107 protein-coding genes, 1 tRNA gene and 1 pseudogene (1 of these 109 running past the window's edge) are annotated in these 113,354 nt (G+C 64.8%); 58 read left to right on the top strand and 51 right to left on the bottom strand.

The features are described from left to right. A protein-coding gene (locus BM222_RS25845) for an aminotransferase-like domain-containing protein (protein ID WP_177243463.1) crosses the window boundary here: on the top strand, positions 1–581 show its 3' portion. Its footprint begins 784 nt before the window's first position; 581 of the gene's 1,365 nt are visible here — the last part of the coding sequence; the start codon falls outside the window, past its left edge; its stop codon occupies positions 579–581. 6 nt (positions 582–587) lie between these two features. Here the strand turns inward: BM222_RS25845 and BM222_RS25840 are convergent, their stop codons facing one another. The 5 genes from BM222_RS25840 to BM222_RS25825 all read right to left on the bottom strand — a co-directional run bounded on the left by BM222_RS25840 (position 588) and on the right by BM222_RS25825 (position 4,630). Continuing rightward, positions 588–1,184 (bottom strand): GDYXXLXY domain-containing protein, encoded by a 597-nt coding sequence (locus BM222_RS25840; protein ID WP_092234095.1) that lies wholly within the window; start codon positions 1,182–1,184, stop codon positions 588–590. Further along, positions 1,181–1,630, bottom strand: coding sequence for a hypothetical protein (locus BM222_RS42230; protein WP_244547239.1), 450 nt, complete (start codon positions 1,628–1,630; stop codon positions 1,181–1,183). Before BM222_RS42230 ends, BM222_RS25840 begins: the two co-directional genes overlap by 4 nt. After that, entirely contained in the window at positions 1,627–2,451 is an 825-nt protein-coding gene (locus BM222_RS42225; protein ID WP_244547238.1) for a DUF2157 domain-containing protein, read from the bottom strand. The genes BM222_RS42230 and BM222_RS42225 overlap by 4 nt, the downstream gene beginning before the upstream one ends. A 284-nt stretch (positions 2,452–2,735) precedes the next feature. After that, positions 2,736–2,825, bottom strand: a tRNA-Ser gene (locus BM222_RS25830). Between the two features lie 650 nt (positions 2,826–3,475). Then, entirely contained in the window at positions 3,476–4,630 is a 1,155-nt protein-coding gene (locus BM222_RS25825; protein ID WP_092234092.1) for an ROK family protein, read from the bottom strand. Between the two features lie 332 nt (positions 4,631–4,962). On the opposite strand from BM222_RS25825, the gene rplU reads away from it, so the two are divergent. From rplU to BM222_RS25810, 3 genes are all read left to right on the top strand, one after another. Continuing rightward, positions 4,963–5,337, top strand: a complete 375-nt coding sequence (gene rplU, locus BM222_RS25820) for a 50S ribosomal protein L21 (RefSeq protein ID WP_092234089.1) — start codon at positions 4,963–4,965, stop codon at positions 5,335–5,337. A 102-nt stretch (positions 5,338–5,439) separates the two neighbouring features. Then, the gene (rpmA, locus tag BM222_RS25815) at positions 5,440–5,709 is read left to right on the top strand and encodes a 50S ribosomal protein L27 (protein WP_092234086.1); all 270 of its coding nucleotides are present in this window, start codon (positions 5,440–5,442) and stop codon (positions 5,707–5,709) included. A 157-nt stretch (positions 5,710–5,866) separates the two neighbouring features. Beyond that, entirely contained in the window at positions 5,867–6,460 is a 594-nt protein-coding gene (locus BM222_RS25810) for a GNAT family N-acetyltransferase (RefSeq protein ID WP_177243460.1), read from the top strand. A 165-nt stretch (positions 6,461–6,625) separates the two neighbouring features. Here BM222_RS25810 and BM222_RS25805 read toward each other — a convergent pair whose 3' ends face one another. Continuing rightward, positions 6,626–7,540, bottom strand: a complete 915-nt coding sequence (locus BM222_RS25805; protein ID WP_092234083.1) for a DMT family transporter — start codon at positions 7,538–7,540, stop codon at positions 6,626–6,628. Between the two features lie 267 nt (positions 7,541–7,807). Between BM222_RS25805 and BM222_RS25800 the strand changes: the two genes are divergently transcribed. From BM222_RS25800 to BM222_RS25790, 3 genes are all read left to right on the top strand, one after another. Further along, a complete protein-coding gene (locus tag BM222_RS25800; RefSeq protein ID WP_092234081.1) occupies positions 7,808–8,290 on the top strand; it encodes a MaoC family dehydratase in 483 nt (160 codons plus the stop codon). An 84-nt stretch (positions 8,291–8,374) separates the two neighbouring features. Then, positions 8,375–9,415, top strand: coding sequence for a GTPase ObgE (gene obgE / locus BM222_RS25795; protein ID WP_092234078.1), 1,041 nt, complete (start codon positions 8,375–8,377; stop codon positions 9,413–9,415). Positions 9,416–9,650: 235 nt separating this feature from the next. Next, complete coding sequence (locus tag BM222_RS25790) at positions 9,651–11,285, top strand: alkaline phosphatase family protein (protein ID WP_092234075.1); 1,635 nt, start codon at positions 9,651–9,653, stop codon at positions 11,283–11,285. Positions 11,286–11,388: 103 nt separating this feature from the next. Here BM222_RS25790 and BM222_RS25785 read toward each other — a convergent pair whose 3' ends face one another. Beyond that, positions 11,389–12,366, bottom strand: a complete 978-nt coding sequence (locus BM222_RS25785; protein WP_092234072.1) for a Bug family tripartite tricarboxylate transporter substrate binding protein — start codon at positions 12,364–12,366, stop codon at positions 11,389–11,391. Between the two features lie 181 nt (positions 12,367–12,547). Here BM222_RS25785 and proB point away from each other — a divergent pair, with 181 nt between their 5' ends. The 10 genes from proB (at position 12,548) to BM222_RS25735 (ending at position 22,214) form a co-directional block, all read left to right on the top strand. Next, positions 12,548–13,669 carry a glutamate 5-kinase gene (gene proB, locus BM222_RS25780; RefSeq protein ID WP_092234069.1) on the top strand — a complete coding sequence of 374 codons (1,122 nt, stop codon included), beginning with the start codon at positions 12,548–12,550 and terminating at the stop codon, positions 13,667–13,669. A gap of 136 nt (positions 13,670–13,805) precedes the next feature. Beyond that, positions 13,806–15,101 (top strand): glutamate-5-semialdehyde dehydrogenase, encoded by a 1,296-nt coding sequence (locus tag BM222_RS25775; protein ID WP_092234066.1) that lies wholly within the window; start codon positions 13,806–13,808, stop codon positions 15,099–15,101. Positions 15,102–15,124: 23 nt separating this feature from the next. After that, positions 15,125–15,769 (top strand): nicotinate-nucleotide adenylyltransferase, encoded by a 645-nt coding sequence (locus BM222_RS25770; protein ID WP_177243459.1) that lies wholly within the window; start codon positions 15,125–15,127, stop codon positions 15,767–15,769. A 196-nt stretch (positions 15,770–15,965) separates the two neighbouring features. Then, positions 15,966–16,322: a ribosome silencing factor gene (rsfS, locus tag BM222_RS25765; protein WP_027515020.1), complete on the top strand. Its 357-nt coding sequence runs from the start codon at positions 15,966–15,968 to the stop codon at positions 16,320–16,322. An 82-nt stretch (positions 16,323–16,404) separates the two neighbouring features. Then, the gene (gene rlmH, locus BM222_RS25760; RefSeq protein ID WP_092234127.1) at positions 16,405–16,887 is read left to right on the top strand and encodes a 23S rRNA (pseudouridine(1915)-N(3))-methyltransferase RlmH; all 483 of its coding nucleotides are present in this window, start codon (positions 16,405–16,407) and stop codon (positions 16,885–16,887) included. Between the two features lie 31 nt (positions 16,888–16,918). After that, positions 16,919–18,286 (top strand): murein hydrolase activator EnvC family protein, encoded by a 1,368-nt coding sequence (locus BM222_RS25755; RefSeq protein ID WP_092234063.1) that lies wholly within the window; start codon positions 16,919–16,921, stop codon positions 18,284–18,286. Beyond that, positions 18,283–19,647: a S41 family peptidase gene (locus BM222_RS25750; RefSeq protein ID WP_092234060.1), complete on the top strand. Its 1,365-nt coding sequence runs from the start codon at positions 18,283–18,285 to the stop codon at positions 19,645–19,647. The genes BM222_RS25755 and BM222_RS25750 overlap by 4 nt, the downstream gene beginning before the upstream one ends. 182 nt (positions 19,648–19,829) lie before the next feature. Further along, entirely contained in the window at positions 19,830–21,038 is a 1,209-nt protein-coding gene (locus BM222_RS25745) for a divergent polysaccharide deacetylase family protein (protein ID WP_092234057.1), read from the top strand. Positions 21,039–21,109: 71 nt separating this feature from the next. Continuing rightward, positions 21,110–21,616: an RNA pyrophosphohydrolase gene (locus BM222_RS25740; protein ID WP_092234054.1), complete on the top strand. Its 507-nt coding sequence runs from the start codon at positions 21,110–21,112 to the stop codon at positions 21,614–21,616. A gap of 97 nt (positions 21,617–21,713) precedes the next feature. Then, complete coding sequence (locus tag BM222_RS25735; RefSeq protein ID WP_177243458.1) at positions 21,714–22,214, top strand: RNA pyrophosphohydrolase; 501 nt, start codon at positions 21,714–21,716, stop codon at positions 22,212–22,214. 51 nt (positions 22,215–22,265) lie between these two features. On the opposite strand, the gene BM222_RS25730 is transcribed toward BM222_RS25735, so the two are convergent. The 6 genes from BM222_RS25730 to BM222_RS25705 form a co-directional block, all read right to left on the bottom strand. Continuing rightward, on the bottom strand, positions 22,266–23,945 hold the full coding sequence (locus BM222_RS25730) for an adenylate/guanylate cyclase domain-containing protein (protein ID WP_092234049.1): 1,680 nt from the start codon (positions 23,943–23,945) through the stop codon (positions 22,266–22,268). A gap of 149 nt (positions 23,946–24,094) precedes the next feature. Further along, a complete protein-coding gene (locus BM222_RS25725) occupies positions 24,095–24,502 on the bottom strand; it encodes a F0F1 ATP synthase subunit epsilon (RefSeq protein ID WP_092234047.1) in 408 nt (135 codons plus the stop codon). A 110-nt stretch (positions 24,503–24,612) separates the two neighbouring features. Then, on the bottom strand, positions 24,613–26,046 hold the full coding sequence (atpD, locus tag BM222_RS25720; protein ID WP_092234044.1) for a F0F1 ATP synthase subunit beta: 1,434 nt from the start codon (positions 26,044–26,046) through the stop codon (positions 24,613–24,615). A gap of 83 nt (positions 26,047–26,129) precedes the next feature. Beyond that, complete coding sequence (locus BM222_RS25715; RefSeq protein ID WP_092234041.1) at positions 26,130–27,002, bottom strand: F0F1 ATP synthase subunit gamma; 873 nt, start codon at positions 27,000–27,002, stop codon at positions 26,130–26,132. A gap of 145 nt (positions 27,003–27,147) precedes the next feature. Next, on the bottom strand, positions 27,148–28,677 hold the full coding sequence (gene atpA, locus BM222_RS25710) for a F0F1 ATP synthase subunit alpha (RefSeq protein WP_092234038.1): 1,530 nt from the start codon (positions 28,675–28,677) through the stop codon (positions 27,148–27,150). Next, positions 28,677–29,237 carry a F0F1 ATP synthase subunit delta gene (locus BM222_RS25705; protein WP_092234035.1) on the bottom strand — a complete coding sequence of 187 codons (561 nt, stop codon included), beginning with the start codon at positions 29,235–29,237 and terminating at the stop codon, positions 28,677–28,679. Before BM222_RS25705 ends, atpA begins: the two co-directional genes overlap by 1 nt. 646 nt (positions 29,238–29,883) lie before the next feature. Between BM222_RS25705 and BM222_RS25700 the strand changes: the two genes are divergently transcribed. Beyond that, the gene (locus tag BM222_RS25700; RefSeq protein WP_092234032.1) at positions 29,884–30,390 is read left to right on the top strand and encodes a septal ring lytic transglycosylase RlpA family protein; all 507 of its coding nucleotides are present in this window, start codon (positions 29,884–29,886) and stop codon (positions 30,388–30,390) included. Positions 30,391–30,678: 288 nt separating this feature from the next. Here the strand turns inward: BM222_RS25700 and BM222_RS25695 are convergent, their stop codons facing one another. Next, positions 30,679–32,889: a primosomal protein N' gene (locus BM222_RS25695; protein WP_092234029.1), complete on the bottom strand. Its 2,211-nt coding sequence runs from the start codon at positions 32,887–32,889 to the stop codon at positions 30,679–30,681. Positions 32,890–33,000: 111 nt separating this feature from the next. Between BM222_RS25695 and BM222_RS25690 the strand changes: the two genes are divergently transcribed. Next, positions 33,001–33,966, top strand: a complete 966-nt coding sequence (locus BM222_RS25690; protein WP_092234026.1) for a tyrosine recombinase XerC — start codon at positions 33,001–33,003, stop codon at positions 33,964–33,966. Positions 33,967–34,068: 102 nt separating this feature from the next. Next, positions 34,069–34,662: a DUF4337 domain-containing protein gene (locus BM222_RS25685; protein WP_092234023.1), complete on the top strand. Its 594-nt coding sequence runs from the start codon at positions 34,069–34,071 to the stop codon at positions 34,660–34,662. Between the two features lie 144 nt (positions 34,663–34,806). Here BM222_RS25685 and BM222_RS25680 read toward each other — a convergent pair whose 3' ends face one another. The 12 genes from BM222_RS25680 to BM222_RS25625 form a co-directional block, all read right to left on the bottom strand. Further along, positions 34,807–35,337, bottom strand: a complete 531-nt coding sequence (locus BM222_RS25680) for a hypothetical protein (protein WP_092234021.1) — start codon at positions 35,335–35,337, stop codon at positions 34,807–34,809. Between the two features lie 35 nt (positions 35,338–35,372). Beyond that, a complete protein-coding gene (lpdA, locus tag BM222_RS25675; RefSeq protein WP_092234019.1) occupies positions 35,373–36,773 on the bottom strand; it encodes a dihydrolipoyl dehydrogenase in 1,401 nt (466 codons plus the stop codon). A gap of 56 nt (positions 36,774–36,829) precedes the next feature. Beyond that, positions 36,830–37,591 carry an SDR family oxidoreductase gene (locus tag BM222_RS25670; RefSeq protein ID WP_092234016.1) on the bottom strand — a complete coding sequence of 254 codons (762 nt, stop codon included), beginning with the start codon at positions 37,589–37,591 and terminating at the stop codon, positions 36,830–36,832. 54 nt (positions 37,592–37,645) lie between these two features. Continuing rightward, positions 37,646–38,878, bottom strand: a complete 1,233-nt coding sequence (odhB, locus tag BM222_RS25665; RefSeq protein ID WP_092234013.1) for a 2-oxoglutarate dehydrogenase complex dihydrolipoyllysine-residue succinyltransferase — start codon at positions 38,876–38,878, stop codon at positions 37,646–37,648. A 159-nt stretch (positions 38,879–39,037) separates the two neighbouring features. Continuing rightward, positions 39,038–41,995, bottom strand: coding sequence for a 2-oxoglutarate dehydrogenase E1 component (locus BM222_RS25660; protein ID WP_092234010.1), 2,958 nt, complete (start codon positions 41,993–41,995; stop codon positions 39,038–39,040). A 135-nt stretch (positions 41,996–42,130) separates the two neighbouring features. After that, a complete protein-coding gene (gene sucD, locus BM222_RS25655) occupies positions 42,131–43,015 on the bottom strand; it encodes a succinate--CoA ligase subunit alpha (RefSeq protein WP_092234007.1) in 885 nt (294 codons plus the stop codon). Between the two features lie 36 nt (positions 43,016–43,051). Next, a complete protein-coding gene (locus tag BM222_RS25650) occupies positions 43,052–43,531 on the bottom strand; it encodes a DUF1579 family protein (RefSeq protein WP_092234004.1) in 480 nt (159 codons plus the stop codon). Positions 43,532–43,535: 4 nt separating this feature from the next. Beyond that, positions 43,536–44,732 (bottom strand): ADP-forming succinate--CoA ligase subunit beta, encoded by a 1,197-nt coding sequence (gene sucC, locus BM222_RS25645; protein ID WP_092234001.1) that lies wholly within the window; start codon positions 44,730–44,732, stop codon positions 43,536–43,538. Positions 44,733–44,932: 200 nt separating this feature from the next. After that, positions 44,933–45,901, bottom strand: coding sequence for a malate dehydrogenase (gene mdh, locus BM222_RS25640; protein WP_092233999.1), 969 nt, complete (start codon positions 45,899–45,901; stop codon positions 44,933–44,935). A gap of 225 nt (positions 45,902–46,126) precedes the next feature. Then, positions 46,127–47,314 carry a cell division protein ZapE gene (zapE, locus tag BM222_RS25635; protein WP_092233997.1) on the bottom strand — a complete coding sequence of 396 codons (1,188 nt, stop codon included), beginning with the start codon at positions 47,312–47,314 and terminating at the stop codon, positions 46,127–46,129. Positions 47,315–47,525: 211 nt separating this feature from the next. Further along, on the bottom strand, positions 47,526–48,062 hold the full coding sequence (gene thpR / locus BM222_RS25630; RefSeq protein ID WP_092234124.1) for an RNA 2',3'-cyclic phosphodiesterase: 537 nt from the start codon (positions 48,060–48,062) through the stop codon (positions 47,526–47,528). A 174-nt stretch (positions 48,063–48,236) separates the two neighbouring features. Further along, on the bottom strand, positions 48,237–48,872 hold the full coding sequence (locus tag BM222_RS25625) for an arylesterase (protein ID WP_177243457.1): 636 nt from the start codon (positions 48,870–48,872) through the stop codon (positions 48,237–48,239). Between the two features lie 55 nt (positions 48,873–48,927). Here BM222_RS25625 and BM222_RS25620 point away from each other — a divergent pair, with 55 nt between their 5' ends. From BM222_RS25620 to BM222_RS25605, 4 genes are all read left to right on the top strand, one after another. Beyond that, positions 48,928–49,650, top strand: coding sequence for an ABC transporter ATP-binding protein (locus BM222_RS25620; RefSeq protein ID WP_092233991.1), 723 nt, complete (start codon positions 48,928–48,930; stop codon positions 49,648–49,650). Continuing rightward, positions 49,647–52,217 carry an ABC transporter permease gene (locus tag BM222_RS25615; protein ID WP_092233988.1) on the top strand — a complete coding sequence of 857 codons (2,571 nt, stop codon included), beginning with the start codon at positions 49,647–49,649 and terminating at the stop codon, positions 52,215–52,217. Before BM222_RS25620 ends, BM222_RS25615 begins: the two co-directional genes overlap by 4 nt. 294 nt (positions 52,218–52,511) lie before the next feature. Next, the gene (locus BM222_RS25610; RefSeq protein WP_092233985.1) at positions 52,512–53,303 is read left to right on the top strand and encodes a Bax inhibitor-1/YccA family protein; all 792 of its coding nucleotides are present in this window, start codon (positions 52,512–52,514) and stop codon (positions 53,301–53,303) included. A gap of 260 nt (positions 53,304–53,563) precedes the next feature. Continuing rightward, positions 53,564–54,094, top strand: a complete 531-nt coding sequence (locus BM222_RS25605; protein WP_092233982.1) for a GNAT family N-acetyltransferase — start codon at positions 53,564–53,566, stop codon at positions 54,092–54,094. A gap of 6 nt (positions 54,095–54,100) precedes the next feature. On the opposite strand, the gene BM222_RS25600 is transcribed toward BM222_RS25605, so the two are convergent. From BM222_RS25600 to acnA, 3 genes are all read right to left on the bottom strand, one after another. Further along, positions 54,101–54,472 carry a DUF2794 domain-containing protein gene (locus BM222_RS25600; protein ID WP_092233979.1) on the bottom strand — a complete coding sequence of 124 codons (372 nt, stop codon included), beginning with the start codon at positions 54,470–54,472 and terminating at the stop codon, positions 54,101–54,103. 633 nt (positions 54,473–55,105) lie between these two features. After that, positions 55,106–55,885, bottom strand: a complete 780-nt coding sequence (locus tag BM222_RS25595) for a DUF1223 domain-containing protein (protein WP_092233976.1) — start codon at positions 55,883–55,885, stop codon at positions 55,106–55,108. Positions 55,886–56,186: 301 nt separating this feature from the next. Continuing rightward, positions 56,187–58,907 carry an aconitate hydratase AcnA gene (gene acnA, locus BM222_RS25590; RefSeq protein WP_092233973.1) on the bottom strand — a complete coding sequence of 907 codons (2,721 nt, stop codon included), beginning with the start codon at positions 58,905–58,907 and terminating at the stop codon, positions 56,187–56,189. Between the two features lie 238 nt (positions 58,908–59,145). Between acnA and ccmA the strand changes: the two genes are divergently transcribed. The 5 genes from ccmA to BM222_RS25565 all read left to right on the top strand — a co-directional run bounded on the left by ccmA (position 59,146) and on the right by BM222_RS25565 (position 62,295). Then, positions 59,146–59,748, top strand: coding sequence for a heme ABC exporter ATP-binding protein CcmA (gene ccmA, locus BM222_RS25585; RefSeq protein ID WP_092233970.1), 603 nt, complete (start codon positions 59,146–59,148; stop codon positions 59,746–59,748). Between the two features lie 271 nt (positions 59,749–60,019). Next, a complete protein-coding gene (gene ccmB / locus BM222_RS25580) occupies positions 60,020–60,688 on the top strand; it encodes a heme exporter protein CcmB (protein ID WP_092233967.1) in 669 nt (222 codons plus the stop codon). A 91-nt stretch (positions 60,689–60,779) separates the two neighbouring features. Next, entirely contained in the window at positions 60,780–61,511 is a 732-nt protein-coding gene (locus BM222_RS25575; protein ID WP_092233964.1) for a heme ABC transporter permease, read from the top strand. Next, a complete protein-coding gene (gene ccmD / locus BM222_RS25570; protein WP_092233961.1) occupies positions 61,508–61,705 on the top strand; it encodes a heme exporter protein CcmD in 198 nt (65 codons plus the stop codon). The genes BM222_RS25575 and ccmD overlap by 4 nt, the downstream gene beginning before the upstream one ends. After that, the gene (locus BM222_RS25565) at positions 61,702–62,295 is read left to right on the top strand and encodes a DsbE family thiol:disulfide interchange protein (protein WP_092233958.1); all 594 of its coding nucleotides are present in this window, start codon (positions 61,702–61,704) and stop codon (positions 62,293–62,295) included. The genes ccmD and BM222_RS25565 overlap by 4 nt, the downstream gene beginning before the upstream one ends. A gap of 190 nt (positions 62,296–62,485) precedes the next feature. On the opposite strand, the gene BM222_RS25560 is transcribed toward BM222_RS25565, so the two are convergent. After that, positions 62,486–63,088, bottom strand: coding sequence for a septation protein A (locus BM222_RS25560; RefSeq protein ID WP_092233955.1), 603 nt, complete (start codon positions 63,086–63,088; stop codon positions 62,486–62,488). Positions 63,089–63,091: 3 nt separating this feature from the next. Beyond that, positions 63,092–64,039, bottom strand: coding sequence for a signal recognition particle-docking protein FtsY (ftsY, locus tag BM222_RS25555; protein ID WP_092233952.1), 948 nt, complete (start codon positions 64,037–64,039; stop codon positions 63,092–63,094). A gap of 47 nt (positions 64,040–64,086) precedes the next feature. Between ftsY and BM222_RS25550 the strand changes: the two genes are divergently transcribed. Both BM222_RS25550 and BM222_RS25545 read left to right on the top strand, forming a co-directional pair. Further along, positions 64,087–64,788: an RluA family pseudouridine synthase gene (locus BM222_RS25550; protein WP_177243456.1), complete on the top strand. Its 702-nt coding sequence runs from the start codon at positions 64,087–64,089 to the stop codon at positions 64,786–64,788. Positions 64,789–65,059: 271 nt separating this feature from the next. Continuing rightward, positions 65,060–66,169: a DUF2336 domain-containing protein gene (locus tag BM222_RS25545; protein WP_092233949.1), complete on the top strand. Its 1,110-nt coding sequence runs from the start codon at positions 65,060–65,062 to the stop codon at positions 66,167–66,169. A 156-nt stretch (positions 66,170–66,325) separates the two neighbouring features. Here the strand turns inward: BM222_RS25545 and mtaB are convergent, their stop codons facing one another. Together mtaB and dapF are read right to left on the bottom strand one after the other, a co-directional pair. After that, positions 66,326–67,579 carry a tRNA (N(6)-L-threonylcarbamoyladenosine(37)-C(2))-methylthiotransferase MtaB gene (gene mtaB, locus BM222_RS25540; RefSeq protein ID WP_092233946.1) on the bottom strand — a complete coding sequence of 418 codons (1,254 nt, stop codon included), beginning with the start codon at positions 67,577–67,579 and terminating at the stop codon, positions 66,326–66,328. Beyond that, positions 67,579–68,454 (bottom strand): diaminopimelate epimerase, encoded by an 876-nt coding sequence (dapF, locus tag BM222_RS25535; protein WP_092233943.1) that lies wholly within the window; start codon positions 68,452–68,454, stop codon positions 67,579–67,581. The genes mtaB and dapF overlap by 1 nt, the downstream gene beginning before the upstream one ends. A 221-nt stretch (positions 68,455–68,675) precedes the next feature. Here dapF and BM222_RS25530 point away from each other — a divergent pair, with 221 nt between their 5' ends. Together BM222_RS25530 and BM222_RS25525 are read left to right on the top strand one after the other, a co-directional pair. After that, complete coding sequence (locus BM222_RS25530; RefSeq protein ID WP_092233940.1) at positions 68,676–69,413, top strand: GyrI-like domain-containing protein; 738 nt, start codon at positions 68,676–68,678, stop codon at positions 69,411–69,413. Between the two features lie 5 nt (positions 69,414–69,418). After that, complete coding sequence (locus BM222_RS25525; RefSeq protein WP_177243455.1) at positions 69,419–70,123, top strand: SIMPL domain-containing protein; 705 nt, start codon at positions 69,419–69,421, stop codon at positions 70,121–70,123. Positions 70,124–70,336: 213 nt separating this feature from the next. On the opposite strand, the gene BM222_RS25520 is transcribed toward BM222_RS25525, so the two are convergent. After that, a complete protein-coding gene (locus BM222_RS25520; RefSeq protein WP_177243454.1) occupies positions 70,337–71,314 on the bottom strand; it encodes an MBL fold metallo-hydrolase in 978 nt (325 codons plus the stop codon). Positions 71,315–71,855: 541 nt separating this feature from the next. Here BM222_RS25520 and ffh point away from each other — a divergent pair. From ffh to leuC, 6 genes are all read left to right on the top strand, one after another. After that, positions 71,856–73,409 carry a signal recognition particle protein gene (gene ffh, locus BM222_RS25515; RefSeq protein WP_092233932.1) on the top strand — a complete coding sequence of 518 codons (1,554 nt, stop codon included), beginning with the start codon at positions 71,856–71,858 and terminating at the stop codon, positions 73,407–73,409. 137 nt (positions 73,410–73,546) lie between these two features. Next, positions 73,547–73,879 (top strand): 30S ribosomal protein S16, encoded by a 333-nt coding sequence (gene rpsP, locus BM222_RS25510; protein ID WP_014438992.1) that lies wholly within the window; start codon positions 73,547–73,549, stop codon positions 73,877–73,879. 9 nt (positions 73,880–73,888) lie between these two features. Continuing rightward, entirely contained in the window at positions 73,889–74,446 is a 558-nt protein-coding gene (gene rimM / locus BM222_RS25505; RefSeq protein WP_092233929.1) for a ribosome maturation factor RimM, read from the top strand. 6 nt (positions 74,447–74,452) lie between these two features. Next, entirely contained in the window at positions 74,453–75,220 is a 768-nt protein-coding gene (gene trmD, locus BM222_RS25500; RefSeq protein WP_092233926.1) for a tRNA (guanosine(37)-N1)-methyltransferase TrmD, read from the top strand. A 109-nt stretch (positions 75,221–75,329) separates the two neighbouring features. Next, positions 75,330–75,710 carry a 50S ribosomal protein L19 gene (gene rplS / locus BM222_RS25495; RefSeq protein WP_092233923.1) on the top strand — a complete coding sequence of 127 codons (381 nt, stop codon included), beginning with the start codon at positions 75,330–75,332 and terminating at the stop codon, positions 75,708–75,710. 429 nt (positions 75,711–76,139) lie between these two features. Continuing rightward, on the top strand, positions 76,140–77,546 hold the full coding sequence (gene leuC, locus BM222_RS25490) for a 3-isopropylmalate dehydratase large subunit (RefSeq protein ID WP_092233920.1): 1,407 nt from the start codon (positions 76,140–76,142) through the stop codon (positions 77,544–77,546). 76 nt (positions 77,547–77,622) lie between these two features. On the opposite strand, the gene BM222_RS25485 is transcribed toward leuC, so the two are convergent. From BM222_RS25485 to BM222_RS25475, 3 genes are all read right to left on the bottom strand, one after another. Continuing rightward, positions 77,623–78,162 carry a hypothetical protein gene (locus BM222_RS25485; RefSeq protein ID WP_092233917.1) on the bottom strand — a complete coding sequence of 180 codons (540 nt, stop codon included), beginning with the start codon at positions 78,160–78,162 and terminating at the stop codon, positions 77,623–77,625. Between the two features lie 133 nt (positions 78,163–78,295). Continuing rightward, complete coding sequence (locus BM222_RS25480) at positions 78,296–78,559, bottom strand: hypothetical protein (RefSeq protein WP_092234117.1); 264 nt, start codon at positions 78,557–78,559, stop codon at positions 78,296–78,298. 26 nt (positions 78,560–78,585) lie between these two features. Beyond that, positions 78,586–78,867: a hypothetical protein gene (locus tag BM222_RS25475; RefSeq protein ID WP_092233914.1), complete on the bottom strand. Its 282-nt coding sequence runs from the start codon at positions 78,865–78,867 to the stop codon at positions 78,586–78,588. Positions 78,868–79,023: 156 nt separating this feature from the next. Here BM222_RS25475 and BM222_RS25470 point away from each other — a divergent pair, with 156 nt between their 5' ends. From BM222_RS25470 to BM222_RS25455, 3 genes are all read left to right on the top strand, one after another. Continuing rightward, on the top strand, positions 79,024–79,422 hold the full coding sequence (locus tag BM222_RS25470) for a metallopeptidase family protein (RefSeq protein WP_092233911.1): 399 nt from the start codon (positions 79,024–79,026) through the stop codon (positions 79,420–79,422). Positions 79,423–79,672: 250 nt separating this feature from the next. After that, the gene (gene leuD, locus BM222_RS25460) at positions 79,673–80,278 is read left to right on the top strand and encodes a 3-isopropylmalate dehydratase small subunit (protein WP_092233905.1); all 606 of its coding nucleotides are present in this window, start codon (positions 79,673–79,675) and stop codon (positions 80,276–80,278) included. An 80-nt stretch (positions 80,279–80,358) separates the two neighbouring features. Beyond that, positions 80,359–81,144 carry a glycosyltransferase family 32 protein gene (locus BM222_RS25455; RefSeq protein WP_092233902.1) on the top strand — a complete coding sequence of 262 codons (786 nt, stop codon included), beginning with the start codon at positions 80,359–80,361 and terminating at the stop codon, positions 81,142–81,144. A 32-nt stretch (positions 81,145–81,176) separates the two neighbouring features. Here BM222_RS25455 and BM222_RS25450 read toward each other — a convergent pair whose 3' ends face one another. Next, a complete protein-coding gene (locus tag BM222_RS25450) occupies positions 81,177–82,937 on the bottom strand; it encodes a caspase family protein (protein ID WP_092233899.1) in 1,761 nt (586 codons plus the stop codon). A 56-nt stretch (positions 82,938–82,993) separates the two neighbouring features. After that, positions 82,994–83,746, bottom strand: coding sequence for a hypothetical protein (locus BM222_RS25445; protein WP_092233896.1), 753 nt, complete (start codon positions 83,744–83,746; stop codon positions 82,994–82,996). 618 nt (positions 83,747–84,364) lie between these two features. Here BM222_RS25445 and BM222_RS25430 point away from each other — a divergent pair. Continuing rightward, on the top strand, positions 84,365–85,213 hold the full coding sequence (locus BM222_RS25430; protein WP_092233887.1) for a Crp/Fnr family transcriptional regulator: 849 nt from the start codon (positions 84,365–84,367) through the stop codon (positions 85,211–85,213). A gap of 4 nt (positions 85,214–85,217) precedes the next feature. Here the strand turns inward: BM222_RS25430 and BM222_RS25425 are convergent, their stop codons facing one another. Next, positions 85,218–86,099, bottom strand: a complete 882-nt coding sequence (locus BM222_RS25425; protein ID WP_092233884.1) for an HpcH/HpaI aldolase/citrate lyase family protein — start codon at positions 86,097–86,099, stop codon at positions 85,218–85,220. A 112-nt stretch (positions 86,100–86,211) separates the two neighbouring features. Here BM222_RS25425 and BM222_RS25420 point away from each other — a divergent pair, with 112 nt between their 5' ends. Further along, positions 86,212–86,856, top strand: coding sequence for a carbonic anhydrase (locus tag BM222_RS25420; protein WP_092233882.1), 645 nt, complete (start codon positions 86,212–86,214; stop codon positions 86,854–86,856). A 131-nt stretch (positions 86,857–86,987) separates the two neighbouring features. Here the strand turns inward: BM222_RS25420 and BM222_RS25415 are convergent, their stop codons facing one another. After that, the gene (locus BM222_RS25415; RefSeq protein ID WP_092233880.1) at positions 86,988–88,022 is read right to left on the bottom strand and encodes an aspartate-semialdehyde dehydrogenase; all 1,035 of its coding nucleotides are present in this window, start codon (positions 88,020–88,022) and stop codon (positions 86,988–86,990) included. Positions 88,023–88,138: 116 nt separating this feature from the next. Here BM222_RS25415 and BM222_RS25410 point away from each other — a divergent pair, with 116 nt between their 5' ends. Both BM222_RS25410 and BM222_RS25405 read left to right on the top strand, forming a co-directional pair. Continuing rightward, positions 88,139–88,936 (top strand): hypothetical protein, encoded by a 798-nt coding sequence (locus BM222_RS25410; protein WP_092233877.1) that lies wholly within the window; start codon positions 88,139–88,141, stop codon positions 88,934–88,936. A 147-nt stretch (positions 88,937–89,083) separates the two neighbouring features. After that, on the top strand, positions 89,084–89,470 hold the full coding sequence (locus tag BM222_RS25405; protein ID WP_092233875.1) for a hypothetical protein: 387 nt from the start codon (positions 89,084–89,086) through the stop codon (positions 89,468–89,470). Positions 89,471–89,645: 175 nt separating this feature from the next. Here BM222_RS25405 and BM222_RS25400 read toward each other — a convergent pair whose 3' ends face one another. Next, positions 89,646–90,284 carry a DapH/DapD/GlmU-related protein gene (locus BM222_RS25400; RefSeq protein WP_092233872.1) on the bottom strand — a complete coding sequence of 213 codons (639 nt, stop codon included), beginning with the start codon at positions 90,282–90,284 and terminating at the stop codon, positions 89,646–89,648. A 128-nt stretch (positions 90,285–90,412) separates the two neighbouring features. Further along, complete coding sequence (gene leuB / locus BM222_RS25395; protein ID WP_092233869.1) at positions 90,413–91,525, bottom strand: 3-isopropylmalate dehydrogenase; 1,113 nt, start codon at positions 91,523–91,525, stop codon at positions 90,413–90,415. Between the two features lie 229 nt (positions 91,526–91,754). Here leuB and BM222_RS25390 point away from each other — a divergent pair, with 229 nt between their 5' ends. Further along, positions 91,755–92,939: a YbfB/YjiJ family MFS transporter gene (locus BM222_RS25390; RefSeq protein WP_092233866.1), complete on the top strand. Its 1,185-nt coding sequence runs from the start codon at positions 91,755–91,757 to the stop codon at positions 92,937–92,939. A gap of 3 nt (positions 92,940–92,942) precedes the next feature. Here the strand turns inward: BM222_RS25390 and BM222_RS25385 are convergent, their stop codons facing one another. The 4 genes from BM222_RS25385 to BM222_RS25370 form a co-directional block, all read right to left on the bottom strand. Next, positions 92,943–93,725, bottom strand: a complete 783-nt coding sequence (locus tag BM222_RS25385; protein WP_092233863.1) for a molybdopterin-dependent oxidoreductase — start codon at positions 93,723–93,725, stop codon at positions 92,943–92,945. A gap of 10 nt (positions 93,726–93,735) precedes the next feature. Continuing rightward, positions 93,736–94,365, bottom strand: coding sequence for a cytochrome b/b6 domain-containing protein (locus BM222_RS25380; RefSeq protein WP_092233860.1), 630 nt, complete (start codon positions 94,363–94,365; stop codon positions 93,736–93,738). A gap of 173 nt (positions 94,366–94,538) precedes the next feature. Beyond that, positions 94,539–95,093 (bottom strand): fasciclin domain-containing protein, encoded by a 555-nt coding sequence (locus BM222_RS25375; RefSeq protein ID WP_092233855.1) that lies wholly within the window; start codon positions 95,091–95,093, stop codon positions 94,539–94,541. A gap of 337 nt (positions 95,094–95,430) precedes the next feature. Beyond that, positions 95,431–96,192 (bottom strand): SDR family oxidoreductase, encoded by a 762-nt coding sequence (locus BM222_RS25370; RefSeq protein ID WP_092233852.1) that lies wholly within the window; start codon positions 96,190–96,192, stop codon positions 95,431–95,433. A gap of 95 nt (positions 96,193–96,287) precedes the next feature. Here BM222_RS25370 and BM222_RS25365 point away from each other — a divergent pair, with 95 nt between their 5' ends. Next, positions 96,288–97,817 carry a malonate--CoA ligase gene (locus BM222_RS25365; protein ID WP_092233849.1) on the top strand — a complete coding sequence of 510 codons (1,530 nt, stop codon included), beginning with the start codon at positions 96,288–96,290 and terminating at the stop codon, positions 97,815–97,817. A gap of 193 nt (positions 97,818–98,010) precedes the next feature. On the opposite strand, the pseudogene BM222_RS25360 reads toward BM222_RS25365, so the two are convergent. Then, positions 98,011–98,454 (bottom strand): annotated as a pseudogene (locus BM222_RS25360) (sulfite exporter TauE/SafE family protein); the annotation flags it as partial. A 468-nt stretch (positions 98,455–98,922) separates the two neighbouring features. On the opposite strand from BM222_RS25360, the gene sdhC reads away from it, so the two are divergent. From sdhC to BM222_RS25310, 10 genes are all read left to right on the top strand, one after another. Beyond that, positions 98,923–99,321, top strand: coding sequence for a succinate dehydrogenase, cytochrome b556 subunit (gene sdhC, locus BM222_RS25355; protein WP_092233846.1), 399 nt, complete (start codon positions 98,923–98,925; stop codon positions 99,319–99,321). Continuing rightward, on the top strand, positions 99,318–99,722 hold the full coding sequence (sdhD, locus tag BM222_RS25350; protein WP_092233842.1) for a succinate dehydrogenase, hydrophobic membrane anchor protein: 405 nt from the start codon (positions 99,318–99,320) through the stop codon (positions 99,720–99,722). Before sdhC ends, sdhD begins: the two co-directional genes overlap by 4 nt. Positions 99,723–99,725: 3 nt before the next feature. Continuing rightward, positions 99,726–101,561, top strand: a complete 1,836-nt coding sequence (gene sdhA / locus BM222_RS25345) for a succinate dehydrogenase flavoprotein subunit (protein WP_092233839.1) — start codon at positions 99,726–99,728, stop codon at positions 101,559–101,561. A 109-nt stretch (positions 101,562–101,670) separates the two neighbouring features. Continuing rightward, positions 101,671–102,453 carry a succinate dehydrogenase iron-sulfur subunit gene (locus BM222_RS25340; RefSeq protein WP_027533258.1) on the top strand — a complete coding sequence of 261 codons (783 nt, stop codon included), beginning with the start codon at positions 101,671–101,673 and terminating at the stop codon, positions 102,451–102,453. Positions 102,454–102,641: 188 nt separating this feature from the next. Continuing rightward, positions 102,642–104,795 (top strand): hybrid sensor histidine kinase/response regulator family protein, encoded by a 2,154-nt coding sequence (locus BM222_RS25335; RefSeq protein ID WP_092233836.1) that lies wholly within the window; start codon positions 102,642–102,644, stop codon positions 104,793–104,795. Positions 104,796–104,834: 39 nt separating this feature from the next. Further along, positions 104,835–106,793, top strand: coding sequence for an ABC transporter ATP-binding protein/permease (locus tag BM222_RS25330; RefSeq protein ID WP_092233831.1), 1,959 nt, complete (start codon positions 104,835–104,837; stop codon positions 106,791–106,793). A 30-nt stretch (positions 106,794–106,823) separates the two neighbouring features. Further along, positions 106,824–107,681, top strand: a complete 858-nt coding sequence (locus tag BM222_RS25325) for an FkbM family methyltransferase (protein ID WP_092233828.1) — start codon at positions 106,824–106,826, stop codon at positions 107,679–107,681. 16 nt (positions 107,682–107,697) lie between these two features. Continuing rightward, positions 107,698–108,084, top strand: a complete 387-nt coding sequence (locus BM222_RS25320) for a VOC family protein (protein WP_092233823.1) — start codon at positions 107,698–107,700, stop codon at positions 108,082–108,084. Positions 108,085–108,158: 74 nt separating this feature from the next. Further along, the gene (locus BM222_RS25315; RefSeq protein ID WP_177243453.1) at positions 108,159–108,401 is read left to right on the top strand and encodes a hypothetical protein; all 243 of its coding nucleotides are present in this window, start codon (positions 108,159–108,161) and stop codon (positions 108,399–108,401) included. Positions 108,402–108,572: 171 nt separating this feature from the next. Beyond that, entirely contained in the window at positions 108,573–110,699 is a 2,127-nt protein-coding gene (locus BM222_RS25310; protein ID WP_092233808.1) for an OmpA family protein, read from the top strand. An 80-nt stretch (positions 110,700–110,779) separates the two neighbouring features. Here the strand turns inward: BM222_RS25310 and argG are convergent, their stop codons facing one another. The 3 genes from argG to BM222_RS25295 form a co-directional block, all read right to left on the bottom strand. Further along, positions 110,780–112,117, bottom strand: coding sequence for an argininosuccinate synthase (gene argG, locus BM222_RS25305; protein ID WP_092233805.1), 1,338 nt, complete (start codon positions 112,115–112,117; stop codon positions 110,780–110,782). A 92-nt stretch (positions 112,118–112,209) separates the two neighbouring features. Further along, complete coding sequence (locus BM222_RS25300; protein ID WP_092233802.1) at positions 112,210–112,986, bottom strand: phosphatase PAP2 family protein; 777 nt, start codon at positions 112,984–112,986, stop codon at positions 112,210–112,212. A gap of 68 nt (positions 112,987–113,054) precedes the next feature. Next, positions 113,055–113,354: IS3 family transposase (locus BM222_RS25295; protein ID WP_143106035.1), on the bottom strand; the 300-nt coding region annotated here is incomplete at its 5' end.

Genomic DNA, 113,354 nt, shown 5'->3' with positions numbered 1-113,354 from the left:
ACGACCTCACCATCGTCGAGGACGATATCTTTGGCGATTTCGAGCCGGAGCGCTCGCCGCGCCTGGCCGCACTCGACGGATTGAACCGCGTCATTCGCATCGGCAGCTTCTCGAAAACACTGTCGGCCTCGGTGCGCTGCGGCTACATCGCGGCGCGCTCCGACTGGATCGAGCATCTCGTCGACCTCCAGGTCGCCACCAGCTTCGGCGGCCCGAGCCCGGTCGCGACCGAGATCATCGCCAGGGTTCTGGCCGGCGGCAGCTATCGCAAGCACATGGACGAGCTCCGGCAAAAGCTCACGCGGACACGTCGCGACACCGCGCGAAAACTCGCCGCGCTGGGCATCGAACCCTGGCTGATGCCCCGCGGCGGCTTCTTCCTGTGGTGCCGGCTTGCCGACGGACAGGATGCCACGGCGGTGGCGCGCGCCGCGCTCGACGAGAACGTGGTGTTGGCGCCGGGCAATGTGTTCAGCGTGGCACAGACCGCGGAGAATTTCCTGCGCTTCAACGTCGCGCATATGAACGACGCGGGGATGTGGGACGTGCTGCGGCGCGCTTTGAAGAGGGGCTCCAGGTAGCTCCGCCTAATACCACGGCTCCTCGTACACCGGCTCGCCGTCGAGCAGCAGCCGTTTGATCGCCGCCCGGCCTGACGGCAGCACGGCGGCAACGACGCGCAGCTTCTGCTGGTTGCGGGCCTGCTCGAGGGTCCTGCCCTCGCCTTCGGGCACGAAATAGCTTTCGAGACCGTATCTGATCGTCAGCCGGTCGCAGAAGGTGCGGATGGTCGAACCGCAGGAATAACTGACGCGGCCGCGGATCAGCACTTCGGGCGCGGTGACCGCGACAGGCGCGGCATGAACCGAAACGGCCTGATAGAGGCCGTTGGCATCGGGCGCCAGCTCGACGAACACGACGGGATTGCGCTCGGCGGAAGCCTGGCCTGCAAGCGCGCCTGCCGGCAGCTGCGAGATGTCGTAGCCGAGCACGACATAGTCGCCGCGCAGGAGATCATGCGGATCGACCGGCCGTGTCTGCAAGGTCACCTCCGTCCCCTCGCGCAGGATCTGCATGCGATCGGTGACCATCACGATCAGCAGCGCGCATTGCAGCAGGATGGCGGCGCCGAACAGCACGGCTTTCGGGATGCGCTGCCAGAATCGTGTGATGGACCCGATCATCGCTCGGCCCTCGGCAGCATGCGATTGAGCGCGGTCGCAAACACGACGGCAATGATTCCGGCCACCGCCAGGAAGGCCGAGCGGCGCAGCAGCGAGCCTTTGACCGCCCAGGTGATGGCACCGACGAGGCCGGCAATGCCGAGCCAGCCGGCGACGATGCGCGGGCGCACGTCGTCGAGCACGCCGGAGACGACGAGGCAGAGCATGGCGCAGAGCAGTGCGGCATAGGCGAACCATGGCTCGCCGGCTGTGGAAGCCGACCAGATCGGCGCGGCGATCAGCACGAGGCCGATCGCGCACGCCGCGAGGATTTCACCCGCGCGCCGCGTGAGGCCGGCAGACGCAAGCGCAAGAATCACGCCCGCAACGCCGCACATGATCGCCCATGACGGCTGGGCCGCCGTCGTGGCCGTCCTGATGCGGAAGAGATCGTCGACTGTCGTCACCTCCAGGAAGGCTGTAACTCCAAGCGCGAATGCGCCGTAGATCGACAAACGGATCCAAGCAGGTTCGCCCGCGGCGACGGCGCGGCCGACATCGCGAGGCCGGCGCCGAACAGCAGGGCCGCACCGTTCGCCAGCACGAAGGATGGCTGGGCACCATCGAAGTCGAAGCGAAGCGACGTCGCGATCCACCATGGAATCACCGCGACTGCGACGAGATGGGCGGCGAGGCGGGAGTTCCACGCGAACGCGATCGCGGCCGCGATGAGCCAGGCCACCACGAACTGAAGATGAAGCGCATCCGGCGCGTCATAAACGCGCATGCAGGTCCAGATGCAGGCCGCGGCCAGGCCGACCGCGAGCGCGCCACGCGAGCCCGTCAGGAGCGCCCCGGCAAACGCGCCGATCGACCACAGCAGCAGGCCGCCGGCAAAATCGTCGCCGAGATGATACATCTGGCCGACCAGCGCGATGCCCGCGCCGAAGACGATGGCACCGATGCTCGCACAGAGATCGGCGAGGACGGTGCGGCCGGTCGCGGCGAACCACGCCCCGACGCCGCCGGCGACGATCATGCCGGCGAGCAGGATCGCAAACCGCAACAGCCGGGCGATCTCGGTCCAGTGCGCCGCGACGAAGGCAAGGAAGGCCGCCGCGATCAACAGGCCGCCGACGATGGCGACGACCACGGCAATGTTGATGCCAGGTGAATGCGGCGGCAGAGCGTTGCGGATGGAGTGAGCCGCCGCCGGCGCGATCACACCATCGGCTTCCCATTGGGCGAGATCAGCCTCGAGGCGCTGCCGATAGGTCTTCTCGAACATTGACGTGGATCACTGGCTCCCTGGCGGACGCGGGATGTTGGTCGGGCTGTGGCGGGGATGGGTTCAACGATTGAACTCTCCCGCGATCAGGAGCGGCCGATTTGCGCTTTTTAAGGAGGTCGACGACGGCATTTGGCGCGTCGGCTTCATGGATTACGATTTGGGATACTGCGACCTGGAGCAGAAAACCCTGCAACCCCTCGACAACCCGTTCGGCACGAAGTTGTCACCCATGTCTCAGGTACGATCCGTTACCGATGTGTCCGGGCTGGACACAGGTTATCTGGCGGAGAGGGAGGGATTCGAACCCCCGATAGGCTTGCACCTATGCCGCATTTCGAGTGCGGTGCATTCAACCACTCTGCCACCTCTCCTGAAGGCGCCATGTGAGGAGCCGGGCCCCTGTGGTTGGGGGCGTTAATAGGCGAGGATGGCGGGCCAGACAAGGCGCGAAAGGGGAAAATCCGCTGCCTGTTTTGCCGCTTTCGCTCTGGAGTCGTCGTGTCGCGACAATCGGCACCTGTTCCTGGGCCACTCCTCCTTCCTAGAGCGCGATGAGATTGGGTTGAATCAAGCCGCTGCGGGCTCGATGCACCTCTCCCGTTTGCGGGAGAGCATAGGCCGCCCTTGGCGGCCGTCCTAAGAGAACGCCGAGGCAAAGCCTCGGCTATGGCGTCCCGGGGGATGCGAAGCATCGTTCCGCGTGCCGGGTGAGGGTTCTCTCCCCTGGGGGAGTGTCCCGTTGGGGAGAAACCCTCTCTCCAACCCTCCCCCGCAAGCGGGGGAGGGAGCGCACCTCCCCTGTCTCGGCACCTTTTTCCGGGCGCGAGCCAGCCTCATCCATCATGCAGCAGGAAAACGGGGTGGGACCGCCAGACGCGGTAAACACTGGCGGTCCCGTGCCGCTCATTACAATGCTGGCCAGGAAGGGCGGCTTCGCAGGCCTGCGTGAGGCGACGATTCCACTTTAGCGTGTATTGAGCCGCCTGCAACGCAATCCGTCGCTTAACCTAACCAGTCAAGGTTACTTCTTTTCGCCTTTACCGTTGTCCTTGTTGTTTTCCTTCGCTTTCTTCTTCCCGTCCGCGGAATCCCGGTCCTTGCCGTTTCCGCTATCCCTGTGGCGGTTGGTGAAGCGCGCGTTGCCGAGGCCGGTGCCGATGGTGAGGACGCCCCAGCGCTCGATATCCTGCATGAACGGCACCTCGGAGAGGCCCTGAACCACGCCGTCATTGTGCATCAGGATCGCGGTATCGTGCTCGCCGATCACGGGGATGCCCTCGATCAAGCTCGCCGGCAGGTTGAATTTGCTGCTCTCCCAGTTGCCCGGCAGGTTCTGCGCGCCCTTTTCGATGGAGCCGTCCTCCTTGATCACGCCGGGACAGGCGATGCCGATGAAGGGCGCGAGCTTGAAGCCTTCCTTTTCGGCTTCAGTGATCAGCCCTTTCAGCATCTTCGTCAGCCGCTTCACCGCGCCTTCGCGGGTCGGCTCGTCATCGGCATGCCGCCACAGCTCTGATGTCACGACCTTGGCCTTCGACAGGTCGTTGGCCTTTTTCCAGCCGGTCTCCACCAGGCCGCAGCGGATATTGGTGCCGCCGATATCGACCGCGAGGATGCTGTCATAGGCCTCGAAAATCCAGGACGGCGCCAGATGCAGCGCGCCGATCAGCCCGGCGTCGTCGGGGTGATGCCGGATCGGAATCATGTCGATTTTGAAGTCCTCCGACTTCAGGATGATCTCGGTGCGCGCGATCGCAAGCTCGCCGAGCCTGGAATCGCGAAAGCCGCCGCCGACCACGATGCGCTCGGTCTTGGCCCAGGCCTTGGTCTTGAGGAAGCGGCGGGTGACGTGAGCGAGCTCCTGGGCAAAGTCCTCGATCGCGCTGTGCACCACCGCCGAGGCCTCGACGTCGTCGCTGACCAGGATCGAATCCAGCGTCTTCTTGCTGATATTCTCCGACGGCTCCTTGCCGAACGGATCCTCACCGGTCTTGCGCAACGGCTTGCGCCAGCGGTCGAGAATCTCGCGGAACGCGCCCTTGCTGGCGCGGTCGCCGAGGAAGCCGTCCTCGTCCTTCAGTTCGATGTTGAAGCTGTCGATGTCCACCGATGGCAGCCGCTCGCTGCCGTGATGGGCGATGCCCGTCGTCGTCTTGACCAGTTCGTCGGTTGCCATGGAAGTCCCTTGCCCACGTGCCTATCTGGGGGGAACAACGGCGCGGGAACCCGTTGGTTGCTAAGCGGGCCGAGATTCAGGGCCGGGCGCTGGAAGCGGCCCAAATCCTTCGAATCCAGGCTGTTTCGCCGCCTTTTCCTTGACTCCCAGCGGATGGCGGCTATAAATCCCACAACCGGCGCGGGGCGTTTCTCGCGCCGCTTGTTTTTGCGTGGGTTTTCAAAGGGATAACTCCCGCCCGCACGAAACTCGCAATAAACCCATAGCGACTGATCAAAAAGCCGGCCCCTGACGTCCGTCTCGAGGCCGGGATTGAACACGGAGAAAAAACGATGTTCGCAGTCATCAAAACCGGCGGCAAGCAATACCGCGTCGTGCCGGATGATGTTCTCGAAGTAGGCAAGATCGAAGGCGAAGTCGGCTCGATCGTGCAGCTGAATGAAGTTCTCGTCGTCGGCGGCGACACGCCGGTGCTCGGCGTTCCGACGGTGGCCGGGGCCTCCGTTGCGGTCGAGGTGCTCGACCACAAGCGCGGCCCCAAGGTCATCGCGTTCAAGAAGCGCCGCCGCAAGAATTCGCGCCGCAAGCGGGGCTACCGCGACGAGATCACGGTGCTGCGCGTCAGCGAGATCCTGACTGACAATGCCAAGCCCACCAAGGGCCCGCGTCCGAAGAAGGAAAAGGTCGCGAAAGAAGCTGCCGAGTAACTGAGACCGATCACGCCAATTCACGAATTGATGCGTGCGACGTTTTGAAATGATTCCGTCAAGGAATTGACCTAGACATACGCAGGATTTCGGAGACGAGCCATGGCTCACAAAAAAGCAGGCGGTTCATCGCGCAACGGTCGCGATTCCAAGGGTAAGCGTCTTGGCATCAAGGTGTTCGGCGGCGAGCGCGTGATTCCCGGCAACATCATTGCGCGTCAGCGCGGCACCACCTGGCATCCCGGCCTCAATGTCGGCATGGGCACCGACCACACCCTGTTCGCCAAGATCGAGGGTCGTGTCGAATTCCAGGCCAAAGCCAACGGACGCACCTTTGTGGCGGTACTCCCGCTTGCAGAGGCTGCTGAATAGACGGTGGATCTAATTTGGAGTCCGCCGGGTCCTTGACCGAACCGGCGGAGTCCAGAGATCACAAGAGATCGAAGGCTCCAGGGGAGGCAGGGAAACCGGCCTCCCCTTTTCGTTTGTCGCGTTCACTTTTCACTTGGTGACTTTGACGGAGCCGGACATGTTGCAGGACTTTTCGAGCGTGACCTTGCGGGAGGCGAGACCGAGCGTCGTCGCCACCGAGCGGCTGACATTGCGGCGGCCGACTCTTGCCGACGTCAAAGCCATCGCCACTCTCGCCAACGACCGCCGTGTTGCTGAAAATACCCGCCGCCTTCCCCACCCCTATTCGCTGGATGACGCCGTCGCCTTCGTCCGCGCCACCGCCGCGCTCGGCAGCGAGACCGTGTTCCTGATCGAGCATGATACCGGGCCGGTCGGCATGGTCGGCATCAACCGCTCCACGCCCGACAATGCCGAGCTCGGCTATTGGCTCGGCGTCGAGCATTGGGGCCGGGGCTTTGCCACCGAGGCCGCACGCGGCGCGATCGATTTCTTCTTCGAGGAGTTCGAGGACGACCAGCTCTACGCGGGCGCGCGCGTCACCAATCCGGCCTCGCGCAAGGTGCTGGAGAAGTGCGGCTTCCAGTGGAGCGGCGTGCAGCTGCATCGCTTCCTGGCTCTGGGCTCGTCGACGCCGGTCGACTGCTTCCGCTTGTCGCGCGGGGTGTGGTCGTCGCTCAAGAGCTGGAGCAGCGCAAGAAGGATGAGGTAGGCGGAAGGTCGCGCCTCATTCTCCGCTGTCATCCCGCGAACGCGGGGATCCATGACCACAGAGAGGAGTGTGCGGCAAAAGCGCCCACTCCGAGTCGTCGCAAAACATCTTCCTGTGGGTATGGGTCCCGGGCTCGCGCTGCGCGCGCCCGGGACGACGTCGTGGTTAGACGGGCGGCGTCACCTCTTCGCTCGCCCGGCCCAAATCGCGCTCACGCAGATAGATGTAGAAGCCCGCGCCGATGATGATCGCGGCGCCGACGATCGTGGCGATGGAGGGCACGTCGCCGAACACGACGAAGCCGAAGATCACCGCCCAGACGATCATCGAATATTGATAGGGCACCACCACGCTCGCCGGCGCGAGCTTGAGCGAGCGGTTGACGCAGAACAGCGCCGTCACCGAGATGCACCCGGCCAACGCGAAGAACACCAGGCTGCGTGGAGTCGGCGGCACCCAATGGTAGGCCGAGAGTACCGCGCCCAGCGAAAACGTGCCGATGAACTGCGACGACGCCATCACGATGTCGGGCGTCTTGCGCAGGCTGCGCGTGATCAGCATCAGGGTCGCGAAGGACAGACTGCCGCCGAGCGCGATCAGCGCCGGCAGGCTCACCGTCTGCGCCGACGGCCGCAACGCGATCAGCACACCGCAGAAGCCGACCAGGATCGCCGTCCAGCGCCGCCAGCCGACCTTCTCGCCCAAAAAGATCGCCGACATCGCGGTGACGAAGATGGGGCCGGCGAGATAATAGGTGATGACGTCGGCGAGCGGCAGATAGACGGCTGCGAGGAAGAACGCGGCCACCTCCAGCGTCGAGAGCACGACGCGGAACAGCTGCAGGCCCGGCCGCTCGAGATGCAGGAACTGGTGGCGCTGCCGCCAGATCAGCGGCGCCAGCAACAGCAGCGCCGCGCAGGCGCGCAAGAACAGCAGCTGCCCGACCGAATAAGTCCCGACCAGGAACTTGCCCGTGGCGTCGCCGAACGAGAACATGAAAATCGACAGCACCATGAGGCCGATGCCGGCGAGGCGCGCCGAGCGGTCGTCATAGGCGGATAGATTCTTGAAGAGGGGCATTGGGGCTAGTCTGGATTTGGGACCGTCATTGCGAGCGCAGCGAAGCAAATCCAGACTGTCTCCGCAGCGGCAGTCTGATTGCTTCGTCGCAAGAGCTTCTCGCAATGACGAGCGGAGAGAGCGTCAGGAATCGGCGAATAGTGTGGCTTGCGGCCGTTTTAAGGGCGCGGACGCGCAGGGCAAGCCCGCGCGAGCCGAATTGAACGGATTGTCGCACCGTTCGCATCGCGGTAGCGATAGACGGTGTCCCGAGAAAAGAGCTTTGGCATGACCGACTTCGATCCCGCCCGGCACCGCATGATCACGGCGCAACGCTGGTTTGAGGATTTCGTGGTCGGCGAACGTTTCGTGCTGCCGAGCCGGACCCAGACGACGGCGGTGTTCGCGGCGTTCCAGACCGCGAGCGGCGACACCCATCCGGTGCACTACGACGTCGAATATTGCCGCGCCCGCGGCATGCCTGATCTGCTCGCCCATGGCTTCCAGACGCTGATCCACACCGCGCCCGGTGCGGGCCTGTTTCCGTTCATGGTCGAGGAATCCCTGGTCGGCTTCCTCGAGCAATCGAGCCGGTTCCTCAAACCTGTGTACGCCGACGACACCATCTATCCCGCGCTCGAGGTCATCGAGCTCGTGCCGGGGCGAACGACCGGCGCGGTGACGCTTCGGAGCACCGTGTTCAACCAGCGCAAGGAGCTGGTGCTCGAAGGGACGCAGAAATTCCTGATCCGACGGCGGCCGGTTGGTTAAGCACGGCGACGAATTCGCCGGATTCGGCCGATTTGCGGACAAGTCCGGGTTGCCGGGCGTGCCCGGCTGGCCTACCTATGGCCGATGAAATTCCTCGACGAAGCAAAGGTCTATATCCGCTCTGGTGACGGCGGGAACGGCTGCGTGGCGTTCCGCCGCGAGAAGTTCATCGAATTCGGCGGTCCCTCCGGCGGCAATGGCGGCCGCGGCGGCAACGTCATCATCGAGGTTGCCGACGGCCTCAACACGCTGATCGACTACCGCTACCAGCAGCACTTCAAGGCCCAGAAGGGCGAGAACGGCTCCGGCTCGGACCGGCACGGCGCCAACGGCAAGAACATCGTGCTGAAGGTGCCCGTGGGCACGCAGATCTTCGACGAGGATCGCGAGACCCTGATCCACGACTTCACCAATGTCGGCGAAAAATTCGTGCTCGCCGAGGGCGGCAATGGCGGCTTCGGCAACGCGCATTTCAAGACCTCGACCAACCGTGCGCCGCGCAACGCCAATCCCGGCCAACCCGGCGAAGAGCGCTGGATCTGGCTGCGGCTGAAGCTGATTGCGGACGCCGGTCTCGTCGGCATGCCCAATGCCGGCAAGTCGACTTTCCTGTCCAAGGTCAGCGCGGCGCGGCCGAAGATCGCCGACTATCCCTTCACCACGCTGCATCCGCAGCTCGGCGTCGTGAACGCCGACGGCCGCGAATTCGTGCTCGCCGACATTCCCGGCCTGATCGAAGGCGCGCATGAGGGCACCGGACTCGGCGATCGCTTCCTCGGCCATGTCGAGCGCTGTCGCGTGCTGCTGCATCTGATCGACGCAACTAGCGAGCATGCCGGCAAGGCCTACAAGACCGTGCGCAAGGAGCTCGACGCCTATGGCGGGCTCTTGACCGACAAGATCGAGATCGTCGCGTTGAACAAGATCGACGCGGTCGAGCCGGACGAGCTGAAGAAGCAGAAGGACCGGCTGAAGCGCGCCGCCAAGAAGACGCCGCTGCTGCTCTCCGCCGTGACCGGCGACGGCGTCAAGGAAGCGCTGCGCGCGCTGGTGGAGGTGATCGGCGAGGCGCCGGTCTCGGCCAAGGCGAAGAGCGCGGCCGAAGCGGAGCCGTGGTCGGCTTAGTCTCTCTCCTTTGTCGTCCCCGCGCACGCGGGGACCCCTACCGCGTGATCTCTCGATTGCGCATGGTTGTCGTACCGGACGACGAATCTTCGCCAAACCACTTTCTGTGGTTATGGGTCCCTGCGTTCGCAGGGACGACAGTGGAGTCTATGGCCACAGGCGCGCGCATCACCAGCTTGCCATCGCTCCTTCGATAGCGCAGCATCAGATAATCAAGAAACTTCAGGGATGACGCATGGCGCGCGCGAAGAACGTTCTCTGGATCATGTGCGACCAGCTTCGCTATGATTATCTCGGCTGCACCGGCCATCCCACGCTGAAGACGCCGAACATCGACGCCATGGCCAAGCGCGGCGTGCTGTTCTCGAAGGCCTATGTGCAATCGCCGATCTGCGGACCGTCGCGGATGTCGTTCTACACCGGGCGCTACATGCGCTCGCACGGTTCGCATTGGAACGGCTGGCCGCTGCGCGTCGGCGAGCCCACGCTCGGCGATCACCTCAAGAAAATCGGCGTGCGCAATGTACTGGTCGGCAAGACCCACATGGCGCCTGACCTTGAAGGCATGAAGGCGCTCGGCATCCCGCCGGAATCGGTCATCGGCGTGCATGTCGCCGAATGCGGCTTCGAGCCTTACGAGCGCGACGACGGCCTGCATCCGACCGGACGGCCGCGTCCGAAATACGACGAATATCTGCGCCAGCAGGGGTTTGAAGCGACGAATCCGTGGGAGCATTGGGCCAATTCGGCCGCCGCCGAAGACGGCTCGTTGCAGAACGGCTGGCTGCTGGTGCACGCCGACAAGGCCGCGCGCGTGCCGGACGAGCATTCCGAGACGCCGTACATGACGCGGCGCGCAATGGATTTCATCGGCGAAGCCGAAACGGATGGGCGGCCGTGGTGTCTGCATCTCTCCTACATCAAGCCACACTGGCCCTACATCGCGCCGGAGCCCTATGCGAGCATGTACGCGACCGAGGACATGATCCCGGTGATCCGCTCCGAGCGCGAGCGGCAAGATCCGCATCCGGTGTTCGGCGCCTATATGGACATGCGCTACTCCCGCAACATGGCGCGCGACGACGCGCGGGAGAAGGTGATCCCGACCTATATGGGCCTAATCACCCAGATCGACGATCAGATGGCCGTGCTGATGAAGTTCTTGGAGGCGCGCGGCCTGCTGGAAACCACCATGATCGTGTTCACCTCCGACCATGGCGACTATCTCGGCGATCACTGGATGGGCGAGAAGGACTTGTTCCACGAGCAGTCGGCGAAGATCCCGCTGATCATCATCGACCCCTCGCAGGAGGCGGACGCGACGCGCGGCACGTGCAGCGATGCACTGGTCGAAGGCATCGATCTCGCGCCGACCTTCGTCGATTATTTCGGCGGCAAGGTGCCGGGCCACATCCTCGAAGGACGTTCGCTGCTGCCGCTGCTGCGCGGGCCTACGCCGCCTGATTGGCGCAAGGTGGCATTCTCCGAATACGACTACGCCATGCAGGATGTCAGGTTGAAGCTGAACCAGCCGATCGAACGCTGCCGCCTGTTCATGGTGTTCGACGGCCGCTGGAAATACATCCACGCCTCCGGCTTCCGCCCGATGCTGTATGATCTTGAAACCGATCCACAGGAATATTTCGATCGGGGCGATGACCCTGAATGCGCTGCGATTATCACGCGGCTCCAGGCCGAGCTCTTCGATTGGGCGCTACATCCGAGCGGCCACATCACCACACCGCGCGAGAAGATCGCAGCCTATGCCGACAACCAGCTCCAGGTGAAGGGCGGCTTCCTGATCGGCATCTGGGACGAAGCCGAGCTGGCGTCGATCAAGGACGGGATCGCGCAGCGGGAGAAGATGTGAGCCTCGTCATTGCGAGCGTAGCGAAGCAATCCAGAATCTCTCCGCGGCGGGACTCTGGATTGCTTCGTCGCAAGGGCTCCTCGCAATGACGGGTGGGGAGCCTTTAATTCTCGATCTTGTATCCCGTCGCCTTCACGATCGGCTGCCAGAACGCGGTGTTGGCGGCGAGTTCCTTGGTCAGCCCGTCTGCGCTGCTGCCGACCGGGATCAGGCCGATCGCCGTGAGCTTCTCCTTGACATCGGGCTTGGCCAGCGCCGCGCTCGCGGCCGCGCCTAACTTGCTCGCAAATTCCGCCGGGCTGCCGGCGGGAAGCCACATGCCGTACCAGGCGTCCGCCACGAGATCGATGCCATTCTCCTTCAGCGTCGGAACCTCAGGTGCAAACGGCGAACGCTCCGCGCTCGAGACCGCAACGATCTTCAGGCCGTTGGCACGATGCTGCGGCAGCGCATCGGCCAGCGTGGTGATCCCAAAGGAAATGTGCCCGCCGATGACGTCGTTGAGAACAGGCGCACTGCCGCGATAGGGCACGCGCGTCAGCGGGATACTGAGATCCCTCTCGAGCTTGGAGCCCATGAAGTGGGGGATAGTGCCGTTGCTGGGAACGCCGAACGACGTCTTGTCCGGATGCGCTTTCAGCCACGCCACAAATCCCTTGAAATCCGCAACATCGATCTCCCGGCCGATCACGACGGCGAATTCGAACCGTGCGAGCAGCGACACCGGCATGAAATCGTTGGCCGGGTCGAAGCTCGGTGTCGTCTCCACCATCGGCAGCAGGTACATGGTCGGCCCCGTCGTCACCAGCACCATGCTGCCGTCGGGGCTCGCACCCTTCACCGATTTGATGCCGATCAGGCCGTCGCCGCCGGTGCGGTTCTCGACCACCATGGTCCGTTGCAGCATTGGCGCGACCTCCTGCGCAATCAGCCGGCACAGCGTGTCGCCACCCGCGCCCGCCGCGAACGGAAAGATGATTTTGCTGAGCCCAGCCTGCGCTTGCGCCTCACCCGCCTGGGCCAGCAGCGGCAGGCCGAGACATCCTCCAAGACATCCGGCCATGAATTTACGGCGATCCATTCGTGTCCTCGTCCAGCCCGTGATTGGTTGACGGCATTAGAGCCGGGCTCGGCGGCAAGACAAGGCCGACCTTCGCCGTTTGCCGGGCCTGCTGCCTTGCGCCGGCCACCGTCCTGCTGCAAAAGCAGCCTCATCGGCGCTGCCCGTCGCTCCGCCGTTTCCAGAGCAACCTGACAACACCATGGCCAGCCCCGAACTCAGTCAATTCCGCCGCATCGTCGTCAAGGTCGGCTCCGCGCTGCTGGTCGATTCCGACAGGGGTGAGGTGCGCGCCTCCTGGCTCGCCGCGCTCGCCGACGACATGGCGAAGCTGCACAAGGGGGGCCGCGACGTTCTCGTCGTCTCCTCGGGCTCGATCGCGCTCGGCCGCAGCCGGCTGAAATTGCCTCGCGGTCCACTGAAGCTCGAGGAAAGCCAGGCGGCCGCAGCCGTCGGCCAGATCGCGCTGGCGCGGATCTGGTCGGAGGTGCTCGGCGCGCATGACATCGGCGCCGGCCAGATCCTGGTGACGCCTGGGGATACCGAAGAGCGCCGCCGCTATCTCAATGCCCGCTCCACGATCGGCAAGCTGCTGGAGTGGCGCGCGATCCCCGTCATCAACGAGAACGACACGGTTGCCACCACCGAGATCCGCTACGGCGACAACGACCGTCTCGCCGCCCGCGTTGCCACCATGGCGAGCGCCGATCTGCTGGTGCTGTTGTCCGACATCGACGGGCTCTACGACGCGCCGCCGAAGAACAATCCGAACGCAAAACTGATCCCCGTGGTCGAGAGCATTTCCTCGGAGATCGAGGCGGTGGCGGGAGACGCCGAGTCCGAACTGTCGCGCGGCGGCATGCGCACCAAGGTCGAGGCGGCCAAGATCGCCACGACTGGCGGCACGCATATGCTGATTGCATCAGGCAAGATCGAGCATCCGCTTCAGGCGATCGCCAATGGCGGCCGCTGCACCTGGTTCCTGACGCCGGCCAATCCCATCACGTCGCGAAAACGCTGGATCGCGGGCACGCTGGAGCCGAAGGGCACGCTGACCATCGACGCCGGTGCGGTGACGGCACTGCGCGCCGGCGCCAGCCTGCTGCCCGCCGGCGTGATCAAGGTGGAGGGCCAGTTCGCCCGCGGCGATGCCGTGATCGTGCGCGGCCCTGATAGCAGCGAGGTCGGCCGCGGCCTGATCGCTTACGATGCCGAGGTCGCCGAGCGCATCAAGGGCCGCTCGTCTCCAGACGTGATGAACATCCTCGGCATCAGCGGTCGCGCGGAGATGATCCACCGTGATGATCTGGTGGTGGGCGGGTAGGGCTGCGGCCCGATCGCTGGGCCAGTGACCCAGCTGGGGCGCGCACAACCCGGCGTACCTGCCATACCCTCCCCGCCCTTCGCAAAAGCGGGATTTCCGTGCTAGGACACCGCCTTAGCAGAAGGTTTGACACCCCATGGCCGCCCCCCTCAAAGCCGTCGACGGCAATGCCGATCTTCAGGCGCTGATGTCCGATCTCGCCACCCGTGCCCGCGCGGCCGCGCGCGTGCTGGCACTGGCGCCGCCGGAACAGAAGAACCGGGCGCTGGAAGCCATGGAGAAGGCGATCCGCAGCAATGCTGCGGCGATCCTTGCCGCAAATGCCGAGGACGTCGCGGAAGCCCGCGCCTCCGGCAACGCAACCTCCTCCTTCATCGATCGCCTGACGCTGACGCCGGCGCGGGTCGAAGGCATGGCGGAAGGCATCGCCGTCGTGCGCGGCATCGCCGATCCCGTCGGCATCGTCACCGAGAGCTGGCAGCGGCCGAACGGCATGATCATCGAGCGCGTGCGCGTGCCGCTCGGCGTCGTCGGCGTGATCTTCGAGAGCCGTCCCAACGTCGCGGCGGATGCTGGCGTGCTGTGCCTGAAGTCGGGCAATGCCGTGATCCTGCGCGGCGGCTCCGACAGTTTTCGCTCCTGCCGCGCCATCCATGAATGCCTCGTGCAGGGTTTGCGCGAAGCCGGACTGCCTGAAGCTGCGATCACGCTGGTGCCGACGCGCGACCGCGCGGCGGTCGGCATGATGCTATCGGGCCTTAACGGAGCGGTCGACGTGATCGTGCCGCGGGGCGGCAAGAGCCTCGTTGCGCGGGTCGAGCAGGAAGCGCGCGTGCCCGTGTTCGCGCATCTCGAAGGCGTCAATCACGTCTACATCGATGGCAGCGCCGACCTCGCCATGGCGAAGTCGATCGTGCTGAACGCCAAGATGCGCCGCACCGGCGTCTGTGGCGCGGCCGAAACGCTGCTGGTCGATCGCGCCGCAGCTGGCAAGAGCCTGAAGCCGCTGGTCGAGATGCTGCTCGACGCCGGCTGCGAAGTGCGCGGCGACGACGCCGTGCAGAAGACCGATTCGCGCGTAAAGCCTGCCAGCGAAGACGATTGGGACACCGAATATCTCGACGCGATCATCGCGGCCAAGGTGGTGGACGGCGTGGACGGCGCGATCGCGCATATCCAGGACCACGGCTCGCATCACACCGATGCGATCGTCAGCGAGAACGACGTGGCCGCGAAGAAATTCCTGAGCGAAGTCGATTCCGCGATCGTGCTCCACAACGCCTCGACGCAGTTCGCCGATGGCGGCGAGTTCGGCTTCGGCGCCGAGATCGGCATCGCCACCGGCCGCTTCCACGCCCGCGGCCCCGTCGGCGCCGAGCAGCTGACGAGCTTCAAGTATCGCGTTCACGGCACCGGGCAGACGCGGCCGTAAGTAGTGGTCGCAAGGCGGGGGCATTGAGTAACAAATTCGTCGTGCCGCGTTCGGTGGCGCAAGCGGCCCCGCCCTCGACCCCGGGCATGCGCATCGGCCTGCTCGGCGGCTCGTTCAATCCGCCGCACCAGGCCCATCGCGCGATCAGCCAATTCGCGCTCAAGCGATTGCAACTCGATCGCGTCTGGTGGCTCGTGACGCCGGGCAACCCGCTCAAGGAGAACGGCAATCTGCATGAGCTCGGCGAGCGCATGCAGGCCGCGCGTGACGTCGCTGAGGACCCCAGGATCGAGGTGAGCTGTCTCGAATCCGTCATTCGTACGCGCTACACTATCGACACGATCAACACCTTGCGCCGCCGCTTCAACGGCCTGCGCTTCGTCTGGATTATGGGCGCCGACAACCTCGCTCAATTCCATCGTTGGCAGGACTGGCGGCGTATCGCCGGCCAAGTGCCGGTTGCGGTCATCGATCGTCCGCCGCAGAGCTTTCGGGCCCTCGCCTCTCCCGCCGCCAAGGCGCTGGCGCGCTACCGCCTGCCGGAGAATAAGGCAGCCCTGCTTGCGGATCAGACGGCGCCGGCCTGGGTCTTCCTGACCGGATTGAAGCTGAATCTCTCCTCAACGGGCCTGCGGAACCCGGACGGGAGCTGGAAAGGTACGAAGTGAGACGGATTGTGCGCAGGGTTGGGGCTCTCTGGCATATTGAAACCCTTAACCCCACATGATGTAGTGTAGCCAGTGAGCGCTGGATTCGGCGTTCGCGATACAGTGAAAGGAATGGTCCCTGACCACATCTGTATTGTCCAAGTCTGTTTTACCCAAGGCAAAACCCGCGCGTAAAACATCGACCAAAGCTGCGGCCTTGAAGGCGCAACCCGACGCCGACAAGACGCTGAGCCTGATCCTCTCCCGCCTCGACGACATGAAGGCGGAAGAGACGGTCACCATCGACCTTCGCGGCAAATCGGCATACTCCGACTACATGATCGTCACCACCGGCCGGGTGAACCGGCACGTTGGCGCGATCGCGGAGAACGTCGCCAAAGGCCTCAAGGAAAACGGCATCAAGAACATCCACGTCGAGGGCTTGCCCAACTGCGACTGGGTGCTGATCGATTCCGGCGATGTGATCGTGCACGTGTTCAGACCCGAGGTCCGTGAGTTCTACAACCTCGAGAGACTGTACACGCAGGGCCCGGGGGCGGCGAAGGCGATCTAGGCTGACTTAAGCCGATTTCGCATCGGCTGACGCGCATGCTAGCGTCATGCGCGCGCATGGTGCGCGCGACTCAAGAGATGCTATGCGTGTTACCGTCATTGCGGTGGGCCGGCTGAAGCAGGGCCCCGAACGGGAGCTTGCCGACCGCTATTTCGAGCGGTTCGACGAGACCGGCCGCAAGCTCGGATTCCGTGAGCTCTCCGTCCACGAAATCCCGGAAAGCCGCGCACGCGACGCCGCAACGCGGATGACCGAGGAGGCCGCGGCGATCTCCGCGCATATCCCTGACAAGTCGATCCTGGTGGCGATGGACGAGCGCGGGCAAAATCTCGATTCCACCGTATTCGCACGGAATCTCGGGCGCTGGCGCGACGAGGGCGCCGGGCATACGATCTTCGTGATCGGAGGGGCGGACGGACTTTCGCCCGAATTGCGCCGTAAGGCAAAGCTCGCGATCGCGTTCGGCTCTGCGACCTGGCCGCATCAAATGGTCCGCGTCATGCTTCTGGAACAGCTGTATCGGGCCGCCACCATTCTGGCCGGCCACCCCTATCATCGCGCGTGATTCGCGCCACAACGAGCACCTTGCAGACGAGATGCGAGCGCCGATCCTCAATTTGCTGCTGATTGCGGGTTGCGCCGGCGCAAGCCTCTTCGCCGAAGAAAGCCTCGCGCAAGCTCAGACGGGGGCACCGGCGCCACAGACCGCAGCCATCTCGCCCGACGCCATCAAGCAGCGTGAGCAGGAGCTGGAGGCAGCGCGCGCCAGCCAGAAGAGCGCGGAGGAAGCGCAAGCCAAGCTGAAGGCCGAGATCGCCTCGCTCGGCCAGGACCGCACCCAGCTCAATCAGCAATTGATCGACACCGCCGCCAATGTTCGCACCGTCGAGACCAAGATCGACGCGGCCGAAGCGCGGCTGAAGACGCTGAACGGCCGCGAGCAGGCGGCCCGCGCCTCGCTCGATTCGCGCCGCGCCGACATCGTCGAGGTGCTGGCGGCCCTGCAACGCGCCGGCCGGCGCACGCCGCCAGCACTGCTGGTGCGGCCCGAAGATGCGCTGCAATCGCTGCGCACCGCGATGCTGCTCGGTGCCGTCGTGCCGGAATTGCGCGGCCGCGCCGAGAAGATCGCGGGCGAGCTCGGCGACCTCGTGGCCTTGCGCAAAACCATCGCCGCCGAGCGCGATCAGCTCGCATCCGACCGCGACAAGATTCGCAGCGACCAGACCCGCCTCACCGCCCTGGTCGACGAGCGCCAGCGGCAGCAATCCTCGCGCGAAAAGGACCTCGACGCCGAGAATTCGCGCGCCATCACCCTGTCAAAGCAGGTCGGCGATCTCCAGGGGCTGATCGCCAAGATGGAGCAGGACCTGCAAAGCGCCGCCAAGGCGGCCGAGAAAGCGGCCGAGGCCGCAAAGCAGGCCGAGGCCAACGAGGCTAAGGCAGCAGCGGCAAACGCGACGGCCGACGCCAAATCAGGGCCGGCCGTGTTCAAGGACCGCTCCCGGACCAGCCCGGCGATCTTGTTCGCCTCGGCGAAGGGGCTCCTGCCCATGCCGGTTAACGGTAACAAGATCAGGGACTTTGGCGGTTCCGACGGAATCGGTGGGGTTCAGAAGGGCATTTCGCTGGCTACCAAGCCTGGATCGCAGGTCACGACGCCCTGCGACGGCTGGGTGGTCTATGCCGGCCCGTTCCGCAGCTATGGACAACTCTTGATCCTCAATGCCGGGGGCGGGTATCATGTCCTGATCGCCGGGATGGAGCGCATTTCGGTAAACATCGGACAGTTTGTGCTCACGGGGGAGCCGGTCGCGACCATGGGGTCGACATCTCAGGTCGCCTCCATTCTCGCCACCAACGCGAGTCAACCTGTGCTGTATGTCGAGTTCCGCAAAGACGGCACTCCAATCGATCCAGGTCCATGGTGGGCCGCAAATGAAGGCGAGAAGGTTCGCGGATGATGCGCAAGACTTCAGTTATCCTCCTCAGCGCGGCCACCGGTGCGGCGCTGACGCTGTTCGTGACCCAGCCGCGCGCGGTCTTCATGGGCTCCAGTGCGCGAGCCGCGACCGCCGACACTTATCGCCAGCTCAATCTGTTCGGCGACGTGTTCGAGCGCGTGCGCTCCGACTATGTCGAGAAGCCCGACGACACCAAGCTGATCGAATCCGCCATCAGCGGCATGCTTTCCGGTCTCGATCCGCATTCGAGCTACATGGATGCCAAGAGCTTCCGCGACATGCAGGTGCAGACCCGCGGCGAGTTCGGCGGCCTCGGCATCGAGGTCACCATGGAAGACGGCCTGATCAAGGTGGTCTCACCGATCGACGATACGCCGGCCTCGCGCGCCGGCGTCATGGCCAACGACATCATCACCAATCTCGACGATGAGGCGGTGCAGGGCCTGACCCTGAACCAGGCGGTCGAGAAGATGCGCGGCCCCGTCAACACCAAGATCAAGCTCAAGATCATCCGCAAGGGCCAGGACAATCCGATCGACGTCACGCTGGTGCGCGACAACATCCGCGTTCGCTCGGTGCGCGCGCGCGTCGAGGCTGACGACATCGCCTATATCCGCATCACCACCTTCAACGAGCAGACCACCGAAGGCCTGAAGAAGGAGATTGCGAACCTCTCGAGCCAGATCGGCGACAAGCTCAAGGGCTACATCATCGACCTTCGCAACAATCCGGGCGGTCTGCTTGAGGAGGCCGTCACCGTGTCCGACTCCTTCCTGGAGAAGGGCGAGATCGTCTCGACGCGCGGCCGCAATGCCGAGGAGACCCAGCGCCGCGTCGCGCATGCGGGCGACCTCACCAAGGGCAAGCCTGTTATCGTGCTCGTCAACGGCGGTTCGGCCTCGGCGTCGGAAATCGTCGCCGGCGCGCTGCAGGACCACAAGCGCGCGACCATTGTCGGCACGCGCTCGTTCGGCAAGGGCTCGGTGCAAACCATCATCCCGCTCGGCTCGGGCAATGGCGCGCTGCGCCTGACCACCGCGCGCTACTACACGCCGTCGGGCAAGTCGATCCAGGCCAAGGGCATCGTTCCTGATATCGAGGTGCTGCAGGACGTGCCGGACGAGCTGAAGTCGCGCACCGACACCAAGGGTGAAGCTTCGCTCCGTGGCCATCTCAAGAACGACGGCGACGAGAAGACCGGTTCGCAGTCCTACGTTCCGCCTGATGCCAAGGACGACAAGGCGCTCAAGATGGCCGACGACCTGCTCCACGGCATCAAGAACAGCGCCAGCGCGGCGCCGCCGCCTGGCGGCGACAACAAGGCCGCGCCCGCGACGGACAAGCCCAAAGCCGCGAACTAAGGCCGCGAACTAAACGCGATCGACGCGATCGACGCGATCTGTTGTAAAAGGGCGGCTCCAAGAGCCGCCCTTTTTTGCTGCCGCCCTTTTTGCTTGGGAACTTCCGACATTCCCGGCCTATCCCGGCCTGCCGCCGCTTGACCGCGGCGTGGTATCGTCGGTGGAGTGATTCGGGATCTCGCATGACTGAAACGGCCGATGATCTGAGCACCCCGCTCGGACAGGACACGCCGCGCCGGAAACGACAGCTGCGGCTGCCGTTCACCGCCATGCAGTTGCTGGCTGTGATGCTCGGCCTGTTCCTGGTGACCTTCGCCGGCTTCGCCATCTTCAACAAGGACCCGCTCGGCGGCGAGCCGATGACGCGGATTGCGATTGGCGATCTCAAGGCTACGGACGCGAAGCCCGCCACCGGCCAGGGCGAGGAGAGCAAGCGCGCGGTCAAGGAGGCGGCGAAGGAAGCCGCCTCCGGCGATCAGAAAACCGTCACCATGATCGACGGCTCGACCGGCGCACGCCACGACGTGGTGATCGGCCCGGGCGACGCCGCCGACAAGGGCGAGGCGGCTTCCGCTCCGCCGCCCGTCATGACCGGGATCGATCCCAAGCTGCTGGAGAAGTCGCGCTACGGCATGATCCCCGCGGTATCGGGCGATCTCAAGCCGTTCAACGTCTACGCCGCCGAGGCTGACCGGGCCAAGGCCGCGAAGATGCCCGTGGTGGCGATCGTGATCGGCGGCCTCGGCGTCGGTGCTGCCAAGACCAGCGACGCCATCATGAAGCTGCCGGGCCCGGTGACGCTGGCCTTCACGCCCTATGGATCTGATCCCGGAAAGCTTGCCGAGCGCGCCCGCGCCCAGCGCCACGAGATCTTCCTGCAGATCCCGATGGAGCCGTACGATTTCCCGGACAATGATCCCGGCCCGCAAACCCTGCTGACCTCGCTCACGGCAGACCAGAACACCGATCGCCTCTACTGGCACCTGAGCCGGATGCAGGGCTATGCCGGCATCACCAATTTCATGGGCGCTCGCTTCGTGGCGACGGACGCGGCAATGCAGCCGATCATCCGCGAGGCCTCCAAGCGCGGTCTCGGCTTCTTCGACGACGGCTCCTCGCCGCGCAGCATCGCGGGCCAGGCGGCCGGCAGCCTCGCCGTGCCGTTCGGCAAGGGCGACATCGCGCTCGATGCGGTGCCGACCCCGACCGAGATCGACCGTGCGCTGAACAAGCTGGAATCGATGGCGAGGGAACGCGGCGTCGCCATCGGCACCGCCTCCGCGCTTCCCGTCTCGATCGAGCGGGTCGGCGCCTGGATCAAGACATTGAGCGACCGGGGTATCCTTTTGGTGCCATTGACAACCGCGATGCTGAAATCAAAATCCAGTTAAATCAAAGAATTGGTACGCCACGGGCCGGAGTGCCCGGCAGCGTTCCAGCAGTACCCGAGAGGTTAGGCGGAATGGCGCGTTACGAGGATCTGCCCTACCGAACCTGTGTCGGGGTCATGCTAATCAATCCGAAAGGCCTGGTGTTCATCGGCCGCCGTGCCGGCGGCATCGAGCATGTCGACGACGGCCATGTCTGGCAGATGCCGCAGGGCGGGGTCGATCCCGGCGAGGACAATTGGGCCGCTGCCAAGCGCGAGCTTTATGAAGAGACCAGCGTGCGCTCGATCGAGCGGCTCGGCGAGGTGCCGGACTGGCTGATCTACGACATTCCGCGCACGGTGGCGGGACGCGCCTGGAAGGGCCGCTACCGTGGCCAGCGCCAGAAATGGTTCGCGGTGCGCTTCACCGGCAACGACAGCGAGATCAATGTCGAGAAGCCCGGCGGCGGCGGCCACAAGGCCGAATTCGTCAGCTGGCGCTGGGAGCCGATGAAAAATCTGCCCGAGCTGATCATTCCGTTCAAGCGCCCTGTCTATGAGCGCGTGGTCAAGGAATTTTCCGCGCTCGCGAAGGACTGATCCACTGTCGCTCCGGGGCGATACGAAGTATCGAACCCGGAGCCTCGAGATTCCGGGTTCGCGCTTCGCGCGCCCCGGAATGACGAAAGATGCATTAGTGACCAACAACAAGCCCTACCGTCCCAATGTCGGGATCGCGCTGTTCAATGCCGGCGGCCGCGTGCTGATCGGGCACCGCTTCAAGGGCGACGGCCCCGAGATCATCCTGCCGGGGCTCGACTGGCAGATGCCGCAAGGCGGCGTCGACGAGGGCGAGAACCTTCGCGATGCCGCGGTGCGCGAGCTCTGGGAGGAGACCAGCGTCGTCAGCGCCTGTTATCTCGGCGAGACCGACTGGTTCACTTACGAGTTCCCGCCCTATGATGGGCCGCAGACCCATCGGCTGGCCAAATTCCGCGGCCAGCGGCAGAAGTGGTTCGCGCTGCGCTTCACCGGCAAGGAGGACGAGATCGACCCGCTGACGCCGCGTAACGGCCAGCCTGCGGAGTTCGACGCGTGGCGCTGGGAGCGGCTCGACCGCGTCGCCGACCTCGTGGTGCCGTTCCGCCGCGACGTCTATCGCGCGGTCGCCCGGGAGTTCGCGCCGTTCGCAAGCTGACTTCGCGAAAACAACCCCATGCACAGTAGGCCGGGGTTGGAAATCATTGAATTAATTGATCGGGCCCACCGTAAAAGGTCCGATCGCGATGACGTGGCAGTCGCTGTCGTGCTTGCCGCAATCGGCCATCGCCCCGTCCACGGCGGTCTGCTCGTCGGCGGCCTTCAGGCCCAGTCCGGGGCGGCCCGCGGTTCCGACCGCGACCGCATTCCAGCCCATGCCGTCGCCGAGCTTGCGCACGACATCGGGGCGGGCATCGGCCACGATCGAGGGATTGCTCGCGGCGTGGAAGAAGCCGTTTGCCCTGAGCAGGGTCGGGATTGGCACGACATAGACATCGTCAAGCGCCACGATCATGCAGGCAGAGCCTGCGAACGCGCCGCAGGATTCCAGCGAACGCCGCGCAGCCTCGTCGACCGAGGTCGCCCCCAGCGTCATGAAATACTGGCCGCCCGGCCCGAGCGCGACCGCGCGTGACTTTGCCGCCGGCGTGTAGACGTTCTCGATGCGGGTCCTGGCCTGGTCGCGCAGCAGCGGAAAATCTTTCGGCACGAGCGGGCGCTCGGTCATGCTGTCGTGCCGCACCCAGGGCGGCGGCGGCATCGGCGGATTACCGTGGCTGTAGACCACCTTGTTGCCGACCGCATAGAGCTCGCAGCGGCGCGGCGACTGCGCGGCATCCGCACGCTTTTGGCACTGATCGAGCGCGGCGGCGCGCGCAGCTTCCTCGTTCGGCTGATTGACCGAGGCGCCGGTGAAGCCGGTGATGTTCAGGGCGAAGGCCTTGTAATCGCCGGCGGCTGAATAATCATTGCCGAAATAGCTACGCACGCGCTCACTGACAAACGGCACTGCATCCACGGGGAGCTTGCCGTTCGGTGCCGCCGCCGGCGTCGGCATGGGCGTGGGCATCGGCGTGGCGGCAGCCATTTGGGTCGGTGTCGATGTCGGCGTCGGTGAAGGCATCGGCGCCTTCGCGGCCATCGTGGGTGTTGGACTCGGGGTCGCTGCGGCCGTCGCGCTCGGCAACGGAGCAGGCGTGGCTGACGCCGCGAGATCTGGTGTCTTGCCGGTCTCGAGCTTGGTGAAATAAAGGAGACCGCCGACGGCGATGGCGACGACCGAGACCACGCCGACCACCAATGGCCACATCCAGTTCGGCCGCTGCCCCGGCTTGGCGACCTTCTTCAGCTGCGGCGTCGCAAAAGTCCCGTCCTCACGCCGCATCGCCACCATGTAGGCGTGCACCGGCGTCGGGATGTTCTTCACCTCCTGCGCACCGATATCGGCGAACTGCACCGACAGCTTGTTGGCGACCTGCTCATACACGGCACGGGAGATGCAGATGCCGCCGACGTCAGCGAGGCCCTCGAGCCGGGCTGCGATATTGACGCCGTCGCCGAGCAGATCGCCGTCACGTTCGACGACGTCGCCGATGGTGATGCCGATCCGGAACGTCATCTGCCGGCTCGCCGGATAGGCCATGTTTCGGGTTCGCAAGGACTCCTGGATGTCGATCGCGCAGCGCACGGCTTCAACTGCGCTCGGGAATTCGGCGAGCACGGCGTCACCGGCGGTGTTGAAGATGCGTCCGCCGGCCTTGGCAATGAAGTCGTCTACGACCAGACGATAGGAGGCCAGACGCCGCAGCGTCTCCTCTTCATCCTCCGCGACCAGCCTTGAGTAACCGGCAATATCGGCTGCGAAAATCGCTGCGATCTTGCGTTTCATCTGCTACCGCCCCGAAACACATCCGCGGGCGCAGAATGCCGCCATCTCCGGCGCGGTGCAACAAAGTTTCAGCGCCCGCCATGTGTGATGACGAGCGCTGAACTTGTTCAGGAATTTAGAGCTTTGAGCCCCGAGCGGTGCACCGGGGCTTAGTGCATCGCCGTGGTGTTGAGCTGCTGCTGGATGCTCTTGAAGTGATCGAGCCGTTCGATGGCCTGATCGAGCTCGCCGCCTTCGTGCTCCTTCAGGCCTTCCTCCATCTCCGAGATGGTCTCGGCGAACTCGGCGCGGTCGAGCTCGGCCAGCGAGGTCGCGACGTCGGCAAGCACCGTCAGGCCCTTTTCGGAGACTTCGGCGAGACCGCCGAGCACGATGATCTTCTCGTGGCGGCCAGCGGTGGTGACGACGAGGATGCCGGGCCGGATCGCAGCCACGACAGGCGCGTGCCCCGCCAGCACGCCGAAGTCACCTTCGACGCCGGGAATGTCGACCTGATCGACTTCGCCCGAAAAGGCGAGCTTTTCCGGAGAGACGAGATCGAAGTGGAAGGTGGCCATGGTGTTTCCGTTGTTTTCCGCTTGTCACCCGCGGGCTTGACCCGCGGGTCCATCCATCAAAGCTCTCGTTCGATGGATCGCCGGAGCAAGTCCGGCGATGACACCTGGAGTTAAGCCGCTTCAGCGGCGAGCTTCTTGCCCTTCTCGACGGCTTCCTCGATGGTGCCGACCATGTAGAAGGCGGCTTCCGGCAGGTGGTCATACTTGCCTTCCACCAGGCCCTTGAAGCCCTTGATGGTGTCGGCGAGGTCGACGAACTTGCCCGGCGAGCCCGTGAAGATTTCGGCGACGTGGAACGGCTGCGACATGAAGCGCTCGACCTTGCGGGCGCGGGCCACGGTCAGCTTGTCCTCTTCCGAAAGCTCGTCCATGCCGAGAATGGCGATGATGTCCTGGAGCGCCTTGTAGCGCTGCAGCACCTGCTGGACCTGGCGGGCGACCGCGTAGTGCTCCTCGCCGACGACCAGCGGGGAGAGCATGCGCGAGGTCGAGTCGAGCGGGTCCACCGCCGGATAGATGCCCTTTTCGGCGATCGAGCGCGACAGCGTGGTGGTCGCGTCAAGATGCGCGAACGAGGTCGCGGGCGCCGGGTCGGTCAAGTCGTCGGCCGGAACGTAGATGGCCTGCACCGAGGTGATCGAGCCCTTCTGGGTGGTGGTGATGCGCTCCTGCAGCGCGCCCATGTCGGTCGCGAGCGTCGGCTGATAACCCACCGCGGAAGGAATACGGCCGAGCAGCGCCGAGACTTCCGAGCCGGCCTGGGTGAAGCGGAAGATGTTGTCGACGAAGAACAGCACGTCCTGGCCCTGGTCGCGGAAGTCTTCCGCGATGGTGAGACCCGTGAGCGCGACGCGGGCGCGGGCGCCCGGGGGCTCGTTCATCTGGCCGAACACCAGCGCGCACTTCGACTTCACGCTCGGATCCGGATTCTTCGGATCGGCATTGACCTTGGACTCGATGAACTCGTGATAGAGGTCGTTGCCCTCACGAGTGCGCTCACCGACGCCGGCGAACACGGAGTAACCACCGTGCGCCTTCGCGACGTTGTTGATCAGCTCCTGAATCAGCACGGTCTTGCCGACGCCGGCGCCGCCGAACAGGCCGATCTTGCCGCCCTTCGCATACGGAGCAAGAAGATCGACGACCTTGATGCCGGTGACCAGAATTTCAGCTTCCGTCGACTGGTCGGTGTAGGTCGGCGCTTCCTGGTGGATCGCGCGCAGGCCTTCCGTCTTGACGGGACCGGCTTCGTCGATCGGCTCGCCGATGACGTTGATGATGCGGCCGAGCGTGCCTTCACCGACGGGAACGCGGATCGGCGAACCGGTGTCGGTCACTTCCTGGCCGCGGACCAGACCTTCGGTGGTGTCCATCGCGATGGTGCGGACGGTGGACTCACCGAGATGCTGGGCGACTTCGAGCACCAGGCGGTTACCGCCGTTCTTGGTCTCGAGCGAGTTGAGAATGGCCGGGAGGTGGCCTTCGAACTGCACGTCGACGACGGCGCCGATGACCTGGGTGACGCGACCGACCTGGGCTGCCATTGAATGTCTCCTTCGATCCGAACTTCTAAGCCGCGATCAGCTTGACCGCGATGTTGCGTGTGATGGGTACTGAAGCGCCTTGGTCAGACGGCCTCGGCACCCGAGATGATTTCGATCAGTTCCTTGGTGATCTGCGCCTGACGCGTGCGGTTGTAGACCAGCGTCTGCTTGCGGATCATCTCACCGGCGTTGCGCGTCGCGTTGTCCATCGCGCTCATCTGAGCGCCGTAGAACGAGGCGTTGTTCTCGAGCAGCGCGCGGAAGATCTGGACAGCGAGGTTGCGCGGCAGAAGACGGGTGAGAATCTCGTCCTCTTCGGGCTCGTATTCGTAAGACGTCGTGTTGGCGCCCGCGTCCTCCTCGACGACCAGCGGGATGATCTGCTGGGCGGTCGGGATCTGCGCGATCACCGAACGGAAGCGCGAGTAGAACAGCGTGCAGACGTCGAACTCGCCGGCGTCGAAGCGCGCCAGAACCTTCTTGGCGATATCCTCGGCATTGACGAAGCCGAGCTGGCGCACGCTGCGCAGGTCGAGATGCTCGACGATCTGCTTGTCGAACTGCCGGCGGAGCTGCTCGTAACCCTTGCGGCCGACGCAGAAGAATTTCACGTCCTTGCCCTGCGCGATCAGCGCCAGGGCGCGCTCGCGGGCGAGACGCACGATCGACGAGTTGAAGGCGCCCGACAGGCCGCGCTCGCCGGTGCAAACCAGCAGCAGGTGAACCTGATCGCGGCCGGTGCCGGCCAGCAGCACCGGCGCACCGGGCGAACCTGCCGCGGCGCTGGCGATGTTGGAGATCACGGCGCTCATCTTGTCGGCATAAGGACGCGCCGCTTCCGCCGCGGTCTGCGCACGTCGCAGCTTCGAGGCCGCGACCATCTGCATGGCCTTGGTGATCTTCTGCGTCGCCTTGGTGGAGGCGATGCGCACGCGCATGTCTTTAAGTGACGCCATTCTTCGTTCACCCCGGCGGCCTGACCTTCGGCCCGACCGCAACCTATCCATTCGTCATGCCCGGGCTCGTCCCGGGCATCCACGCAGCCGCCTCACACGCCGATAGACGTGGATGGCCGGGACAAGCCCGGCCATGGCGGCAGTTTTATGCAAAGGACTTCGCAAAGCCTTCGACCACCGACTTCAGCTTGGCAGCAGTGTCGTCGGAGAGGTCTCGGCTGTCGCGGATCGTATTGAGGATGTCGACGTGCTTGCCGCGCAGCAGCGACAGCAGGCCGTCCTCGAACGCGCGCACCTTGTTGACCGGAAGCGGATCGAGATAGCCGTTGGTGCCGGCCCAGATCACGCAGACCTGCTCTTCCATCTTCAGCGGCGAGAATTGCGGCTGCTTCAGGAGTTCGGTCAGGCGCGAACCGCGGTTCAGCAGGCGCTGGGTCGAGGCGTCGAGGTCGGAGCCGAACTGCGCGAACGCCGCCATTTCGCGGTACTGCGCGAGCTCGCCCTTGATCTTGCCGGCGACCTTCTTGGTGGCCTTGGTCTGCGCCGAGGAGCCGACGCGCGACACCGACAGACCGACGTTCACCGCGGGACGGATGCCCTGGAAGAACAGGTCGGTTTCCAGGAAGATCTGGCCGTCGGTGATCGAGATGACGTTGGTCGGGATGTAGGCCGACACGTCGTTGGCCTGGGTTTCGATGACAGGCAGCGCGGTCAGCGAGCCCGAGCCATGGTCCTTGTTCAGCTTCGCCGCGCGCTCGAGCAGGCGGGAATGCAGGTAGAACACGTCGCCCGGATAGGCTTCGCGGCCCGGCGGGCGGCGCAGCAGCAGCGACATCTGGCGGTAGGCGACGGCCTGCTTGGACAGGTCGTCATAGATGATGACCGCGTGCATGCCGTTGTCGCGGAAGAACTCGCCCATGGTGCAGGCGGTGAACGGCGCGATGTACTGCATCGGCGCCGGATCGGACGCGGTGGCGGCGACGACGATCGAGTATTCGAGCGCGCCCTGCTCTTCCAGCACCTTCACGAACTGGGCAACCGTCGAACGCTTCTGGCCGACCGCGACGTAGACGCAGTACAGCTTGATGTTCTCGTCCGGCTGTGCGTTGAGCGGCTTCTGGTTCAGGATGGTATCGAGCGCGATCGCGGTCTTGCCGGTCTGACGGTCGCCGATGATCAGCTCGCGCTGGCCGCGGCCGATCGGGATCAGGGCGTCGATCGCCTTGAGGCCGGTCGCCATCGGCTCGCTCACCGATTTGCGCGGAATGATGCCGGGCGCCTTGACGTCGACGCGCATGCGCTTGTCGGCCTGGATCGGGCCCTTGCCGTCGATCGGGTTGCCGAGCGCGTCGACGACGCGGCCGAGCAGGCCCTTGCCGACAGGCGCGTCCACGATGGCGCGGGTGCGCTTGACGGTCTGGCCTTCCTTGATTTCGCGGTCGGCACCGAAAATAACGACACCGACGTTGTCGGTTTCGAGGTTCAGCGCCATGCCGCGGGTGCCGTTCTCGAACTCGACCATTTCACCGGCCTGGACGTTGTCCAGACCGTAGACGCGGGCGATGCCGTCGCCGACGGACAACACCTGTCCGACTTCGGAGACTTCAGCTTCCTGGCCGAAATTCTTGATCTGGTCCTTGAGGATCGCGGAAATTTCCGCGGCGCGGATGTCCATCAGCCTGCCTCTTTCATCGCGTGCTTGATCGAATTGAGTTTGGTGCGAAGCGAACTATCGATCATGCGGCTGCCAAGCTTGACGACGAGACCACCGATGATCGAGGGATCGATCTTCACGTTGAGCGCGACGTCCTTGCCGGTCACCGACTTCAGGGCAACCTTGAGGGCGTCGAGATTCTTGTCCGAGAGGGCTTCCGCGACCGTGACATCCGCCGTCGCCTCGCCCTTGAACCTGGCGACCAGGGCGCGATAGGCGCGAATGACGTCAGCCACCGCGAACAGACGGCGGTTGACGGTCAGCACTTTCAGGAAATTGGCGGAAATGCCGGATATGCCCGCCTTGTCGAGCACGGCCGAGAGGGCCTTGGACTGGGCGTCAGCCGCAAAAACCGGGCTGCGGACGAGGCGCTTGAGGTCAGCGCTTTCGTTCAGCAGACCCTCGAACTTGTCGAGATCGGCTTTGACCTCATCGACCACTTTGTGGTCGCGGGCGAGTTCAAACAAGGCCGTTGCATAACGACCCGACACACCTGAAACGGACGTATCTTCTGCAGCCACAGACGCGCTCTTTGTGCTGTCAAATTCGCAAGGGAAAAACCGTCGCCGCAACGCGGCGCCTAGCGATCCAAGCCCTTGGAATTCAAGCGGGACTTTGATTCTCGGCCGACACGGGGACGTGCCGGGTCCGTTAAAATCGCGGCTTTGCTAACATAGCAGGCGCGCACGTGCAACATGACGCCAAATTAAAGGCACGAGGTTCTGTCGCCGTTTGTCGCAGTTCGCGACGGCTGCGGCGACGGCTGGCCCTGAGCTGCCATGCCACGGAATTGCCCGGGGCTTTTGTCGCCAACCCACCCATTCGTTCCCGCCTTCAGCGCATACCGGCCATGAACACGGCTCGCTGAGCCGTGACTCCGGCCACACCGATCGCCGCAACGGAATACTTACCCAATTCTAAACAGGAAGATTAATAACTTCGTTTTACAGTATAGCCAAGTAATAGATTGGTTAAACAATCGTTAAAGCGAAAGAATTGGGAACTCAGGCTGAATATCGATTCAGATCACAAGATATTTCATGACGACACGGATCGGATTTACTGCCCAATTCACGCCTCATTAGGAATCCAAACGCGAACCCGCTCACAAACTGATGGGGGCTCCATTAGCCACATATGTGGCAATACTAGCGTAGGGACCACTAAATGCTGTCTTTGAAGACGCTGGGCACTGCGACCCGGCCGCGCACGGCGATCGCTTTCGTCGCTGCAACTCTCATCGTCGGTGGAACTGCCACCGAAGCTTCCGCCAAATCCAGGCATCACCACCGGGGTTCTCACCACCACCGCCACCACGCCCAGGCTGACACCGCTGCGAACTCCGGTTGGCTCAACGCCAATGCGTCGATGACGCCGTCCCAGGGCACCGGCCGCAGCTTCTCCGGCATGGCTTCCTATTACGGCAACGAGTCCGGCAGCCGCACCGCCTCGGGCCAGCGCTTCAACCAGAACGCCCTGACCGCAGCGCACCGCTCGCTGCCGTTCGGCACCAAGCTGCGCGTCACCCATGGCGGCCAGAGCGTCATCGTCACCATCAACGACCGTGGCCCGTTCGTGCGCGGCCGCGTGCTCGATCTCTCCACCGGCGCTGCCCGCGCCATCGGCCTCACCGGTGCCGGCGTCGGCCGCGTCACCGCGGAAGTGATCTCCTGACGGCGATCTCGCGCCTCAGCCCACACGCGCAGTTTTCATCGGTTTGATGCGCGCATGAAACAAGCCCGCGGTCTTGGGGGACCGCGGGCTTTTTGTTGGGCTCGTCGCGAAGCAATCCAGGCTGTCGCCTCACCCTCCGCCGTCATTCCCCGCGAAAGCGGGGAATCCAGTACGCCGCGGCCTATCGATTGAACCACTGCTGCTCCGGAGTACTGGATCGCCCGGTCAAGCCGGGCGATGACAGCTGAGTATATGGCGCCCGCAACGACTGCGGACGAGTCTTGATCGCTACAAAAAGCTCTGCGGGTCGACGTCCACCTCGAGCTTCTGGTTGCCCTTCGGCTTCGGACACACCGCGAGCCAGTTGCGCAAATAATCCGAGAGATCGAAGCCGCGCGCCGATTTCACCAGGATGCGGAAGCGGTAGCGGCCCTTGATGACGGCGAGCGGGGCTTCGGCGGGGCCGAGCACGACCACGCGCTCGTCGCGCGGCGCGCGTGCCACGAGCTGGCGGCCGAGGCCTTCGGCGCTCGGACGATCACCCGCGGAAATGATCAGGCTGGCGAGGCGTCCGAACGGCGGATAGAGCGTCTTCTCGCGCAGATCGATCTCGCTGTCGTAGAAAGCCTCGCGATCGCAGGCGATCAGCGCCTTCATCACGGGATGATCAGGCTGATGCGTTTGCAGATAGCCGACGCCGCGGCCCTGCTCGCGCCCGGCACGGCCGATCACCTGGTTGAGCAATTGCCAGGTCCGTTCCGCCGCGCGCGGATCACCGTTGCTGAGGCCGAGATCCGCATCGACCACCCCGACGAGATTCAGCCGCGGAAAATTGTGCCCCTTGGCGACGAGCTGCGTGCCGATGATGATGTCGACGCGGCCTTCCGCGATCTCGTTTAGCTCGCTTCGCATCGTCTCGATCGAGGTGATGAGATCGCTCGACAGCACCATGGTGCGCGCATCGGGGAAAAGCGCCGCCGCCTCCTCCTGCAAGCGCTCGACGCCGGGGCCAACCGCCACCAGCGATTCCTCCGCCGCGCAATGCGGACAGGTTGGGGGCCGCGGCATCGAGAAGCCGCAATGGTGACAGACGAGCCGCTGGCGAAAGCGGTGATCGACCAGCCAGGCGTCGCAGATGGTGCAGGCGAAGCGATGGCCGCAGCCGCGGCACAGCGTCAGCGGCGCATAGCCGCGGCGATTGAGGAACAGCAGCGCCTGCTCGCGCTTCTCGATCGCCTTTCTGATCTCTCCGGCCAGCCGCGGCGAGATGTAGCGGCCGCGCGCCGGCGGCTCGCGGCGCAAGTCGATGGCCTCGATATGCGGCATGTGCTGGCCGCCGAAGCGCGACGGCAGCGCGATGCGCTGATAGCGATTCTTGCGCGCATTGACCTCCGACTCGACCGACGGCGTCGCCGACGCCAGCACGATCGGGATCTTGGCGATATGCGCGCGCACCACCGCCATGTCGCGGGCGTGGTAGTGCACGCCCTCGTCCTGCTTGTAGGCCTGATCGTGCTCTTCATCGACGACGATGAGGCCGAGATTGGCGTAGGGTAGAAACAGCGCCGAGCGCGCGCCGACCACGACCGGCGCGGTGCCCTCGGAGATCGCGGCCCAGTTGCGCGCGCGGGTGCGCGGCGTGAGCTCGGAATGCCATTCGATCGGGCGCACGCCAAAGCGCTGGGCGAAACGGTCGAGAAACTGACCGGTCAACGCGATCTCCGGCATCAGGATCAGCGACTGCCTGCCGCGGCGGATCGTTTCCGCAACCGCCTCGAAATAGACCTCGGTCTTGCCGGAGCCGGTGACGCCGTCGAGCAGCGCGACGTGAAAGGTGCCGTTGGCCGCGAGCGCGCGCATCGCATCGACGCCGGCGCGCTGGAGCGGCGAGAAATCGGGACGGCCGAACCCGGGATCGGGCGCCGGCGGCGGGGGTGGCGGCGGCATCGGCTCGACCGTCAGCGTGCCCTCGTCGACGAGGCCGTCGATCACGCCGGCGGACACGCCGGCTTCCCTGGCGGCCTCGGATTTGCCGTGCAGCAGCCGGTCCGACAGCAGCTCGATGACGCGCTGACGCGACGGCGTCAGCCGGCGCGGGGGATCACCGGTTAGCCGCACGCCGGCGCGGACGCGCTCGGGACCGAGGTTCTCGCCCATGCGCAGGCACATCCGCAGCACCATGCCGCGCGGGCTGAGCGTGTAATTGGCCACCCAGTCGACGACCGAACGCAGCTCCCCCTTGAGCGAGGCAACGTCCAGCTTCTCGCTGACCTCCTTGAGTCGGTTATGCAGGCGTGGATCGGGATTGGCGTTTTCGCCCCAGACCACGGCGAGCACCTCACGGGGCCCGAGCGGCACAGCAACGAGATCGCCGGCCTTCAGCTCCATGCCCACCGGCACCTTGTAGGAATAGGTCTGGTCGAGCGCGACGGGCACCAGCACGTCGACCATGCGGGTCGCGTTGGCGGGGACGGTCGTGCTGCGCGACGTATGATCCATGGAGAGAATCGGAACCTCGGGGGCTTCGAGGCTATCGCCCCGGGTCCGCCTTAGCGAACAGTAAACGTGTATGGTGCGATATACTGTGCGGAATCATTCCGTCCAGAGCGCATGAGCAAACCGGCCGCCCCTCCACTCGAGCTCGCCAGCGCCGATCCCTCGATCGCGCAGGAGATGGCGCGCTGGCTGTCGCATCTCGGCGCCGAGCGACGGCTGTCGCCGAAGACGCTGGAGGCCTATGGCCGCGACCTCAGGCAGTGCCTGGATTTCCTGTGCAGCCATTGGGGCGAGCGTGTCACGCTGGAGCGCTTTGCCTCGCTTGAAGCCACCGACGTGCGCGCCTTCATGGCGATGCGGCGCGCCGACGATATTGCCGGCCGCTCGCTGATGCGCGCGCTGGCGGGCCTGCGCTCGTTCGGCCGCTTCCTCGAACGCGAAGGCAAAGGCAAGGTCGGCGCGCTCTCCGCCATCCGCGCGCCGAAGGTCGCCAAGACGCTGCCGAAGCCCTTGCCGATGGCATCTGCAAAACGTCTGGCCGATGCCGACGAGCGCGCCGGCGAGGATCGCGAGACCTGGATCCTGGTGCGCGACGCGGCGGTGATGGCGCTGCTGTATGGCTCGGGCCTGCGCATCTCCGAAGCGCTCGGGCTGAAGCGGCGCGAGGTGCCGAAATCAGGCGAAGGCGACGTGCTGGTCGTGACAGGCAAAGGCAACAAGACACGCATGGTGCCGGTGCTGCAAAATGTGCTCGCGCTGATCGACGAATATGCCGCGATGTGCCCGCATGCGCTGCCTCCGGAGGGGCCGATCTTCGTCGGCGCGCGCGGCGGGCCGCTCAGTCCGCGCATCATCCAGCTCGCGATGGAGCGGCTGCGCGGTGCGCTCGGCCTGCCTGACAGCGCGACGCCGCACGCGCTGCGTCACTCGTTCGCAACGCACCTGCTCTCGCGCGGCGGGGATCTGCGCGCCATTCAGGAATTGCTCGGTCACTCCTCGCTTTCAACCACGCAGATCTATACCGGGATCGATTCCGAGCGGCTGCTGGAAGTCTATGCCAGCGCGCATCCAAGACGCTGAAGAGCTCGTTGGTTCCTGACATCAAGCTGTCATCGCAAGCATGCCTCTTGCGCAGGCCGCGCGGTTCGGTCAATCGTTGCCGAACCGAACAGGAGGGGATTCATGAGCGCACACGAAAGCATGGAGCACGCCGAGCACGCCGAGCACGCATCGGCCGAGAACAAGAAGATCGCGCTTCTGATCGCGGTGCTGGCGCTGTTTCTGGCGATCTCGGAAACGCTCGGCAAAGGCGCGCAGACCGAATCGATCAGCAAGAACGTCGAGGCCTCCAACCTCTGGGCGTTCTTCCAGGCCAAGAGCATCCGCCGCACCGTCGTGCAGACCGCCGCCGATCAGGGCAAGCTGACGCTCGGCAGCGCCATCGACGACGCCATGAAAGCCGCGGTGCAGAAGCAGATCGACGAGTGGCAGAAGACCGCAGCGCGCTACCGCTCCGAGCCCGAGACCGGCGAAGGCACCGAGCAGCTCTCCGAGAAGGCCAAGGAAGCCGAGCACCAGCGCGACGAGGCGACCGCGAAATACCATCACTTCGAGCTGGCGTCGGCTGCGTTCCAGATCGGGATCGTGCTGGCATCCGCCACGATCATCACCGGCATGCTGCCGCTCGCCTGGATCGCCGGCCTCTTGACGCTCGCAGGGCTCGGCATGACCGTGCTCGGCGCATGGGCGCCGCATCTGTTGCATTTGCACGGGTGACGGGGCTGCTACGCCCACCGCTGTCATGCCCCGGCTTGGCCGGGGCATCCAGTACGCTGCGGCTTCTCGGGAACCACGATCGTCCCTGGAATACTGGATCGCCCGGCTAAACCGGGCGATGACAGTGGGTGCGTCTCGAGCAGCTTACCGCGCCTCGTGCACGCTCTTGCGAAAACGCTGGATCAGGCGCAGCGTCCGCGAGGACCAGCCTTCGCCGTTGCCCTTGACCAGCTCGCGGAGGCGGCGCTTGACCGGGTCGACCAGCTCGGTCGCTTTGGCGCGCAGCCGCAGCACCATTTCGTAGAGCCGTTCGAACCAGTGCATCTCCAGAAGCTTGTCGCGCGTGACGTCGAACACGAAGGCGGTGACACCGACGCCGAGCATCTTGGCGAACAGGATCGTGAAGACCGCGCTGGTCCAGTACTCATGCGTGAGCAGCCACAGGCCGACCAGCTTGAGCGGAAACAGCGGGATGATCGGGACCACGAAGACGATCAACGTCATCGCAGGCGACAGCGCGTCGACGCGCTCGGCCAGCCATGATTTGAACCGGGCGAGCGGGATCAGCGCGACGACCCGCGCGACAACAGGCTCGAGATGGTCCCACAGCCAGGCTTCGATCAGGAAGATGATCGCGAGCAGGACCCAGACCGGTTGAAGAAGGCGGCGTAGCATGTGATGTCCCGCCCGATTAGGCTCTGGGCGCGACCCTACATATGGATGGCCCGCTTGCCGACTGCAAGCGCGGCTTCCTTGACGGCCTCGGAGCGGGTCGGATGCGCGTGGCAGGTGCGCGCAAGGTCTTCCGCACTGCCACCAAACTCCATGAGAACGCAGGCCTCGTGGATCATTTCACCGGCCTCGATGCCGATGATGTGCACGCCGAGCACGCGATCGGTTTTCGCATCTGCGAGAATCTTCACGAAGCCGTCAGTCGTCTGGTTGACCTTGGAGCGGCCGTTGGCGGTAAAGGGAAACTTCCCGACGGTATAGGCGACGCCGGCCTGCTTCAGCTCTTCCTCGGTCTTGCCGACGGAGGACACTTCCGGGGTGGTATACACGACGCCTGGGATCACGTCGTAGTTCACGTGGCCGGCCTGGCCTGCGATGATCTCGGCGACCGCGACCGCTTCATCCTCGGCTTTATGGGCGAGCATCGGGCCCGCGACGACGTCGCCGATGGCATAGACGCCCTTCAGGCTGGTGGCGAAATGCGGATCGATCTGCACGCGGCCACGCGGATCGAGCGCAACGCCGGCCTCCTTCAGACCGAGACCATCCGTGTAGGGCACGCGGCCGATGCAGACCAGCACGACGTCGGCCTCGACGGTCTCGGCGGCGCCGCCGGCGGCGGGCTCGATCGTCGCCTTCAGCGTCTTGCCCGAGGTGTCGACCGCGGTGACCTTGGCCCCTAGCTTGAACGCAAAGCCCTGCTTCTCGAGGATACGCTGGAATTGTTTGGCGATCTCGCCGTCCATGCCGGGCAGGATGCGGTCGAGGAATTCGACGACGACGACTTCGGCGCCCAAGCGCTTCCACACCGAGCCGAGCTCGAGGCCGATCACGCCAGCGCCGACGATGAGCAGCTTGCCGGGGACCTTGTCCAGCGACAGCGCGCCGGTCGAGGACACGATGCGCTTCTCGTCGATCTCGATGCCTTTGAGGCGCGCGATGTCGGAGCCGGTGGCGATGACGATGTTCCTGGTCTCGATCACCTGCGACTTGCCGTCGGCGGACACCTCGACCTTGCCGGTGCCGAGGATCTTGCCGGTGCCCTTGAGCACGTCGACCTTGTTCTTCTTCATCAGGAACTCGACGCCCTTGACGTTGCCGTCGATGCCCTGCTGCTTGAAGTTCATCATCGCCGGCAGTTCGAGCTTGGGCGCGGAGACGCTGATGCCCATCTTGGCGAAGGAATGCGCGGCTTCCTCGAACATTTCGGAGGCGTGCAGCAGCGCCTTCGACGGCATGCAGCCGACATTGAGGCAGGTGCCGCCGAGCGTCGCGTTCTTTTCGACCACGGCGACTTTCATGCCGAGCTGGCTGGCGCGCACGGCGCAGACATAACCGCCAGGTCCGGTGCCGATGACGACGAGATCGTAGGTAGCCATGAGAGAAAGTCCCGTGAATTTAACGTTGTGAGGATGTGTCAGCGTCCGCCGGCGCGTCAGCGGCCGCCGGACACATCGAGAGTGGCTGCGGTGACGTAGGAAGCCTCGTCCGACATGAGCCAGATGATGGCGTTGGCGATTTCGTCCGCGGTGCCGACGCGCTTCATCGGCACCAGATGGGCCAGGCGATGATGCCGGTCAGGCTCGCCGCCGGAGGCGTGGATGTCGGTATCGATCAGGCCGGGGCGAATGCCCGCGACGCGAATACCTTCGGCTGCGACCTCGTAGCCGAGGCCGGTGGTGAAGGAATCGATCGCGCCTTTCGACGCGGCGTAATCGACATAAGTGTTGGGCGCGCCGAGCTTGGCCGCGACCGACGACAGATTGACGATGACGCCGCCCTTGCCGCCGTGCTTGGTCGACATCCGCTTCACCGCCTCGCGCGCGCAGAGGATGGAGCCGGTGACGTTGACCGCCAGCACGCGCTGGATGCGCTCGGCCGACATCTCGTCGACGCGCACGCCGCTCTTGCCGACGATGCCGCCATTGTTGACGAGCGCGGCCAGCGGCCCGAACTTGTCGGCAGCCTTGAACAGATCGAGGATGTCGCTCTCTTCGGCGACATCGCATTTCACCGCGATCGCCTTGCCGTTGCCGGCTTCGATTTGCGCGACCACCTCGTCGGCGGCCGTCTCGTTGCTGGCGTAGCCGACCACGACGCGATAGCCGCGCGCGGCCGCAGCAAGCGCGGTCGCACGGCCAATGCCGCGGCTGCCGCCGGTGATGACAACGACCTTATCCGTCACGTCAGCCTCCATGGTTCGACAGGCGCCGTCGCTGCCATCGCGACGGCGCTCGCAGAGCTTCAGGGATCAGAGATCGAGCACCAGGCGCGCCGGATCTTCCAGGCTCTCCTTGACGCGAACCAGGAAGGTGACGGCTTCCTTGCCGTCGATGACGCGGTGGTCGTAGGACAGCGCCAGATACATCATCGGGCGGACCTCGATCTTGCCGCCGACGACCATCGGACGGTCCTGGATCTTGTGCATGCCGAGGATGCCCGACTGCGGCGCGTTCAGGATGGGCGTCGACATCAGCGAGCCGTAGATGCCGCCGTTGGTGATGGTGAAGGTGCCGCCCTGCATCTCGTCGATCTTGAGCTGGCCGTCACGGGCGCGACGACCGAAATCGGCGATGCCCTTCTCGATGTCGGCGATCGACTTGTGGTCGCAGTCGCGCACGACGGGGACGACGAGGCCCTTGTCGGTGCCGACGGCCACGCCGATGTGGTAGTAGTTCTTGTAGATCAGATCGGTGCCGTCGATCTCGGCGTTGACGGCCGGGATGTCCTTCAGCGCCTGCACGACGGCCTTGGTGAAGAAGCCCATGAAGCCGAGCTTCGAGCCATGCTTCTTCTCGAACGCATCCTTGTAGTGGGCACGCAGCGCCATGACGTTGGTCATGTCGACCTCGTTGAAGGTCGTGAGCATGGCCGCGGTGTTCTGCACGTCCTTGAGGCGGCGCGCGATGGTCTGGCGCAGCCGGGTCATCTTGACGCGCTCTTCGCGGGCCGCGTCATCGGCCGGCGAGGCGCTGCGGACCTGCACGGCGGCGGCGGGCTGATTCACCGGGGTCGGCGCGGAGGCCGCACGCTCGATCGCGGCGAGCATGTCGCCCTTGGTGACGCGGCCGTCCTTGCCGGAGCCCGGAACGGTCGAGGCGTCGACGCCGGTCTCGGCGGAGAGTTTTCGCACGGACGGAGCGAGCGGCGCATCGGCCGGCGGCGCTTTCGCGGCCGGAGCGGCGGCGGCGAGAGCCGGAGCAGCTGCCGCAGGCCTGGCGGGCGCAGCCGCAGGCTTTGCACCGGCCGCGCCTTCAGTGATCTGGCCGAGCAGCGCACCGACCGCAACGGTGGTGCCATCAGCGGCGATGATCTCGCTCAGCGTGCCGGCGGAGGGCGCCGGGACTTCGATGGTGACCTTGTCGGTCTCGAGCTCCACCAAGGGCTCGTCGACGGCGACGGCGTCGCCGGCCTTCTTGAACCAGCGGCCGATGGTGGCCTCGGTGACGGATTCGCCGAGCGTCGGCACACGAATTTCAGTCATGGTCTTTTCCTTAAGGGGATCGCAGTCGCGGACAGGAATTCATACGTCATGCCCCGCGAAGGCGGGGCATCCAGTACGCCGCGACGTTCGTTCTGATCACGAACTTCACGGCGTACCGGATTGCCCGCCTTCGCGGGCAACGACAGTCTTAAAAACGTCTCAGCTCAGTGCTTCGTCCAGGAAGGCCTTCAGCTGCGCCTGATGCTTGGACATCAGACCCGTGGCGGTCGCGGCGGAAGCGGCGCGGCCGACATAACGCGGACGCCGGCTCGCGCCGTTCACCTGGTTCAGCACCCATTCCAGATAGGGCTCGATGAAGTGCCAGGCCCCCATGTTGCGAGGCTCTTCCTGGCACCAGATCACCTCGGCCTTCTTGAAGCGGGACAGCTCGGCCACCAGCGCCTTGAGCGGCACCGGGTAGAGCTGCTCGACGCGCATCAGATAGATGTCGTCGATGCCGCGCTTCTCGCGCTCCTCGTAGAGGTCGTAATAGACCTTGCCCGAGCACAGCACGATGCGGCGGATCTTGTCGTCCGGAACGAGCTTGATCGGCTCGTTCGGCAGCATCTGGGCGTCATCATACAGGATACGGTGGAAAGTCGTGCCCTTCGCGAGCTCCTCGAGGCGCGAGACCGCCCGCTTGTGACGCAGCAGCGACTTCGGCGTCATCAGGATCAGCGGCTTGCGGATCTCGCGATGAAGCTGTCGGCGCAGCACGTGGAAGTAGTTCGCCGGCGTGGTTGGGTAGGCCACCTGCATGTTGTCTTCCGCGCACATCTGCAGGTAACGCTCCAGGCGCGCCGAAGAGTGCTCCGGTCCCTGGCCCTCATACCCGTGCGGCAAGAGGCAGACGAGACCGGACATGCGGAGCCATTTGCGCTCACCCGAGGAGATGAACTGGTCGAACACGACCTGCGCGCCGTTGGCGAAGTCGCCGAACTGCGCTTCCCACAGCGTCAGCGTGTTCGGCTCGGCGAGCGAATAGCCGTATTCGAAGCCGAGCACCGCTTCTTCCGACAGCAGCGAGTTGATGACCTCGTAATGGCCCTGCTCGTTGCCGAGATGGTTGAACGGCGTGTAGCGGCTCTCGTCCTCCTGGTCGATCAGGACCGAGTGGCGCTGCGAGAAGGTGCCACGCTCCGAATCCTGTCCGGACAGACGGACGTGATGGTTCTCGTTGAGCAGCGTGCAGAACGCCAGCGCTTCGCCGGTCGCCCAGTCGATGCCCGTGCCGCTATCGATCGCCTTGGCGCGATTTTCCAGGAAGCGCTGAATGGTGCGGTGAACGCGGAAGCCATCCGGCACCTTGGTGATCTTGCGGCCGATGTCCTTGAGGACGGTCAGATCCACGCCGGTGACGCCGCGACGGGCATCCTCTTCCTGGTCGGCGATCTTGAAGCCCGCCCATTTGCCGTCGAGCCAGTCGGCCTTGTTCGGCTTGTAGGAGGTGCCGGCCTCGAACTCGGCATCGAGCCGCGCGCGCCAATCCGCCTTGGCCTTGTCCACCTCGCCCTGGGTCATCACGCCTTCGCTGACCAGCCGGCGGGAATAGAGCTCCAGCGTCGTCGGGTGAGCCGCGATCTTCTTGTACATCACCGGCTGGGTGAACGCAGGCTCGTCGCCTTCGTTATGGCCATGCCTGCGGTAGCAGAACATGTCGATGACGACGGGCTTGTGGAATTTCTGCCGGAACTCGGTCGCGACCTTGGCGGCGAAGACCACGGCTTCCGGATCGTCGCCGTTCACGTGGAAGATCGGCGCGTCGATCATCTTCGCCACATCGGACGGATAGGGCGAGGAGCGCGAGTAGCGCGGATAGGTGGTGAAGCCGATCTGGTTGTTGACGATGAAGTGCACGGAGCCGCCGGTGCGGTAGCCCTTCAGGTCCGACAGGCCGAAGCATTCGGCGACCACGCCCTGGCCCGCGAACGCCGCGTCGCCATGCATCAAAAGCGGCATCACCGAGATGCGCTGGTCCGGCGGATCGCCGTGCTGGTCCTGCTTGGCGCGAACCTTGCCGAGCACGACGGGATCGACGATCTCGAGATGCGAGGGGTTGGCGGTCAGCGACAGATGGATGCGGTTGCCGTCGAACTCGCGGTCCGAGGACGCGCCGAGGTGATATTTGACGTCGCCCGAGCCTTCGACCGCATCGGGATTGGCCGAGCCGCCCTTGAACTCGTGGAACAGCGCCCGGTGGGCCTTGCCCATCACCTGCGTCAGCACGTTGAGGCGGCCGCGATGCGGCATGCCGAGCACGACTTCCTTCACGCCGAGATTGCCGCCACGCTTGATGATCTGCTCGAGCGCGGGGATCAGCGATTCACCGCCGTCGAGGCCGAAGCGCTTGGTGCCGGTGAACTTGGTGTCGCAGAATTTTTCGAAGCCTTCCGCTTCGACCAGCTTCTGCAGAATGGCTCTGCGGCCTTCGCGGGTGAAGGAGATCTCCTTGTCGGGCCCCTCGATGCGCTCCTGGATCCAGGCCTTCTGCGCGGCATTGCTGATGTGCATGAACTCGACGCCGAGCGTCTGGCAGTAGGTGCGCTCGCAGATCGCCGTGATTTCGCGCAAGTTCGCGTATTCGAGACCGAGCACGTGGTCGAGGAAGATCTTGCGGTCGAAATCGGCTTCGCTGAAGCCGTAGGTGCGCGGGTCGAGCTCTTCGCGGTTACGCGGGGCCTCGATGCCGAGCGGATCGAGCTTGGCGTGGAAATGACCACGCATGCGATAGGAGCGGATCAGCATCAACGCACGCACCGAGTCGCGCGTGGCCTGAAGCAAATCGGCGGAGGAAATATCGGTGCCTTTGGCCTGCGCCTTGGCGGCGATCTTGCTGCCGACCGCCTTCTCGACCTCGGCCCAGTTGCCGTCGAGGGCGGAGGTCAGATCGTCCTTGGGGGTCAGCGGCCAGTTGGCGCGCTCCCAGGATGGCCCTTCCGCGTTCTTCCGAACGTCAGCCGGCTGGTCGTTGAGGCTCTTGAAGAACTCCTGCCACTCGGCGTCGACCGAGGACGGGTCCTTCTCGTAGCGGGCGTAGATTTCGTCGATGTAGGTGGCGTTGGTGCCCTGCAAAAACGATGAGAGGGCAAAGGCTGCGTTCGCGTCCTGGCGAGACATACTGGGTTCCTGGCGATTTCGGTTCGCGCATAACAAACGGCGCTGGCGTCGAGCTCCCGGCAGAGGCTCGACGCGACAGGCACCATTTATCCTATTTGCTGCGAAACTTCGCCCGGAAAAGTACGAAGGAGTGAATTAGCCTTTCAATTTTTCGGCAAGCGTATGGCCGAGGCGCGCGGGAGACGGCGATACTGTAATCCCTGCGGATTTCATCGCCTCGGTCTTGGAACCGGCATCGCCCTTGCCGCCGGAGATGATCGCGCCGGCATGGCCCATGCGACGGCCGGGAGGTGCGGTAACACCGGCGATGAAACCGACCATCGGCTTTTTGCGGCCACGCTTGGCCTCGTCCTTGAGGAACTGGGCAGCATCTTCCTCGGCGGAACCGCCGATCTCGCCGATCATGATGATCGACTCGGTCTTGGGATCAGCCAGGAGCATTTCCAGGACGTCGATGAACTCGGTCCCCTTCACCGGGTCGCCGCCGATGCCGACCGCGGTGGTCTGGCCGAGGCCTTCCTGCGAGGTCTGGAACACGGCTTCATAGGTCAGCGTACCCGAGCGGGAGACGATGCCGACGGAGCCGGTCTTGAAGATGTTGGCCGGCATGATCCCGATCTTGCACTCGCCGGCGGTCATGACGCCCGGGCAGTTCGGCCCGATCAGGCGCGACTTGGAGCCGGCCAGCGAGCGCTTCACCCGGACCATGTCGATCACGGGAATGCCTTCGGTAATGCAGACGATCAGCGGGATCTCGGCGTCGATCGCCTCGCAGATCGCGTCCGCCGCGCCCGGCGGTGGCACGTAGATCACCGACGCATCGGCGCCGGTCTTCTCCCGCGCTTCGCGCACGGTGTCGAACACCGGCAGGTTCAGATGGGTCGAGCCGCCTTTGCCGGGCGAGGTGCCGCCCACCATCTTGGTGCCATAGGCAATCGCGGCTTCGGAATGGAAGGTGCCGTTCTTGCCGGTGAAGCCCTGGCAGATGACCTTGGTGTTCTTGTCGATCAGGATGGACATGAGGTCTGCTTTCGCGAAACTAACAGAGTGAGAGGATCAGTGGATGCGGCGGTAGACGCCGGTGAGCACGTCAGCCCAGCCTTCCGCGTCCGGCGAGAACTGGATCTTCAACGAGTAGGAGGAGTCGTCGATGATCTCATAGACGTGGCGCGCGTTGCCGCGGAGCGAGCCGCGCACCAGCGTCAGGGTCTTGCCGACCCACCCGCCGGAGGCGGGCGAGGGCGGGGTGTAGCCGAGTGAATCGTACCAGAACAATTTGTAGGTCCGGTCGTCGCGGTCGTAAGTGAAGATGCCGTGGGTGGCGAAGCTCGGCTTGCCGTCGCGCATCTGCACCGTGTCCTGGATCAGGTAGAACCCGTTCAGGTCCATGCGCGCGACGACACGAGACGTGGCGGTGCCGCCTTCCGTCCAGCGCGACGGAAAGACCACCTCTTCACCATTCCATTCGCCGGCGAACGCGGCGAGACGCGCATGCTCTGCAAGTGGAGATGATGCGGAGAGATGGTCCTGGGCCATGGTCTTAGCCTCCCTTGACGGCCTTCACGATCTTCTGCGCGGCGTCGTCGAGATTGTCGGCCGGCACCACGTTCAGACCGGATTCACGGATGATCTTCTTGCCGAGCTCGACATTGGTGCCTTCGAGGCGAACCACCAGCGGCACGCTGAGGCCGACCTCACGAACCGCAGCCGTGACGCCCTCGGCGATCACGTCGCACTTCATGATACCACCGAAGATGTTGACCAGGATGCCCTTCACATTGGGATCCGCGGTGATGATCTTGAACGCTGCCGCAACCTTCTCCTTGCTGGCGCTGCCGCCGACGTCGAGGAAGTTCGCCGGCGCCATGCCGTAGAGCTTGATGATGTCCATCGTCGCCATGGCGAGGCCGGCGCCGTTGACCATGCAGCCGATATTGCCGTCGAGGGCGACGTAGTTGAGGTCGTACTTCGACGCCTCGATTTCCTTGGCGTCTTCCTCGGTCTCGTCGCGCAGCGCGAGCACGTCGGGATGACGGAACAGCGAATTGTCGTCGAACGACACCTTGGCGTCGAGCACGCGGAGCTGGCCCTGCTTGGTCACGACCAGCGGGTTGATCTCCAGCATCGACATGTCCTTGGCGACGAACGCCGCGTAGAGCTGCGCGGTGAGCTTCTCGGCCTGCTTGGCGAGATCACCGGAGAGCTTCAGCGCCTTGGCAACGGTGCGGCCGTGATGGCCCATGATGCCGGTCGCGGGATCGACCGAGAAGGTGACGATCTTCTCGGGGCTGTTGTGCGCGACGTCCTCGATGTTGACGCCGCCCTCGGTCGAGACGACGAAGGAGACGCGCGAGGTCTCGCGGTCGACCAGGATCGAGAGATAGAATTCGTTGTCGATGTCGGAACCGTCCTCGATGTAGAGGCGGTTGACCTGCTTGCCGGCGGGGCCGGTCTGGATCGTCACGAGGGTTGCGCCGAGCATCTGCTTGGCGAATTCGGAGACCTCGGCGGCCGACTTGGCGATGCGAACGCCGCCCTTGTCGCCGGCCGAGGCTTCCTTGAACTTGCCCTTGCCGCGGCCGCCGGCATGGATCTGGCTCTTCACCACATAGACGGGACCGGGCAGCGCCTTGGCGGCTGCTTCCGCGTCTGCGGCCTTGAGAACCGGAACGCCCTTGGAGATCGCTACACCGAACTCGCTCAGCAGCGCCTTGGCCTGATATTCGTGGATATTCATATGGTCGCTCCCTGAACCCGCGGGCGGTGACCCCTCAGGGCCCATCTCAGTCTTGTGGCTGGCATACCATATACCACAGCAACTGCAACCCGGATTCTTTGATGTCGGAAATCTTGGGCCGGGCCCCGTCCCGGCGAGGCGGGCCCGGAAATGAAACCGCCGAGGACCGGTTTTCGGTCCTCGGCGGGATTGTCTAGGCCTTAGCGACCGAGAAGATCGGGCGCGATCTTCTTGCAGGCATCGACCAAGCCCTGCACGGCGCCGACCGACTTGTCGAAGGCCTCGCGGTCCTTGCCGGCGAGCTCGATCTCGACGACGCGCTCAACGCCCTTCGAGCCGATCACGACGGGCACGCCGACATACATGTCCTTCACGCCGTATTCGCCGTTGAGATAAGCGGCGCAGGGCAGCACGCGCTTCTTGTCACGCAGATAGCTCTCGGCCATCGCAATGGCCGAAGCAGCCGGCGCATAGAAGGCCGAGCCGGTCTTGAGCAAATTGACGATCTCGGCGCCGCCGTTGCGGGTGCGGTCGACGATCTCGTCGAGGCGCGCCTGCGAGGTCCAGCCCATCTTGACGAGGTCGGGCAGCGGGATGCCGGCAACGGTGGAGTACTTCACCAGCGGCACCATGGTGTCGCCATGGCCGCCGAGCACGAAGGCGGTGACGTCTTCGACCGAGACGTTGAACTCGTCGGCCAGGAAGTAGCGGAAGCGCGCGGAGTCGAGCACGCCGGCCATGCCGACGACCTTCTTGTGCGGCAGGCCCGAGGCCTTCTGGAGCGCCCAGACCATGGCATCGAGCGGGTTGGTGATGCAGATGACGAAGGCGTCGGGGGCGTATTTCTTGATGCCCGCACCGACCTGCTCCATGACCTTGAGGTTGATGGAGAGGAGGTCGTCGCGGCTCATGCCGGGCTTGCGCGGCACGCCGGCGGTGACGATGCAGACCTTGGCGTTGTCGAGCGCCTCGTAGGAGTTCGCACCGCTGTAGTGCGCGTCAAAACCGTCGACCGGCGAGGACTGCGCGATGTCGAGCGCCTTGCCCTGCGGCACGCCCTCGGCGATGTCGAACATCACGACGTCGCCCAGTTCTTTCAAGCCGATGAGGTGAGCCAGCGTTCCGCCGATCTGACCGGAGCCAATCAAAGCAATCTTGTCGCGCGCCATGTGAACTGTCCTTTAGACACGTAAGGAGGGGAAACTGAGAGGGTGGTTATCCCTTTCGCTTGCCCCGTTCAAGTCGGTGGATGCCCAATTGTCGGGCTTGCCGCTTATACAAGCGCAACCCTATCATTCCGGGCGACGCGTGCATCGTAACCCGAAAGTGACGCAGCAAATTCCGCGCTCGGCCGCAGCGGCGAGGCCGAAAATGACAGCGCTGGCAAATAGGACCTAAGTCTCCACCAGACCTTTGGTGGAGCCGCTGGCGGTGGAATCCTTACGCCCGTGAGCCAGCGCCAGATAGGATTCCGAACTCATCTCGATCAGGCGCGATGAGGTCCGCTTGAACTCCATCGCCTCAATGCCCTCTGTGGCGAGATAGAGCGAGATCGGGTCGGCGTCGGCCGAGGCCATCAGCTTCACGGCATTGTCATAGAGCGTGTCGATCAGCGTGATGAAGCGCTTGGCGGCGTTGCGCTGGGAGAAGTCCATCACTGGAATATGGTCGACCAGGATGGTGTGGTAGTCGTGCGCCAGCCTGAGGTAGTCTGATGCACCGAGCGGCTTCTCGCAGAGATCGGCGAAGCCGAAGCGCGCCACACCATGGGCCGAGCAGGGCACGTGCAGGATGCGCCCCTTGATCTGGACGTCGCGCGACTTGCATTTGGCGTTGCCGGTCATTTTGGCCCAGGCGCGATCGAGCGCAGCGCGGGCATCGCCGTTCACCGGCGTCAGCCACATCGGCACGCCCTGAAGCTTCTCCAGCCGGAAGTCGGTGCGCGCATCGAGCCGCGAGACGTCCATGTGGTCGGTGATCTGCTTGATGAAGGGCAGGAACAGCGCGCGGTTGAGGCCGCCCTTGTAGAGATCATCGGGCGCGACGTTGGAGGTCGCGACCACGACGGTGCCGAGCTCGAACAGCTTTGCGAACAGCCGTCCGAGGATCATCGCGTCCGCGATGTCGGTGACGTGGAATTCGTCGAAGCAGAGCAGCCAGCTCTCCTCGAAGATCGCATGCGCGGTCAGCGCGATGACGTCGCCGTCGGCGATCTCGCCGCGCGCGATGCCCTGGCGATAATCGTAGATGCGCTCGTGCACATCGGCCATGAATTCGTGAAAATGCGCGCGGCGCTTGTGCTCGACCGTGGAGTGCTGGAAGAACAGATCCATCAGCATGGTCTTGCCGCGGCCGACCTCGCCATGGATGTAGAGCCCGCGCGGCGCTTCGTTCTTGTCGCCACCGTTGAACAGGCGGGCGAGCAGCCCCTGCTTGCGCTTCGGGCTGTAGTTCGCAAGCCGCAGGTCGAGCGCCGCATAGGCCTCGGCGACCTCGGCCTGCGCGGCATCGGGCTCGATCGCGCCTGATGCGATCTGGGCCTGATAGGCTTCGCTGAAGGAGGAGTTCGGGGTGGAGAGCATGGCTCTTTACCGCCAGAGACCGGCGGAAATTGCAAGCCGTCAATTGGTGGACGGGGTATGCGCTTTCTTCTCCCTCGCCCCGTTGTTACGGGAGAGGTCGGGGTGAGGAGCATTTCTCCACGCGTGAGATCGCCGTGAGACCTGTCCCCCTCACCCGGAGCGCAAGAGCGATCCGACCTCTCCCGCAAGCGGGGAGAGGTGAAGAAAGAAATCACTCACACAGCTCGTAGGCGTCCTCGACCACATACGGGCCGCCGCCGGTCGATGCGCGCGAGGAGAACAGCACGAAGCGCTCCGCCACGAAGGCCTTGCTGGGGAAGTAGCCGCGGATCGAGAGATAGTCGGCGACGTCGCGGTCGGAGGCGTCGTGCAGCCGGGCCAGCGTGACGTGCGGGATGAACTTGCGGCCCTCCGGATCGAGGCCGATCCGCTGCATCATGCGTTCGAGCTCGGCCTGCAGCTCCATCAGGGGCTTGCTCGGCGCGATCGTCGCAACGACCGCCCTCGGTTTGCGACCGCCGAAACTCGTCAACCCCTGCACCTTCACCTCGAAGGGCTTGCGGTCGACGCGAAACAGCATCGATGCGATCTCGTTGGCGGAGACGCCATCGATGTCGCCGATGAAGCGCAGGGTGACGTGATAGTTTTCGGGATCGATCCAGCGGGCGCCTGGAAGGCCACCTCGCAAATTGGAAAGCGTCTGGCAGACCTCGGTCGGAATTTCCAGACCAGTAAACAAACGCGGCATCGTTTCGTACTCCCGATGCTTGGGCATGATCCCCCGGGAGAGATCATATCCAGATTTTAGAGCCGGCGACGAATCACCAGTACCCTGATTCCTATCGCAGTTGTGTGACTCTGCGAAGTGTTGCCGAGGCTATACCGGGAAAACCCTGGTGTCAGGGTTAGCATTGCCTGCATTTCAACGGCGCTGCTCGCCGATCGTGCGCACGAATGCCTCCACCGTGGGCAGCATGTTGTTGACGATGATGTCGACGCCTGCAGCGGTCGGATGAATGCCGTCGGCCTGGTTGAGCTTGGCGTCCGCGGCGACGCCGTCGAGGAAGAACGGATAGAGCGGCACGTCGAACCGCTTCGCCAGTTCCGGATAAATCGAATTGAAGCGCGCGCCATAGTCCGCGCCGAAATTCGGCGGCGCCAGCATGCCACACAGCATCACGGCGATCTTGCGCGCCTTCAGACGCTGAACGATGTCGGTCAACGCCGCCCGCGTCAAGTCGGGGTCGATGCCGCGCATCGCGTCGTTGGCGCCGAGCTCGACGATGACGCCTTCGGTTCCCTCGGGCACCGACCAGTCGAGCCGGTCGCGGCCGCCGGACGAGGTGTCGCCAGACGCGCCAGCGTTGATCATGTCAACCTCTATGCCTTTGACATGCAACGCTTTTTGAAGCTTGGCAGGAAACGCATCCGGGGCCGGGAGGCCAAGACCCGCGCTCAAGGAATCGCCGAGAACGACGAGCTTGATCGGTTTTGTCGAATCCGCCCGGGCCGGAGCCGCGAGTGTCATCAAAGCGAGCATCAACACGGCTATGTGCATGAACAATCCGTAACGCCTCTCGACCCCGCGTGCGGAGTTGCCATATGACCGGACCATGGATAGTCGCATCGAAACCTCTTCGCTCGCCGGCACTGCGCCGGACACCATCGCCATCACCAACGTCAATCTGTCATTGGGCACGGGGGCGGCACGCGTTCACATCCTCAAGGATATCAGCCTGCGGATCGGCTCGGGGGAGACGATCGGCCTGATCGGCCCGTCAGGCTCGGGCAAATCCACGCTGCTGATGGTGATGGCGGGGCTGGAGCGACCTGATAGCGGAGAGGTGGTGGTGTCAGGCACGCCTTTCAATGCCCTCGACGAGGACGCGCTGGCGCGTTTTCGCGGCCGCCAGGTCGGCATCGTCTTTCAGTCCTTTCATCTGATCCCGACCATGACCGCGCTGGAGAATGTCGCGGTGCCGCTCGAGCTCGCCGGCAATCCTGATGCCAGCAAGCGCGCGGCCAAGGAGCTGCAATCGGTTGGGCTCGGCGATCGCCTGCATCATTATCCCACGCAGCTCTCCGGCGGCGAGCAGCAGCGCGTGGCGCTGGCGCGCGCGCTGGCGCCCGATCCCGCCATCCTCGTCGCCGATGAGCCGACCGGCAATCTCGACGAGGCTACGGGAAAGCAGATCATCGATCTGCTCTTCACCAAACATGCCGAGCGCGGCATGACGCTGGTGCTGGTGACGCACGATTCCTCGCTCGCACATCGCTGCGACCGCGTGATCCGACTGCGTTCGGGCCGCATCGACACGCCGACGACCAACGCATGAGCGCCGCCATCGAACCGTTTGCGAAGCCGAACGGCCTCGCATTGTCGCTGCGCTATGCCTTGCGCGAATTGCGCGGCGGCCTGCGCGGCTTCTACGTCTTCATCGCCTGCATTGCGCTCGGGGTGATGGCGATTGCGGGCGTCGGCTCGGTCTCAGCGAGCCTCAGCGACGGTCTCGCGCGCGAGGGCCGCACGCTGCTCGGCGGCGACGTCTCGTTCGTGCTGTTCCAGCGCGAGGCCAAGCCGGACGAAGTCGCGTTCCTGCGCTCGCGCGGCACCCTCTCCGTCGCCGCCACCTTGCGCGGCATGGCGCGCTCGGCCGAGGGCAAGCTGGCGCTGGTCGAGATGAAGGCGGTCGACGATACCTATCCGATGCTCGGACAGTTGACACTGGCGCCGCCACGGTCCCTGACCGATCTGCTCGCGGAACGTGACGGCGCATTCGGCGCGGCTGCCGATCCGACGCTGCTGGCGCGGCTTTCGCTCAAGATCGGCGACCGCGTCACCGTTGGCTCTGCGACGTTCCAGATCCGCTCCAGCGTCGAGGCCGAGCCCGACAAGCTCGCCAGCGGCATCGGCTTTGGCCCACGCTTGCTGATCAGCGAGGCGGCCTTGCGCGCCACCGGTCTCATTCAGCCAGGCAGCCTGGTGCGCTGGGTTTACCGCGTCAAACTGCCCGACATCGCCAACAGCGACAGCGCCACCGATGCCTTCATTGCCGATGCCCGCAACGCCGCGCCGCAGGCCGGCTGGGAGGTCCGCAGCCGCTCCAATGCCTCGCCGCAGCTCGAACGCAATATCAGCCGTTTCACCCAGTTCCTGACCCTGGTCGGCCTCGCCGCGCTTCTGGTCGGCGGTGTCGGCGTCGCCAACGCCGTGAAGAGCCATATCGACCGCCGGCTCGAGGTGATCGCGGCCTTCAAGGCCGTCGGCGCCACCGGGCGCGACGTATTCGGCATTTATCTGGCGCAGGTCGTGCTGCTCGCCGCGATCGGCTCGGTGATTGGCCTGGCGCTCGGCGCGGCGATGCCGTTCGCCATCGCCGGCCTGTTCGGCAAGCTGCTGCCGCTGCCGGTCGTGCCGGCGGTGCATGCCGACGAGCTCGCACTGTCCTTCGTCTATGGCCTGCTCACCGCGCTCGCCTTCGGTCTGTGGCCGCTCGGACGCGTGCATGACGTGCCGGTCGCGGCGCTGTTCCGCGACACCGTCGCCGCCGAATGGCACCGGCCCCGCCTGGGCTATCTCGTGTTCATGGCCGGTGTCGTCGCGCTGCTGGTCGCTGTCGTGATCGGCCTCTCCTTCGACAAGCGCATCGCCCTGGTGTTCGTGGTCTCCTCCGTCGTCGTGTTCGCCGTGCTGCGCGGCGTCGCTGCCGTGCTGATGGCGATCGCGCGCCGATTGCCGCGCACGCGCTTCACCATGCTGCGGCTTGCGATCGCCAACATCCACCGGCCGGGCGCATTGACGCCGTCGGTCGTGCTCTCGCTCGGGCTTGGCCTCGCGGTGCTCGTCACCATCACCCAGATCGACGGCAATCTGCGGCGGCAGTTCCTCGCCGCGCTGCCCGATCGCGCGCCGGCGTTCTACTTCATCGACATTCCGAGCACGCAGGCCGCCGAGTTCGACGGTTATCTGCGCCAGATCGCCCCCGGCGCGAAGGTCGAGGACGTGCCGATGCTGCGCGGGCGCATCGCCGCCGCCCGCGGCGTCCGCGCCGAGGACCTCAAGCCGTCGACCGATTCCGAGTGGGTGCTGCAAAGCGACCGCGGCCTGACCTATACGGGCGAGCTGCCGAAAGGCTCCAAGGTCGTCGAGGGCGAATGGTGGCGCGCCGACTATTCCGGCCCGCCGCTGGTCTCGATGGAGAAGAAGATCGCCGACGGGCTTGGCCTCAAGCTCGGCGACGAAATCGTCGTCAACGTGCTCGGCCGCGACATCGCGGCGAAAATCAGCAATCTGCGCACGATCGACTGGCAGGGCCTCGGCATCAATTTCGTTCTGGTGTTCTCGCCGAACGCCTTCAAGGGCGCGCCGCATACCCACATCGCCACACTGACGGAATCGGGCGGCGATGCGGCCGGCGACGGCAAGATCATCAAGCAGGTGGCGGACGCCTACCCAATGGTGACGAGCGTGCGCGTGCGCGAGGTGATGGAGACGGTCGGCGCGGTCGTGACCAACCTCGCGCTTGCGATCCGCGGCGCCAGCGCCGTGACCCTGATCTCGGCAATCCTGGTGCTGGGCGGCGCGCTCGCCGCCGGTCATCGCCACCGGGTCTATGATGCGGTCATCCTCAAAACGCTCGGCGCGACGCGGCTGCGGCTGCTCGGCGCCTATGCGCTCGAATACCTCTTGATCGGCCTTGCCACCGCAATGTTCGGCGTGATCGCCGGCAGCATGGCCGCCTGGATGATCGTGACGCGGCTGATGACGCTGACCTTCGTCTGGCAAGGCGGCAGCGCGGCCGGCGTGGTCGTGGCCGCGCTGGTCGTCACCGTCGGGCTTGGGCTCGCAGGCACGCTGCTGGCCTTGAACAAAAAGCCCGCCACGGTGTTGCGGAATTTGTGACAAAAGGTAGCGGGTGGCGCTCCGGGCCGGAATCGGCCGGACCGGAATCGCAGGATTCCTGCGATTAACCACGTCTGCCGTCAGGTTCTCGTCAGGATCGCGCGGAAGGGCGACATTCGGCCGCGCGTGGACGGTTGCAGCGGATGTGTTAGTTTCCCACATATCGGATGGGTTCGGAGCCCCGATTGTTAGCCAAAATTTAGTCGGCAGGCATCGGTATCCGAGATAGAATTTGACGAACCGGCGGCATGGCAACCCCTGTGCCGGACCGGGCCAACCAACGGGAATTCGACCATGTCGGACCTAGACCGCAATTACGCTTCTCCTTTCGGCAGGGCCGCCGGGCGTGTTGACGCCGCGACGGTCGACGCCGGCCTGCGCGCCTACATGCTGCGCATCTACAATTACATGAGCATCGGCCTCGCCATCACCGGCCTCGCCGCGCTCGGTGTCTACATGGCTGCCGTGACCGACGTTCCGACGGCCGAAGCGGTCCGCGTCGGCAAGCTGTTCCTGACGCCGTTCGGCTACGCGATGTTCGTGAGCCCGCTGAAATATCTGTTCATGCTGGCGCCGCTCGCCATGGTGTTCGTGATCTCGGCCGGCATCAACCGTCTGGCACCCTCGACCGCCCAGATCCTGTTCTGGGTGTTCTCGGCGCTGATGGGCATCTCGCTGTCCTCGATCTTCCTGGTGTACACGCACACCTCGATCGTGCGGGTGTTCTTCATCACCGCGGCGACGTTCGGTGCGCTGAGCCTCTACGGCTACACCACCAAGCGTGACATGAGCGGCATGGGCTCGTTCCTGTTCATGGGCCTGATCGGCATCATCATCGCGAGCCTGGTGAACCTGTTCCTGGCCAGCACGGCGCTGCAGTTCATCGTCTCGGTGGTCGGCGTTCTCGTGTTCGCGGGCCTCACCGCCTGGGACACCCAGCGCCTGAAGAACGACTACATCTACGGCTACGCCTCGGCCGGCGGTGACATCGCCGAGCGTGCGGCGATATCGGGTGCGCTGTCGCTGTATTTGAACTTCATCAACCTGTTCACGCTGCTGCTGCAGCTCCTCGGCCAGCGCGACTAAGCGCCAGCCGCAAGAGAACGGACACGAACCCCGGCCGAAAGGCCGGGGTTTTTGTTTGTGCCGAGCTAGTTGCCACAAACACCGTCATTGCGAGCGAAGCGAAGCAATCCAGAGTCCCTTCGCGGACGCATTTCTGGATTGCTTCGTCGCATCAGCGCAAAATTGCTACGCAATTTTGTCGCGAGCTCCTCGCAATGACGGAGTATGTGGAAGCAGCATTGCCCCTTCCAGCGCCCTCGCGAACGCTCTAATCTTCCCCCATGTCCGCACCCGAAATCAGGCCCGCCATCGAGGCCGACCTCCCCGCCATCACCGCGATCTATCAGCAGGCTGTCCGCGAGGGCACCGCGACGTTCGAGCTCGATCCGCCCGACCTCGCCGAGATGACGCGCCGCTATCGCACGCTGGTCGACGGCGGCTATCCCTATTTCGTCGCCATGCTCGACGGCCGCGTCGCCGGCTACGCCTATGCCGGCGCCTACCGGCCGCGGCCGGCCTATCGCTTTACAGTCGAGAACTCGATCTATCTCGATCCCGCCTTCCATCGCCGCGGCATTGGCTCGCTGCTGCTGGACCGGCTGATCAGCGAATGCGAGGCGCGCGGCTTCCGCCAGATGATTGCCGTCATCGGCGATTCCGCCAATGCCGGGTCTATCGGCGTGCACACCCGGGGCGGCTTCAAGATGATCGGCACGCATCCCAATGTCGGCCTGAAATTCGGCCGTTGGCTGGATACGGTCATGATGCAGCGCGATCTCGGCGAGGGCGCGAAGACGGTGCCTGGGACGTAATTTCGGTCACACCACCGCCAGCTTGCGGTCGATCACAAGCAGCACGCGGTCGAGCTCATGGCCGCGGCGCAGGATCAGGCCGGTCGCCGAGATCACGCTGTACATGCCCTGCTTGCGCGCGAGCCGCGGATCTTTCTCGATGCGGTAGATCGGCACTTCGGAGGCGCGGCGATAGACCGAGAACACGGCGCGGTCTTTCAGGAAGTCGATGGCATAGTCGCGCCACTCGCCGTCGGAGACCATACGGCCATAGAGGTTGAGAATTCGGTTGAGCTCGAGCCGGTTGAACGTCACCCGGTTCGGTTGGGCATTCGCAGCGGCGGGGCGCACCGCTGCGCGCTGCTCGCTCGGATCGGCATCCTCCGACGTCAAATTCATGGGGCGCCTCCTCATCGCTCGGCATGACCGCCTCCGCGAAGACCGTCCCCGGAGCCGCGGATCATGACATCTGCATGATTGCGCCAACTGTTCCCCGCCGCAAGAGGCTGTTGTCCGGCCCCTCGAACGATCCCGGCTGAGCTCGGCGGGCGGCTGAAACTCATGACAACGGTGGACCCCCCCAGCGGCAAACCGTCACAGGATCGTTAGCAGGAATCACAGGATCGCCGCTTTTCCGCCCACCGCCTGCCGCCCTGCGCTGCGAGAAGGCTGGTGTGCGTTGACCCGGTCCTTTCGGTTCCGGATTCCTCAGCCCCCAGCCCCCCGGGGTCGAACAGGATCGGGTCTGTACGCACGACAAGGAGGACCAACGCAAGTTGGTCCTTTTTTTTGTCCGTGGCTGAGTGTGGCCGTGACGAAGCTGCAGTCCGAGCATCCGCGCGAAAACTCTCTCCCCTCGTGCTCAGGAGCCGCCAAGCGCTGTCTCCAAGGATCGAGCGCCGGATGCATCAACGGGGGCCTGCATGGGCTCCCGCGGCGATGCAGAGCATCGTCCGCTAGACGGCGCTCACGCGCCTCCTCACCATGAGGGCTGAAAGTGGTGCTTGTATCAGGAGATTCGAAGCGTTCGCTTCAGTGCAGCGAGGTGTACGCCGCGCCCAGCATTGCGCCTGGCTTCTCGCGACTGCCGTCCTGGACATAGACCACCGCGCCGTCGACGGCATCGCGCGATGTCAAATTCTCGATCGGCACCGTCCAGCTTTCCGGACGTCCGTTCCAGTCACCGACCTTGAGCAGATTGCGTACGACGTTGTGGTAGGTGATCTGCTGTCCACGGTTCTCGCCGCGGCTGATCTCGATCGGCACCGATCTCACGATCGAGCAGATCCAGACCTCGCCATGCGAGACCGCCGGCTCTTTGCTCGCCGCCACCGACACGTTGATCTGCTTGCCCGTGAGCGACATCGTCACCGGCACGCTCATCACGCCCGCGCTGGTGTCGGTCTTGTCGATTGCATTTTCGATGCCGGAGCGATCGCTGCCGATGACATGCGCAGCGCCGTTGACCACGACCTGCGGCGTGTAGACTTCGCGATCACCGCGCATCCGTGAATAGGCGCGCTGCCGCGCCGAGAAACGTGAGTCCGCCAGCGTGTCCTTCCAGCCGAGATAATCCCAATAGTCGATCGGCATGCTCAGCGCGATGATCGAGGGATCCTTGGCGAGGTCGCCGATGACCTTGTCGGCGGGCGGGCAGGAGGAACAGCCCTGGGAGGTGAAGAGCTCGACCACCGCGCGGGGATCGGCCTGGGCGGGACGAATGACGGCGACGATGGCGCAGATGCCGATTGCTCCCGACCACAATGCACCGGACCATCGCGAAACGAGATTAGAAGCCATCATTCCAGTCATGTCGAACGTCACACATGGTAGCTCGTTGAGGAAGATCTTATCGCCTGATGGTCACCGTAGTCTTACGGGCCGAATGCATCCAACCGTTCAAGGGGGTTTTTGCCGGGCAGGCCCATCCGAAACATACCGCAAACGTACAAAGGCGGCCTTTTTGATAGGCCGCCTTTGTTTAACCTTCTACTCACGTCGCGGTGAGCCACCGTTCACAAATTCGCGCGCCAAAGTGCGCCAAGCGCACTTTCGCTTGTTGTCGGAGCATGATCTTTCCGGAGAACCGCTGCGCAGTCTTCCGGATCGTGCTCTAGGCCGCGAGCTTGCGCAGCACATAGTGGAGAATGCCGCCATTCCGGTAGTAATCGAGCTCGTCCAGCGTATCGATGCGGCAGAGCAGCGAAACGCGCTGCAACGAGCCATCGCCGGAGACGATCTCCGCGGTCAGCTTCTGGCGCGGCTTGAGGTCACCGACCAGGCCGCGCAGCGTGACCTTCTCGTCACCCTTCAGGCCGAGCGACGACCAGGAGGTGCCGTCCTCGAAGGTCAGCGGCAGCACGCCCATGCCGACCAGGTTCGAGCGATGGATGCGCTCGAAGCTCTGGCAGATCACGGCGCGCACGCCGAGCAGACGGGTGCCCTTCGCGGCCCAGTCGCGCGAGGAGCCGTTGCCGTATTCGGCGCCGGCGAACACCACCAGCGGCACCTGCTCCTGCTGATACTTCATCGCGGCGTCGTAGATCGACATCTGCTCGCCGTCGGGCCAGTGCTTGGTGAGGCCGCCTTCGGGGATGTTTCCATCCGCGCCCTTGAGCATGAAGTTCTTGATGCGGATGTTGGCGAAGGTGCCGCGCATCATCACTTCATGATTGCCGCGGCGCGTGCCGTACTGGTTGAAATCGGCGGGACGCACCTGGTGCTCGCTGAGATATTTGCCAGCGGGCGAGGTCAGCTTGATCGAGCCGGCCGGTGAAATGTGGTCTGTGGTGATCTTGTCGCCGAACATGGCGAGGATGCGCGCCTCGACGATGTCGGTGACCGGCTCCGGCTCCTTCTTCATGCCGTCGAAATAGGGCGGGTTCTGCACATAGGTCGACGACATGTTCCAGCGATAGGTCTCGCTCTCGACCGTCTTGATCTTGCGCCAGTTGGCGTCGCCCTTGAACACGTCGGCATATTTCTTCTTGAAGATCGTCGAGGTCACGAACTTCTTCATGAAGGCATTGATTTCCTTCGTCGTCGGCCAGATGTCCTTCAGGTACACCGGCTTGCCGTCCTTGCCTTCGCCGAGCGGCTCGACCGCGAGGTTCTTGGTGACGCTGCCGGCGAGCGCATGCGCGACGACCAGCGGCGGCGAGGCGAGATAGTTCGCCTGCACGTCCGGCGAGACGCGGCCTTCGAAGTTGCGGTTACCTGACAGCACGGCGGCGGCGACGATGCCGTTGTCGTTGATCGACTTCGAGATCTCCTCCGGCAGCGGGCCGGAATTGCCGATGCAGGTGGTGCAGCCGAAGCCGACCAGATTGAAGCCGACCTTGTCGAGATCTTTCTGCAGACCGGAATCGGCGAGATAGCCGGCAACGACCTGGCTGCCCGGAGCAAGCGAGGTCTTCACCCACGGTTTTGCCTTGAGGCCCTTCGCAGCGGCGTTGCGCGCCAACAGGCCGGCGCCGATCAGCACGCTCGGATTCGAGGTGTTGGTGCAGGACGTGATCGCGGCGATCACCACGTCGCCATGACCGATCTCGTAATCCTTGCCTTCAACGGCAAAGCGCTTGTTGGGCTCCTCGGTCTTCTTGTACTCGCTGCCGAGTGCGAGCGAAAAACCTTCGGCAACCGACGGCAGCGCGATGCGGCCCTCAGGACGCTTCGGACCGGCCATCGACGGCACGACGTCGGCGAGGTCGAGCGTCAGCGTTTCCGTGAAAACGGGATCGGCCGACTTGGCGGTGCGGAACAGGCCTTGCGCCTTGGCATAGGCCTGCACCAGCGCCACGCGCGGTGCGGCGCGGCCGGAGGTCTTGAGGTAATCGATCGCAGCGGCGTCGACGGGGAAGAAGCCGCAGGTCGCGCCATATTCCGGCGCCATGTTGGCGATGGTCGCCTTGTCGGCGACGGAGAGATTGTCGAGGCCGGGGCCGAAGAACTCGACGAACTTGCCGACCACGCCGAGCTTGCGCAGCATCTGCGTGACTGTGAGCACGAGGTCGGTCGCGGTGACGCCTTCCTTCATCGCGCCCTTCAGCTTGAAGCCGACGACGTTGGGCAGCAGCATCGACAGCGGCTGACCGAGCATGCAGGCTTCCGCCTCGATGCCGCCGACGCCCCAGCCGAGCACGGCGAGACCGTTGACCATCGTGGTGTGCGAGTCGGTACCGACGAGCGAGTCGGGATAGGCGACCTCGAAGGTGCCGGTCTTCTTGCCGACCGTCATCTTCTCCTTCTTGGTCCAGACCGTCTGGGAGAGATATTCGAGATTGACCTGGTGGCAGATGCCGGTGCCGGGCGGCACGACGGAGAAGTTCGAGAATGCCTTCTGGCCCCATTTCAGGAACTCGTAGCGCTCCTGGTTCTGCTTGTACTCTTCCGTGACGTTCTTGGCGAAAGCCTTGTTGTCGCCGAAGAAGTTCACGATCACGGAGTGATCGATGACGAGATCGACCGGCACCAGCGGATTGATCTTCTCGGCATCGCCGCCGAGCTTCTGCATCGCATTGCGCATCGCGGCGAGGTCGACGACGGCCGGAACGCCGGTGAAGTCCTGCATCAGCACGCGGGCCGGGCGGAACGCGATCTCATGCTCCAGCGACTTCTTGCGCAGCCACTTCGACACCGCGACGATGTCTTCCTTCTTGACCGAGCGGCCGTCCTCGTTGCGGAGCAGGTTCTCGAGCAGGACCTTCATCGAATAGGGAAGTTTCGAAATTCCCTTCAGACCATTCTTCTCGGCCGTGGGCAGGCTGTAATACACATAGGTCTTGGCGCCGACCTTGAGGGTCTTTTTGCATTTGAAGCTGTCGAGCGAGGTCATGTAGGAATCCCAATTGTTAGACATACCCGGCAGGGTATTTTAACACCGTCAGCGTATCAGGCTGGGTCGCTTGCAGGGGCAGGTTGAGTTGCTGCATCAAGTAGTTCCGGGCTTATAGAAGCTTTCTAACCGCGCCGCCACAGCCACAATCGAACCGAGCAAGTCGCGAGCCAAAAATTCTGATGCGCTACCCCAACAATTCCTGAGGCCTGGCTTGAACAGGTTGGTACCAGGCCAGATGCAGCTGTCCGGACGTGGGGTCACTTGCGTGCGGAGCGGCCGCGAGGTGTTTTCCGGGCTCGATTTCGAGGTGGCCTCCGGCGCAGCCGTGGCTGTCGTCGGCCGCAACGGTTCGGGCAAGACCTCGCTGCTGCGGCTGATCGCGGGCCTGCTCATTCCGGCTGGCGGCACGATCGTACTGGACGGCGGCGACGCCGACATGACGCTGCCCGAGCAGTGCCACTATCTCGGCCACCGCGATGCGCTGAAGCCGGCCCTGAGCGTGGCGGAAAATTTGTCATTCTGGGCTGATTTTCTCGGCGGCAAGCGTTTTGACGCGGCCGCGAGTCTCGCGGCCGTCGGTCTCGACCATGCCGCCGATCTGCCCGCCTCCTTCCTGTCCGCCGGCCAGCGCCGCCGGCTGTCGCTGGCCCGGCTGCTGACGGTCCGCCGCCCGGTCTGGCTGCTGGACGAACCGACCACGGCACTGGATGCCGCCGGTCAGGAGATGTTCGGCGGCCTGATGCGGGGCCACCTGGCAGGCGGCGGCATGATCATTGCGGCCACCCATGGGCCGCTCGGGATCGAAGCGCGGGAGCTGCGGATCGGGGGGACGGCGTGAGGATCGTGGACCCTCAGTTTTCCAAGCGGCCGGGCGCCGGCCTCTCCGTTCCCTCCCCCCTTGTGGGGGAGGGTCAGGGAGGGGGGTGCGGTACGGCGCGGCCTCTCGATTCTAGCGTTGGAGAAGCGAGCGCTCTGTTGCTGTCGCCTCGCCCCAAGCGAGCATCTCTCCCGGGGCTACCCCCCTCCCCAACCCTCCCCCACAAGGGGGGAGGGAGCGCAGTTTGCCTGTGGCGAGAGGCGGCCATACGCGGCCCCGGACGGAGCCCCCCATGACCGCCCTCTCCGCCCTGATCCGTCGGGACATCAAGATCGCGCTGCGCGTTGGCGGCGGGGCGCTCATTGGCGTGCTGTTCTTCCTGACCGTCGTCGTGCTGATGCCATTCGCGCTGGGACCGGATCTGGCGCTGCTGTCGCGGCTGGGGCCTGCCATCCTCTGGCTCGGCGCGCTGCTGGCCAGCCTGCTCACGCTGGACCGGCTGTTCATGGCCGACCATGAGGACGGCTCACTCGATTTGATCACGATGAGCCGGACCCCGCTGGAACTGGCCTGCGCAGCCAAGGCGCTGGCGCATTGGCTGGCCGCGGGCCTGCCGCTTGTTGTCGCAGCCCCCGTGCTCGGCCTGCTGCTCAATCTCGACATGGCCGCCACCGGCGCCGTTGCGCTGACGCTGCTCGCCGGCACCCCGGCGCTGACCTTTACCGGCATGATCGGTGCGGCGCTGGCGGTGACGCTGCACCGGGGCGGGCTCTTGATGGCCGTGCTGGTGCTGCCGCTGTCGATACCCGTGCTCATCTTCGGGGTCGCAGCCTCGCAAGCCGCGATCACGGGGCCGTTGTCATTCGGGGCGCCATTCTCGATCCTCTGCGCGCTGACGCTGGTCAGCCTCGTGATCGGCCCGTTCGCGGCGGCGGCGAGCCTGAAACATGGACTCGACTGAAAATGGGTTCGATTGGCTTGACCCCGATCAACTTTCGCTACGCGCTTCCATGCTGATTGCGTGAGCGCCGACCTGTGATTATCAGAACACCATGTCGCTGATTGACCTCGCCAACCCCACCAGGTTCCTCGCGCTCTCGGCGCGGGTGCTGCCATGGCTTGTGGCCGCGACAATCATCCTGCTCGCGATCGGCCTCTATCAATCGGCCACCGCGCCTGATGATTATCAGCAGGGCGCGACCGTGAAGATCATGTTCATCCACGTACCCAATGCGTGGCTCTCGATGTTCGTCTGGGGCGTGATGAGTGTGGCTTCGCTCGGCACGCTGGTGTGGCGGCATCCGCTCGCCGACGTCGCCGCGAAAGCTGCCGCACCGATCGGCGCCGCGTTCACCTTCCTCGCGCTGCTCACGGGCTCGCTGTGGGGCCGGCCGATGTGGGGCACCTATTGGGAATGGGATGCACGGCTGACATCGGTGCTGATCCTGTTCCTGATGTATCTCGGCCTGATGGCGCTGTGGCGCGCGGTGGAAGATCCCTCGCGCGCAGCGCGTGCTGCCGCCGTGCTGACGCTGGTCGGCGCACTCAATCTTCCGATCATCAAGTTCTCGGTCGACTGGTGGAACACGCTGCACCAGCCGGCCTCGGTGATGCGCATGGGCGGCTCGACGCTCGACAAGGCGTTCCTGATTCCGTTGCTGGTGATGGCGGTCGCGTTCACGCTGCTGTTCGTCACGCTGCACCTGGCTGCGATGCGCAACGAGATTTTGCGCCGGCGCGTCCGCTCCCTGCAGATGATGCAGGCAGGTCGGAAAGCAGCATGATCATGTCGCTTGGCCCCTACGCGCCCTTCATCGTGATCTCCTATGCCGCCGCCGCCATCGTGGTCGCGCTCCTGATCGGCTGGGTCGTGATCGACTATCGCAACCAGACGCAGCGCTTGCGCGAGCTCGAGCGCAGCGGCGTCACCCGCCGCTCCGGCCGCAGCGCGATCGACACACCAAGAACGACGACATGAGCGATCAATCGCCCCCCGCACCTGCACCGCGCCGCACCTTGCTGATGGTGCTGCCGCTGCTCGCCTTCACCGCCCTTGCCGTGCTGTTCTGGTTTCGGCTCGGCGGCGGCGATCCGTCGCGGATCCCCTCCGCGCTGATCGGCCATCCCGTGCCGCAGACCACGCTGCCGCCGCTCGAGGGATTGCAGGCTGACGGCATCCGAGTGCCGGGCCTCGATCCCGCCGCGTTCAAGGGCAAGGTCAGCCTCGTCAATGTCTGGGCCTCCTGGTGCGTGCCGTGCCACGAGGAGGCGCCGCTGCTGACGGAGCTCGCCACGGACAAGCGCTTCCAGATCGTCGGCATCAACTACAAGGACGCGCCCGACAATGCGCGCCGCTTCCTCGGCCGCTACGGCAACCCGTTCAGCCGCGTCGGCACGGACGCCAACGGCCGCGCCTCGATCGAATGGGGCGTCTATGGCGTGCCGGAGACGTTCGTCGTCGACCCCGAAGGCACCATCGTCTACAAGCTGGTCGGCCCCATCACGCCGGAGAATTTCCGCACCGTGCTGCTGCCGCAGATGGAGAAGGCGTTGAAAGCGGGGTCCTAGCCAAGACCGTCATTGCGAAGGACCCAACCACACACCGCTGTCATGCCCCGGCTTGACCGGGGCATCCAGTACGCCGCGGCCTCTGCGTATCTCACTGCTGTCTCTGGAATACTGGATCGCCCGGTCGAGCCGGGCGATGACAGTTGCGTATGTGGCTGCGCCTCAGTTCGCAATGACGAGCTGAGACAGCTCACCCCTTCCGCACGTCCCCCGCCTCGGCCTCGCTGGTCTCCAGCGACACCGGTTCGACGCCATAGCGCTTGGTCAGGGGCATCTGGGCGATGGCGAAGATCATGGTCAGCGGCGTGACGCCGAACACCTTGAAGTTCACCCAGAAGTCCGTGCTCTGGGTGCGCCAGACCACCTCGTTCAGCACCGCCAGGCCAGCGAAGAACAGCGCCCAGCGCAGGGTGAGGATGCGCCAGCCCTGCGGCGTCAGATTGAACATCTGGTCGAACATCACGGCGATGAAGGAGCGGCCGAACAACAGCCCGCCGCCGAGGATCGCGGCGAACAGGCCGTAGATGATGGTCGGCTTGACCTTGATGAAGGTTTCGTCGTGCAGCACCAGGGTCAGCGTGCCGAACACCAGTACGATCACGCCCGTCACGATCGCCATGATCGGGATGTGGCGCGTCACCACATAGGAGGCGATCATCGCCGCGACGATCGCGACCATGAAGGCACCGGTGGCGGCGAACAGGTTGAACTTCGCATTGACGAAGAAGAACACGAGCAGCGGCCCGAGCTCGGTCGCAAGCTTGAACAGCGGGTGCGGCTGGGTCTTGTCCATTCTCTAACTTTCGATTCCGGCAATCGCGCGGGCGAAATCGCGCGCGGTGAAGGCTGCGAGATCGTCGACGCCTTCGCCGACGCCGATGAAATGCACCGGCAGTTTGAATTTCTCCGCGAGCGCAACAAGAATGCCGCCGCGCGCAGTGCCGTCGAGCTTGGTCATCACCAGGCCGGTGACGCCGGCGGTGCGATGGAAGGCCTCGACCTGCGACAGCGCGTTCTGGCCCACGGTGGCATCCAGCACGAGCAGCACCGCATGCGGCGCCGAAGCGTCGACCTTGCGGATGACGCGCACGACCTTCTCGAGCTCGTTCATCAGCTCGGCCTTGTTCTGCAAGCGGCCCGCGGTGTCGATCAGGAGCACGTCGACGGCCTGCTCTTTCGCCGCGGTCAGCGCATTGAAGGCGAGGCTCGCGGAATCAGAGCCCTGCGCGCCCGCGATGACGGGCGTCTTCGTCCGCTCGCCCCAGACTTTGAGCTGCTCGATGGCGGCAGCGCGAAACGTGTCGCCGGCGGCCAGCATCACCTTGCGGCCTTCGGAAGCAAATTTTTGTGAGAGTTTTCCGATCGTCGTGGTCTTGCCAGAACCGTTGACGCCCACGACCAGGATGACGAACGGCTTTTTCGCCGCATCGATCACGAGCGGCAGCGCCACCGGGGCCAGCACCTTCTCGACCTCGGTGGCGACCACGTCCTTGACCTCGTCAGCCGAGATCGCCTTGTCGTAGCGTCCCGTGCCTACCGCATCCGCGATCCGCACCGCGACTGAGGTGCCGAGATCGGCGCGCAGCAGCACGTCCTCGATGTCGTCGAGCATGGCGCGGTCGAGCTTGCGCTTGGTGACGAGGTCGGCAACCGCGGTCCCAAGCGAGGACGAGGTGCGCTTCAGCCCGTTGGACAGGCGGCGCCACCAGCTCAGCTTGGGGGTTTCGGGGGTGGTATCGTTCATGGCGGGGGTGTGTTAGCCGTTCCGGCCCCTAAACGAAAGTCTTGCAATTGCTCGATGTTCCCCAATTGACCGCTGATGAGATCTTGGGCCGCGTGCTCCATCGCGACGGCCTGATGCTGGTCATCAACAAGCCGGCCGGCCTGCCGGTGCACCGCGGCCCCAAGGGCGGGCCCAATCTGGAAGATTCTTTCGACGCGCTCCGGTTCGGCCTGCCGCGGCCACCGGTGCTGGCCCACCGGCTGGACAAGGACACCTCCGGCTGCCTCGTGCTTGGCCGCCATCGGAAAGCCACCGCCTCGCTCGGCCTCCTGTTCAAGCATGGCAAGATCGGCAAGACCTACTGGACCGTGGTCGAGGGCGGGCCTGCCGAAAACGAAGGCAGCATCGACATGCCCCTCGGCCGCCTCAATGCCGAACGCGGCTGGTGGCAGAAGCCCGACCCCGAGGGGCAAAAGGCGATCACCAACTGGAAGGTGATGGGCCGGGGCGAGGGTTTTGCCTGGCTCGCCATGGAACCGGTGACCGGCCGGACCCATCAATTGCGGGTGCATTCGTCGGCGACCGGCTGGCCGATCTTCGGCGATAACATTTACGGCAACGGCCCGCGCTTCGGCGAGCCGAAGCTGCACCTGCATTCCCGCGAGATCGTGGTGCCGATCTCCCGGAACAAGGAGCCGGTCCGCGTGGTCGCGCCGGCCCCGCCCCACATGCACGAAAAGCTCCGCGCCTGCGGCTGGAACGGGGAATAACGGTGCGGCTGTTCACCTCTCCCGCTTGCGGGAGCGGTCGGATCGCGCAGCGGTCCGGTGAGGACTTTCTCCTCTGGGGGATTGTCCCGTCGCGGAGATAGCCCTCTCCCCACCCCTCTCCTGCAAGCGGGAGAGGGAGCCCACCACCTTCGTGGCGGCAATCCGATCTGGCCACACGCAAGGCATGGTTTACGAAACGTTCAGTGCTCGTCGCTAATGATGGCGATTGCTTAGAACAAGCCTCCCATCCGCTCAGGACGAGCAACGCGTCATGTCCACGGCCCAGCTATCGATCATCGACGAGGTCGAATCCGCGATCCGGACCGGCTCGGCGGAAAAGGGCATGGAGACCGCCCGGCGCGTCACCGACCTGTTCCTCTCCTCCGCCGGCAGCTTCAACGACGAGCAGATCGCGCTGTTCGACGACGTGCTCGAGCGCCTGATCGGCACCATCGAGTTGCGCGCCATCGCAGACATGGGCGCACGCGTTGCGCTCGCCGAAATCAGCGCCCAGCTTGCGCCGGTCGCGCAGGCGCCACCCTCCGTCATCCGCCGCCTCGCCAGCAATGACGAGATTCGCATCGCTGGGCCCGTGCTGCAGGAATCCGCGCGCCTGGACGACGGCGAGTTGGTGAAGATCGCCTCCAGCAAGGGTGAACCGCACCTGCTCGCGGTCGCCGGCCGGTGGTGGCTGAAGGAGATCGTCACCGACGCGCTGCTGGCACGGCGCTACCCCAGCGTCAGCCGGCGCCTCGCCGCCAATCCCGGCGCGCGCCTGTCCGGAAAGGGATTCACGCTCATCGTCGGACAGGCCGAGAGCGATCCCGAACTCGCGGTCAGCATCGGCGTCCGCGTCGACCTGCCGTCGGATCTGCGCCGGCGCTTGCTGCGTTCCGCAACTGATGCCGTTCGCACCCGCCTGCTGTCGCGCGCACCGCCCGATCTGTTCGAGGAAATCCAGAGCGCCATTGCCGCCGTCACCGTCGGCGTCGAGCGCGAGATGTCGGGCGCGCGCGATTTCGAAGGCGCCAAGCGCGCGATCGCCCATCTCAAGGCAACCGGCCAGCTCAACGAGGCGATGTTGCTGAACTTCGCGCGACACCGGCGCTACGAAGAAGCCGTGGCCGCACTGGCGGCATTGTCCGGATCAACCGTCGAGGTGATTCGTCCGCTGATGCAGAGCCTGCGCGAAGACGGCCTGCTGGTGCCGTGCAAGGCCGCACAACTGGGCTGGGAAACCACCATTGCCGTGCTCGAAAGCCGCTTTGCCAGCGGGGCGATGAAGCCGGCGGATCTTGCAAGGGCGCAAAGCAATTTTGCCCGCATGTCGCCGGAGAACGCCCGGCGCACGCTGCGCTTCTGGCAGGTACGGGCGTCGTAGACTTTCGTCAGGCGCGGTCCGCGCCGCACACTCCGCTGTCATCACCCGCGAAAGCGGGTGATCCAGTACTCCAGAGACGTCAGTGAGATACGGACAAGCCGCGGCGTACTGGGTCGCCCGGTCAAGCCGGGCGACGACACCTGTGATGTTGTCAGATCATGTCGTCAGCCGCTCGCCGTCGTCGCCCGTGATCGTCACCGGCACGACGTTGCCGACGCGCTCGCCCGCAACCGCCACCGGCAGGTAATGCTCGGTGCGCCCCTGCCCGCTGCTCTCAATCAGCACATTGCGCGTCGCGCCGGTCTCCGCGCTCAGCCGCTGCCGTAACCCTGCCTCGCCCGCCGCGCGCAGCCGTTTCGCGCGTTCCTTGATCGCACCGCCCGCGACCTGCGGCATCTTCGCGGCCGGGGTGCCGGGGCGCGGCGAATACGGGAAGACGTGCAGGAAGGTCAGGCCGCATTCCTCGACCAGATCGAGCGAGCGCGAGAACATGGCCTCGGTCTCGGTCGGGAAGCCCGCGATGATATCGGCGCCGAAGACGATGTCCGGACGCAGGCGGCGCACCTGATCGCAGAACGCAATCGCATCCTGCCGCGAATGCCGCCGCTTCATGCGCTTCAGGATCATGTCATCGCCTGATTGCAGCGACAGATGCAGATGCGGCATCAGCCTGGTATCGTCGGCGATGGCATCGAGCAGGTCGCTATCCGCCTCGATCGAATCGATCGAGGAGATGCGCAGTCGCTTCAGCTCCGGCACATGCCGCAATATCTGCTTGGTCAGCAGGCCGAGCTTCGGCGCGCCCGGCAGGTCGGTGCCGTAGCTGGTGAGATCGACGCCGGTCAGCACGATCTCCGCATGACCGCGCCCGACCAGCGCACGCACCTGATCGACCACCGCGCCCATCGGCACCGAGCGCGAATTGCCGCGGCCGTAGGGGATGATGCAGAAAGTGCAGCGATGGTCGCAGCCGTTCTGCACCTGCACGAACACGCGCGGCATGCCGCTCGCATAGCCGTCGATCAGATGCGGCGCCATTTCCCTGATCGCCATGATGTCGCTGACGGCGATCTTCTCGCTGGCGCCGAGGTCGAAAGCATCACGCGCCGCGCGCCAGGCTTCGCCCCGCATCTTGTCGTCATTGCCGACGACGCGATCGACCTCGGTCATCCCGGCGAACATCGCGCTTTGCGTCTGCGCCGCACAGCCGGTGACCACAATGCGCGCCGAAGGGCGCTCACGCTTCAATTTGCGGATCGACTGCCGCGCCTGCGCCACCGCCTCGTTGGTGACGGCGCAGCTGTTGATGACGATGGTATCGGTGAGACCCGCGCCCTCGGCCTTGCTGCGGATCACCTCGGCCTCGAAGGCGTTGAGGCGGCAGCCAAAGGTGACGATGTCGACGGCCATCAGCCTGCCGGCGCGAACAGCGCCGGATCGAAATTGCCCTCGTATTCGAAGGTCGCGGTGCCCGTCATCAGCACATGATCGTCGCGCTCGCGCCATTCGATGCCGAGCTTGCCGCCGGGCAGCGTCATCTCGACCTTGCGGCCGGTGCGCTTCAGCCGCGCCGCCGCGACCCCGGTCGCGCAAGCCGCCGAACCGCAGGCCCTGGTGAGCCCGGCGCCACGCTCCCAGGTGCGCATGGTGATGTGCTCGCGATCGACGATATGAGCGAGCGTGATGTTGGCGCGGTCGGGGAAGATCGGATGATTCTCCAACAGCGGACCGAAACGCTCGAGATCATAGGCGTTGACGTCGTCGACCCAGAAGATCGCGTGCGGGTTGCCCATGCTGACCACGGACGGCGAATGCAGGATCGGATTATCGATCGGCCCGATCTGCAATTCGATGTACCGGGTGTCGCGAAACTCTTCCGCCAGCGGAATGTCCTGCCAGCCGAACTTCGGCGCGCCCATGTCGACGGTGTAGAGGTCGGGCGCCGGGCCCTGCCAGGCATTGAGCAGGCCGGCCGCGGTCTCGAAGGTCGCCGTGGTCTGGCCGCTCTTCTCGAAGACGCGGCGCACCACGCAGCGCATGCCGTTGCCGCAGGCGCCGGCTTCCGAGCCGTCATTGTTATAGATGCTGACGAAAGCCTCGGTGCCGTCGAGCCGCGGCTTCTGCAAGACCATGAGCTGGTCATAGGGCACGCCGCCTTGTGGGGATGCCACCGCGCGGGCGTCATCAGGCGTGACCTTGCCCGCGGAATCGCGCATGTCGACAACGACGATCTCGTTGCCGATGCCGTTCATCTTGGCAAATGCGTGGTTGGCCAGCGCGCTCATGAAAATTCCCGAATTTCGCCTGCCTTATATGGCGATCTTTGGCCGTCTGGCCAGTGATTTGCGATGCAACGGCCCGGACCTCTGCCATGACGCATCTGTCATGGGACGAATTTGACGCCCGCGTGTTAGAACGGCGCAGTTCGCGCGATCGGGGATGCGCGGCCGGGATTCGGGCCCTTGGTGGGCAAGGTCTTGATACGGAAGCTGTTGGGGAGAATAGAATGTTCGGGTTTCGTCGTCTCGCTTTGGCCGCGCTGATCCCGGCAGCGGCCTTGTCGCTTGGCCTGTCCGGTGCTCTGGCGCAGACCCCGAGCCCGGCGCCCGCCGCATCGGTCAGCCCCTCGCCGGCCCCATCGGCCACGCCCTCACCAGCCGCAAGCGCCTCGCCGGCGCCCGCAGCAACTCCCGCGCCGGCCCCCTCGCCTGCGGCCAGCGCGTCACCGAGCCCGGCGACACCGCCGCCCGCCGCAGCCGCCACGCCCGCGCCGGTGCAAACAGCCGATCCCTTTGGCCAGGAGACCATGCTCGAGGCCAGGAAGGTCCTGATGGTCAAGGGCACCGCCAATTGGGACTCGGCTTTCGACACCCTGGTCGACGCCTTCAAATCGCTGAACGCAGTGCTCGACAAGCAGGGCATCAAGCACGCCGGCAATTCGATGATCGTCTACACCTCGACCGACGACACCGGTTTCACCTTCTTCGCCGAAGTCCCGATCGACCAGGATCCGAAGAACCTGCCCAAGGACATGAGCATCGGCAAATCGCCTGAGGGCAAGGCGCTGAAATTCGTCCATCGCGGCTCCTACGACAACATGGACAACACCTACGAGGCGATCACCAATCACCTCGACGACAAGAAGCTGGAAGCCAAGGACACGTTCATCGAGGAGTACCTCACCGATCCCCTGAAGACGGCCGAGGACAAGCTCGTGATCAACGTGTTCGTACCGCTGAAGTGAGCCCAATGAAAAAGCCTGCCGCCCTCGCTGCCATTTTTGCTGCCACGATGTCGACAATGCCCGCGCTTGCCGACGACTTCCCGTCCGTCGTCTCCGTGAGCGGCGAGGCAACCGTCTCCGCCGCGCCCGATCTCGCGCAGATCGATGCCGGCGTCGCCAATGATGCCAAGTCGGCGAAGGAAGCTTCCGATGCCAACAACGCCGCGATGGGCAAGGTGCTGCTGGCGCTGAAGGGGGCCGGCATCCCCGAGAAGGACTACCAGACCTCGCGCCTTTCGCTGCAGCCGCAATATGCACCGAACCGCTCGAACGGCGCATCGCCCGTGGTCGGTTTCCGCGCCTCCAACCGCGTCACGGTGAAAATTCACGACGTGACGAAGGTGGCAGGCATCATCGACATACTGGTCGGCGCCGGCGCCAACGACATCGGCAACATCTCGTTCGAGGTGACGCAGGCGTCAAAACTGCTCGACGACGCCCGCGAGCAGGCGGTGGCAGATGCGCGGCGCAAGGCCGATATCTACGCCAAGGCGACAGGTGTTACGCTCGGCGCGCCGCTCAGCGTCTCCGAAGGCAGCGCTCCGATGCCATTATTCAAGAGCCGCATGGCCGCTGCCCCGATGGCCGCGCCCGCAGCCGTAGCACCGGGTGAGGAGACGCTGTCGGTGACGGTCAATGTGAGCTGGTCGATCAAGCCGAAAGAGCAGTAGGCGGTAAGAGGCGCATTGCCTGCTCCAGATACAGCTGTCGTCCCGGCCTAGCGCGCAATTGCGCGCGGGGGGCCGGGACCCATACGCCGCAGCAGCAGTTGTTCCGCGAAATGGTCATTGCCTGTGTTCGCCAAACTATTGCTGCGGCGTATGGATCCCGGATCTGCGCTTCGCTTGTCCGGGACGACAGCGGAGAATGATGCCAGCTCTCGGCTAAATCTCCACCACCTGTCCGGGCTTCATCGCGACAAACCGCTCTTGTGAGATGTTCGCCGCAGCGAGCGCTTCAACCAGCGCCTTCGCCGGCGCATCGATCGCCTCGTCCGTCAGCTGGAACGTGCCGTGGTGGTGCCCCAGCGCTTGCTCTGCCCCACAATCGGCGAGCGCCTTCACCGCATCTTCCGGGTTCATGTGCTGGTCGCGCATGAACCAGCGCGGTTCGTAGGCGCCGATCGGGAGAATCGCGAGACGTAGCTTGCCGTGGTTCTCGGCGACGCGGCGAAAGTGCGTGCCATCACCATAACCTGAATCGCAGACGACGTAGATCTTGCCGGCCGGCGTCTCCAATACAAAACTCGCCCACAGTGCCTTGTTGCGGTCGAACATGCCGCGCGCGGTCCAGTGCCGGGTCGGCACCAGCGTCGCCGCAATGCCGCCCCCGAGCTCGACGCGCGCGTGCCAATCGAATGCCTCGGCCTTGATCGTGGAATCGGCGCTCCGCATCGTGACGTCATTGCCGAGCGGGGTGACGACGCGCGGCGCGAAATTCTTGGCAAGCCGCGACAGCGTCGCGAGGTCCAAATGATCGTAATGGCCGTGCGAGACCAGCACGACGTCGATGTCAGGCAGCTTCTCGAAGGCGATCCCGGGATCGTTGTGCCGCTTCGGCCCGGCGAAACTGACCGGCGACACGCGCATCGACCAGACCGGATCCACGAGGATATTGAGGCCGCCGGTCTGGATCAGCCAGCTGGCGTGGCCGACGAAGGAGAGCCGCGCCTTGTCGCCGTCGACCCGCTGCGGCGGGGTGTCGGCGTGGGGACTGGGCACCCACACCGGCCATTTCGCCCGCTCCCGCGCGCTGAACTGCCAGCGCAGCACCTCGCGGAGCGATTTCGGCGGCGCTCCGTCCGGATCGAAGAAATGCAGGCCGTTGAAATGGTCGGAGGCGGGGCCGTCATAGGTTTTCATGCGAGACATCCAGAGGGAGGGCACACGCCAGCCATTGCGCCGGCCCCGGCAAGCAGTCCGAACAGGCGGCGACGGGTGACCGACACGGGCGGCTTTCAGGGATGGTTTGGACGATAGGGCATCCCGGGCTATATGGGCGGGGCCGCCCAAAAAGGAACCCATCGCCGGAAATGCCCAGATTTCAAGGCCTTGGGCTGGCAAGGGCGCCCCGCCACCCTAACTTTCCTTGACTTTTGGGCGTGAGCGGCGTTTAACCCCGCCACTTTCTCGGAAAGGCTTTCTTTACGACCCGCCGCCTGGCCCCGGAGGTCAGAGGTCAACGCCCGACAGCGCTGTGCGCCCTCGGGCGCAAAGGTGTTTGGAAGATCGTTTGCCCGAGGACGTGGTCATCGCCCGACTTGATCGGGCGATCCAGTATCCCGGAGGCGGCTCGGCTAGACACCGAGGTGCCGCGGCGTACTGGATGCCCCGGTCAAGCCGGGGCATGACAGCGGAGAATAAAGGCGCGCCCCTCACTGGGGACAGCAACAGGACAACGGCATTGTTCGACAATCTGTCGGAACGGCTTGGCGGCATTCTCGATCGTCTGACGGGGCGCGGTGCGCTGACCGAAAAGGACGTCGATGCCGCGATGCGCGAGGTGCGGCGCGCGCTGCTCGAGGCCGACGTTGCGCTCGAGGTCGTGCGCAGCTTCACCGATCGCGTCCGCGAACAGGCCATCGGCGCCACCGTCGTCAAGTCGGTCACGCCAGGCCAGATGGTGGTCAAGATCGTCCATGACGAGCTGATCAACACGCTCGGCGCCGAAAGCCAGAGCATCGACGTCAATTCCGTGCCGCCGGTGCCGATCATGATGGTCGGCCTGCAAGGCTCGGGTAAGACGACCACCACCGCAAAGCTCGCCCGCCGCCTGGTTCAGCGCGACAAGCGCAAGGTGCTGATGGCCTCGCTCGACGTCTACCGGCCGGCGGCGATGGAGCAGTTGGCCGTGCTCGGCCGCGACCTCGACATTCCGACGCTGCCGATCGTCGCGGGCCAGCAGCCGCCGCAGATCGCGAAGCGCGCGCTGGAAGCGGGCAAGCTCGGCGGCTACGACATCGTGCTGCTCGACACCGCCGGCCGCACCACGCTCGACGAAGAGATGATGTCGGAAGCAGCCGCGATCAAAGCCGCCGCCAATCCGCATGAAGTGCTGCTGGTCGCAGACAGCCTCACCGGTCAGGACGCCGTGAACCTGGCGCGCGCGTTCGATCAGCGCGTCGGCCTCACCGGCATCGTGCTGACGCGCGTGGACGGCGACGGCCGTGGCGGCGCCGCGCTGTCGATGCGCGCCGTCACCGGCAAGCCGATCAAGCTGATCGGCACCGGTGAAAAGACCGACGCGCTGGAAGATTTCCACCCCGATCGTATCGCCGGCCGCATCCTCGGCATGGGCGACGTGGTGTCCCTGGTCGAACGCGCCGCCGCCAATATCGACGCCGAAAAGGCCGCGCGCACCGCCGAGCGCATGCGCAAGGGTCAGTTCGACCTCAACGACATGCGCGAGCAGCTGCTGCAAATGGCGAATATGGGCGGCATCAGCGGCCTGATGGGCATGATGCCCGGCATCGCCAAGATGAAGAACCAGATCGCGGCCGCCGGGATCGACGACAAGATCCTGAAGCGCCAGGTCGCGGTGATCGATTCCATGACGCGCGACGAGCGCCGTCACCCTGACCTGCTCAAGGCCAGCCGCAAGAAGCGCATCGCCGCCGGCTCGGGCCAGAGCGTCGAGCAGGTCAACAAGCTCCTGAAGATGCACCGGAACATGGCCGACATGATGAAGGCCATGGGCTCGGGCAAGCGCGGCCCGCTCGCCGGCATCGCGCAGGCGATGGGCTTTGGCGGTGGCATGAAGATGCCGTCTCCCGAAGAGATGAAAGCGCTTCAGGAAAAGATGCAGGGCGGCGGGGGACAGGGTCTGCCGAGCCTGCCGAAGGATTTGCCGGCTGGCTTGCGCCAGGGGTTACCGAATGTGCCGGGGCTCACGGGCCTCAGCAACAAGCCGACCCTGCCTGGGCTCGGCGGCTTCCCCGGACTGGGGAAGAAGAAATGACCTCGACCGTCATTGCGAGCGAAGCGAAGCAATCCAGAAATGCTTCCACGGGAACAGTCTGGATTGCTTCGTCGCTTCGCTCCTCGCTATGACGAGCAACATCAACCTTTGAATTTGCAGCTACTCAGGAGAACTAAATGTCCGTCGTTATCCGCCTCGCCCGCGCAGGCACCAAGAAGCGTCCCGTCTATCACGTCGTCGTCGCCGACTCGCGCTTCCCCCGCGATGGCCGCTTCATCGAGCGTCTCGGCTACTTCAACCCGCTGCTGCCGAAGGACAACGAGACCCGCCTGAAGCTCGACATGGACAAGGTAAAGGCCTGGCTCGCCAAGGGCGCGCAGCCGTCGGACCGCGTCTCCCGCTTCCTCGATGCCGCCGGCGTCAAGAAGCGCGAAGCACGCAACAACCCCGAGAAGGCCGTGCCGCGCAAGGAGCGCAAGGCGCAGGCCGAAGCCGCCGCGAAGGGCTAAGGCTCAGCCATGTCGGCGCTGATCTGCGTCGCGCGGATCGGCGCCGCGCATGGTGTGCGCGGCGCGGTCAAACTGTGGACCTTCACCGAAGATCCCTTTGCCGTGAAGCGCTACGGTCCGCTCCTCTCCAAGGACGGCAAGCGCCAGTTCGAGCTGGCGCAGGCACGTGAAGGCAAAGACCATCTGGTCGCGACGTTCAAGGGCATCACGACCCGCGACGAGGCCGAACGCCTCAACGGCATAGAACTCTACGTTGCGCGCGAAAAACTGCCCGCGACCGACGAGGACGAATATTACCACGCCGATCTGATCGGGCTCGCCGCCGTCACCATTGACGGCGATGCGCTCGGCCGCGTGCTCGCGATCCATAATTTCGGCGCCGGCGATATCATCGAGATCGCCCCGCCGAAGGGTCCGATGATGCTGCTGCCGTTCACCAACGCAGTGGTGCCCGAGGTCGACATCGCCGGCGGCCGCGTCGTGATCGCGCTGCCGCAGGAGATCGAGGGCGACAGGAACGAGGGCACCTCTCCGGGTCGTCCGGGCGAGGTCCGGGACGAGAACTGAGACCCGATGACCCATCCCTCACCCTGGCGCGCGACGGTGCTGACGCTGTTTCCGGAGATGTTTCCGGGACCGCTCGGCGTGAGCCTGGCCGGCCGGGCGCTGGCCTCCGGCCTCTGGCAGATCGAGGCGCGGGACATCAGGGCCTCGGCCACCGACCGCCACCGCAGCGTCGATGACACCCCCGCCGGCGGCGGCCCGGGCATGGTGCTGCGGGCGGACGTTCTGGCGGCGGCCATCGATGCCGCCGAGATTGGCCCCGACCGGCCCCGCCTTCTCATGAGCCCGCGCGGTCGGCCATTGACCCAGGCCCGCGTTGCGGAACTCGCCGGCGGCCCCGGTCCGCTGATCGTCTGCGGGCGGTTCGAGGGAATCGACCAGCGGGTGATCGACGGACGCGGCCTGGAGGAGGTCTCGATTGGCGATTACGTGCTGTCGGGGGGCGAAATCGCTGCGCTAGCGCTGATCGACGCCTGCGTCCGGCTGCTGCCGGGGGTCATGGGCAAGGAAGCCTCGGGAACCGAGGAGAGTTTTTCGGACGGCCTGCTCGAATACCCCCAATACACCCGCCCGCAGCTGTTCGAGGGGGTTCCGATCCCTGAGATCCTGACGTCCGGGGACCACGGCAAGGTCGCCAGCTGGCGGCGGGCGCAATCCGAGGCCCTGACAGCGGCGCGGCGACCCGATTTATGGGCCCAAATCCCACCCAAGATCCCACCCAAGGCGCCGAATCGGCCGCGACGCCAAAAAACGCCAAAAAACAAGACAGACGGGTGACAAACGCTCCGGCTTGCCTTATAGGAGCGGCCACATCCGCAATGGCTGGATAAACGAATTTCGCGCGGCCCCCGTTTCGAAGGCTGGGCGCGCCGATGGAGATTTACCCATGAACCTGATCAAGCAGCTCGAGCAAGAGCAATTCGACAAGCTGTCCGCCGGCAAGGACATTCCGGAATTCGGTCCCGGCGACACCGTGATCGTCAACGTGAAGGTCGTCGAAGGCGACCGCACCCGCGTGCAGGCTTATGAAGGCGTTTGCATCGGCCGTTCCGGCGGTGGCCTCAACGAGAGCTTCACCGTTCGCAAGATCTCCTACGGCGAGGGCGTGGAGCGCGTGTTCCCGGTGATGTCGCCAATGATCGACTCGATCAAGGTGGTGCGCCGCGGCAAGGTGCGTCGTGCCAAGCTCTATTACCTGCGCAATCTCCGCGGCAAGTCGGCTCGTATCGTCGAGAAGACCGAGCACGCCAAGGCCGTCAACGAGTAAGCGTCGCGTCCGGACGAGTTTTGAGAAGCGCGGGGCTCGGCTCCGCGCTTTTTTGTTTGCCGAAACGCTCTCCCCAACCTCGTCATTGCGAGCGCAGCGAAGCAAATCCAGAGTCCTTCCGCAGAGACAGTCCTGGATTGCTTTCGTCGCAAGGGCTCCTCGCAATGACGATGCCGCTAGGCTCTCGCGCTTTAACTCCCGCGTGCTATATAGCTTCTAGAATGTTTCCAGATCTGACCAGCTTCGTGAGTCCCCAGCGCATCGTCATCGACGATCGCTCGCGGCTGCCTGGCCGGTTCTTCGGACGCTTCGCGACCTCGGCAACGTCAGAGCTTACGCGCGCAGCCTAAAGGCTGCGCTGACGATTTTGTTGCCCCGCGCGGCCTGCCGCGCTCATCGCTTACACACATTCCTTCGGAGCTTAAGCTCATGTCCAAGCCGACCACCCTGTACGACAAGATCTGGAACGACCATCTGGTGCACGAAGCCGAGGACGGCACCTGCCTGCTCTATATCGACCGTCACCTGGTGCACGAGGTGACCTCGCCGCAGGCGTTCGAAGGCCTGCGCGCCACCGGCCGCAAGGTCCATGCGCCGGAGAAGACGCTGGCAGTCGTCGATCACAACGTGCCGACGACCGATCGCACCAAGCCGAACCCCGATCCTGAGAGCATCGAGCAGATCAAGGCGCTCGCCGAGAACGCCAAGGAATTCGGCATCGAATATTACAACGAGTTCGACAAGCGCCAGGGCATCGTCCACGTCATCGGCCCCGAGCAGGGTTTTACGCTGCCCGGAACCACCATCGTCTGCGGTGACAGCCACACCTCCACGCATGGCGCGTTCGGCGCGCTCGCGCACGGCATCGGCACATCGGAGGTCGAGCACGTTCTGGCGACGCAGACGCTGATCCAGAAGAAGGCAAAGAACATGCGTGTCACCGTCGACGGCAAATTGCCTGACGGCGTGACGGGCAAGGACATCATCCTGGCCATCATTGGCGAGATCGGCACTGCCGGCGGTACCGGATACGTGCTGGAATACGCCGGTGACGCGATCAGCGCGCTCAGCATGGAAGGCCGCATGACGGTCTGCAACATGTCGATCGAAGGCGGCGCGCGCGCCGGTCTCGTTGCGCCCGACCAGAAGGCGTTCGACTTCCTGCGCGGCCGGCCGAAGGCGCCGAAGGGCGCGGACTGGGATGCGGCGATGCGCTACTGGGAAAAGCTGCGCTCCGACGAAGGCGCGCATTTCGACCACGAGCTGCGCCTCGACGCAGCCAAGCTGCCGCCGATCGTGACCTGGGGCACTTCGCCCGAGGACGTCATCTCCGTGACCGGCATCGTGCCCGACCCTGACAAGATCGCTGACGAGGCCAAGCGTCTCTCCAAGCATCGCGCGCTCAAGTACATGGGCCTGACGGCGGGAACGAAGATCACCGACATCAAGCTCGACCGCGTCTTCATCGGCTCCTGCACCAACGGCCGCATCGAAGACCTGCGCGCCGCCGCCAAGATCGCCGACGGCAAGCAGGTGTCGGCCAGCGTCAACGCCATGGTCGTGCCGGGCTCCGGCATCGTGAAGGAGCAGGCCGAAGCTGAAGGTCTGGACAAGATCTTCATCAAGGCCGGCTTCGAATGGCGTGAGCCCGGTTGCTCGATGTGCCTCGCGATGAACCCGGACAAGCTGGCTCCGGAAGAGCGCTGCGCCTCGACATCGAACCGCAACTTCGAGGGCCGTCAGGGCTTCAAGGGCCGTACGCATCTGGTGTCGCCGGCAATGGCGGCGGCAGCGGCGATCGCAGGTCATTTCGTCGACGTCAGGGATTGGCGCTGAGCCGGTCCGGGCAATCGCACGCGTTCGGCCAGACGAACAAAGGGCGCCGTTGAGGCGCCCTTTCCATGTCGACCACTTACCAATAGCGGTACGGATGGTGCCAGCGATGCCAATGGTGCCAGTGGCAGATGCGGCGCGGACCGTAATAGGTCCAGATGATCCGGCAACGGCGCGGATGGTAATAGTAAGGATGGTAGCCGCCGTAATAATAGCGCCGGTGGAAGTGGCGATAGCCGTAATACGGACGATAATAGCCGCCGCCCCAATGGCGGCGGTAGCCGCCGTAATGGATGCCGCCGTAGCGCACGCCGCCGCCATGGAAAGCCGGCGCAGCGCGGAAGCCGCCACCGTGAAAACCGCCGAAGTGACCTCCACCACCATGGAAGCCGCCGCCATGTCCGCCGCCGCCATGTCCACCACCGCCGTGTCCTCCGCCAAAGCGGACTTGCGTGATCACGTCGCCGCTCGTGATCTTCGCGGCGGGCAGCGCGGTCGGGTTGATCGGCGTCATCGCTTCAGCGCGGCGGGCAGTCCCCGCCGACAGCATCAGGGCGGCGACGGCCGCAAGCCCGAGCAAGCGCAACGGGCGTGCCCCGGGACGCAACATCCTCGGCATGGAATGTCTCCCTCAATGTGGACAGCAGCATCGCGGCGCCACGTCTCGCGCCGTTGCTGTTCATTGCAGTCGCTTCCGGGATTAAACTAGGAACGGCGACGTGAATGCGCCATGAATGAACAAATGGGTCGCCTCACCAGAACGGCCCGTAGCCGAACACGAATGGCGCGGGCACGCCGTAAGGATAGGGGCGGTAATAGACGGGACGCGCATAATAGTGCGGATCAGGACGCGGAGTGTACCGCGTCACCTCGTCGTATCGCCGATGCCGTCGCGCATCGAATATTGCGCGCCCGGCGGAAGCATCCGGCAGCTTCGTCACTCTCTGCGTCGCGGACGCCTGAGACAGACCTGCGGCGAACGCGACGACGACGGCGAGAGCAGTCCATTTCGCCATGACGACCTCGGCCCCCGCCATTCAGATCAGCCGCGGCGCCAGTAGCAGCTCATATGCGGCGTGATCACGGTGCCGCTTGGCCGGTGCTCCTGCACATAGGCGACGCTGCACTCGCGGACCGCATCCGGGCCCGGATTGTAGCGCGGATAGACGCCATCAGGGCCGTCATAGGGCGTGACGCGCAGGCGGGTCTGCGGCCGCTTGCGCGGCGGCGGAAGGTCGTCAGATGAGGCAGCCTGGGCCATGTGAACCCCGCTGCCGGCCGTTTGCGCCTGGGCGGCAACGCCAAGCAGCGAAAACAACCCCATGCACAGTAGCGTCAGCACTGTTTTTGCTCGCATTTCACCGCCCACCTGGACCACCCCGACCTGGGCCCCACGCTCCCCGTTTTGGCGGCGCCCGTCAACCTCGCAGCGCTTATAAAGCCGGATGCATCGTAGCGAAACCCACGCTAAGACAAGCCGATGTGGACGGACCTGAAAGCGCCCTCGCTGGCCGAAATGGAAACGACCGCGCACGAGATTTTCGAGCGCCTGCCGGCGGAATTCCGCAGGCTGTGCGAAGGCCTGATCATCCGCGTCGACGACTTCCCCACCGAGGAAGTGCTGGACGAGATGGAGTGCGAGAGCGAGTTCGACCTGCTCGGCCTGTTCCAGGGCGTCGGTCTGCCCCAGCAGAGCTTTGGCGATGTGGCGCGGCTGCCCAACATGGTCTGGCTCTACCGCCGGCCGATCCTGGATTACTGGGCCGAGCACGACGAAAGCCTCGGCCACATCGTCCGTCACGTCCTGATTCACGAGATCGGTCACCATTTTGGTCTTTCGGACGACGATATGGCGGCGATCGAGGCTCAAGGGGAGTAGTCGCCGCAAGGGCGGTGCACTCCCTCCCCCGCGTGCGGGGGAGGGTTGGGGAGAGGGTGTCACCGCAATGGGACACTCCCCCAGAGGAGAGAACCCTCACCCCAGCCCTCTCCCGCAAGCGGGAGCGGGAGCAGACCTCATCCGCGGCTTGATTCAGCAAAGCAGACTAGCCCTGCCGAATTCGGCCTAGGATTCAGCCCCTGATCGCGATAAATACGCGGTCCCTAACCACCCCTCGGGAAGCGCAACCATGGACAAGTTCACCACGCTGGAAGGCGTCGCGGCGCCGCTGAAGATCATCAATGTCGACACCGACATGATCATTCCGAAGCAGTACCTCAAGACCATCAAGCGCACGGGGCTTGGCAAGGGGCTCTTCTCCGAGCAGCGCTACAAGGACGACGGCAGCGAGAATCCGGATTTCGTCCTCAACCAGTCCGCCTATCGCAACGCGAAGGTGCTGGTGGCCGGCGACAATTTCGGCTGCGGCTCGAGCCGTGAGCACGCGCCCTGGGCGCTGCTCGATTTCGGCATCCGTTGCGTGATCTCGACCTCGTTCGGCGACATCTTCTACAACAACTGCTTCAAGAACGGCATTCTGCCGATCCGCGTCTCCCAGGAAGACCTCGACAAGCTGTTCGACGACGCCGAGCGCGGCGCCAACGCGACGCTGACGATCGACCTGCCAAACCAGGAGATCCGCGGTCCCGACGGCGGCAAGGTCAAGTTCGAGATCGACCCGTTCCGCAAGCACTGCCTGATCAACGGCCTCGACGACATCGGTCTCACGATGGAGAAGAAGTCCTCGATCGACACCTATGAAGCGAAGCTCAAGCGCGAACGCGCCTGGGCCTGAACTCGAGTTTCAGGCGAAGCCCCGGTGCGTGACGCGCGCCGGGGCTTTTTCTTTGCCTTGGATATCGTATAGCTGCCCACATGCTTCCCGAGATCGTCACCTTCTGGCACGGCCCGATGGACGCGCTGCGCCAGACCTGCCTGCGCTCGCAGCTGGCTGCCGGCCACAAGGTCACCGTCTACAGCTTCGACACCATTCCGGGCCTGCCTGCGGGCATCGAGAACGCGGATGCCGAAGCGATCCTGCCGCATGCCTTCTCCGAGCGGCTGAGGCCGCCGCAGCCGGACGGAAGCTGGCGCGACTGGACCACGCTGCAGTTCAGCGATTTCTTCCGCATGAGGCTGATGGCGAAGGGCCTCGGCCTCTGGCTCGATGCCGACGTGCTGCTGCTCAGGCCCGTCGAGATCGATCCGGCCAAGCCTTACTTCGCCTGGGAGCGTTCCCGCCGACTCGGCAACTCCGTTCTCTATCTCCCGCAAGGACATCAGATCGTCCGCGCCTACGAAGGGCTGATGGAGCAGGAGGAGCTGACCCCGGAATGGCTGTCACTGAGCCATCGGCTGAGCTTTGCGATACGGCGATTGAGCGGCGGCTCGCAGCGCTTGTCGGACCTCCGCATTGCCATTTTCGGGCCACCGGCCTTGACCATCCTCGCGCGCCGGTCGGGCGATCTGCAGCGAGCCCTGCCGAAGCGATCGTTCTACGCGGTGCATTCCGAACCAAAGCTGTTTTTCGATCCGTCGAGCTATCTCGGCCTCGTCACCGATCCCAACGTGATCGGCCTGCACATCTCCGGCAAAGGGCGAAGCAAGCAGCCGCCGATTCCCGGGAGCCTGTATGCGTGGGCGACGGCGAGGTTCGCGTAGCTCCGTTCGTTGGAAGCGGCGCGTCGCGGGAGCTAGAGCGTATCATTTCGCGCGCACGCGTCGCGCTGGGCGAATCCCTTCACGAGCTTTCGGCAGGCGCGATAGCGCTCTTCCATCGTCGCACCGCCGGTACTCGCGGGCGCACTCGATCCGGCGTTGCTTTCCTTCCTGACCGCGTGAGGCTGGGAGCCTCTCTCGTGTTTTGCCGTGGGCGCCGCGTCGTTGGGCGCCGACACAAGCTGCCAGATCGGACGAAGCTCCATGTTCGCTGTTTCGGACGGCTTCTCATCATTGAAAGAAGAGAGAGCAAGGACGTTCTTCTCCAGCCTGACCGTCACCGGCGTCCCGCTGATCGAAAATTTGTTGTCCGTGACATACTCTGCGAACGCTCGGTAGCCCGCCTGGTCTTTCGTCCACGATCCCTTTACCGGCGGTCCCCAGAGATAAAATCCCTTTGCCAGTCCCGTGTCGGAGACGTCAGTGATGATCAGCATGGCATAGCGTCCCTTGCCATTCGACCACCCGCGCTTGCTGGACCACACACCAACAAGCCCGGAAGCGAATTTGAGCGGGACGTCCAGGCTGGACGCGAAGGTGAAGGCCGGCAAAACCAGTCGCTGAGCTGCTGCAACGGCCGCTACTTTTTGGCTATCCTCGGGCGTAAACAGATTGCGATCCGCGGCCTTGGTCTCCTGACGCCCGCTCGTATCCGATGTCGCAGAGATCGTCGGAGCCGATATCGCCGCCGCTTCAATCGCCTTGAGATCCTTGATCCGCTGTCGTGCTTCCGCGACATGATTGCTACGGGGATACCTCGCCAGAAAGTCCTCATAGAGACCAGCGACATTCGATGTCTGGATCGCCAGCCAGAACTGCTCGTCTTCCGCCGGCGTTGCGGTTGCGGGCATTGGCGTCGACGCGGCCGGCGCCTGAGCGCTCGCGGCGGGCGCTTTCAGATAAATCTCTTCCTTCGACAGGGAACCATACACGAAAGGCTGCTGTTCGCGCTGGGTCGCCGCCATGACGTCATCGCGAACCCGCCGAAACAGAAACGATATCTCGAGGCCCGGTGTTTCGATGTGACGAAGAAGCGATGCCGTGAACGGACTGTTCCGGCCATCGCCATCGCTTGCCGTGGTCCCATCCCGGGCGGCATACGCAATCAGAACGTTGTCGGTTGGTTCGGTCGGCGCGAGTCCACGAGCAACGGCCCGGGTGCTGATCGAGCGCTTCATTTTCGCGGCAAAGGGGTTATTGCGGCACGCGTCAAGGATCACGAGGCCCAACTTCCGTGCCTTCGACACCTGAAGGCTCACAGAACGCAGGCTGATGGCCTCGCCCTCGATATCGGTATCGCTGCGCAACTCCGCGCTGACGGGTATCAACCAGTTCTCGCCGGCAACCTCCATGCCGTGTCCGGCGTAAAACACGACAGCGAGGTCGGCGCCCTCGGCAGACCGGCCGAACTCGACCACGGCCTTCCTCATGTCTTGTGCGTTCGCGTCCTTGATCTGGGTGACCTTGAAATCAAGCCGCTCCAGCGCGCGACCGATGTCCGCCGCATCACGGGTCGGGTTCGGCAATTCGGGCACTTTCTCGTAAGCGCTGTTGCCGATAACAAGCGCGACCCGGGCCTGCTGTGCGAGCGCCGGCTGGCCGAACCAGAATGACGTGAGGAGAAAGACCGCCGCTTGAAAGACACGCATCAAATGCTGACCCGGATCGAATATCGGCCGAGGGTAGCATCCCATTTCACCACCGCAACGGGAAAAGCAGCGGCCGCGGAACGCCATTGTCCGCGCACATTGCCGACGTCGCGCCGCGCCGAAGCGGCGCGCTCAAGCTGGGATCAGAAGCCGACGCTCTCGTTCACATAGAACGTGTTGAGAATCGTCACCCGGTCACGATCGGTCTGGATCGGCGGGCGGCCGTGCCAGCTCATCCTGGTCAGGGTGTGATACGCCTTCAGCACCACGAACGCGTATCCGACATTGGGCAGGAACGGGATCGTCTTCACGGGCTCGAGGCAATAGGAGCCGACGTGAAGCAATCCCTTGAGAGACGCCTGATAGAGCGTCGTTCCCAACGCTTCCTGGCTGTCGTCACCGGGGCAATAGAGCTGCATCGTGACGACCTTCTTGCGCGTGTCCGGATGCGGCTTGATCTGGTAGCCGTCCCTGTCGACATAGACGACCGGCTTTGCAACCAGCGTCAGATCCTCGGCTCGGGCGACCTTGTCGCCGCGGGCGCGAATCTCGAGCCCGTCATGCAGCCGGTTCCGTATCGCCTGCTCGACGCTCTTCGACGTCAGCATCGCCGACACGGCAGCCCAAGCGGGGCGCAGCGATGGTTCGATCTTGTCGACGTTTTCGCCGTAAAGGCGCAGCGCCATACGGGTCCCCGTCCCGGTGATCGGATCGTAGCCCTGGGTGGGCACGCTCCGGATCAGGTCCCGGTAGAAATCCGCGGGGAAGAAATCGCGGAACACGATGTGGGGGAACGGAGACGCGGAATGGTCGGCGTTCTCGATGCTGCGCACTGCATGCGCCGTGAGTTCGTCAACCAGGTTGGCAGGAGCAGCGATTTCCGCAAGCGCCGTCATGAGAACACCTCACACAAGGTTGGGCCTGATATGTCCAACTGTTCTGGAATTACCTCGCGACGCAGGCCTTGCGCAAGTCAACGGCAGCAAACGCGGCGGATATTCGCGCGGACGTGATCCAAAAGCATCGCGGCGCCGCAGTATCTGGCAAATCAATGGATTAGCGACGTTTCCAGCCGCCAACCGGCCGCGTTCCGTTGACTATCGAGCCTCGCGGAACAGGCCAGGCCTCAGCCTTTCCCCGATCAGAGCGATCGCATCCGCTCGATGGTGCGGCGGGCCATGTCGGCGTGCAGGCGCTCCACATCGCGCCTCGATGCGGATCGCGCCACGCGGGACGTTTTCCGGCAGATCGAACGCCGCGACGATATTGCGCGCGCCTTCCTCGGGTGGCGTGAAGATCACGTTGCGCGCGGGATGGACTGATCGATCCCCTGCTTGGATGGGCGGGGATGGTCGACATTCGTGAGCACCGCCGCCGAGCGGCGCGAGCGTGAATAGTATGACAAATGCAATATCGTGCTCGTGGGCGCGACGACCGCAATTGTCCGTACTTGATCTCGACCGATGGCTCTGTTTGGATGATGGCCCTTCGGCAATTCGTATCTCCGGATCATCATGGTGAATGAAATCGATGGCTTCCGTCGTTCATCGGCTGCACGTTCACAAGAGAGCATCGTGACCGCCCACCGCGCTGGCACTGGGAATCGGTTACTGGCGGCGTTGCCGCCGGCGGATCTCGGCCTGCTCACACCCTACTTCCAGAAGGTCTCGTTCGAACCCGATGCCGTCCTGGTGCGGTCGGACGATGAGCTCGATCCGGTTTATTTTCCTCACAGCGGCGCAATCGCTTTCATGCTCGATATGCCGGACGGGCAAACGGTCGCAACCACCTTGATGGGACGGGAAGGCGCCTTGGCCTCGTTCTCCGTGCTCGGCCCGTCGCTTTCATCCGTGACTGCGATTGCTCGCGTGGCCGGCAAAGCGTCCCTGATTTCCGCCGCCAAGTTTCGGGCTGCCTTTGAGCAAAGCGCCGCCATCAGGAACGTCGTGCAGGTCCACGCTCGCTCCGTATTGTTACAGCTCCAGCACGTCGCCGCTTGCAACGCGCTGCACCGGGTGGATGGCCGCATGGCGCGGTGGCTCCTGCAGCTTCACGACCGCGTTCCCGATGACCGGCTTCCAGTGACGCAGGAGGCGCTGGCGCAATTGGTTGGGGTGCGACGGACGACGGTGACCCTGACGATGAGCAAGCTGCGCGAGGCCGGCGCAGTCCCGTCAGACGGCCGCGGGTTCGTAGAGATCGATCGGGCGCGGCTCGAGAAGGTCGCATGCGATTGTTATTCGCTCATGCAGCGCAAGATCGATCGGATGTATTGCGAGGAATTGGCGGCACCGCCGCCTGCTCTTTGCGAACAGACGCTTTCCGCTTGGCGCGGAAGAGCGGATGTCGCTGTCCCGCGTTGAGGCCTCAGCCCTTGCCCATCGCGGCGATCGCGTCCGCGATCTCGATCGTGCGCTTTGCCATGTCCGCGTGCAGGCGCTCCACCATCGCGCCGTCGAGGCGGATCGCGCCGCGCGAGGCGTTTTCGGGCAGCTCGAATGCGGCGATGATCTTTCGGGCGCGCGCGACTTCCTCTTCGGGCGGCGTGAAGATCACGTTGCAGGCCTCGATCTGGGAGGGATGGATCAGCGTCTTGCCGTCGAAGCCGAGGTCGCGGCCCTGCGCGCATTCGGTGGCAAAGCCATCGGGGTTGGCGATGTCGCTGTAGGGGCCGTCGAGGATTTCGAGCCCGGCGGCGCGCGTCGCCAGGATGCAATGCGTGATCATCGGGATCATCGCGGCGCGGCCGGGCAGCATCTTGATGCGTGTCTCGCGCGAGATGTCGTTCGGTCCGAACACGAAACCGGCGAGGCGGCTCGATGGATCGCGACCGGCCTGCGCCAGTTCCTCGGCATGTAACACGGCGCGCGCGGTCTCGATCATGGCCCAGACCCTCACCGTCGGCGCGGCGCCGAGCCGGGCGAGGTCGCGGCCGATGGTTTGGAGATCCTCGATGCTTGAAACTTTTGGAACCAGGATGCCGTCGGGCGAGGCCTTGGCGGCCATCGCGATGTCGTCGGCCCACCATTGCGTGTCGAGGGCGTTGGTCCGGATCAGGATCTCGCGCTTGCCGAACCCTTTTGCAGCGATCGCGGCGGCGATGCCGTCGCGCGCGGCGGCCTTGGCATCAGGAGCAACGGAATCTTCGAGGTCCAGGATGAGGCCGTCAGCGGCGAGGTTCCGCGCCTTCTCCAGCGCCCGCGGGTTGGAGCCGGGCATGAACAGATGGCTGCGGCGCGGGCGGGTCATGGCTGGCTGTCCTTCCGGTTTCCTCGTCTCTCTTCCACCCTCAGCCGATAGCACCTGGCCTGCCTATTCGAAAGGCTTGTTCGTCGCCCGGCTCTATGGTTAGGCATAGGCCATGATCACATTCCCGAAGTCCTTGCTGGAAGGCTACAACGCCTTCGCCACCCAGCGGCTGCCGGCCGAGCAGAACCGCTACCGCGAGCTGTCGGTGAAGGGGCAGTCGCCTGAGGTGATGGTGATCGGCTGTTGCGACAGCCGCGTCTCGCCCGAGGTGATCTTCGACGTCGGCCCGGGCGAGCTGTTCGTCGTCCGCAACATCGCCAATCTGGTGCCGACCTACCAGCCTGACGAGAACGCGCATGGCGTCTCGGCGGCGCTGGAATATGCGGTGACCGTGCTGAAGGTGAAGCACATCGTGGTGCTCGGACACGCCCAGTGCGGGGGTATCCGCGCCTTCGTCGACAAGATCGAGCCGCTCACGCCCGGAGACTTCATCGGCAAATGGATGCAGATGTTCATCAAGCCCGGCGAGGTCGTCGAGCAGCGCGAGCACGAGACCATGGCGCAGTTCGTCGAGCGCATCGAGAAGGCCGCGGTGTTCCGCAGCCTCGAAAACCTCATGACGTTCCCGTTCGTGAGCAAGGCCGTCGAAAGCGGCCAGATGCAGCTGCACGGCGCCTATTTCGGCGTCGCGAGGGGAACGCTGTTCGTGCTGGACAAGGCGACCAAGGAATTCAAGAGCGCGCGGAGCGTGGTCTAGGCTCAGCTCTTGTAGGGCGGGTTAGCCGAAGGCGTAACCCACCTCTTTAGTGTCCGCGGTGGCAGAAGTGGTGGGTTACGCCGAGCAGATGCGCTTCGCGCATCTGCAGGGCTAACCCACCCTACACTTTCTTACGCCGCCTTCTTCTTCGCGCTGATCAGCTTGCGGTTGATCAGGACTTCCGCGATCTGGATCGCGTTGAGCGCGGCACCCTTGCGCAGATTGTCGGACACGCACCACAGCACGAGGCCGTTCTCCACCGTCGCGTCCTCGCGGATGCGGCTGATATAGGTCGCGTCCTCACCAGCCGCTTCATACGGGGTGGCGTAGCCGCCGGGCTCCTGCTTGTCGATGACGAGGCAGCCGGGCGCCTTGCGCAGGATCTCGCGGGCTTCGTCGGCGCTGATCGGATTCTCGAACTCGATATTGACCGCTTCGGAATGGCCGACGAAGACGGGCACGCGCACGCAGGTGGCAGACAGCTTGATCTTGGGATCAAGAATCTTCTTGGTCTCCGCCATCATCTTCCACTCTTCCTTGGTGTAGCCGTCCTCCATGAAGACGTCGATGTGGGGGATGACGTTGAAGGCGATGCGCTTGGAGAACTTCTTCGCGATCAGCTCGTCATTGGTGTAGACGGCCTTGGTCTGCGAGAACAATTCGTCCATGCCGTCCTTGCCGGCACCCGACACCGATTGATAGGTCGAGACGACGACGCGCTTGATGTTGGCTTTCTCGTGCAGCGGCTTCAGCGCGACCACGAGCTGGGCGGTCGAGCAGTTCGGGTTGGCGATGATGTTCTTCTTCTTGAAGCCTTCGGTCGCGTCGGCATTCACCTCGGGCACGATCAGCGGCACGTCCGGATCCATGCGCCAGGCCGAGGAATTGTCGATCACGACAGCGCCGGCGGCGCCGATCTTCGGCGACCATTCCTTCGAGACCTCGCCGCCCGCCGACATCAGGCAGATGTCGACGTCGGAGAAGTCGAAATGCTCGAGCGCTTTGACCTTCAAAGTGCGGTCGCCATAGGAGACCTCGACGCCCGTGCTGCGGCGTGACGCCAGCGCCACGACCTCGTCCGCGGGGAATTTGCGCTCATCCAGAATGTTGAGCATTTCCCGTCCGACATTGCCGGTCGCGCCGACGACTGCGACTTTGTAACCCATCGTTCACTCTCCGATGAAAAAGCCCGTTCCTGAAGCTGACGCTTAAACAGGAGGAGCAGCGCTTCTATGCGAGAACCGGCCTCAAGACAACGTTGGACCATGCCTGTAGGCCGTGGATGCAATCGCCTGAGGCCAGCACGGCCGTTAGCCCCACCCAGTACCTGGCGCTCGCCAATTTCGCCGACGAGGTTGTCGGCACGCTGGCGCGCCTGTTCGCCTATGTGGGGACGCTGGTGCTGTTTGCCATCCTCGCGCTCGCCGGGCTCGGCCAGCTGCCCGACCTGCGCGACGATCAGCCCACGGAGAAGCCCGGCTGGGCCGAGGCGTCCCGGTCGCATCCGGCCTTTGCCCTCAGTCGCCTCGATTCATCAGAGAAAACAGCATCTTACACGATTCTCAGACATCCCGAAGGCGGCCGGCGCGACGTGATGCGCTGGGCCGGCGATGCCGATAGACCCGCTGATAGACCATTGGCCGAGCTCGAGATCTACCTGGAAGGCAACGAATTCGACGTGACGCAGCCGGCGACATCAGGCCTCGCCGTCCAGATGCGCCTGGCCGCGACGACCTCGCTCGAGCAGGCCGGCCTGATCGACACCAAGTTCGGCCCTGTCGCCCTCTTCAAGCCGACGGGCACCGCGGACGGGGCGCCGTCCTGCCTCGGCTATCTCAAGCGCAACGAGGAGCCGGCGCTGCAGATCTCCGGCTTCACCTGCCAGGACGATACCATGCCGGCCCGCCGGGCAGCCGTCGCCTGCACCCTGAACCGGCTGACGCTGCTCACCTCGGGTAACGAGCCGAAGCTCGCCGAATTGTTCGCCCATGCGGAGCTGAAGCGCCGCTCCTGCGCCGGCACAGGCTCGGCGGACTGGCTGCTGGGCGCTGCGAATGCGCAATTGCGCGGCGCGCTTTGACCCTCAAGTCGCTGGTATCCATGCAACTTTTGCCGGCACGCCCGATTATTCCGGCGCGGTGTGACTGAATTGACCTAGTTGCACCCGCCCCGGCCGGGCTAGTATGGGGTGAAATCGACTGGCGGCGCGCCGCCTGAAGGGGACGTGATGAGCTCGAATTTCTTTGCGGCGAACAAACTGGCGACGTGGCTTGCGGCGGGCGCCGTCATGGCCGTGAGCTTTGCTGCGCCGGCGTCGGCCGACACCAAGACCAAGCCGCGCTATGACGAGCGTGGCCGGCACTATTACGGTCCCGCGGGCCCCAACGCGGTCTACCAGCAGGGCCGGACCCGTATTTACGTGAGCAAGCGCTCTTGGCTCGACGGCGGCACCGAGGTCAATCCGGGCGACCGCAAGTTCAGCGATTACGCCTTCCCGCCGGCTGTGGGCTATCCGTCCTTTGCCCGCGAGAACAACAACCGCCCGATCGATCGCCAGCCGCTGTCGACCCCGGCCGATGTCGGCGGCTATCCGCAAAATTTCCCGCTGTACTGAGCGGCGTCGCTTTCAAAGCAAAATGGCCGGGCTAGCGCCCGGCCATTTTTGTTTTTGCGAGATGTCGTAGGGTGGGTTCGCGCAAGCGCAACCCACCAATTCTGTCGCTGCGGAGATCAAGGCGGTAGGTTACACCATGCGGACTGCGCTTTGCACAGTCGCAGGGCCAACCCACCTACGCATTGGCCGCGGGATCATAACGCCGGCAAAACTCTTCGATCGCCTCGGAACGGAAATCCGCAAGGCGCTCGAAGATGAGATCATCGGGCCAATCCCACCAGGCGATGCGGCGCAGGCTATCCGCGACAGAACCATCGAAGCGCTTGCGGATGAGGCGGGCGGGAACGCCGCCGACAATGGTGTAGGGCGCGACATCGCGGCTGACGACCGCGCCCGCGCCGATGACCGCGCCGTCGCCGACCGTGACGCCCGGCAGCAGGATTGCGGCATGACCGATCCAGACGTCATGGCCGACGATGACGCGGTCGCCGCGGCGATCGGCAAAGAAGTCACGGTCGCGGCTCGCGCTCGCCTCGTAATATTCGGGGACATAGGTGAAGCGATGCTGCGACGGACGGCCCATCGGATGATTGGGCGCGCCGATCCGCACCGAATTGGCGATGGCGGTGAACTTGCCGATGACAGCGTCGGCGACATCGCAGTTTTCGCCGAGATAGGAGTAGTCGCCGAGCCAGGCATATTCGATGCGCGTATGGCCGAGAATCTCGCAGCGCCGCCCGATGTGCGCCTCGCGCTGGCGCACCGTCTCATGGATGAAGGTTTCCGCGATCTTGGGGCGCGGTGAGGCGTCCATGAAGTGGCTCCGGGAGAAGGTGCCGTAGGGTGGGGTTAGCCGAAGGCGTAACCCACCGCCTTGGTTTCCGCAGAAACAGCAGAGGTGGGTTACGCTGCGCTAACCCACCCTACGAATCTGCGCCTGCCTTACGCGTGCAGCTTCTGCAATTCCTTCAGGATCGCTTCGCCCATCTGCGTGGTCGAGGCGGCCGTGCTGCCTTCCGACTTGATGTCGACGGTACGCAGGCCGCTGGCGAGCACCGCAGCGATCGCGGCATCGACCTTGTCGGCAAGATCGCCCATGTCGAAGGAATAGCGCAGCGCCATGCCGAAGGACGAGATCATCGCGATCGGATTGGCGAGGCCCTTGCCGGCAATGTCGGGCGCCGAACCGTGCACGGGCTCGTACAGCGCCTTGCGCTTCTTGCTCTTCACGTCGACCTCGCCGAGCGAGGCCGAGGGCAGCATGCCGAGCGACCCCGTCAGCATGGCCGCGATGTCGGACAGCATGTCACCGAAGAGATTGTCGGTGACGATGACGTCGAACTGCTTCGGCCACTTCACCAGCATCATGCCGCCGGAGTCGGCGAGCTGGTGCTCGAGCGTGACATCGGCATATTCGCGCTTGTGAAGCGCGGTCATGACCTCGTTCCAGAGCACGCCCGACTTCATGACGTTGCGCTTCTCCATCGACGTCACCTTGTTCTTGCGCTTCCGGGCCAACTCGAAGGCGACGCGCCCGATGCGCTCGATCTCATAGGTGTCGTAGACCTGGGTGTCGACGGCGCGCTTCTGGCCGTTGCCGAGATCGGTGATGGTCTTGGGCTCGCCGAAATAGACGCCGCCGGTGAGCTCGCGCACGATGACGATGTCGAGGCCCTCGATCGCCTCGCGCTTCAGGCTCGAGGCATCGGCCAGCGCCGGATAGCACACGGCCGGGCGGAGGTTGGCGAACAAAGCGAGATCCTTGCGCAGCCGCAGCAGGCCGGCTTCCGGGCGCACCTCGTAGGGCACGGCATCCCATTTGGGGCCACCGACCGCGCCGAAGATGATGGCGTCGGCGGCCAGCGCCTTGGCCATGTCGCCTTCGGAGATCGACACCTTGTGGGCGTCATAGGCCGAACCGCCGACCAGGCCGGAATCGGTCTCGAATTTGGCGATCCCGGCCGAATTGAGCCAATCGATCAGCCGCTTCACCTCGCCCATCACCTCGGGGCCGATACCGTCGCCGGGGAGCAGCAGCAATTTGTGGGTCGCCATGGTCGTTCTTCCTCCGTTGCGTCATGGCCGGGCTCGACCCGGCCATCCACGCCTTGGCTCAACAACACAGAAGACGTGGATGCCCGGCACAAGGCCGGGCATGACGGCATCTCGTGAATTTCGGCCGGAGTGCTAGAGCGGCCTTGCGCGCTTGGCAAGACACCATTGCCGCGGCGCGGCTGTGCAAGGAGGGCAGGGCCTGCCACACTGGGCGGCGCCGGAGTACCCTTTGCTCGCCCCTGATCGCCCGCCCGTCGCGCACCCCGCGCGACTGATCCTGACCCTGTCGCTGGCCGCAACCGTCGGGCTCGGCATCGGCCGCTTTGCCTATGCGCTGGTGCTGCCCGACATGCGGGAGGATCTCGGCTGGTCCTACTCGGCCGCCGGCTTCATGAACACCATCAACGCCGTCGGCTACCTCATCGGCGCGCTGCTGGCGTCCCGGCTGATCCAGCGCGTCGGCTGGTCGGCGGCGATCCGCTTGGGAACATTGGCCTGCGTCGCCGCGCTCGCCACCTGTGCGCTGACGGGGAATTTCATCGCGCTGAGCCTGGCGCGTCTCGTGCTGGGCCTCGGCGCGGCGGCCGGCTTCGTCGCCGGCGGCGCGCTGGCCGCGGCCATCGCGCAGTCGCGCCCCGAACGGGCCAATTTCCTGCTGAGCCTGTTTTATGCCGGACCCGGCATCGGCATTCTCGCCTCCGGGCTGATCGCGCCGTTCACGCTGCAGCATTTCGGCCCGGGCTCGTGGTGGATCGTGTGGTGGGCGATGACGCTGCTGTCGGCCGCGATGACCGTGCCGCTGTTCCTGGTCCGGATCGAGAGCGGCGCGCGCTTTTCAGAAGGCAGCCACGCCGCCTTCGCCGTGCTTCCCGTGCTGATCTATCTCACCGCCTATTTCCTGTTCGGCGCCGGCTACATCGCCTACATGACCTTCATGATCGCCTATGTCCGCGACGGCGGCGGCGGTGCGGCGGCGCAAGCCGCATTCTGGGGCCTGATCGGCATGAGTGCCTTCGTGACGCCCTGGGCCTGGCGCCGTGTGCTGGCGCTTGACCGCGGCGGCCTCGCCACCGCGATCATCCTCGGCACCAACGCGATCGGCGCCGGCCTGCCGGTGCTCGGACATTCGCCGGCCTGGCTCGCGGTCTCGGCGGTGGTGTTCGGCGTCGCCTTCTTCGCCGTGGTCGGCTCGACCACCGCCTTCGTGCGCTTCAACTATCCGCCGCAGATGTGGCCGACCGCGATCGCGGCGATGACGATCTCGTTTGGCGTCGGACAAACGCTCGGGCCCATCCTGGTTGGCGCGATCACCGATGCGCTCGGGAGCCTGAGTTACGCGCTGAACGTGTCGGCGGCATTGCTGGCATTGGGCGCGGTGCTGGCGTTGTGCCAGCGCAAGGTGGGGCCGGCCTAGGCGTCAGCTCCCGCTGTACGAATTATACCCCTGGTCTTCCCAATAGCCGCCCTTGTAGTCGTTGGTGACTTCCATCGAGATCACGTATTTCGGGTTCTTGAAGCCGAGTTTCGTCGGCACGCGGATCTTCATCGGGAAGCCGTAGGCGCGCGGCAGAATCTCGTTCGCATATTTGAACGTCATCTGCGTCTGCGGATGCAGCGCGGTGCGCATGTCCAAAGGCGAGTTGTAGCCGTCCTTGTCGGCGCACTGGAACCAGACATATTTCGCCCTTGTGTCGGCGCCGACGAGCTTGAGGAAATCGCGCAAGGGCGTGCCGGTCCAGCTGCCGATCGCGCTCCAGCCTTCGACGCAGATGTGACGCGTGATTTGCGTGACCTGTGGCAGCTTGTAGAGCTCCTGAAGCGTCCAGGATTTCTTGACGTCGACGAGGCCGCGCACCTCGAGCTTCCAGTCGTCGGCATCGACGTCGGGCGCGTCGTCGAGATCGTAATAGGCATTGAACGGGAACGGCTTCGTAATCGCGCTCTCCGGGAAGGTCGGCGCCAGTGCATCGGGATTGAAGATGAAGTCCTGTACGGCGTCGTTGAATTTCGAGATCTTGGTCAGCAGGGCCTCGGCCGAGGACGAATCGACCACGTCACAGCCGGTGAGCAGCGTCAGCGCGCCGAGGCTCGCGCCGCCCGCGATGAAGCGGCGGCGGGTGAGATCAGGCATCACCTTGAGGGAGTCCTTGATCAGCAGCCGCTTGTCGACGCCGGGGATCAGGAATGAACGCTTGGCCATGTCTCTCTCCTCAGCGACCGATGATCATCGCGCGCAGGCTCTTCGGCACCAAGAGCGCGAGCAGCACGTGAACGACGAGGAAGGCGCAGATCGCGGCCATGCAGAAAAAGTGGACGTAACGCGCGGTCGGATAATCGCCGAACAATGTCACCAGCCAATGCAGCTGCACCGGCTTCCACATCGACAGGCCCGACAGCACGATCAGCACGCCGACAACGATGATGCCGGCATAGAGCGTCCGCTGCACGTAATTGTAGACGCTGAGATCGTCATGGCCGAGCTTGAAGGTCAGGGCCGCCCTGACGTCGTGGAGCACGCCCGAGGGCGTGATCGGCAGCAGCTTCTTGGCGAAGCGGCCGGATGCGAAACCCGTGACGAGATAAGCGAGGCCGTTGATCATCAACAGCCACATCGCCGCGAAATGCCAAAGCAGGGCGCCGCCGAGCCAGCCACCCAGCGTGTACTCGCGCGGAAAGCTGAAACCGAACAGCGGCGAGGCATTGTAGATCTGCCAGCCCGACAGGATCATCAGGATCATGGCAAATGCATTGGTCCAATGCATGACCCGGACCCAGACCGGCTGGATCACCTTGGCCTTGGTGGCGCTGACCTGCTCGTCGGTCACTGTGAGGCTCGACATGATGGTTCCGTCCTGAACATCGTCTGCTACCGAATATACGCCGATGCTTCCGCTTTCGTTACGCCAGCCGGCAAATCGAATCGCCGGGCATTTTGGTCACAATAAAGCGAGCCGGGTCTCCCCGGCTCGCTGTTTCGCCGCATCCTCCGGGGATGAAACAGAGGTATCAGGTGTCACGTTGCCGGCATCAGCACGGTATCGACCACATGGATCACGCCGTTGGACTGGTTGACGTTGGAGATCGTCACCATCGAGGTGCCGCCCTTGGCATCGACGATCCAGACCTTTCCGTCCTGCTTCTTCACGGTGAGTTCCTCGCCCTCGGCGGTCTTCAGCTTCTTGCCGTCGGTGAGGTCGGAGGCCTCCAGCTTGCCGGGCACGACGTGGTAGGTGAGGATCTTGGTCAGAGTCGCCTTGTTCTCGGGCTTGACCAGGGTGTCGACGGTGCCGGCCGGCAGCTTGCCGAAGGCGGCGTTGGTCGGCGCGAACACCGTGAACGGGCCCTTGCCTTCGAGCGTCGGCACCAGGCCGGCCGCCTTCACCGCGGCCACCAGCGTGGTGTGATCCTTCGAATTGACGGCGTTCTGGACGATGTTCTTCGAGGGGAACATCGCGGCGCCGCCGACCATGACGGTCTTTTCCTCGGCGCGGGCGGGCGCGATGACAACAGCGGTGATGGCGAGGGCGCTGAAGGCAGCGGCGGTGAGATAGGCAATGCGCTTCGACATGGAGACACTCCCGATTTCGGTGATGACCGGCGATGACCGGCGTTTGCGTTGGGGCAACAACGGCATCTGCGACAGTTTGACGTGAGGCAGCAGCGCGTCGTTGGTCCGAACTACGGGAGGGTTTGCGTGCGGTTTCGAGGAAAAAATCTTTGTGATGCGTGAAACTATTCGGCGATGAGGCCGTGTGGTGGCCCCATCGTCATTGCGAGGAGCTCGCGACGAAATTGCGAAGCAATTTTGCGCAGATGCGACGAAGCAATCCAGACTATCTCCGCGGATACATTTCTGGATTGCATCGCTGCGCTCGCAATGAAGAATTCGCGGCTGCGACTTCGTCTCAATCCCTGTTGTTTGGCGTCTGGATGAACCCGCGATTATGCGTCGGGCTGATCAAGAGCTCGTTGATGCAGACGCGCGGCGGCATCGATGCGATGAAGGCGATGGTGCGCCCCAAGTCCTCCGGCTGCAGCATCTTCGCCTGCTCTTCCTCGCTCGGCACCACCGGGCGCAGCTTCAGGATCGGCGTGGCGACCTCGCCCGGCATCAGGCAGCAGGCGCGCAGGCCGTTGACGCATTCGTCCATGTTGAAGGAATGGGTCAGCGCCAGCACCGCATGCTTGGTGGTGGTGTAGGCCGGGCCCGGCATCTTCGAGACGTGGCGGCCGGCCCAGGACGAGACGTTGATGATCGAGCCGTCCTGCTGCTTGCGCATCGTCGGCAGCACCGCGCGCATGCAATAGAGCACGCCGTTGAGATTGACCTGGACGAGCTTGTCCCAGCCCTCCAGTTCCATGTCCTCCCAGCTGCGCCTGGGCACGTTGATGCCGGCATTGTTCACAAGCAGATCGATCCGGCCATGCTTCGCGACGATGTGATCGGCCGCCTTCTGGGCCGCGGCCGCGTTGGACACGTCAAGCGCCAGCGCCTCGGCCACGCCGCCCGCCCCCGCGATCTTCGCAACCACGGCATCCAGGGCCGACTGCCGGCGGCCGGAGACCACCACCGTCCAGCCGTCGGCCGCAAGCGCCTCGGCGCCGGCCTCCCCGATCCCGCTGCCGCCGCCCGTAACCCAGGCCACGCGTTTCCCTGATCTGGTCATGCAAACTGTCTCCGTTGCTTCATTGGGGCGGTTTTTGCTAATCCAGCCCTCGGTTTTGACCGGCCTTGTCAGCCTTGCGGTCGAGGAAATCTTGCATGAACCAAGCAGCCAACGCCAATCTGTTTTCCCGCCTGTTCGACGGCCTCGATAACCCTGCGCGCCTCGCGATCGAAACGCAGGACGGCGCCCATATCAGCTATGGCGATCTGATCGCGCGGGCCGGCCAGATGGCGAATGTGCTTGTCGCGCGCGGCGTGAAACCGGGCGATCGCGTCGCGGTGCAAGTGGAAAAATCCGTGGCGAACATCGTGCTCTATCTCGCCACGGTCAGGGCCGGCGCGGTCTATCTGCCGCTGAACACGGCCTATACGCTGAACGAGCTCGATTATTTCATCGGCGATGCCGAACCGTCGCTGGTGGTTTGCGATCCCGCCAAGGCCGAAGGCCTGGCTCCGATCGCCGCCAAGGTGAAAGCAAAGGTCGAGACGCTCGGGGCTGACGGCAAGGGCTCGCTGACGGAGGCCGCGGACAAGGCGAGCAGTGAATTCGCCACGGTGCCGCGGGCAAACGACGATCTCGCCGCGATCCTCTACACCTCGGGCACCACCGGCCGCTCCAAGGGCGCGATGCTCAGCCACGACAATCTGGCGTCGAATTCGCTCTCGCTGGTCGATTACTGGCGCTTCACCGACAAGGACGTGCTGATCCACGCGCTGCCGATCTATCACACCCACGGCCTGTTCGTGGCGACCAACGTGACGCTGTTTGCGCGGGCGTCGATGATCTTCCTGCCGAAGCTCGATCCGGACCTGATCATCAAGCTGATGGCGCGCGCCACTGTGCTGATGGGCGTGCCGACCTTCTACACGCGCCTGCTGCAGAATCCTGCGCTGTCGAAGGAGACGACCGCGCACATGCGCCTGTTCATCTCCGGCTCGGCGCCGCTGCTGGCCGAGACCCATCGCGAATGGTCGGCGCGGACGGGTCATGCCGTGCTCGAGCGCTACGGCATGACCGAGACCAACATGAACACGTCGAACCCCTATGACGGCGAGCGCGTGCCCGGCGCGGTCGGCTTCCCCCTGCCCGGCGTCTCGGTGCGCGTCACCGAGCCCGAGACCGGCAAGGAATTGCCGCGCGAGGAGATCGGCATGATCGAGGTGAAGGGCCCGAACGTGTTCAAGGGCTACTGGCGCATGCCCGAGAAGACCAAATCGGAATTCCGGCCCGACGGCTTCTTCATCACCGGCGACCTCGGCAAGATCGACCACAAGGGCTACGTCCACATTCTCGGCCGCGGCAAGGATCTCGTCATCTCCGGCGGCTTCAACGTTTACCCCAAGGAAATCGAGAGCGAGATCGACGCCATGCCGGGCGTGATCGAATCCGCCGTCATCGGCGTGCCCCACGCCGATTTCGGCGAGGGCGTCACGGCCGTGCTGGTCTGCAACAAGGGCGCCGACGTGACGGAGGCCGCCGTGCTGAAGGCACTCGACGGGCGCCTGGCAAAGTTCAAGATGCCCAAGCGCGTCTTCGTCGTCGACGAGCTGCCGCGCAACACCATGGGCAAGGTGCAGAAGAATATCCTGCGCGATACGTACAAGGATATCTACGCGAAGAAATAGGAGGCCGTCGCGCGTCGTTGCGACGACGAGCATCCAGGCAACGAGCCGTCATGCCCCGGCTCGACCGGGGCATCCAGTACGCCGCGGCCTCCCGGTCCTATCAAAGCTGTCTCTGAAATACTGGATCGCCCGATCAAGTCGGGCGATGACGGCGCAGCGTGCGCCCGGGCATTTTGGGACACACCAATCACTGTCCGTGGGGCAGGTCGTCACCGAATTTCCACCCCTCGCGCGCGAGGATGAGGCGAGCTGCGGCGGAATACGCGACGGCGACGAACACGATCTTGAACAGCCGCTCCGGCGCGTAGCGCGCGACGACGCTCCCCGCGACGACGCCGACGATGATCGGCAGCCACCAGACGCGCAGGATCGTCAAGTCGACGGCGCCCCGCTTGTAGTGCGCCTGGCACGAACGGATCGACGTCGGAATGATCACCGCGAGCGACGTTCCGACACACAGCGGCATGCGCACTTCGAGCGGCACGCCCGCGATACGAAAGCATTCGTAAAACACCGGTACGAGAATCGCGCCGCCGCCGATGCCGAAGACGCCGGCCAAAAAACCGGAAAGCGCACCGGTTGCGATCAGCAGCAGCGCGAGCTCGGCGATCTCCTTGATATCAAGACCTGCGATCACGCGGACTGCCCCTCGTCGCGAGCGTTCCGATTCGTCCGTTCGGATGAGCTGCTCTTGAAGCTTTAGGCGATCCACCTTGCGGGGTCGACACGCCGGACTGCCGTCTGGGGTGGAGTACAGGAGGCGCATATCCTCCGTGAGGCGGGCCGAGCGATCACCAGCGCCATGAACGGACTGGTTCGAACTGCGGCAGCCGATCAGGTGCTTGGAGCCGTTCCACTAGTGATTTCAATGCGCCCCGACCGCCGCAGAAAAGCATGAATCGGCGTTCGTTTCTTTGGCGATGCGCCACCCTTCTGGTATACCAAGACCCTGATTGGCCTTGGTTCATCAACGGCCTAGAGCTGAACGCCGGTTCGATTTATGGCGATTTGGTGATTGCGCAGGCCAAATCGACTCCGTAAATAGAGCCGACCTTTCGCGATCCCCGCGCGCGCCCTGCCGGGCCGCCATAGACATCAAAAGCCCATGACCGCACGGATCGAACGACCGCTTTCACCACACATGCAAGTCTACCGCTGGACGCTGACGATGGCGCTGTCCATCGTTCATCGCGCCACCGGTATCGCCCTCTACGTCGGAACCCTGCTGCTGGTCTGGTGGCTGGTCGCGGCGGCTTCGGGCCCGGCGGCCTATGCCAACGTGCAGGCCTTCACCGGCAGCATCATCGGCCGGCTGATCGTGTTCGGCTACACCTGGGCGCTGATGCACCATATGTTGAGTGGCATCCGGCACTTCGTGTGGGACCTCGGCTACGGCTTCAAGGCCAATGAGCGCGAAGCGCTGACCTGGGGCGCACTGATCGGCGGCATTGCCCTGACGGTACTGATCTGGATCATCGCCTACGCGACCGGAGGTGGACGATGAGCACAGCCGATACCCCGAAGCGCAGCATGCGCACCCCGCTCGGCCGCGTCCGTAGTCTCGGCGCCGCGCATTCGGGCACGTCCGATTTCTGGCGCCAGCGCATCACCGCCGTCGCCATGACCCTGCTGATGATCCCGGTGTTGGTGATCATCATGATGTTGCTCGGCCGCAACCAGGCCGGCGCCGCGCAGATCCTCTCCTCGCTTCCCGTCGCCCTGATCCTGTTGCTCTTCATCATCGCCAGCGCCTGGCACATGAAGATCGGCATGCAGGTCGTGATCGAGGACTATGTCCATAACGAGAAGCTGAAGCTCATCTCGATCATGCTCAACAACTTCTTCTCGATCGCCGTGGCGCTCGCCTCGACCTATGCGATCCTGAAACTTTCATCGGGAGTGTAACCCATGGCCACCGAGACGAATGGCAAGGGCAACGGCGCTCCCGCCACCAACGGCAAAGCCTATCCGATCGAAGACCATACCTATGACGTCGTCGTGGTCGGCGCCGGCGGCGCGGGCCTGCGCGCCGTGGTCGGCTGCAGCGAAGCCGGCCTTCGCACCGCCTGCATCACCAAGGTGTTTCCGACCCGCTCGCACACCGTCGCGGCGCAAGGCGGCATCTCGGCCTCGCTCGGCAACATGCACAAGGACGACTGGCGCTGGCACATGTACGACACCGTGAAGGGGTCGGACTGGCTCGGCGACCAGGACGCGATCGAATACATGGTGCGCAACGCGCCCGAGGCGGTCTACGAGCTCGAGCACTGGGGCGTGCCCTTCTCGCGCACCGAGGACGGCAAGATCTACCAGCGCCCGTTCGGCGGCATGACCATGGACTACGGCAAGGGCCAGGCGCAGCGCACCTGCGCCGCCGCCGACCGCACCGGTCACGCCATGCTGCACACGATGTACGGCCAATCGCTGCGTCACGCGGCCGAGTTCTTCATCGAGTTCTTCGCCATCGATTTGATCATGGACGACCAGGGCACCTGCCGCGGCGTCATCGCGCTCAAGCTCGACGACGGCACGCTGCACCGCTTCCGCGCCCAGACCGTGATTCTCGCCACCGGCGGCTACGGCCGCGCCTACGCCTCCTGCACCTCGGCGCACACCTGCACCGGCGACGGCGGCGGCATGGTGCTGCGCGCCGGCCTGCCGATGCAGGACATGGAGTTCGTGCAGTTCCACCCGACCGGCATCTACGGCTCGGGCTGCCTCGTCACCGAAGGTGCGCGGGGCGAGGGCGGCTATCTCGTCAACTCCGAGGGCGAGCGCTTCATGGAGCGCTACGCGCCGTCGGCGAAGGACCTCGCCTCGCGCGACGTCGTCTCGCGCGCGATGACCATCGAGATCCGCGAAGGCCGCGGCGTCGGCAAGAAGAAGGACCACATCTTCCTGCATCTCGACCATCTCGATCCCTCGGTGCTCGCCGAGCGCCTGCCGGGCATCTCCGAATCCGCAAAGATCTTCGCCAATGTCGACGTGACGCGCGAGCCGATCCCGATCGTCCCGACCGTGCACTACAACATGGGCGGCATTCCCACGAACTATCACGGCGAAGTGCTGACCAAGAAGGACGGCGACGACAATGCCGTCATCCCGGGCCTGATGGCGATCGGCGAAGCGGCCTGCGTCTCCGTGCACGGCGCCAACCGCCTCGGCTCGAACTCGCTGATCGACCTCGTCGTGTTCGGCCGCGCCGCAGCGCTCCGTCTCGCCGAGAAGCTGACGCCGAACGCCAAGCAGCCCGAGCTGCCGGCGAACTCGGCCGACCTCGCGCTCGGCCGCCTCGATCATTATCGCTACGCCTCCGGCGGCACGCCGACCGCGAAGTTGCGCGAAGGCATGCAGCACGTGATGCAGAACAATTGCGCCGTGTTCCGCACCGGCGAGGTGCTGAGTGAGGGTCAGAACCTGATCGCGAAGGTCCACAGCGGAATCACCGACATCGCCGTGTCCGACCGCTCGCTGGTATGGAACTCGGATCTCGTCGAAACGCTGGAGTTCGACAATCTGATCTCGCAGGCGGTGGTGACGATGAACTCGGCCGCCAACCGGACCGAGAGCCGCGGCGCCCATGCGCGCGAGGACTTCTCCGAGCGCGACGACAAGAACTGGATGAAGCACACGCTGGCCTGGCTCGACGACAACGGCAAGGTCAAGATCGAGTATCGCCCGGTTCACGACTACACCATGACCAACGACGTGCAGTACATCCCGCCCAAAGCTCGCGTGTACTGAGAAGCAACGGTGCTCGTCATTCCGGGATGGTTTGAAGGACCAGACCCGGAATCTCGAGATTCCGGGTTCGATGCTGCGCATCGCCCCGGAATGACGAAAGGTTAGAGCAATGGTTGAATTCGCACTTCCGAAGAACTCGAAAATCACCGGCGGCAAGACCTGGCCGAAGCCCGCGGGCGCGACCGACGTTCGCGAATTCCGCGTCTATCGCTGGAATCCTGACGACGGCAAGAATCCGAGCGTCGACACCTATTACGTCGACACCAATGATTGCGGTCCGATGGTGCTGGATGGCCTGATCTGGATCAAGAACCACATCGATCCGTCGCTGACCTTCCGCCGCTCCTGCCGCGAAGGCGTCTGCGGCTCCTGCGCCATGAACATCGACGGCCAGAACACGCTGGCCTGCACCCGCTCGATGCACGACGTGAAGGACGGCGCGGTGAAGATCAACCCGCTGCCGCACCAGCCTGTCGTGAAGGACCTGGTTCCCGACCTGACCAATTTCTACGCGCAATACGCCTCGGTCGAGCCGTGGCTGAAGACGACCTCGCCGACGCCGCAGAAGGAATGGCGCCAGAGCCACGAGGACCGCGAGAAGCTCGACGGTCTCTACGAGTGCATCCTGTGCGCCTGCTGCTCGACCTCTTGCCCGAGCTATTGGTGGAACAGCGACCGCTATCTCGGCCCCGCCGCCCTGCTTCAGGCCAACCGCTGGGTGTCTGATTCGCGCGACGAGGCCACCGGCGAGCGGCTCGACAATCTCGAGGACCCGTTCCGGCTCTATCGCTGCCACACCATCATGAACTGCGCCAAGGCCTGCCCGAAGGGGCTGAACCCGGCCGAGGCCATCGCCGAGCTCAAGCTCAAGATGGTCGAGCGCCAGATCTAAGGCACTTTCGGCGCTATGGCCCCGGCCGGAAGGCCGGGGCGTGCTCCGGGCGGAGCGATTTCGGGGAAAATTTTCCTCATCCCGCTGCACGCGCGAACCGGTGAATTGCAACCTCCAGTTCCTCACAAGCCGCTTCCTTCCAGGCGTAAGATTCAAGTAAGCTCTCCGGTCAGGGGACCGGAGCGACCGTGCAGGGCGCACAACGCAACTCGCTGAGACTTCTGCAGTGGATGATGGCGGCATCCCTGGCGCTGCCGATTGCGCTGTTCGCGATTGCCTCCACGATCTCCTGGAATTCGACGCGCGACATCGCCGACCGTGAGATCGAGCGCTCGCTCGATGTCGCCCATGAGCACGCGCTCAAGGTGTTCGAGACCATCGATCGGAGCCTTGCGGAGCTCACCGAGGTCGTGCGCGACCTTCCCGACGATGTCATCCGCGCGCGCGAGCCGGCGCTGCACCGGCGCCTGAAGCAGCTCACGGATTCGCTGCCGCAGCTCAAATCGGCCTGGATCTTCGATGCGGATGGAAAGGTGCTGGTCAACAGCCTGGCGTCGCCGCCGCCGCCGCAGAGCTTTGCCGACCGCGATTACTTCTACGCCCATGTCGACCAGAGCATCGGCACTTTCATCGGCACCACGCTGACGCCGCGAGCGCCTTACCAGGGCGCGCGCTTCTTCGGCGTGAGCCGGCGCCGCTCAACCGACGACGGCAGCTTCACCGGCGTCATCCAGGCCTCCGTGCTGCCGGAATATTTCGCGAGCTTTTACGCCAGGATCGGCGCCGATCCCGGCAGCTTCTTCGCGATGGGACGCACGGACGGCACGCTGCTGGCGCATTTCCCGCGGCTCGACCGCGACTTCCGGCTCGATCCGAATGGCCCGGTCGGCCGGGCCATCGCGACCCATCCCGATCATGGGCTGATCACCATCGCCTGGCCATCGGACGGGATCGAGCGGCGCATCGGCTACCGGCGCGTCGCCGAATATCCGATCTATGTCAGCGCCGGCCTCGAGACCGGGGCGATCCGCGCCCGCTGGCTCGGCACCATAAGCCAGCATCTGGTGTTCGGCGCTCCCGCCACCGCGCTGCTGTTCGTCCTGCTCGCCTTCGCGTTCCGGCGCACGCAGCATCTGCAGCTCGAGGCTGCCAAGCGGCGCGAGGTCGAGGAGGCGCTCAAGCACAGCCAGCGGCTGGAGGCGCTCGGCCAGCTCACCGGCGGCGTCGCGCACGATTTCAACAACCTCCTGACCGTGATCCGCGCGTCCGTCGACCTCCTGAACCGGCCGCAACTGAGCGAGGAGCGGCGGCAGCGCTACATCACCGCGATCGCGGACGCGGTCGCACGCGCGGCCAAGCTGACCTCGCAGCTGTTGGCCTTTGCCCGCCGGCAGACCTTGAAGCCCGAAGTGTTCGATGTCGGCGAGCGCGTGCAATCGCTGCGCGACATGCTCACCACGCTGCTGGGACCTGCGATCGAGATCGTCACGCAGCTGCCGGCCGAGCCCTGCCTCGTCAATGCCGATGCCGGGCAGTTCGAGACTGCGATGATCAACATGGCGACCAACGCGCGCGACGCCATGCAGGGCAAGGGCCGCATCGTCTTCACGGTGCATGCGGCGACCACCCTTCCTGATACGCTGGCGCCCGTCTCCGGCAGCCAGATCTCGAACGATCCCGGTTTCGTCTGCGTCACCGTCAGCGATCGCGGCATCGGCATCCCCGCCACGCAATTGGGGCGCATTTTCGAGCCCTTCTTCACCACCAAACAGGTCGGCCAGGGCACCGGTCTCGGCCTGTCGCAGGTGTTCGGCTTCGCTCGGCAATCCGGCGGCGAGGTGACCGTCATCAGCGAGGTCGGCCAGGGCAGCACCTTCTCGCTCTATCTGCCGCGCGTGCCCGCAGCTCTGCTGCCTCGCAGCGAGGCACCGACCACGGCGCCGGCCGTCGCCGGCAGCGGCATGTCGGTGCTGGTCGTCGAGGACAATGTCGAGCTCGGCAATTTCGCCGCCGACGGCCTGACCGAGCTCGGCTACAGCATCACGCTGGTCGACAACGCCACCGACGCGCTCACCGAACTCGTCGGCGCCCCCGAAAGGTTCGACGTCGTGTTCTCCGACGTCGTCATGCCCGGGATGACCGGGCTCGATCTTGCGCAGGCGATCCGCGATCGCTGCATCGGCGTGCCCATCGTGCTGACCACGGGCTATAGCCACGCTCTGTCCCAGGACGGTGTCGCCGGCTTCGAGCTCGTGCAAAAGCCCTATTCGATCGAGGAACTGTCGCGCGTTCTGCACCGCGCGGCACGGTTGAAGCCGGTGCGCGGCGGCGCCGCGGAGTGAGCCCGGGAACCCGAGGGAACCGGCTCGCGTTGTCCCCGCATGCAGAAGCCGGTCCGAAACAATGCGCAAGGCAGGACGCCGCCCATCGTAGAGATCACCGGCGAGAACGGCGATGACATCGCTCCGCCGCCGCCGGAATTGCTGGAGCCGGATTCCGAGCTGAGCCCCGAAGAGGCCGAGCAGGCACGGAAGGACTATCTGCTCACCCGGTTCTGGATCAGCGCGCGCGGCTTCTGGAGCCGCAAGGGCGACCGCTTGGCCTGGCCATTCTCGATCGGCCTCGTGGTGCTCATCATCCTGACCGTCGGCTTCCAATACGGCGTCAATGTCTGGAACAGGGCGATCTTCGACGCGATCGAGAAGCGCGATGCGCCAACGGTCTTCCACCTGACGGCGCTGTTTTTCCCGCTCGCGATCGGCAGCATCATGCTCGGTGTGGTCCAGGTGTTTGCGCGGATGGGCATCCAGCGGCGCTGGCGCGCCTGGCTCACCAACAGCGTGCTGACGCGCTGGCTGGCCAACGGACGCTACTACCAGCTCAACCTCGTCGGCGGCGACCACGACAATCCGGAATACCGGATCGCCGAAGACCTGCGCGTCGCAACGGATTCGCCGGTCGATTTTCTTGCCGGCGTGACGTCGGCGTTGCTGTCGGCCGCGACCTTCATCGTCGTGCTCTGGACCATCGGCGGCGCGCTCACCGTGACGCTTGGCGGCTCCCCGGTCACCATTCCCGGCTTCCTCGTGATTGCCGCAATGCTCTATGCGGGCATCGCTTCGGGCTCGATCCTGGTGATCGGGCGTCGATTCGTGCAGGTCTCCGAGGACAAGAACCAGGCCGAAGCCGATTTCCGCTACACGCTGACCCGCGTGCGCGAGAATGGCGAGAGCATCGCGCTGCTGGGCGGTGAGGACGAGGAGCGCGGCGGCATCGACCGCAACTTCGCCGACGTCCTGCGGCAATGGGCGCGGCTCGCCGGCCAGCACATGCGCACCACGCTGGTGTCGCAGGGCTCGAGCCTCGTCGCACCTGTCGTGCCGCTGCTGCTCTGCGCGCCGAAATTCCTCGACGGCAGCATGAGCCTCGGACAGGTGATGCAGGCGGCCTCCGCCTTCACCATCGTGCAGAGCGCGTTCGGCTGGCTGGTCGACAATTATCCGCGGCTTGCCGACTGGAACGCCTGCGCCCGCCGCATCGCCTCGCTGATGATGTCGCTCGACGGCCTCGAGCGCGCCGAGCAGGGTGACGGCCTTGGCCGCATCAAGCGCGGCGAGACCGCCAACGACGCCATGCTGGAGATGAAAGATCTCTCGGTCACGCTCGACGACGGCACCGCTGTCGTCGGCGAAACCGAAGTGGTGATCGAACCCGGCGAACGGCTGCTGGTCGCGGGCGAATCCGGCACCGGCAAGAGCACGCTGGTGCGCGCCATCGCAGGCCTTTGGCCATGGGGCGGCGGCAGCGTCAATCTTCATCCCGACCGGCGGCTGTTCATGCTGCCGCAGCGGCCTTACGTGCCCTCCGGCAGTCTGCGCCGCGCTGTCGCCTATCCCGGCGCCGAGGACGACTGGACCGTCGCTGAGATCGGCGAGGCCCTGCACAAGGTCGGGCTCGACCATCTCAAGGAAAAGATCGAGGAAGAGGGGCCGTGGGACCAGACGCTGTCGGGCGGCGAGAAGCAGCGTCTCGCCTTCGCGCGGCTGCTCCTACACAGCCCTGATATCGTCGTGCTGGACGAGGCGACCTCCGCGCTCGACGAGAAGAGCCAGGACAAGATGATGAAGATGGTCACCGATGAGCTGCGAGAGGCCACCATCGTCAGCGTCGCGCATCGCGTCGAGCTCGAGGCGTTCCACAGCCGCAAGATCGTGCTGGAGCGCCGCAAGGGCGGCGCGAAGCTCGTCAGCGACATTGACCTGATCCCGCGCAAGGGCAAACGCAAGCTGCTGGGCCGCTTCCTGCGCCAGCGCAAGCCGGCGGCCAAAAAGGCGGCCTGAGCGCCGTTGGAGTCCCCGGCAAAACCGGCTATGCATGCGCCGCCTGCAACGAGGACCGCCTGCTTGACGCCCGATACCGCCCTTTCGACCGCGCCGTTCGGCGCGTTTGCGCCGACCGCCGCGCAGGCTGCGATCCTCGGTCTCGTGCAGCGATCGCGGCTGAAGCGCGGTGCGTTTCGACCGTGGATGTCGCGGCTGCTCAATCTGCTGCGCGGCGGCCCCGTGGATGTGCAATATCAGGGTGCCTCGTTCCGCTTCTATCACCAGGGCAGCGCCACCGAACGCGGCGCGCTGTTCAACCCCGACTACAACATCGACGAGCTCGACTTCCTGCGCCAGCATACGGCGGCCGGCGGCACGTTCGTCGACGTCGGCGCCAATGTCGGCACCTTCGCGCTGGTGATGGCGCGGCACGTCGGCACCGATGGCAAGGTGGTCGCGATCGAGCCGCATCCGCTGACCTTTGGGCGGCTCTCGTTCAACCATGCCGCATCCAAGGCAACACAGGTGCGCCTGGTGCAGGCCGCCGCGGGCGACAGCGACGGCGAGCTGATGATCGAAAGCGGCGGCGGCAATCTCGGCGCCACGCACGTCGTCACCGGCGCGGCCGGCGCTGATGCAATCAAGGTGCCCTCGCTGCGGCTCACCCGCATCCTCGACGAGGCCGGCGTCACACGGGTCGATTCGCTCAAGATCGACGTCGAGGGCTTTGAAGACCGCGTGCTGATCGGATTCTTCCGCGATGCGCCGCCGTCACTGTGGCCCCGCGCGGTGGTGATCGAGCATCTGTCACAGAACGAATGGCAGCAAGATTGTATTGCTGACATGGTTGCGCGCGGCTTTACGATCGCACGAAAGACGAGAAGCAATACCTTCCTGTCACGCTGAACAACAGAGGCTAGCGATGATCGACCATCTGGGCTTCCCCGTCTCCGACTACGAGCGCGCCAAGGCGTTCTACGCCAAAGCGCTGGCGCCGCTCGGTTACAGCCTGATCATGGAAGTGACGCAGGAGCAGACCGGCCACGATCGGGCCGCAGGCTTCGGCGCCGACGGCAAGCCGGATTTCTGGATCGGCGGCGAAGGCGCGCTGAACAAGCCGGTGCATGTCGCAATATCGGCAAAAGATCGCGCCACGGTCGATGCGTTCTACGAGGCTGCGATGGCCGCCGGTGGCCGCGACAACGGACCACCCGGCATCCGCCCTCACTATCACGCGAACTATTACGGCGCCTTCGTGCTCGATCCTGACGGCCACAACATCGAGGCGGTTTGTCACGCGCCGGAATAGAGCGGGCGCGATGCGGGAACATCGGCGCGACATCGTCGTTGTCGTCCTCCTGACAACTGACCTCGATGATGCCGATGCCGATCGAACCGCCCGAGATACCGCCATCGACACCCGGCACGCCGACCGAGCCGCCGCCTGGAATTCCGCCGGGCAATCCGCAGCCTGAAATCTCGCCACCGGTGCACGAGCCCGGCGAATCACCGCGGCCCGATGAATTGCCGGGAAGCAGGCCTGACGAGATTCCTTCGCGTGGACCGAACGGGCCGCTCGCGCCGAATCCCGCGACGGATGCCAATTCGTCGCAGGGTCACATGTGATGCGATTGCAAGCTGGGTCTGAATGCGCAATGAACGTTGCTCGCGTGACATGATTTGCATGCAGAAATAAATCGCGACGCAGTGTCTTTGCCCGCCACAATCCGGCCTAACGCGTAGCTGTTCATCATCCCACTTCACTCCGTCAAAGAACCTTCCGGGGAATTTCACGACATGACCAATCTTCGCTTCGTGCTGCTTGCCACGACGGCTCTGACCGCGATGCAATTCGCAAGCTCCGCATCGCATGCGCAAAGCGCGCCGCTCGTCGTCGCGCAGGCCCAGCCTCAAGAGACGGGCCCTGACGGAAAGCCGAAGCAGCCGCCGAAGGAAGCGCCAAAGGGAGCACCGCCCGCGCATCCGACCGCGCCGCCACCTGCCGCGCCCAAGGCACCCAGCGCGCCGCCGCCGGCAGCTGCACCGCCGCATCCGCCCGCCGCACCTCCGCCGGCCGCCGCGCCGTCACGCCCGACACCGCCACCCCCGCCGCCTGCGACCCATCAGGCGCCTCCGCCGCCCCCACCACCGCCTGCAGCACCCAAGCCGCCGACGCCGCCCCCGGCTGCGGCGCCGCAGCAGCATGCACCGACCCCACCGCCGCCTCCGGCCGCAGCTCCGCAGCAGCATGCACCGACCCCGCCGCCGCCTCCGGCCGCAGCGCCGCAGCAGCATGCACCGACCCCACCGCCGCCTCCGGCCGCAGCGCCGCAGCAGCATGCACCGACCCCGCCGCCGCCTCCGGCTGCGACTCCGCAGCAGCACGCTCCTGTTGCACCAACTCCGGCGCCGACTGCGACACCGGGGCGTCCGGCTGCAACGCCAACGCCTCCGCCGCCCCCCGTTACGCCGCCGGCCGGGGCCCGGCCGCTGCCCAACGCAGCGCCAGCCCCGACGGCAACGCCCGCTCCGGCGCCTGCAGCTCGTCCGGCACCATCATCTCCGGCTCCGACTGGCACCCCCATGCCATCGGCAACGCCGGCACCTGGCGCCACGCCCCCCGGACGTCCTGGCGCTCCGCCGGCTGCCGGAGCACCGGCTCCAGGTGCAACCCCGGCTCCGTCGGCAACGCAGGCTCCCGGACGTCAGGGTGCAACCCCGCCAGCCGGCGCGCCCGCCGCGGGCACTCCGCCGGTGGCGCCGCAGGCCGGTGCCGTGCAGCGTCCCCCCGCGCCGCCGCCGGGCGCCGCGGCGCCGACTGTCGTTCCTGCCACGCCAGCCGCCGCACCGCCGCCCGACAAGGCGCAGTACGCGCCGCCGACGGTTGCTCCCGCTTTCCGGGCCGCGCCAGCCGTCGCAGCGCCGCTGCCGCCCCCGCCGCGTCCGCAGCAGCGAGACCTGACGCCGCTTGCCTTCGGTGCGGGCGTGGTGGCCGGTGCCGTGATCGGCGCCACCATCGCCGACTACCGCAACCAGCGGCAGGAGATCGTCGAAGGCGGCCGCACCGTCTACACAGAGCCGGATCGCATCATCGTTCGCGACCCGAGCGGGCAGGAATACGTCCGCGGCAACGATCTCTATCGCTTCCGCTACGGCGCCCGTGACATCCGCACCGAGACGGTCGGCGGCGAGACCCGCACGGTCGTGATCCGTCCTGACGGCACCGAAATCATCACGGTGGTCGGTCCGGACGGGAGCTTGATGCGCCGTATCCGCAGGGATCAGCGCGGGCGTGAGATCGTGATCATCGACAACACCTATCGCGATCCGCGGGCGGTCGGCGGCTTCTATGTCGACGTGCCGCCGCCGGTGGTCAGCATCCCCTATGATCGCTACATCGTCGACGCCCAGGAAGCATCGCCGGAGGTGATCTACGACACGATGCGGGCGCCGCCGGTACAGCGAATCGATCGGCGCTACTCGCTCGACGAGATCCGCTACAGCCCCAATGTTCGCATGCAGATGCCGAGCATCGACGTCAACACGATCAACTTCGCGACGGGATCGTGGACCATTCCGCCGGACCAGGCGGCGCGGCTGCAGGTGATCGCCGACGGCATCAACCAGGCGATCCAGGCCAACCCGCAGGAAGTGTTCCTGATCGAGGGCCACACCGATGCGGTCGGCAACGACGTCGACAATCTGTCGCTGTCGGATCGCCGGGCGCAGGCCGCGGCCGAATTGCTGACCCAGCAGTTCGGCGTGCCCGCGGAGAACCTGACGTCGCAGGGCTACGGCAAGCAGTATCTGAAGGAGCAGACCGACGGGCCGAGCCTGATCAACCGGCGCGTCACCGTCCGCCGCATCACCCCATTGCTCAACGGCGGCCAGGCCAACGCGGCACCGCCTCCGCCGCGGCAGTAAGACCACCGCAGAAAAGAAAATGGCCGGGAGTGATCCCGGCCATTTTTGTTTTGCCTTGTAGGGTAGGTTAGCCGAAGGCGTCAGCCCTTGTCGCTCTCGAGCCGGAAGATCTGCGAGCCTTCGCTGCCTGAGAGCAGGCCGGTCTTCGAATAGAGACCGAGCTTGGTGCGCGTGTCGGCGATGTCGAGATTGCGCATGGTGAGCTGGCCGATGCGGTCGGCCGGCGTGAAGGCGGCGTCCTCGACCTTCTCCATGCTGAGCCGTTCCGGCGCATAGGTGAGGTTCGGACTCTCCGTGTTGAGGATCGAATAATCGTTGCCGCGGCGCAGCTCCAGCGTGACCTCGCCGGTGACGGCGCGCGCGACCCAGCGCTGCGCGGTCTCGCGCAGCATCAAGGCCTGCGAGTCGAACCAGCGGCCCTGATAGAGCAGACGCCCGAGCCGCATGCCACTGATGCGGTATTGCTCGATGGTGTCCTCGTTGTGGATGCCGGTGACGAGGCGTTCATAGGCGATGTGCAGCAGCGCCATGCCCGGCGCTTCGTAGATGCCGCGGCTCTTGGCCTCGATGATGCGGTTCTCGATCTGGTCGCTCATGCCGAGGCCGTGGCGGCCGCCGATGGCATTGGCTTCGAGGAACAGCGCGACCGGATCAGAGAAGGTCTTGCCGTTCAGCGCCGTCGGCTGTCCCTCCTCGAAACGCACGACGACCTTCTCGGCCTTCACCGCGCAATCGTCGCGCCAGAACGGCACGCCCATGATCGGATTGACGATCTTGATGCCGCTGTCGAGGCTTTCGAGATCCTTGGCCTCGTGCGTGGCGCCGAGCAGATTGCTGTCGGTCGAATAGGCCTTCTCGGCGCTCATCTTGTAGGCAAAACCTTGCGCGGTCATGAACGCCGACATCTCGGCGCGGCCGCCGAGCTCATCGATGAACTGCTGGTCGAGCCAGGGCTTGTAGATGCGCAGGGATGGATTGGTCAGCAGGCCGTAGCGGTAGAAGCGCTCGATGTCGTTGCCCTTGAAGGTCGAGCCGTCGCCCCAGATGTTGACGCCGTCTTCCTTCATCGCCGCGACCAGCATCGTCCCGGTGACCGCGCGCCCGAGCGGGGTGGTGTTGAAATAGGTGATGCCGCCGGTCGAGATGTGGAAGGCGCCCGACTGGATCGCGGCGATGCCTTCGTGGACCAATTGCGTGCGGCAATCGACCAGCACGGCCTTCTCCGCGCCGAAGGCTTGCGCCTTGCGCGGGATCTCATTGTAGTCGGCTTCATCCGGCTGGCCGAGATTGGCGGTATAGGCGTAGCAGCGTGCGCCTTTCTGCTTCATCCAGAGCAGCGCCGCAGAGGTATCGAGGCCGCCCGAAAACGCGATGCCGACTTTCTCGCCCTTGGGCAGGCTTTTCAGGATCGTGGTCATGGGGCTTCCAATCGGGTCTTAGGGGCTGATGAGGGGCTTGGTTTGACCGCGCGAATATCAAATTTCGCCCGGATCGGCACGCTTTTAATGGCTCAAACCGACGCCGCCGGGCCGGTCTTGCGGCCGAACAGGCGCTTGCGGAGCCGGTAGGCGGGCATGTTGAGCCGGGTCAGGGCGGCATCGACCGCCGCGTCGGAAAACCGGGTCCGCGGCCAACGGTAGATCAGGGCGTAGCCGAACCAGATCACGACGAAGGTGACGAGCCCGGCGGTTGCAACGTCGGTGAAGAAGTGGCCGCCGAAGGCCATCCGGAGGCCGCTGGTCACGGCGCCGAACACCAGCGCGCCGGCGTAGGCGAGCGGCCGCCATGCCGGCGGCGCCAGCGCGGCGGGCGCCAGCGTCCAGAACGCGGTCGCGCCTTCGCCCGAGAAGAACGAGCAATTGCGCGCGCAATCGCCGCGCGGATCCCACCACGCCACGAACTGCTGATCGCCGGCAAACTCGCTCACCACCACCGGCCGCGGCCGGCCCCAATAGGTCTTGAAGGTGAGGTTGGTGAGAATGACGGCCGACAGGATGATCGTTGCCAGCAGGAACACGATCGCGCGGCCTGACACCATCAGGGGACGATCGGGCCTGATCATCTTGACGACGAGCGCCACCAGCGACGGCAGCACACAGCCCCAGGACACCCACATCGCAGCGTCACGCGCGACGCCGGCCCAGTCGTTCAGCTTGAGCGGAAAGGTCTTTGTCTGGGGATCGAAGAACAGCGCCGCGAGCTTGAGATCGAGCTCGGGATAGAGCCCGAAAACGACGCCGATCACGAGCCACAGGGCGAGAGCGATAAACAGTCCAGTCCGGTTCATGGCGCGCGGTTTAGCGGAGTGGGCCCGGGATGAAAACCCTGATCTTCCCCCGAAAAAGTGGACAGGGTTCAAGCCGATTTTAGCTCCATCTCGACCGGGCTGATATAGCCGATGGCCGAGTGTCTGCGGTGATGATTGTAGAAGCCCTCGATGTAGGTGAAGATGTCGCGCTCTGCTTCATTGCGGGTAGCATATTGGCGGTGATGGACCAGTTCGGACTTGAGCGTGTGGAAGAAGCTTTCCATAGGGGCATTGTCGTAGCAGTCGGCTCTGCGGCTCATCGAAGGCAGGAAGCCGGCGGCTTGCAGCGCTTGGCGATATTCGGTTGAAGCATATTGGGTGCCGCGATCGGAGTGATGGATCAGGCC

The organism is Bradyrhizobium sp. Gha (assembly GCF_900113735.1).
In the GTDB taxonomy this organism is placed as follows: Bacteria; Pseudomonadota; Alphaproteobacteria; order Rhizobiales; family Xanthobacteraceae; genus Bradyrhizobium.
This window is presented reverse-complemented; position numbering and strand designations above follow the sequence as displayed.

What these genes read in the sequence shown, in the direction of transcription:
- rlmH (WP_092234127.1), top strand. Translation starts at nt 16,405, where the DNA reads ATGCGTGTTACCGTCATTGCGGTGGGCCGGCTGAAGCAGGGCCCCGAA.
- BM222_RS25750 (WP_092234060.1), top strand. Translation starts at nt 18,283, where the DNA reads ATGATGCGCAAGACTTCAGTTATCCTCCTCAGCGCGGCCACCGGTGCG.
- BM222_RS25525 (WP_177243455.1), top strand. Translation starts at nt 69,419, where the DNA reads ATGAAAAAGCCTGCCGCCCTCGCTGCCATTTTTGCTGCCACGATGTCG.
- BM222_RS25300 (WP_092233802.1), bottom strand. Translation starts at nt 112,986, where the DNA reads ATGAACCGGACTGGACTGTTTATCGCTCTCGCCCTGTGGCTCGTGATC.
- atpA (WP_092234038.1), bottom strand. Translation starts at nt 28,677, where the DNA reads ATGGACATCCGCGCCGCGGAAATTTCCGCGATCCTCAAGGACCAGATC.
- BM222_RS25825 (WP_092234092.1), bottom strand. Translation starts at nt 4,630, where the DNA reads ATGGCAACCGACGAACTGGTCAAGACGACGACGGGCATCGCCCATCAC.
- BM222_RS25470 (WP_092233911.1), top strand. Translation starts at nt 79,024, where the DNA reads ATGTGGACGGACCTGAAAGCGCCCTCGCTGGCCGAAATGGAAACGACC.
- BM222_RS25790 (WP_092234075.1), top strand. Translation starts at nt 9,651, where the DNA reads ATGGCGCGCGCGAAGAACGTTCTCTGGATCATGTGCGACCAGCTTCGC.
- BM222_RS25415 (WP_092233880.1), bottom strand. Translation starts at nt 88,022, where the DNA reads ATGGGTTACAAAGTCGCAGTCGTCGGCGCGACCGGCAATGTCGGACGG.
- thpR (WP_092234124.1), bottom strand. Translation starts at nt 48,062, where the DNA reads ATGCCGCGTTTGTTTACTGGTCTGGAAATTCCGACCGAGGTCTGCCAG.
- rimM (WP_092233929.1), top strand. Translation starts at nt 73,889, where the DNA reads ATGTCGGCGCTGATCTGCGTCGCGCGGATCGGCGCCGCGCATGGTGTG.
- BM222_RS25775 (WP_092234066.1), top strand. Translation starts at nt 13,806, where the DNA reads ATGGCCGCCCCCCTCAAAGCCGTCGACGGCAATGCCGATCTTCAGGCG.
- BM222_RS25480 (WP_092234117.1), bottom strand. Translation starts at nt 78,559, where the DNA reads ATGGCGAAATGGACTGCTCTCGCCGTCGTCGTCGCGTTCGCCGCAGGT.
- obgE (WP_092234078.1), top strand. Translation starts at nt 8,375, where the DNA reads ATGAAATTCCTCGACGAAGCAAAGGTCTATATCCGCTCTGGTGACGGC.
- BM222_RS25625 (WP_177243457.1), bottom strand. Translation starts at nt 48,872, where the DNA reads ATGCACATAGCCGTGTTGATGCTCGCTTTGATGACACTCGCGGCTCCG.
- BM222_RS25475 (WP_092233914.1), bottom strand. Translation starts at nt 78,867, where the DNA reads ATGGGGTTGTTTTCGCTGCTTGGCGTTGCCGCCCAGGCGCAAACGGCC.
- BM222_RS42225 (WP_244547238.1), bottom strand. Translation starts at nt 2,451, where the DNA reads ATGTTCGAGAAGACCTATCGGCAGCGCCTCGAGGCTGATCTCGCCCAA.
- rpsP (WP_014438992.1), top strand. Translation starts at nt 73,547, where the DNA reads ATGTCCGTCGTTATCCGCCTCGCCCGCGCAGGCACCAAGAAGCGTCCC.
- BM222_RS25800 (WP_092234081.1), top strand. Translation starts at nt 7,808, where the DNA reads ATGACCGACTTCGATCCCGCCCGGCACCGCATGATCACGGCGCAACGC.
- BM222_RS25425 (WP_092233884.1), bottom strand. Translation starts at nt 86,099, where the DNA reads ATGACCCGCCCGCGCCGCAGCCATCTGTTCATGCCCGGCTCCAACCCG.
- BM222_RS25410 (WP_092233877.1), top strand. Translation starts at nt 88,139, where the DNA reads ATGCAATCGCCTGAGGCCAGCACGGCCGTTAGCCCCACCCAGTACCTG.
- ccmB (WP_092233967.1), top strand. Translation starts at nt 60,020, where the DNA reads ATGACCGCCCTCTCCGCCCTGATCCGTCGGGACATCAAGATCGCGCTG.
- BM222_RS25545 (WP_092233949.1), top strand. Translation starts at nt 65,060, where the DNA reads ATGTCCACGGCCCAGCTATCGATCATCGACGAGGTCGAATCCGCGATC.
- lpdA (WP_092234019.1), bottom strand. Translation starts at nt 36,773, where the DNA reads ATGGCTACCTACGATCTCGTCGTCATCGGCACCGGACCTGGCGGTTAT.
- BM222_RS25730 (WP_092234049.1), bottom strand. Translation starts at nt 23,945, where the DNA reads ATGAAACGCAAGATCGCAGCGATTTTCGCAGCCGATATTGCCGGTTAC.
- BM222_RS25715 (WP_092234041.1), bottom strand. Translation starts at nt 27,002, where the DNA reads ATGGCGTCACTTAAAGACATGCGCGTGCGCATCGCCTCCACCAAGGCG.
- BM222_RS25485 (WP_092233917.1), bottom strand. Translation starts at nt 78,162, where the DNA reads ATGCCGAGGATGTTGCGTCCCGGGGCACGCCCGTTGCGCTTGCTCGGG.
- proB (WP_092234069.1), top strand. Translation starts at nt 12,548, where the DNA reads ATGGCCAGCCCCGAACTCAGTCAATTCCGCCGCATCGTCGTCAAGGTC.
- sucD (WP_092234007.1), bottom strand. Translation starts at nt 43,015, where the DNA reads ATGTCCATCCTGATCGACAAGAACACCAAGGTCATCTGCCAGGGCTTC.
- BM222_RS25530 (WP_092233940.1), top strand. Translation starts at nt 68,676, where the DNA reads ATGTTCGGGTTTCGTCGTCTCGCTTTGGCCGCGCTGATCCCGGCAGCG.
- sdhA (WP_092233839.1), top strand. Translation starts at nt 99,726, where the DNA reads ATGGCCACCGAGACGAATGGCAAGGGCAACGGCGCTCCCGCCACCAAC.
- BM222_RS25340 (WP_027533258.1), top strand. Translation starts at nt 101,671, where the DNA reads ATGGTTGAATTCGCACTTCCGAAGAACTCGAAAATCACCGGCGGCAAG.
- rplS (WP_092233923.1), top strand. Translation starts at nt 75,330, where the DNA reads ATGAACCTGATCAAGCAGCTCGAGCAAGAGCAATTCGACAAGCTGTCC.
- leuD (WP_092233905.1), top strand. Translation starts at nt 79,673, where the DNA reads ATGGACAAGTTCACCACGCTGGAAGGCGTCGCGGCGCCGCTGAAGATC.
- BM222_RS25700 (WP_092234032.1), top strand. Translation starts at nt 29,884, where the DNA reads ATGCTGTCTTTGAAGACGCTGGGCACTGCGACCCGGCCGCGCACGGCG.
- BM222_RS25370 (WP_092233852.1), bottom strand. Translation starts at nt 96,192, where the DNA reads ATGACCAGATCAGGGAAACGCGTGGCCTGGGTTACGGGCGGCGGCAGC.
- atpD (WP_092234044.1), bottom strand. Translation starts at nt 26,046, where the DNA reads ATGGCAGCCCAGGTCGGTCGCGTCACCCAGGTCATCGGCGCCGTCGTC.
- trmD (WP_092233926.1), top strand. Translation starts at nt 74,453, where the DNA reads ATGACCCATCCCTCACCCTGGCGCGCGACGGTGCTGACGCTGTTTCCG.
- BM222_RS25400 (WP_092233872.1), bottom strand. Translation starts at nt 90,284, where the DNA reads ATGGACGCCTCACCGCGCCCCAAGATCGCGGAAACCTTCATCCATGAG.
- BM222_RS25695 (WP_092234029.1), bottom strand. Translation starts at nt 32,889, where the DNA reads ATGGATCATACGTCGCGCAGCACGACCGTCCCCGCCAACGCGACCCGC.
- BM222_RS25810 (WP_177243460.1), top strand. Translation starts at nt 5,867, where the DNA reads ATGTTGCAGGACTTTTCGAGCGTGACCTTGCGGGAGGCGAGACCGAGC.
- BM222_RS25575 (WP_092233964.1), top strand. Translation starts at nt 60,780, where the DNA reads ATGTCGCTGATTGACCTCGCCAACCCCACCAGGTTCCTCGCGCTCTCG.
- BM222_RS25785 (WP_092234072.1), bottom strand. Translation starts at nt 12,366, where the DNA reads ATGGATCGCCGTAAATTCATGGCCGGATGTCTTGGAGGATGTCTCGGC.
- BM222_RS25325 (WP_092233828.1), top strand. Translation starts at nt 106,824, where the DNA reads ATGCATGCGCCGCCTGCAACGAGGACCGCCTGCTTGACGCCCGATACC.
- BM222_RS25670 (WP_092234016.1), bottom strand. Translation starts at nt 37,591, where the DNA reads ATGGAGGCTGACGTGACGGATAAGGTCGTTGTCATCACCGGCGGCAGC.
- BM222_RS25445 (WP_092233896.1), bottom strand. Translation starts at nt 83,746, where the DNA reads ATGACGGCGCTTGCGGAAATCGCTGCTCCTGCCAACCTGGTTGACGAA.
- rpmA (WP_092234086.1), top strand. Translation starts at nt 5,440, where the DNA reads ATGGCTCACAAAAAAGCAGGCGGTTCATCGCGCAACGGTCGCGATTCC.
- BM222_RS25450 (WP_092233899.1), bottom strand. Translation starts at nt 82,937, where the DNA reads ATGGCGTTCCGCGGCCGCTGCTTTTCCCGTTGCGGTGGTGAAATGGGA.
- BM222_RS25420 (WP_092233882.1), top strand. Translation starts at nt 86,212, where the DNA reads ATGATCACATTCCCGAAGTCCTTGCTGGAAGGCTACAACGCCTTCGCC.
- BM222_RS25405 (WP_092233875.1), top strand. Translation starts at nt 89,084, where the DNA reads ATGAGCTCGAATTTCTTTGCGGCGAACAAACTGGCGACGTGGCTTGCG.
- mdh (WP_092233999.1), bottom strand. Translation starts at nt 45,901, where the DNA reads ATGGCGCGCGACAAGATTGCTTTGATTGGCTCCGGTCAGATCGGCGGA.
- sdhD (WP_092233842.1), top strand. Translation starts at nt 99,318, where the DNA reads ATGAGCACAGCCGATACCCCGAAGCGCAGCATGCGCACCCCGCTCGGC.
- BM222_RS25605 (WP_092233982.1), top strand. Translation starts at nt 53,564, where the DNA reads ATGTCCGCACCCGAAATCAGGCCCGCCATCGAGGCCGACCTCCCCGCC.
- BM222_RS25560 (WP_092233955.1), bottom strand. Translation starts at nt 63,088, where the DNA reads ATGGACAAGACCCAGCCGCACCCGCTGTTCAAGCTTGCGACCGAGCTC.
- BM222_RS25315 (WP_177243453.1), top strand. Translation starts at nt 108,159, where the DNA reads ATGCCGATCGAACCGCCCGAGATACCGCCATCGACACCCGGCACGCCG.
- rplU (WP_092234089.1), top strand. Translation starts at nt 4,963, where the DNA reads ATGTTCGCAGTCATCAAAACCGGCGGCAAGCAATACCGCGTCGTGCCG.
- BM222_RS25380 (WP_092233860.1), bottom strand. Translation starts at nt 94,365, where the DNA reads ATGTCGAGCCTCACAGTGACCGACGAGCAGGTCAGCGCCACCAAGGCC.
- BM222_RS25725 (WP_092234047.1), bottom strand. Translation starts at nt 24,502, where the DNA reads ATGGCCACCTTCCACTTCGATCTCGTCTCTCCGGAAAAGCTCGCCTTT.
- leuB (WP_092233869.1), bottom strand. Translation starts at nt 91,525, where the DNA reads ATGGCGACCCACAAATTGCTGCTGCTCCCCGGCGACGGTATCGGCCCC.
- BM222_RS25595 (WP_092233976.1), bottom strand. Translation starts at nt 55,885, where the DNA reads ATGACTGGAATGATGGCTTCTAATCTCGTTTCGCGATGGTCCGGTGCA.
- BM222_RS25320 (WP_092233823.1), top strand. Translation starts at nt 107,698, where the DNA reads ATGATCGACCATCTGGGCTTCCCCGTCTCCGACTACGAGCGCGCCAAG.
- ccmD (WP_092233961.1), top strand. Translation starts at nt 61,508, where the DNA reads ATGATCATGTCGCTTGGCCCCTACGCGCCCTTCATCGTGATCTCCTAT.
- leuC (WP_092233920.1), top strand. Translation starts at nt 76,140, where the DNA reads ATGTCCAAGCCGACCACCCTGTACGACAAGATCTGGAACGACCATCTG.
- BM222_RS25310 (WP_092233808.1), top strand. Translation starts at nt 108,573, where the DNA reads ATGACCAATCTTCGCTTCGTGCTGCTTGCCACGACGGCTCTGACCGCG.
- BM222_RS25430 (WP_092233887.1), top strand. Translation starts at nt 84,365, where the DNA reads ATGGTGAATGAAATCGATGGCTTCCGTCGTTCATCGGCTGCACGTTCA.
- sucC (WP_092234001.1), bottom strand. Translation starts at nt 44,732, where the DNA reads ATGAATATCCACGAATATCAGGCCAAGGCGCTGCTGAGCGAGTTCGGT.
- BM222_RS25805 (WP_092234083.1), bottom strand. Translation starts at nt 7,540, where the DNA reads ATGCCCCTCTTCAAGAATCTATCCGCCTATGACGACCGCTCGGCGCGC.
- BM222_RS25615 (WP_092233988.1), top strand. Translation starts at nt 49,647, where the DNA reads ATGAGCGCCGCCATCGAACCGTTTGCGAAGCCGAACGGCCTCGCATTG.
- BM222_RS25365 (WP_092233849.1), top strand. Translation starts at nt 96,288, where the DNA reads ATGAACCAAGCAGCCAACGCCAATCTGTTTTCCCGCCTGTTCGACGGC.
- BM222_RS25375 (WP_092233855.1), bottom strand. Translation starts at nt 95,093, where the DNA reads ATGTCGAAGCGCATTGCCTATCTCACCGCCGCTGCCTTCAGCGCCCTC.
- BM222_RS25455 (WP_092233902.1), top strand. Translation starts at nt 80,359, where the DNA reads ATGCTTCCCGAGATCGTCACCTTCTGGCACGGCCCGATGGACGCGCTG.
- BM222_RS25520 (WP_177243454.1), bottom strand. Translation starts at nt 71,314, where the DNA reads ATGAAAACCTATGACGGCCCCGCCTCCGACCATTTCAACGGCCTGCAT.
- BM222_RS25755 (WP_092234063.1), top strand. Translation starts at nt 16,919, where the DNA reads ATGCGAGCGCCGATCCTCAATTTGCTGCTGATTGCGGGTTGCGCCGGC.
- BM222_RS25740 (WP_092234054.1), top strand. Translation starts at nt 21,110, where the DNA reads ATGGCGCGTTACGAGGATCTGCCCTACCGAACCTGTGTCGGGGTCATG.
- BM222_RS25600 (WP_092233979.1), bottom strand. Translation starts at nt 54,472, where the DNA reads ATGAATTTGACGTCGGAGGATGCCGATCCGAGCGAGCAGCGCGCAGCG.
- BM222_RS25610 (WP_092233985.1), top strand. Translation starts at nt 52,512, where the DNA reads ATGTCGGACCTAGACCGCAATTACGCTTCTCCTTTCGGCAGGGCCGCC.
- BM222_RS25620 (WP_092233991.1), top strand. Translation starts at nt 48,928, where the DNA reads ATGGATAGTCGCATCGAAACCTCTTCGCTCGCCGGCACTGCGCCGGAC.
- BM222_RS25745 (WP_092234057.1), top strand. Translation starts at nt 19,830, where the DNA reads ATGACTGAAACGGCCGATGATCTGAGCACCCCGCTCGGACAGGACACG.
- BM222_RS25650 (WP_092234004.1), bottom strand. Translation starts at nt 43,531, where the DNA reads ATGGCCCAGGACCATCTCTCCGCATCATCTCCACTTGCAGAGCATGCG.
- BM222_RS25840 (WP_092234095.1), bottom strand. Translation starts at nt 1,184, where the DNA reads ATGATCGGGTCCATCACACGATTCTGGCAGCGCATCCCGAAAGCCGTG.
- BM222_RS25660 (WP_092234010.1), bottom strand. Translation starts at nt 41,995, where the DNA reads ATGTCTCGCCAGGACGCGAACGCAGCCTTTGCCCTCTCATCGTTTTTG.
- ftsY (WP_092233952.1), bottom strand. Translation starts at nt 64,039, where the DNA reads ATGAACGATACCACCCCCGAAACCCCCAAGCTGAGCTGGTGGCGCCGC.
- BM222_RS25685 (WP_092234023.1), top strand. Translation starts at nt 34,069, where the DNA reads ATGAGCGCACACGAAAGCATGGAGCACGCCGAGCACGCCGAGCACGCA.
- BM222_RS25565 (WP_092233958.1), top strand. Translation starts at nt 61,702, where the DNA reads ATGAGCGATCAATCGCCCCCCGCACCTGCACCGCGCCGCACCTTGCTG.
- BM222_RS25330 (WP_092233831.1), top strand. Translation starts at nt 104,835, where the DNA reads ATGCAGAAGCCGGTCCGAAACAATGCGCAAGGCAGGACGCCGCCCATC.
- argG (WP_092233805.1), bottom strand. Translation starts at nt 112,117, where the DNA reads ATGACCACGATCCTGAAAAGCCTGCCCAAGGGCGAGAAAGTCGGCATC.
- ccmA (WP_092233970.1), top strand. Translation starts at nt 59,146, where the DNA reads ATGCAGCTGTCCGGACGTGGGGTCACTTGCGTGCGGAGCGGCCGCGAG.
- zapE (WP_092233997.1), bottom strand. Translation starts at nt 47,314, where the DNA reads ATGCTCTCCACCCCGAACTCCTCCTTCAGCGAAGCCTATCAGGCCCAG.
- mtaB (WP_092233946.1), bottom strand. Translation starts at nt 67,579, where the DNA reads ATGGCCGTCGACATCGTCACCTTTGGCTGCCGCCTCAACGCCTTCGAG.
- BM222_RS25385 (WP_092233863.1), bottom strand. Translation starts at nt 93,725, where the DNA reads ATGGCCAAGCGTTCATTCCTGATCCCCGGCGTCGACAAGCGGCTGCTG.
- odhB (WP_092234013.1), bottom strand. Translation starts at nt 38,878, where the DNA reads ATGACTGAAATTCGTGTGCCGACGCTCGGCGAATCCGTCACCGAGGCC.
- dapF (WP_092233943.1), bottom strand. Translation starts at nt 68,454, where the DNA reads ATGAGCGCGCTGGCCAACCACGCATTTGCCAAGATGAACGGCATCGGC.
- BM222_RS25690 (WP_092234026.1), top strand. Translation starts at nt 33,001, where the DNA reads ATGAGCAAACCGGCCGCCCCTCCACTCGAGCTCGCCAGCGCCGATCCC.
- sdhC (WP_092233846.1), top strand. Translation starts at nt 98,923, where the DNA reads ATGACCGCACGGATCGAACGACCGCTTTCACCACACATGCAAGTCTAC.
- BM222_RS25680 (WP_092234021.1), bottom strand. Translation starts at nt 35,337, where the DNA reads ATGCTACGCCGCCTTCTTCAACCGGTCTGGGTCCTGCTCGCGATCATC.
- acnA (WP_092233973.1), bottom strand. Translation starts at nt 58,907, where the DNA reads ATGACCTCGCTCGACAGCTTCAAATGCAAAAAGACCCTCAAGGTCGGC.